The 110,024-nt window shown below is 71.3% G+C and carries 110 protein-coding genes (2 of these 110 only partly in view); 49 read left to right on the top strand and 61 right to left on the bottom strand.

From position 1 onward, the window contains the following. Both ACNNMR_RS00800 and ACNNMR_RS00795 read right to left on the bottom strand, forming a co-directional pair. Positions 1-85, bottom strand: the beginning of a protein-coding gene (locus ACNNMR_RS00800; protein WP_420000230.1) for a DNA alkylation repair protein. It extends 557 nt beyond the left edge of the window; 85 of the gene's 642 nt are visible here — the first part of the coding sequence; the start codon lies at positions 83-85; its stop codon lies off the left edge, out of view. 40 nt (positions 86-125) lie between these two features. After that, a complete protein-coding gene (locus ACNNMR_RS00795) occupies positions 126-977 on the bottom strand; it encodes a helix-turn-helix domain-containing protein (RefSeq protein WP_419992500.1) in 852 nt (283 codons plus the stop codon). Between the two features lie 103 nt (positions 978-1,080). Between ACNNMR_RS00795 and ACNNMR_RS00790 the strand changes: the two genes are divergently transcribed. After that, a complete protein-coding gene (locus ACNNMR_RS00790) occupies positions 1,081-1,860 on the top strand; it encodes an SDR family oxidoreductase (protein WP_419992499.1) in 780 nt (259 codons plus the stop codon). Here the strand turns inward: ACNNMR_RS00790 and ACNNMR_RS00785 are convergent. Further along, positions 1,835-2,389, bottom strand: coding sequence for a DUF1203 domain-containing protein (locus tag ACNNMR_RS00785; RefSeq protein WP_419992498.1), 555 nt, complete (start codon positions 2,387-2,389; stop codon positions 1,835-1,837). The two genes, ACNNMR_RS00790 and ACNNMR_RS00785, sit on opposite strands and share 26 nt — an antisense overlap. 57 nt (positions 2,390-2,446) lie before the next feature. Continuing rightward, on the bottom strand, positions 2,447-3,094 hold the full coding sequence (locus ACNNMR_RS00780) for a maleylpyruvate isomerase family mycothiol-dependent enzyme (RefSeq protein WP_419992497.1): 648 nt from the start codon (positions 3,092-3,094) through the stop codon (positions 2,447-2,449). A gap of 71 nt (positions 3,095-3,165) precedes the next feature. Between ACNNMR_RS00780 and ACNNMR_RS00775 the strand changes: the two genes are divergently transcribed. Then, complete coding sequence (locus ACNNMR_RS00775) at positions 3,166-4,068, top strand: LysR substrate-binding domain-containing protein (RefSeq protein WP_419992496.1); 903 nt, start codon at positions 3,166-3,168, stop codon at positions 4,066-4,068. 125 nt (positions 4,069-4,193) lie between these two features. After that, a complete protein-coding gene (locus ACNNMR_RS00770; RefSeq protein ID WP_419992495.1) occupies positions 4,194-5,732 on the top strand; it encodes an acyl-CoA synthetase in 1,539 nt (512 codons plus the stop codon). Here the strand turns inward: ACNNMR_RS00770 and ACNNMR_RS00765 are convergent. The 3 genes from ACNNMR_RS00765 to ACNNMR_RS00755 form a co-directional block, all read right to left on the bottom strand. Next, positions 5,729-6,145 carry a nuclear transport factor 2 family protein gene (locus ACNNMR_RS00765; protein ID WP_419992494.1) on the bottom strand — a complete coding sequence of 139 codons (417 nt, stop codon included), beginning with the start codon at positions 6,143-6,145 and terminating at the stop codon, positions 5,729-5,731. The genes ACNNMR_RS00770 and ACNNMR_RS00765 overlap by 4 nt on opposite strands. A 73-nt stretch (positions 6,146-6,218) precedes the next feature. Beyond that, positions 6,219-6,641, bottom strand: coding sequence for a PaaI family thioesterase (locus tag ACNNMR_RS00760; protein WP_420000229.1), 423 nt, complete (start codon positions 6,639-6,641; stop codon positions 6,219-6,221). A 58-nt stretch (positions 6,642-6,699) separates the two neighbouring features. Continuing rightward, complete coding sequence (locus tag ACNNMR_RS00755) at positions 6,700-7,302, bottom strand: TetR/AcrR family transcriptional regulator (RefSeq protein ID WP_419992493.1); 603 nt, start codon at positions 7,300-7,302, stop codon at positions 6,700-6,702. A gap of 97 nt (positions 7,303-7,399) precedes the next feature. Here ACNNMR_RS00755 and ACNNMR_RS00750 point away from each other — a divergent pair, with 97 nt between their 5' ends. Further along, positions 7,400-8,440 (top strand): LLM class flavin-dependent oxidoreductase, encoded by a 1,041-nt coding sequence (locus ACNNMR_RS00750; protein WP_419992492.1) that lies wholly within the window; start codon positions 7,400-7,402, stop codon positions 8,438-8,440. Continuing rightward, positions 8,437-9,144 (top strand): NADPH-dependent F420 reductase, encoded by a 708-nt coding sequence (locus tag ACNNMR_RS00745; RefSeq protein ID WP_420000228.1) that lies wholly within the window; start codon positions 8,437-8,439, stop codon positions 9,142-9,144. Before ACNNMR_RS00750 ends, ACNNMR_RS00745 begins: the two co-directional genes overlap by 4 nt. Here the strand turns inward: ACNNMR_RS00745 and ACNNMR_RS00740 are convergent. From ACNNMR_RS00740 to ACNNMR_RS00730, 3 genes are read right to left on the bottom strand one after another with little or no spacing between them, the layout of a single operon-like run. Then, positions 9,131-9,898 carry an enoyl-CoA hydratase-related protein gene (locus tag ACNNMR_RS00740; protein ID WP_419992491.1) on the bottom strand — a complete coding sequence of 256 codons (768 nt, stop codon included), beginning with the start codon at positions 9,896-9,898 and terminating at the stop codon, positions 9,131-9,133. The genes ACNNMR_RS00745 and ACNNMR_RS00740 overlap by 14 nt on opposite strands. Before the next feature lie 32 nt (positions 9,899-9,930). Continuing rightward, positions 9,931-11,214 carry a hypothetical protein gene (locus ACNNMR_RS00735; RefSeq protein WP_419992490.1) on the bottom strand — a complete coding sequence of 428 codons (1,284 nt, stop codon included), beginning with the start codon at positions 11,212-11,214 and terminating at the stop codon, positions 9,931-9,933. Further along, positions 11,211-12,746, bottom strand: coding sequence for an amino acid adenylation domain-containing protein (locus ACNNMR_RS00730; protein WP_419992489.1), 1,536 nt, complete (start codon positions 12,744-12,746; stop codon positions 11,211-11,213). The genes ACNNMR_RS00735 and ACNNMR_RS00730 overlap by 4 nt, the downstream gene beginning before the upstream one ends. 241 nt (positions 12,747-12,987) lie before the next feature. On the opposite strand from ACNNMR_RS00730, the gene ACNNMR_RS00725 reads away from it, so the two are divergent. Beyond that, the gene (locus ACNNMR_RS00725; protein WP_419992488.1) at positions 12,988-14,166 is read left to right on the top strand and encodes a CaiB/BaiF CoA transferase family protein; all 1,179 of its coding nucleotides are present in this window, start codon (positions 12,988-12,990) and stop codon (positions 14,164-14,166) included. Continuing rightward, a complete protein-coding gene (locus ACNNMR_RS00720) occupies positions 14,163-15,332 on the top strand; it encodes an acyl-CoA dehydrogenase family protein (protein ID WP_419992487.1) in 1,170 nt (389 codons plus the stop codon). The genes ACNNMR_RS00725 and ACNNMR_RS00720 overlap by 4 nt, the downstream gene beginning before the upstream one ends. On the opposite strand, the gene ACNNMR_RS00715 is transcribed toward ACNNMR_RS00720, so the two are convergent. Beyond that, positions 15,299-16,312, bottom strand: a complete 1,014-nt coding sequence (locus tag ACNNMR_RS00715) for a DMT family transporter (protein ID WP_419992486.1) — start codon at positions 16,310-16,312, stop codon at positions 15,299-15,301. The genes ACNNMR_RS00720 and ACNNMR_RS00715 overlap by 34 nt on opposite strands. A 189-nt stretch (positions 16,313-16,501) precedes the next feature. On the opposite strand from ACNNMR_RS00715, the gene ACNNMR_RS00710 reads away from it, so the two are divergent. From ACNNMR_RS00710 to ACNNMR_RS00700, 3 genes are all read left to right on the top strand, one after another. After that, positions 16,502-17,293 (top strand): SAM-dependent methyltransferase, encoded by a 792-nt coding sequence (locus ACNNMR_RS00710; protein ID WP_419992485.1) that lies wholly within the window; start codon positions 16,502-16,504, stop codon positions 17,291-17,293. Between the two features lie 88 nt (positions 17,294-17,381). After that, positions 17,382-19,274 (top strand): ABC transporter ATP-binding protein, encoded by a 1,893-nt coding sequence (locus ACNNMR_RS00705; protein ID WP_419992484.1) that lies wholly within the window; start codon positions 17,382-17,384, stop codon positions 19,272-19,274. A gap of 92 nt (positions 19,275-19,366) precedes the next feature. Beyond that, positions 19,367-21,034, top strand: coding sequence for an alkaline phosphatase D family protein (locus ACNNMR_RS00700; RefSeq protein ID WP_419992483.1), 1,668 nt, complete (start codon positions 19,367-19,369; stop codon positions 21,032-21,034). A gap of 84 nt (positions 21,035-21,118) precedes the next feature. On the opposite strand, the gene ACNNMR_RS00695 is transcribed toward ACNNMR_RS00700, so the two are convergent. The 3 genes from ACNNMR_RS00695 to ACNNMR_RS00685 all read right to left on the bottom strand — a co-directional run bounded on the left by ACNNMR_RS00695 (position 21,119) and on the right by ACNNMR_RS00685 (position 24,975). Further along, positions 21,119-22,003, bottom strand: coding sequence for an RNA polymerase sigma-70 factor (locus ACNNMR_RS00695; protein ID WP_419992482.1), 885 nt, complete (start codon positions 22,001-22,003; stop codon positions 21,119-21,121). 42 nt (positions 22,004-22,045) lie between these two features. Next, positions 22,046-23,218 carry an NAD(P)/FAD-dependent oxidoreductase gene (locus ACNNMR_RS00690; RefSeq protein WP_419992481.1) on the bottom strand — a complete coding sequence of 391 codons (1,173 nt, stop codon included), beginning with the start codon at positions 23,216-23,218 and terminating at the stop codon, positions 22,046-22,048. 92 nt (positions 23,219-23,310) lie between these two features. Further along, complete coding sequence (locus ACNNMR_RS00685) at positions 23,311-24,975, bottom strand: L-lactate permease (RefSeq protein WP_420000227.1); 1,665 nt, start codon at positions 24,973-24,975, stop codon at positions 23,311-23,313. A 108-nt stretch (positions 24,976-25,083) separates the two neighbouring features. Between ACNNMR_RS00685 and ACNNMR_RS00680 the strand changes: the two genes are divergently transcribed. Then, the gene (locus tag ACNNMR_RS00680) at positions 25,084-26,127 is read left to right on the top strand and encodes a CopD family protein (protein WP_419992480.1); all 1,044 of its coding nucleotides are present in this window, start codon (positions 25,084-25,086) and stop codon (positions 26,125-26,127) included. On the opposite strand, the gene ACNNMR_RS00675 is transcribed toward ACNNMR_RS00680, so the two are convergent. After that, complete coding sequence (locus ACNNMR_RS00675; RefSeq protein WP_419992479.1) at positions 26,096-27,208, bottom strand: class I SAM-dependent methyltransferase; 1,113 nt, start codon at positions 27,206-27,208, stop codon at positions 26,096-26,098. The two genes, ACNNMR_RS00680 and ACNNMR_RS00675, sit on opposite strands and share 32 nt — an antisense overlap. Before the next feature lie 182 nt (positions 27,209-27,390). On the opposite strand from ACNNMR_RS00675, the gene ACNNMR_RS00670 reads away from it, so the two are divergent. Together ACNNMR_RS00670 and ACNNMR_RS00665 are read left to right on the top strand one after the other, a co-directional pair. Then, the gene (locus tag ACNNMR_RS00670) at positions 27,391-27,831 is read left to right on the top strand and encodes a nitroreductase family deazaflavin-dependent oxidoreductase (protein WP_419992478.1); all 441 of its coding nucleotides are present in this window, start codon (positions 27,391-27,393) and stop codon (positions 27,829-27,831) included. Positions 27,832-27,858: 27 nt separating this feature from the next. Beyond that, entirely contained in the window at positions 27,859-29,082 is a 1,224-nt protein-coding gene (locus tag ACNNMR_RS00665) for a GNAT family N-acetyltransferase (RefSeq protein WP_419992477.1), read from the top strand. Here ACNNMR_RS00665 and ACNNMR_RS00660 read toward each other — a convergent pair. From ACNNMR_RS00660 to ACNNMR_RS00650, 3 genes are all read right to left on the bottom strand, one after another. Then, entirely contained in the window at positions 29,079-30,299 is a 1,221-nt protein-coding gene (locus ACNNMR_RS00660; RefSeq protein WP_419992476.1) for an acyltransferase family protein, read from the bottom strand. The genes ACNNMR_RS00665 and ACNNMR_RS00660 overlap by 4 nt on opposite strands. Beyond that, positions 30,296-32,221 carry a glycosyltransferase gene (locus tag ACNNMR_RS00655; RefSeq protein WP_419992475.1) on the bottom strand — a complete coding sequence of 642 codons (1,926 nt, stop codon included), beginning with the start codon at positions 32,219-32,221 and terminating at the stop codon, positions 30,296-30,298. The genes ACNNMR_RS00660 and ACNNMR_RS00655 overlap by 4 nt, the downstream gene beginning before the upstream one ends. A gap of 164 nt (positions 32,222-32,385) precedes the next feature. Next, complete coding sequence (locus tag ACNNMR_RS00650) at positions 32,386-33,624, bottom strand: metallophosphoesterase (RefSeq protein ID WP_419992474.1); 1,239 nt, start codon at positions 33,622-33,624, stop codon at positions 32,386-32,388. Positions 33,625-33,824: 200 nt separating this feature from the next. Between ACNNMR_RS00650 and ACNNMR_RS00645 the strand changes: the two genes are divergently transcribed. After that, positions 33,825-34,277 (top strand): group II truncated hemoglobin, encoded by a 453-nt coding sequence (locus ACNNMR_RS00645; protein WP_419992473.1) that lies wholly within the window; start codon positions 33,825-33,827, stop codon positions 34,275-34,277. 12 nt (positions 34,278-34,289) lie between these two features. Here ACNNMR_RS00645 and ACNNMR_RS00640 read toward each other — a convergent pair whose 3' ends face one another. The 3 genes from ACNNMR_RS00640 to ACNNMR_RS00630 are packed head-to-tail and all read right to left on the bottom strand — an operon-like array spanning position 34,290 to position 36,563. Further along, on the bottom strand, positions 34,290-35,513 hold the full coding sequence (locus ACNNMR_RS00640; RefSeq protein WP_419992472.1) for an MFS transporter: 1,224 nt from the start codon (positions 35,511-35,513) through the stop codon (positions 34,290-34,292). 58 nt (positions 35,514-35,571) lie between these two features. After that, positions 35,572-36,123, bottom strand: coding sequence for an HAD family hydrolase (locus ACNNMR_RS00635; protein WP_419992471.1), 552 nt, complete (start codon positions 36,121-36,123; stop codon positions 35,572-35,574). Then, positions 36,120-36,563: a cytidine deaminase gene (locus ACNNMR_RS00630; RefSeq protein ID WP_419992470.1), complete on the bottom strand. Its 444-nt coding sequence runs from the start codon at positions 36,561-36,563 to the stop codon at positions 36,120-36,122. Before ACNNMR_RS00630 ends, ACNNMR_RS00635 begins: the two co-directional genes overlap by 4 nt. Before the next feature lie 101 nt (positions 36,564-36,664). Here ACNNMR_RS00630 and ACNNMR_RS00625 point away from each other — a divergent pair, with 101 nt between their 5' ends. Continuing rightward, the gene (locus ACNNMR_RS00625; protein WP_419992469.1) at positions 36,665-37,897 is read left to right on the top strand and encodes an alpha/beta hydrolase family protein; all 1,233 of its coding nucleotides are present in this window, start codon (positions 36,665-36,667) and stop codon (positions 37,895-37,897) included. Between the two features lie 15 nt (positions 37,898-37,912). Here ACNNMR_RS00625 and ACNNMR_RS00620 read toward each other — a convergent pair whose 3' ends face one another. Further along, positions 37,913-38,704, bottom strand: coding sequence for a class I SAM-dependent methyltransferase (locus tag ACNNMR_RS00620; protein ID WP_419992468.1), 792 nt, complete (start codon positions 38,702-38,704; stop codon positions 37,913-37,915). A gap of 64 nt (positions 38,705-38,768) precedes the next feature. On the opposite strand from ACNNMR_RS00620, the gene ACNNMR_RS00615 reads away from it, so the two are divergent. Together ACNNMR_RS00615 and ACNNMR_RS00610 are read left to right on the top strand one after the other, a co-directional pair. Further along, positions 38,769-39,227: an Lrp/AsnC family transcriptional regulator gene (locus ACNNMR_RS00615; RefSeq protein WP_419992467.1), complete on the top strand. Its 459-nt coding sequence runs from the start codon at positions 38,769-38,771 to the stop codon at positions 39,225-39,227. Positions 39,228-39,256: 29 nt separating this feature from the next. Beyond that, positions 39,257-39,724, top strand: a complete 468-nt coding sequence (locus ACNNMR_RS00610; protein ID WP_419992466.1) for an NUDIX hydrolase — start codon at positions 39,257-39,259, stop codon at positions 39,722-39,724. A 19-nt stretch (positions 39,725-39,743) separates the two neighbouring features. Here ACNNMR_RS00610 and ACNNMR_RS00605 read toward each other — a convergent pair whose 3' ends face one another. Further along, entirely contained in the window at positions 39,744-40,934 is a 1,191-nt protein-coding gene (locus tag ACNNMR_RS00605; protein ID WP_419992465.1) for a winged helix DNA-binding domain-containing protein, read from the bottom strand. A gap of 90 nt (positions 40,935-41,024) precedes the next feature. Here ACNNMR_RS00605 and ACNNMR_RS00600 point away from each other — a divergent pair, with 90 nt between their 5' ends. Beyond that, the gene (locus tag ACNNMR_RS00600; protein WP_419992464.1) at positions 41,025-41,258 is read left to right on the top strand and encodes a hypothetical protein; all 234 of its coding nucleotides are present in this window, start codon (positions 41,025-41,027) and stop codon (positions 41,256-41,258) included. A gap of 51 nt (positions 41,259-41,309) precedes the next feature. Here the strand turns inward: ACNNMR_RS00600 and ACNNMR_RS00595 are convergent, their stop codons facing one another. From ACNNMR_RS00595 to ACNNMR_RS00580, 4 genes are all read right to left on the bottom strand, one after another. Continuing rightward, a complete protein-coding gene (locus tag ACNNMR_RS00595) occupies positions 41,310-42,134 on the bottom strand; it encodes a carbohydrate ABC transporter permease (protein ID WP_419992463.1) in 825 nt (274 codons plus the stop codon). Further along, positions 42,131-43,030, bottom strand: a complete 900-nt coding sequence (locus ACNNMR_RS00590) for a carbohydrate ABC transporter permease (protein WP_419992462.1) — start codon at positions 43,028-43,030, stop codon at positions 42,131-42,133. Before ACNNMR_RS00590 ends, ACNNMR_RS00595 begins: the two co-directional genes overlap by 4 nt. Then, positions 43,027-44,385: an extracellular solute-binding protein gene (locus ACNNMR_RS00585; protein WP_420000226.1), complete on the bottom strand. Its 1,359-nt coding sequence runs from the start codon at positions 44,383-44,385 to the stop codon at positions 43,027-43,029. Before ACNNMR_RS00585 ends, ACNNMR_RS00590 begins: the two co-directional genes overlap by 4 nt. A 93-nt stretch (positions 44,386-44,478) precedes the next feature. Beyond that, positions 44,479-45,567, bottom strand: a complete 1,089-nt coding sequence (locus ACNNMR_RS00580) for a carbohydrate kinase family protein (protein ID WP_419992461.1) — start codon at positions 45,565-45,567, stop codon at positions 44,479-44,481. Positions 45,568-45,696: 129 nt separating this feature from the next. Here ACNNMR_RS00580 and ACNNMR_RS00575 point away from each other — a divergent pair, with 129 nt between their 5' ends. Continuing rightward, the gene (locus ACNNMR_RS00575) at positions 45,697-46,455 is read left to right on the top strand and encodes a DeoR/GlpR family DNA-binding transcription regulator (RefSeq protein ID WP_419992460.1); all 759 of its coding nucleotides are present in this window, start codon (positions 45,697-45,699) and stop codon (positions 46,453-46,455) included. A gap of 5 nt (positions 46,456-46,460) precedes the next feature. Next, positions 46,461-47,780 carry a 6-phospho-beta-glucosidase gene (locus ACNNMR_RS00570; protein WP_420000225.1) on the top strand — a complete coding sequence of 440 codons (1,320 nt, stop codon included), beginning with the start codon at positions 46,461-46,463 and terminating at the stop codon, positions 47,778-47,780. Positions 47,781-47,785: 5 nt separating this feature from the next. Here ACNNMR_RS00570 and ACNNMR_RS00565 read toward each other — a convergent pair whose 3' ends face one another. After that, entirely contained in the window at positions 47,786-48,667 is an 882-nt protein-coding gene (locus ACNNMR_RS00565) for an NAD(P)-dependent oxidoreductase (protein ID WP_419992459.1), read from the bottom strand. 94 nt (positions 48,668-48,761) lie between these two features. On the opposite strand from ACNNMR_RS00565, the gene ACNNMR_RS00560 reads away from it, so the two are divergent. Continuing rightward, complete coding sequence (locus ACNNMR_RS00560) at positions 48,762-49,121, top strand: winged helix-turn-helix transcriptional regulator (protein WP_419992458.1); 360 nt, start codon at positions 48,762-48,764, stop codon at positions 49,119-49,121. On the opposite strand, the gene ACNNMR_RS00555 is transcribed toward ACNNMR_RS00560, so the two are convergent. Then, positions 49,011-50,030, bottom strand: coding sequence for a kinase (locus ACNNMR_RS00555; RefSeq protein ID WP_419992457.1), 1,020 nt, complete (start codon positions 50,028-50,030; stop codon positions 49,011-49,013). The genes ACNNMR_RS00560 and ACNNMR_RS00555 overlap by 111 nt on opposite strands. A 66-nt stretch (positions 50,031-50,096) precedes the next feature. Between ACNNMR_RS00555 and ACNNMR_RS00550 the strand changes: the two genes are divergently transcribed. The 6 genes from ACNNMR_RS00550 (at position 50,097) to ACNNMR_RS00525 (ending at position 56,032) form a co-directional block, all read left to right on the top strand. Beyond that, positions 50,097-51,098 carry a pyridoxal-phosphate dependent enzyme gene (locus ACNNMR_RS00550; protein WP_419992456.1) on the top strand — a complete coding sequence of 334 codons (1,002 nt, stop codon included), beginning with the start codon at positions 50,097-50,099 and terminating at the stop codon, positions 51,096-51,098. 30 nt (positions 51,099-51,128) lie between these two features. Further along, positions 51,129-51,947 (top strand): Rossmann-like domain-containing protein, encoded by an 819-nt coding sequence (locus ACNNMR_RS00545; protein ID WP_419992455.1) that lies wholly within the window; start codon positions 51,129-51,131, stop codon positions 51,945-51,947. Next, on the top strand, positions 51,944-53,164 hold the full coding sequence (locus tag ACNNMR_RS00540) for an MFS transporter (protein WP_419992454.1): 1,221 nt from the start codon (positions 51,944-51,946) through the stop codon (positions 53,162-53,164). The genes ACNNMR_RS00545 and ACNNMR_RS00540 overlap by 4 nt, the downstream gene beginning before the upstream one ends. A 68-nt stretch (positions 53,165-53,232) precedes the next feature. Then, positions 53,233-54,249, top strand: a complete 1,017-nt coding sequence (locus ACNNMR_RS00535; protein WP_420000224.1) for a FecCD family ABC transporter permease — start codon at positions 53,233-53,235, stop codon at positions 54,247-54,249. After that, a complete protein-coding gene (locus ACNNMR_RS00530) occupies positions 54,249-55,037 on the top strand; it encodes an ABC transporter ATP-binding protein (RefSeq protein WP_419992453.1) in 789 nt (262 codons plus the stop codon). Before ACNNMR_RS00535 ends, ACNNMR_RS00530 begins: the two co-directional genes overlap by 1 nt. Beyond that, complete coding sequence (locus ACNNMR_RS00525; RefSeq protein ID WP_419992452.1) at positions 55,034-56,032, top strand: ABC transporter substrate-binding protein; 999 nt, start codon at positions 55,034-55,036, stop codon at positions 56,030-56,032. Before ACNNMR_RS00530 ends, ACNNMR_RS00525 begins: the two co-directional genes overlap by 4 nt. Here the strand turns inward: ACNNMR_RS00525 and ACNNMR_RS00520 are convergent. Further along, complete coding sequence (locus ACNNMR_RS00520; protein ID WP_419992451.1) at positions 56,007-56,186, bottom strand: hypothetical protein; 180 nt, start codon at positions 56,184-56,186, stop codon at positions 56,007-56,009. The two genes, ACNNMR_RS00525 and ACNNMR_RS00520, sit on opposite strands and share 26 nt — an antisense overlap. A gap of 215 nt (positions 56,187-56,401) precedes the next feature. Here ACNNMR_RS00520 and ACNNMR_RS00515 point away from each other — a divergent pair, with 215 nt between their 5' ends. From ACNNMR_RS00515 to ACNNMR_RS00505, 3 genes are read left to right on the top strand one after another with little or no spacing between them, the layout of a single operon-like run. Continuing rightward, positions 56,402-57,538: a haloacid dehalogenase-like hydrolase gene (locus ACNNMR_RS00515; protein ID WP_419992450.1), complete on the top strand. Its 1,137-nt coding sequence runs from the start codon at positions 56,402-56,404 to the stop codon at positions 57,536-57,538. Positions 57,539-57,570: 32 nt separating this feature from the next. Further along, positions 57,571-57,729: a zinc-ribbon domain-containing protein gene (locus tag ACNNMR_RS00510; RefSeq protein WP_419992449.1), complete on the top strand. Its 159-nt coding sequence runs from the start codon at positions 57,571-57,573 to the stop codon at positions 57,727-57,729. Between the two features lie 4 nt (positions 57,730-57,733). Continuing rightward, a complete protein-coding gene (locus tag ACNNMR_RS00505; protein WP_419992448.1) occupies positions 57,734-58,213 on the top strand; it encodes a hypothetical protein in 480 nt (159 codons plus the stop codon). 2 nt (positions 58,214-58,215) lie between these two features. Here ACNNMR_RS00505 and ACNNMR_RS00500 read toward each other — a convergent pair whose 3' ends face one another. The 6 genes from ACNNMR_RS00500 to ACNNMR_RS00475 form a co-directional block, all read right to left on the bottom strand. Continuing rightward, the gene (locus ACNNMR_RS00500) at positions 58,216-59,205 is read right to left on the bottom strand and encodes a zinc-dependent alcohol dehydrogenase family protein (protein WP_419992447.1); all 990 of its coding nucleotides are present in this window, start codon (positions 59,203-59,205) and stop codon (positions 58,216-58,218) included. Continuing rightward, complete coding sequence (locus tag ACNNMR_RS00495) at positions 59,202-60,068, bottom strand: carbohydrate ABC transporter permease (protein ID WP_419992446.1); 867 nt, start codon at positions 60,066-60,068, stop codon at positions 59,202-59,204. The genes ACNNMR_RS00500 and ACNNMR_RS00495 overlap by 4 nt, the downstream gene beginning before the upstream one ends. Further along, positions 60,065-61,009, bottom strand: a complete 945-nt coding sequence (locus ACNNMR_RS00490; RefSeq protein WP_419992445.1) for a carbohydrate ABC transporter permease — start codon at positions 61,007-61,009, stop codon at positions 60,065-60,067. Before ACNNMR_RS00490 ends, ACNNMR_RS00495 begins: the two co-directional genes overlap by 4 nt. After that, on the bottom strand, positions 61,006-62,370 hold the full coding sequence (locus ACNNMR_RS00485; protein ID WP_420000223.1) for an ABC transporter substrate-binding protein: 1,365 nt from the start codon (positions 62,368-62,370) through the stop codon (positions 61,006-61,008). The genes ACNNMR_RS00490 and ACNNMR_RS00485 overlap by 4 nt, the downstream gene beginning before the upstream one ends. A gap of 57 nt (positions 62,371-62,427) precedes the next feature. After that, entirely contained in the window at positions 62,428-63,189 is a 762-nt protein-coding gene (locus ACNNMR_RS00480; RefSeq protein ID WP_419992444.1) for a DeoR/GlpR family DNA-binding transcription regulator, read from the bottom strand. A gap of 229 nt (positions 63,190-63,418) precedes the next feature. Further along, positions 63,419-64,456, bottom strand: a complete 1,038-nt coding sequence (locus tag ACNNMR_RS00475; RefSeq protein ID WP_419992443.1) for a LacI family DNA-binding transcriptional regulator — start codon at positions 64,454-64,456, stop codon at positions 63,419-63,421. Positions 64,457-64,591: 135 nt separating this feature from the next. Here ACNNMR_RS00475 and ACNNMR_RS00470 point away from each other — a divergent pair, with 135 nt between their 5' ends. Both ACNNMR_RS00470 and ACNNMR_RS00465 read left to right on the top strand, forming a co-directional pair. Further along, the gene (locus ACNNMR_RS00470) at positions 64,592-65,509 is read left to right on the top strand and encodes a glycoside hydrolase family 16 protein (protein ID WP_419992442.1); all 918 of its coding nucleotides are present in this window, start codon (positions 64,592-64,594) and stop codon (positions 65,507-65,509) included. Between the two features lie 11 nt (positions 65,510-65,520). Continuing rightward, positions 65,521-66,681 (top strand): beta-1,3-glucanase family protein, encoded by a 1,161-nt coding sequence (locus ACNNMR_RS00465; RefSeq protein WP_419992441.1) that lies wholly within the window; start codon positions 65,521-65,523, stop codon positions 66,679-66,681. A gap of 12 nt (positions 66,682-66,693) precedes the next feature. Here ACNNMR_RS00465 and ACNNMR_RS00460 read toward each other — a convergent pair whose 3' ends face one another. From ACNNMR_RS00460 to ACNNMR_RS00450, 3 genes are all read right to left on the bottom strand, one after another. Beyond that, positions 66,694-67,323: an NAD(P)-dependent oxidoreductase gene (locus ACNNMR_RS00460; protein WP_419992440.1), complete on the bottom strand. Its 630-nt coding sequence runs from the start codon at positions 67,321-67,323 to the stop codon at positions 66,694-66,696. Positions 67,324-67,392: 69 nt separating this feature from the next. Further along, positions 67,393-68,373 carry an aldo/keto reductase gene (locus tag ACNNMR_RS00455; protein ID WP_419992439.1) on the bottom strand — a complete coding sequence of 327 codons (981 nt, stop codon included), beginning with the start codon at positions 68,371-68,373 and terminating at the stop codon, positions 67,393-67,395. A gap of 70 nt (positions 68,374-68,443) precedes the next feature. Continuing rightward, on the bottom strand, positions 68,444-70,033 hold the full coding sequence (locus tag ACNNMR_RS00450; protein ID WP_419992438.1) for an alpha/beta hydrolase: 1,590 nt from the start codon (positions 70,031-70,033) through the stop codon (positions 68,444-68,446). A gap of 175 nt (positions 70,034-70,208) precedes the next feature. On the opposite strand from ACNNMR_RS00450, the gene ACNNMR_RS00445 reads away from it, so the two are divergent. After that, complete coding sequence (locus ACNNMR_RS00445; protein WP_419992437.1) at positions 70,209-71,243, top strand: LCP family protein; 1,035 nt, start codon at positions 70,209-70,211, stop codon at positions 71,241-71,243. 3 nt (positions 71,244-71,246) lie between these two features. Here ACNNMR_RS00445 and ACNNMR_RS00440 read toward each other — a convergent pair whose 3' ends face one another. Together ACNNMR_RS00440 and ACNNMR_RS00435 are read right to left on the bottom strand one after the other, a co-directional pair. Beyond that, complete coding sequence (locus ACNNMR_RS00440) at positions 71,247-72,395, bottom strand: sensor histidine kinase (protein ID WP_419992436.1); 1,149 nt, start codon at positions 72,393-72,395, stop codon at positions 71,247-71,249. Next, positions 72,376-73,029 carry a response regulator transcription factor gene (locus ACNNMR_RS00435; RefSeq protein WP_419992435.1) on the bottom strand — a complete coding sequence of 218 codons (654 nt, stop codon included), beginning with the start codon at positions 73,027-73,029 and terminating at the stop codon, positions 72,376-72,378. The genes ACNNMR_RS00440 and ACNNMR_RS00435 overlap by 20 nt, the downstream gene beginning before the upstream one ends. 86 nt (positions 73,030-73,115) lie before the next feature. On the opposite strand from ACNNMR_RS00435, the gene ACNNMR_RS00430 reads away from it, so the two are divergent. From ACNNMR_RS00430 to ACNNMR_RS00415, 4 genes are read left to right on the top strand one after another with little or no spacing between them, the layout of a single operon-like run. Then, the gene (locus ACNNMR_RS00430) at positions 73,116-73,676 is read left to right on the top strand and encodes a hypothetical protein (RefSeq protein WP_419992434.1); all 561 of its coding nucleotides are present in this window, start codon (positions 73,116-73,118) and stop codon (positions 73,674-73,676) included. After that, positions 73,673-74,851 (top strand): peptidoglycan-binding protein, encoded by a 1,179-nt coding sequence (locus ACNNMR_RS00425; RefSeq protein ID WP_419992433.1) that lies wholly within the window; start codon positions 73,673-73,675, stop codon positions 74,849-74,851. Before ACNNMR_RS00430 ends, ACNNMR_RS00425 begins: the two co-directional genes overlap by 4 nt. Further along, positions 74,848-75,552, top strand: a complete 705-nt coding sequence (locus ACNNMR_RS00420; RefSeq protein ID WP_419992432.1) for an ABC transporter ATP-binding protein — start codon at positions 74,848-74,850, stop codon at positions 75,550-75,552. The genes ACNNMR_RS00425 and ACNNMR_RS00420 overlap by 4 nt, the downstream gene beginning before the upstream one ends. Next, positions 75,549-76,760, top strand: coding sequence for an ABC transporter permease (locus tag ACNNMR_RS00415; protein ID WP_419992431.1), 1,212 nt, complete (start codon positions 75,549-75,551; stop codon positions 76,758-76,760). The genes ACNNMR_RS00420 and ACNNMR_RS00415 overlap by 4 nt, the downstream gene beginning before the upstream one ends. A 45-nt stretch (positions 76,761-76,805) precedes the next feature. Here ACNNMR_RS00415 and ACNNMR_RS00410 read toward each other — a convergent pair whose 3' ends face one another. From ACNNMR_RS00410 to ACNNMR_RS00395, 4 genes are read right to left on the bottom strand one after another with little or no spacing between them, the layout of a single operon-like run. Beyond that, positions 76,806-78,227 carry a cellulose binding domain-containing protein gene (locus ACNNMR_RS00410; RefSeq protein ID WP_419992430.1) on the bottom strand — a complete coding sequence of 474 codons (1,422 nt, stop codon included), beginning with the start codon at positions 78,225-78,227 and terminating at the stop codon, positions 76,806-76,808. Between the two features lie 38 nt (positions 78,228-78,265). Then, the gene (locus ACNNMR_RS00405) at positions 78,266-79,102 is read right to left on the bottom strand and encodes a carbohydrate ABC transporter permease (RefSeq protein ID WP_419992429.1); all 837 of its coding nucleotides are present in this window, start codon (positions 79,100-79,102) and stop codon (positions 78,266-78,268) included. Continuing rightward, positions 79,099-80,076 carry a carbohydrate ABC transporter permease gene (locus ACNNMR_RS00400; RefSeq protein ID WP_419992428.1) on the bottom strand — a complete coding sequence of 326 codons (978 nt, stop codon included), beginning with the start codon at positions 80,074-80,076 and terminating at the stop codon, positions 79,099-79,101. Before ACNNMR_RS00400 ends, ACNNMR_RS00405 begins: the two co-directional genes overlap by 4 nt. Next, the gene (locus ACNNMR_RS00395; RefSeq protein ID WP_419992427.1) at positions 80,076-81,335 is read right to left on the bottom strand and encodes an extracellular solute-binding protein; all 1,260 of its coding nucleotides are present in this window, start codon (positions 81,333-81,335) and stop codon (positions 80,076-80,078) included. Before ACNNMR_RS00395 ends, ACNNMR_RS00400 begins: the two co-directional genes overlap by 1 nt. Positions 81,336-81,513: 178 nt before the next feature. Between ACNNMR_RS00395 and ACNNMR_RS00390 the strand changes: the two genes are divergently transcribed. Both ACNNMR_RS00390 and ACNNMR_RS00385 read left to right on the top strand, forming a co-directional pair. Beyond that, the gene (locus ACNNMR_RS00390) at positions 81,514-82,224 is read left to right on the top strand and encodes a GntR family transcriptional regulator (RefSeq protein WP_419992426.1); all 711 of its coding nucleotides are present in this window, start codon (positions 81,514-81,516) and stop codon (positions 82,222-82,224) included. 60 nt (positions 82,225-82,284) lie between these two features. Then, on the top strand, positions 82,285-83,250 hold the full coding sequence (locus ACNNMR_RS00385) for an oxidoreductase (RefSeq protein ID WP_419992425.1): 966 nt from the start codon (positions 82,285-82,287) through the stop codon (positions 83,248-83,250). 8 nt (positions 83,251-83,258) lie between these two features. On the opposite strand, the gene ACNNMR_RS00380 is transcribed toward ACNNMR_RS00385, so the two are convergent. The 8 genes from ACNNMR_RS00380 to ACNNMR_RS00345 all read right to left on the bottom strand — a co-directional run bounded on the left by ACNNMR_RS00380 (position 83,259) and on the right by ACNNMR_RS00345 (position 91,798). After that, entirely contained in the window at positions 83,259-83,732 is a 474-nt protein-coding gene (locus tag ACNNMR_RS00380; protein ID WP_419992424.1) for an N-acetyltransferase family protein, read from the bottom strand. Further along, the gene (locus tag ACNNMR_RS00375; protein WP_419992423.1) at positions 83,729-84,931 is read right to left on the bottom strand and encodes a glycine C-acetyltransferase; all 1,203 of its coding nucleotides are present in this window, start codon (positions 84,929-84,931) and stop codon (positions 83,729-83,731) included. The genes ACNNMR_RS00380 and ACNNMR_RS00375 overlap by 4 nt, the downstream gene beginning before the upstream one ends. Before the next feature lie 10 nt (positions 84,932-84,941). Then, a complete protein-coding gene (gene tdh, locus ACNNMR_RS00370; protein ID WP_419992422.1) occupies positions 84,942-85,973 on the bottom strand; it encodes an L-threonine 3-dehydrogenase in 1,032 nt (343 codons plus the stop codon). Then, on the bottom strand, positions 85,970-87,139 hold the full coding sequence (locus ACNNMR_RS00365; protein ID WP_419992421.1) for a Gfo/Idh/MocA family protein: 1,170 nt from the start codon (positions 87,137-87,139) through the stop codon (positions 85,970-85,972). Before ACNNMR_RS00365 ends, tdh begins: the two co-directional genes overlap by 4 nt. Positions 87,140-87,152: 13 nt before the next feature. Continuing rightward, positions 87,153-88,808: a hypothetical protein gene (locus tag ACNNMR_RS00360; protein ID WP_419992420.1), complete on the bottom strand. Its 1,656-nt coding sequence runs from the start codon at positions 88,806-88,808 to the stop codon at positions 87,153-87,155. Positions 88,809-88,842: 34 nt separating this feature from the next. Next, entirely contained in the window at positions 88,843-89,775 is a 933-nt protein-coding gene (locus ACNNMR_RS00355; RefSeq protein WP_419992419.1) for a carbohydrate ABC transporter permease, read from the bottom strand. Continuing rightward, positions 89,772-90,809 carry an ABC transporter permease gene (locus tag ACNNMR_RS00350; RefSeq protein ID WP_419992418.1) on the bottom strand — a complete coding sequence of 346 codons (1,038 nt, stop codon included), beginning with the start codon at positions 90,807-90,809 and terminating at the stop codon, positions 89,772-89,774. Before ACNNMR_RS00350 ends, ACNNMR_RS00355 begins: the two co-directional genes overlap by 4 nt. Before the next feature lie 200 nt (positions 90,810-91,009). After that, entirely contained in the window at positions 91,010-91,798 is a 789-nt protein-coding gene (locus ACNNMR_RS00345) for a DeoR/GlpR family DNA-binding transcription regulator (protein ID WP_419992417.1), read from the bottom strand. A gap of 183 nt (positions 91,799-91,981) precedes the next feature. Between ACNNMR_RS00345 and ACNNMR_RS00340 the strand changes: the two genes are divergently transcribed. The 5 genes from ACNNMR_RS00340 to ACNNMR_RS00320 all read left to right on the top strand — a co-directional run bounded on the left by ACNNMR_RS00340 (position 91,982) and on the right by ACNNMR_RS00320 (position 96,511). Further along, positions 91,982-92,869: an SIS domain-containing protein gene (locus ACNNMR_RS00340; RefSeq protein ID WP_419992416.1), complete on the top strand. Its 888-nt coding sequence runs from the start codon at positions 91,982-91,984 to the stop codon at positions 92,867-92,869. 5 nt (positions 92,870-92,874) lie between these two features. Then, positions 92,875-94,044, top strand: coding sequence for a Gfo/Idh/MocA family protein (locus ACNNMR_RS00335; RefSeq protein WP_419992415.1), 1,170 nt, complete (start codon positions 92,875-92,877; stop codon positions 94,042-94,044). Further along, on the top strand, positions 94,041-94,844 hold the full coding sequence (locus ACNNMR_RS00330; RefSeq protein ID WP_419992414.1) for a glucose 1-dehydrogenase: 804 nt from the start codon (positions 94,041-94,043) through the stop codon (positions 94,842-94,844). The genes ACNNMR_RS00335 and ACNNMR_RS00330 overlap by 4 nt, the downstream gene beginning before the upstream one ends. Next, a complete protein-coding gene (locus ACNNMR_RS00325; protein WP_419992413.1) occupies positions 94,841-95,794 on the top strand; it encodes an EamA family transporter in 954 nt (317 codons plus the stop codon). The genes ACNNMR_RS00330 and ACNNMR_RS00325 overlap by 4 nt, the downstream gene beginning before the upstream one ends. Positions 95,795-96,007: 213 nt before the next feature. Next, positions 96,008-96,511, top strand: coding sequence for a hypothetical protein (locus ACNNMR_RS00320; protein WP_419992412.1), 504 nt, complete (start codon positions 96,008-96,010; stop codon positions 96,509-96,511). A gap of 3 nt (positions 96,512-96,514) precedes the next feature. On the opposite strand, the gene ACNNMR_RS00315 is transcribed toward ACNNMR_RS00320, so the two are convergent. Further along, positions 96,515-97,444, bottom strand: a complete 930-nt coding sequence (locus ACNNMR_RS00315) for a phosphotransferase (protein ID WP_419992411.1) — start codon at positions 97,442-97,444, stop codon at positions 96,515-96,517. A gap of 11 nt (positions 97,445-97,455) precedes the next feature. Next, positions 97,456-98,394, bottom strand: a complete 939-nt coding sequence (locus tag ACNNMR_RS00310; RefSeq protein ID WP_419992410.1) for an AraC family transcriptional regulator — start codon at positions 98,392-98,394, stop codon at positions 97,456-97,458. 81 nt (positions 98,395-98,475) lie between these two features. On the opposite strand from ACNNMR_RS00310, the gene ACNNMR_RS00305 reads away from it, so the two are divergent. Next, positions 98,476-99,324, top strand: a complete 849-nt coding sequence (locus ACNNMR_RS00305; protein WP_419992409.1) for an SDR family oxidoreductase — start codon at positions 98,476-98,478, stop codon at positions 99,322-99,324. Here the strand turns inward: ACNNMR_RS00305 and ACNNMR_RS00300 are convergent. From ACNNMR_RS00300 to ACNNMR_RS00285, 4 genes are read right to left on the bottom strand one after another with little or no spacing between them, the layout of a single operon-like run. After that, positions 99,309-100,127, bottom strand: coding sequence for an ABC transporter permease (locus tag ACNNMR_RS00300; RefSeq protein WP_419992408.1), 819 nt, complete (start codon positions 100,125-100,127; stop codon positions 99,309-99,311). The two genes, ACNNMR_RS00305 and ACNNMR_RS00300, sit on opposite strands and share 16 nt — an antisense overlap. 5 nt (positions 100,128-100,132) lie before the next feature. Next, positions 100,133-100,957, bottom strand: coding sequence for an ABC transporter permease (locus ACNNMR_RS00295; protein WP_419992407.1), 825 nt, complete (start codon positions 100,955-100,957; stop codon positions 100,133-100,135). Further along, positions 100,944-101,969: an ABC transporter ATP-binding protein gene (locus ACNNMR_RS00290; RefSeq protein ID WP_419992406.1), complete on the bottom strand. Its 1,026-nt coding sequence runs from the start codon at positions 101,967-101,969 to the stop codon at positions 100,944-100,946. Before ACNNMR_RS00290 ends, ACNNMR_RS00295 begins: the two co-directional genes overlap by 14 nt. Positions 101,970-101,973: 4 nt before the next feature. Next, positions 101,974-102,831: a glycosyltransferase family 2 protein gene (locus ACNNMR_RS00285; protein WP_419992405.1), complete on the bottom strand. Its 858-nt coding sequence runs from the start codon at positions 102,829-102,831 to the stop codon at positions 101,974-101,976. A 151-nt stretch (positions 102,832-102,982) separates the two neighbouring features. Between ACNNMR_RS00285 and ACNNMR_RS00280 the strand changes: the two genes are divergently transcribed. After that, positions 102,983-103,795 carry a phytanoyl-CoA dioxygenase family protein gene (locus ACNNMR_RS00280; protein ID WP_419992404.1) on the top strand — a complete coding sequence of 271 codons (813 nt, stop codon included), beginning with the start codon at positions 102,983-102,985 and terminating at the stop codon, positions 103,793-103,795. On the opposite strand, the gene ACNNMR_RS00275 is transcribed toward ACNNMR_RS00280, so the two are convergent. After that, positions 103,779-104,543 (bottom strand): SDR family oxidoreductase, encoded by a 765-nt coding sequence (locus tag ACNNMR_RS00275; protein ID WP_419992403.1) that lies wholly within the window; start codon positions 104,541-104,543, stop codon positions 103,779-103,781. The two genes, ACNNMR_RS00280 and ACNNMR_RS00275, sit on opposite strands and share 17 nt — an antisense overlap. A 114-nt stretch (positions 104,544-104,657) precedes the next feature. Between ACNNMR_RS00275 and ACNNMR_RS00270 the strand changes: the two genes are divergently transcribed. Continuing rightward, a complete protein-coding gene (locus ACNNMR_RS00270) occupies positions 104,658-105,974 on the top strand; it encodes an aspartate aminotransferase family protein (RefSeq protein ID WP_419992402.1) in 1,317 nt (438 codons plus the stop codon). A 131-nt stretch (positions 105,975-106,105) separates the two neighbouring features. Beyond that, positions 106,106-107,365 carry a DUF3472 domain-containing protein gene (locus ACNNMR_RS00265; protein WP_419992401.1) on the top strand — a complete coding sequence of 420 codons (1,260 nt, stop codon included), beginning with the start codon at positions 106,106-106,108 and terminating at the stop codon, positions 107,363-107,365. A gap of 89 nt (positions 107,366-107,454) precedes the next feature. Here the strand turns inward: ACNNMR_RS00265 and ACNNMR_RS00260 are convergent, their stop codons facing one another. After that, a complete protein-coding gene (locus tag ACNNMR_RS00260; RefSeq protein ID WP_419992400.1) occupies positions 107,455-108,972 on the bottom strand; it encodes an FGGY family carbohydrate kinase in 1,518 nt (505 codons plus the stop codon). An 89-nt stretch (positions 108,973-109,061) separates the two neighbouring features. Here ACNNMR_RS00260 and ACNNMR_RS00255 point away from each other — a divergent pair, with 89 nt between their 5' ends. Continuing rightward, positions 109,062-110,024, top strand: partial view of an MDR family MFS transporter gene (locus tag ACNNMR_RS00255; RefSeq protein WP_419992399.1) — the 5' end (the start) only. 1,125 nt of this gene lie beyond the right edge of the window; the window shows 963 of its 2,088 coding nt (coding positions 1-963); its start codon is at positions 109,062-109,064; the stop codon falls past the right edge of the window.

Here is a 110,024-nt window from a genome sequence, read left to right as displayed (position 1 = left end):
TGGTCAGATTCACACCGTGATCGTCACCGTGCTTCTCATTGACCGCGCGAACCTTCGCGTCCTCGAGCCCGGCAAGCTCGGCCATCACCTCGGCGACCGCCGCGTCCGGCACCTTCTGGGCCACCTCAGCCTCCTGTACGTCGCGTGCGAGGCCAGCCTACGGTGGCGGCCAGCGAACCCAGCAGGGTCAGGGCGTCGCTGCTGGGGGAGGCGGGCTCGGCGTGGTAGACGACGAGTTCCTGGCCAGGGGCCGCGCGGACGTCGAAGGTCTGCATGGTCAGGGTGAGTGGGCCCACGTCGCGGTGGTCGAAGCGCTTGCTCTCCAGGGCCTTGCCGCGGGCGTCGTGGCGGAACCACAGCGCGGCGAATTCGGGGCTGCGGTCGAGCAGCTCCGCCAGCACCTCCCGTATCCGCGGATCGTCCGGCGCCGCGCCGCGGCCGAGGCGGAAGCCCGCCACCGAATTACGCGCCACCTCGTGCCAGTCGCGGTAGAAGGTGCGGGCAGCCGGGTCGGTGAAGATCACGTGCAGGAGATTGCGGGAGTGGGGCCAGCCGTGGAAGAGGGCGTCGGCGATGGCGTTGGAGGCGAGGACGTCGTACGCGCGGTTGTAGACGATCGCCGGGTTGTGCGGCCAGGCTTCCAGCAGCGCCGGCAGGCTCGGCTCCACCCGGTCCCGCACCTCGGCCGCCGCCGCCCGCGGGCCCACCCCGGCCAGCCGGAACAGGTGCAGCCGGCCGTCCTCGCCCAGCCGCAGCGCGGCGGCCAGCGCGTCGAGGACCTGGCCCGAGGGCGTACGCTCCCGGCCCTGCTCCAGGCGGATGTAGTAGTCGGCGCTGACGCCGGCGAGCAGCGCGACCTCCTCGCGGCGCAGGCCGGGCACGCGGCGGTGGCCCGTGGCCGGGAGGTTCGCCTCGGCCGGGGTGACCTGGGCGCGGCGGGCGGTGAGGTAGGCGCCGAGCTCGGAGCGTGCTGCCATGCGGCTCATCGTAGGCCGCGGCCCGGTCGTCTTCCTGGGTGTGCCGCACCCAGGAGAACGCCGCCTCTCCCGCTCCGCTCCCGGCCGGGACAGCCTCGGGGCCATGACCACTCATTCCGAAGAAACCGATCCGGGCACCGCGGCAGCCGGCCCGGACAGCGCCCGGAAAGTCGTCCTCGTCACCGGCGCCAGCAGCGGCATCGGCGCTGCCGTCGCCGAGCGGCTCGCGGCCGAGGGCCACCACGTGGTGGCCGGCGCGCGCCGTACCGACCGGCTGCGGGCGCTCGCCGACCGGGCCGCGGCGGCCGGCGGCAGCCTGCACCCGGCGCGGCTGGACGTTACGGACCGCGCCGACGTCGCGGCCTTCGTTGCCGCCGCGCGCGACCGGCACGGCCGCGTCGACGCCCTCGTCGGCAACGCCGGGGTCATGCCCCTGTCCCGCCTCGACTCGCTGCTCGTAGACGAATGGGACCGGATGATCGACGTGAACATCCGCGGCCTGCTGCACGGTATCGCCGCCGCGCTGCCCGTCTTCGCCGCGCAGGGGTCGGGTCACTTCGTCACGGTCGCGAGCGTCGGCGCGCACGAGGTCGTGCCCACGGGTGCGGTCTACTGCGCCACTAAGTACGCGGCCTGGGCGATCACCGAAGGCCTGCGCCAGGAGTCCGACCCGTCGATCCGGGCCACCACCATCTCCCCAGGAGTGGTCGAGTCCGAGCTCGCCGACTCCATCACCGACCCCGGTGCGGCGGCGGCCATGCGCACCTTCCGCGCCCACACCATCGGCCCGTCCGCCATCGCCGCCGCCGTCTCCTACGCCCTCGCCCAGCCCTCGGACGTCGACGTCAACGAGATCGTCATCCGCCCAACCCACCAGCGCTGAACCGCCGTACCTCGTACAGGAAGCAGCCGTGCTCCACCGCCCGTACGTGCACCAGTGCCACGGCCGGGTCGGCGAAGGCCTCCACCAGCATGTGGCGCATGACGGCCTGGGCGTCGTCGGGCCGGGCGGGGAGGTGGACGAGGGTGCCGCCTTCGATCCGGCCTTCGGCGGTGTAGCGGCGCAGGACCCGCTGCGCGCCGGTGTCGGCGAAGGCGTAGCCGGCGTCCGCGTCCGGACCCGGGCAGCGGCCGACGTGGATGAACACCGGCCCGGTCTCGTCGTACGCCCCGGGCTCCGCGCCCGTCTCCGCCGCCCAGCGCCGCAGCGGCGCGTAGGCCACGAGCGCGATCCGCTCACCGGCCCGGCTGCGGCGCAGGCAGCAGCGGAGTGGGGCGCCGTCCATGTCGTACGCATACGGGAGGGGAGCAGCCACCCCCGCGTCATCGCGCTCGCGGAGCTCGGCCAGGACGTGGGCCGGAATGGCGGCCGGCCGGTGTGCCGCGGAACGGGTCTTCGTCGCTGTCGTCATGCCACCAGGCTGCGGGAGCACGGCACGCTGCGCTGGCGAGAATCCGACATCAGGTTTCTACCTCGTGTAGCGGTCGCTTCTCTCGCCGCGCAGGTGCCCAGGAGGCAGCTTGCGGCCGAAGGTGAGGAGCAGCAGGGACTGGGCGCTGCCGTGGAGGGGAGCGCCGGTGCCGTACGACCAGTCGAGGTCATCCGCCTGCAGGTGGACGCCGGTCAGGTCGGCGCCGAAGAACTTCAGGCCGCGGGGGCGGGTTTCCGCCAGTACGGCTTGGAGGCGGGGGGCGGGGACCTGGCGGTCGAGGCCGAGGGCCACGGTGATGTCCAGGCCGTGTACGACGTCGTGGCCGAGGGCCGCAGGGAGGCCGCCTACCGGTGGGGTCCAGGGGTGGTTGGCGTTGTCGCGGAGGAAGGTGGCGAGTTCGGTGGGGGAGTGGGCGGCGGCATCGCGGCGGGCGACGCGGTCGGTCATGCGGTGGAGGCGGCCGGCCGACCTGAGCAGCTGAGCGAGCGTCGCCGGGAGTGAGAGGCGGAAGCCCATGGACATGTGCGCCGCGACCTCGCGCACCCGCCAGCCGGCGCACAGGCTCGGCGCGTCCCACTGGGCCGGGGTGAGGCCGTCGAACAGGTCGGCCAGCTCGCGGCGCTCGGCGGCGATCTCGGAGGTGAGGTCGATGGCGGGGCTGGTGCGGGGCGTTGTCTTGGCCATGGCTCCAGGGTGCGGGTGATAGGTCGCATACGTCCAAGAGACAGTTGCACTGTGATCTAGAATCATCAGTTATGGAACTGCGGCAGCTGCGCTACTTCGTCGAGGTGGTCGACGCGGGCGGCTTCACCCGCGCCGCCGAGCGCCTGCACCTCGCGCAGCCCGGGCTGAGCGCGCAGATCAGGCAGTTGGCGCGGGAGCTGGGGCAGCCGCTGCTGCACCGGGCCGGGCGGTCGGTGACGCTCACCGAGGTCGGCCGGGCCGTGCTGCCGTACGCACGCTCGGCGCTGGCCGCCGTGGACGGGGTCCGGGAGGCCGTCGAGGAGTACACCGGCCTGCTGCGCGGCCGGGTCGCGATCGGCGTCGTATCCGGCGGGACGGGGGAGCTGGTGGACGTGCCCGCCGTACTCGCCGGCTTCCACGCCGCGCACCCGCAGGTGGAGATCTCCCTCGTCGAGGAGAGCTCCGAGCGGATGCAGGCCGCGCTGTCGGCGGGCGAGCTCGACATCGCGCTGATGGGCGTCGCCGATGCCACGCCGCCGGCCGGACTGGCCTTCCGGACGGCCGTGGACGAGCCGCTGGCCGCGGCCGTCGGCACCGGCGATCCGCTGCTGGCGGCTGGCCGCCCCGCCATCCCCCTCACCGCCCTCCGCGACCGCCCGCTGATCTGCCTGCCGCGCGGCAGCGGCGTGCGCACCGTGCTCGAACGGGCCTGTGCCGAGGCCGGGTTCCGGCCGCAGGTCGCGTTCGAGGCGGCCGCCCCGCAGATGCTGCTGCGGCTGGCCGCCCGCGGCCTCGGCATCGCCGTACTCCCGGCCGCCGACGGCGAGGACCTGGGCGACGGGCTGCAGTTGCTGCGCCTGGAACCGGCCGGACTGCGCGGGCGCGTCGTGCTCGCCTGGCGCTCGGCGGAGCCGGGGAATCCGGCGGCACGGGCGCTGCTGGAGCGGCTCCGCGCCGCGCTGCCCGTCCCGTAGGCGTCCCCCCGCGCCCGTCCCGTAGGCGCCATTGTCTTGTGGCGCAATGACGTCTATCCGGCAGCCCCCGCCGGGGCACATGCTCAGTCGCGGGAGTCGAGTGACTCCCGCAGGGGGAGGTCGTCATGCATCTGACTCAGGCCGTCCACCGGGCGCTGCAGCAGGCACCCGACGCGCCGCTCACGGTCTTCGGCGACCGGGTGCGTACGGCGCGCGAGTCCGCCGAGCGCATCGCCCGGCTGGCCGGGGCGCTGCGCGGTCTCGGCATCGAGACCGGCGACCGGGTCGGCATCCTGGCGCTCAACTCCGACCGCTACCACGAGTTTCTGCTGGCCACGTGGTGGATCGGCGCCGCGGTGAACCCGGTCAACACCCGCTGGGCCGCGCCCGAGATCCGCTACGCACTGGAGCAGTCCGGCACCCGCACCCTCTTCGTCGACGACGCCTTCGCGCCGCTGACCGCCGAGCTGCGGGACGCCCTGGACACCGTCGTGCACTGCGGCGAGGAAGCGGCGCCGGACGGGATGCTGTCGTACGAGGAGCTGCTGGCCGGTGCGGAGCCGGTCGAGGACGGCCGGCACGGCGGCGACACCCTCGCCGGCGTCTTCTACACCGGCGGCACCACCGGCTTCCCCAAGGGCGTGATGCTCAGCCACGCCAACATGGCCATCTCCTTCCTCGGCATCCAGGCGGCCACCGCGTTCGCCGAGGCGGGCGGCAGCACGCTGATCGCCGCGCCGATGTTCCACCTCGCGGCGCTGACCACCTGGAGCGTCCAGGCACTCGTCGGCGGCACCCACGTGATCATGCCCGGCTTCGATCCGGTGGCGATGATGCGCGCCATCGAGCGGCACAGGGTGTCCGCCGTGATGCTGCCCCCGGTGATGATGCAGATGCTGGTGGATCACCCGGACATCGGGGCGTACGACCTGTCCAGCGTCCGCAAGTTCAGCTACGGCGCCGCGCCCATCTCCGAGGCGCTGCTGAAGCGGGCGATCGACGCCTTCCCGGAGGCGCGGTTCACGCAGGTGTACGGGATGACGGAGCTGGCCCCGGCGGCCACGCTGCTCACCGCCGACGACCACCTCGAGGGCGGCAGGCTGCGGAGTGGCGGCCGGGCCGCACCGCACGCCGAGGTCCGCATCGTCGGCCCCGACGGCGCGGAGCTGCCGCGCGGGCAGGTCGGCGAGGTCGTCGTCCGCGGCGCCCATGTGATGCGCGGTTACTGGGACAAGCCGGAGGAGACCGCGGAGGTGCTGCGGGACGGCTGGTTCCACTCGGGCGACGGCGCGTATATGGACGAGGACGGCTACGTCTACCTCGTCGACCGCCTCAAGGACATGATCGTGAGCGGCGGCGAGAACGTGTACTCCGTGGAGGTGGAGAACGCCCTCGGCCGCCACCCCGCCGTCGCCACCTGCGCGGTGATCGGCGTCCCCGACGATGCGTACGGCGAGCGCGTGCACGCCGTGGTGATCCTCAAGCCGGGCGCGGCCGCGACTGCCGAGGAGCTGCGCGCGCACTGCAAGACGCTGATCGCCGGCTACAAGGCCCCGCGCACCGCCGAGTTCGTCACGGCACTGCCGCTCTCCCCGGCGGGCAAGGTGCTCAAGCGTGAGCTCCGCAAGCCGTATTGGGAGGGCAAGGACCGCTCGGTGAACTAGTTCTCCGCACGTATCCAGGCCACCTTGATGGTCATCTCGTCGAACCGCCAGCCCGCCGGCGTGCGCACGGCACTCGCGGATACGCGCACGGCGCCGGTCTCGTGGGGCGGTTCGTCGCCGCGGGAGAAGTAGGTGAGCTGATTGGACGTGGCCCGCGCGCGATCGCCGTCGAGGTCCACCACCACATCGGTGTTCTGGTGCAGGGTCTGCTCGTCCGCGAACTGGCTTCGCTTCAGGTGAGCGGTCACCTCCTCCAGCCCGCGCAGCTCGCCGCCGCGCGGCGAGTGCACCACGACGTCCTCGGCGTAGACGGTGGCGATGTCGTCGTGGCGGTGCTCGTCCAGCACATTGGCCAGGCGGGAGAAGAGCTCGGCGATCTCGATACGGTCGGCGATACGGGTGTCAGCGGACACGGAGGCTCCTCGGTGGCAGCTCGAATGTTGGCGCGACCAACATTAGCGTGATTCGTTGGCCGCGCCAACGGATTTAGCCGGCCGGCCGGACCGCCTGCGTCTGCGTGGTCTGCCCGACCGCCCGCTCCTCCGCGTCGTACACATCCGTCTGCACCACGACGAAGCTGCGCCCGACGTGCAGCGGACGGGCCACCGCGCGGGCGTGGCCGGAGCCGACCGGGCGGAAGAAGTTGGTCTTCGACTCGACCGTCGAAGTGGTCGCGCCCTCCGGCAGGTTGAGGAAGGCGCAGACCGCGCCGACCGTGTCCGCGAGGGCCATCAGTGTGCCGCCGTGCAGCGTCTCGCCCGCCGTGCACAGGTCCGCGGACCAGGGGAGGACGCCGGTCGCACGGGCGGCCGTGGCCTCGGGGAGCTCAATGCCCAGGCGGGCGGCGAAGGGCATGGCGGCGAGGAGGCCGGCGGGCTTCGGGGTGGCGTCGGAGGTCATGGCCGACAGTGTGAGCCGTGGCGGGATCTTCGTCCATTACGTCGCGGGGCATTGACTCGCCCGGAGGTCAGCGGCAGATGCGCTCGATCAGCGTCTGCCAGCTGTCCGCGAGCGGGGTGGGGTCGGGGGTCGCGTCCGGGGGTGACAGCAGGATCAGCAGCGGTGCCTCCAGCGCGCCGGTCAGCTGGACGGTCAGGCTGTCCAGGCCGGTGGCGGCGAGGCCCGCCTGGCTCAGCAGCATGCGCAGGTGTGCTCGGGTGAACCCCGTACCTTCGCCGGCCGGTACCGGGCGCGTGCGGTCGAGGGCGGCGCGGGCGATGACGTGGTGCGCCGCGAGAAACTCCGTCCGCGCCCGCCCGTACGCGATCAGCCGCTCGACCGGCTCCGCGCCCGGACCCAGCGGCGGCGGGCCGGTGAGGACCTGATCCTGGAAGGCGTGCTCGTCGTCGTCCAGCAGGGCGTGGAAGATCCCGGCGCGGGTGCCGAAGCGGCGGTAGACCGTGCCCTTGCCGAGTCGGGCCCGCTCGGCCAGGCCGTCCATGGTGACCTTGTCCGCGCCCAGCTCGGCCATCATCGACCGCGCGGCGGCCAGCAGCTGCTCGCGGTTCCGGGCGGCGTCGGCCCGCTCGGGGCGGCGCCCGTCCAGGGGGAGTACGGGTCGGTGGTCCACGGGGCCCAATCTACTGCGGGAATACAACCGGGGTAAAGTCCGTTTTAGCTCGCGACCAGGCCGTATCCACGTCCTGACCACTGCAAAGGAGCCCGCCATGTCCGGCACCACCGACCTCGTCTTCGGCCTCGACACCTTCGGCGACGTGCCGACGGACGACTCCGGCGCCCTCGTCACCGACGCCCGCGCCATCCGGCAGGTCGTCGACGAGGCGGTCCTCGCGGAGGACACCGGTGTCGACGTCATCGCCCTCGGCGAGCACCACCGGCCCGAGTACTCCGTCTCCAGCCCGGAGACGGTCCTGGCCGGCATCGCCACCCGTACCGAAAAGATCCACCTGTCCTCCGGCGTCACCGTGCTCAGCTCGGACGACCCGGTGCGCGTCTTCCAGCGCTTCTCGACGCTCGACGCGCTGTCCAACGGCCGGGCGGAGATCATCCTGGGGCGCGGCTCTTTCACCGAGTCGTTCCCGCTCTTCGGCTACGACCTGGAGGACTACGACGAGCTCTTCGAGGAGAAGATCGGCCTCTTCGCCGAACTGCTGAAGGAGAAGCCGGTCACCTGGAGCGGCAGCCACCGCGCCGCGCTGGACCACGCCGACGTCTTCCCGAAGACCGAGTCCGGCCGCCTCACCACGTGGGTCGGGGTCGGCGGCTCCCCGCAGTCGGTGATCCGCACCGCCCGCTACGGCTTCCCGCTGATGCTCGCCATCATCGGCGGCCCGCCGGAGCGCTTCGCGCCGTACACCGACCTGTACGAGCGGGCCACGGCCAAGTTCGGCACCACGGCGCACCCGATCGGCGTGCACTCGCCGGGCTTCATCGCCGATACGGACGAGGAGGCGCGCGAGCTGCACTGGCCGAACTACCAGATCACGCACAACCGGATCGGCGGGCAGCGCGGCTGGCCGCCGATCACGAAGGAGCAGTACGAGCACGAGATCGCTTCCGGCTCGCAGTACGTCGGCTCCCCGGAGACCGTCGCCCGCAAGATCGCCCGCACGGTGAAGGCGCTCGACGCGGGGCGCTTCGACCTGATCTACACCTCGGGCCCGATGCCGATGAGCGGCCGGCTGCGGGCGGTCGAGCTGTACGGCAGCAAGGTCATCCCGATGGTCCGCGAACTGCTCGCGGACTGACTGCCACGACATCACTGGAGACTCACATGAACACGCTCGGCATCCTCGGCGCCGGCAAGGTCGGCACGGCGCTGGCGCGGCTGGCGCTGGCGGCCGGCTACCGGGTGCTGATCGCCGGCTCCGGCGACCCGGACCGTATCGCCCTCACCACGGAGGTGCTGACCCCGGGCGCCGAACCGGTCACCGGGGCGGAGGCCGCGGCCGGAGCCGATGCGGTGATCCTGGCGCTGCCGCTCGGGAAGTACGACACCGTCCCGGCCGCCGAGCTGCGCGGCAAGCTCGTCATCGACGCGATGAACTACTGGTGGGAGACCGACGGGATCCGCGACGACCTCACGGACCCGCTCGGCTCCTCCAGTGAGCTCGTGCAGCGCCAGCTGCCCGACTCGCGCGTGGTCAAGGCCTTCAATCACATGGGCTACCACGACCTCGAAGACCGGACCCGCCCCGCCGGCGCCCCCGACCGCAAGGCGATCGCGATCGCCGGCGACGACGCGGACGACGTGGCGGCGACCGCCCGCATCGTCGACGCGCTCGGCTTCGACCCGGTGCCGGCGGGACCGCTGGCCGAGGGCGTACGCCTGGAGCCGGGGACGGAGCCCTTCGGCGCCGTCGCCGACGCCGGGACGCTGCGGGCGATGGTCGACCGCTTCCCGGCGTCGGAGCGCGGGCAGGTGCGGGCCGCGGCGGTCAGCGCCCGGTGAAGTGGGGTGCGCGCTTTTCGAGGAAGGCGCGCATCCCTTCCTTCTGGTCCTCGGTGGCGAACAGGGCGTGGAAGAGCCGCCGTTCGAAGAGCAGCCCCTCGCGGAGCGGCAGCTCCTGGGCCCGGTCCATGGCCTCCAGCGCGGCCCGTACGGCAGGAGCCGTGCGGGCCGCGATGGCTGTGGCGACCTTCCGCGCCTCGGCGGCCAGGTCCGCCGCCGGTACGACACGGGCGACCAGGCCCGCGCGCTCGGCCTCGGCGGCGTCCATGGTGCGGCCGGTGAGGATCATGTCCATCGCCTTGGCCTTGCCGACCGCGCGGACCAGGCGCTGGGTGCCGCCGATGCCGGGGATCACGCCGAGGGCGAGTTCCGGCTGGCCGAAGACGGCGGTGTCGGCCGCGATGACCAGGTCGCACATCATGGCCAGCTCGCAGCCGCCGCCGAGCGCGTAACCCGAGACCGCCGCCACGGTCGGGGTGCGCAGGGCGGCGAGGGCGTCCCAGCCGGCGAAGTAGTCCTCCGCGGCCATCTCGGCGGCGGACTTCGGCGCCATCTCGCGGATGTCGGCGCCGGCGGCGAAGGCGCGGTCGGAGCCGGTGATGATGAAACAGCCGATCTCCGGGTCCTGGTCCAGGTCGCGGAGGGCGCCGGTGAGTTCGGTCATGAGGGTGCTGCTGAGAGCGTTGAGGACCTCGGGGCGGTGCAGGCGGGCGGTGACGACGGCGCCTTCACGCTCCAGCTTGAGGTGTTCCACTGCTGCCTCCTTCAGTGAGGGGTGGTGGTCGGTCAGGAGTCCCAGATGGCGCCGTACGCGGGGATGCCGCGGCTCTCCAGGCCGTGCACGACCTTCCAGGTGAGCTTCTTGTTGGCAATGCAGATCACGGCCTCGGCGCCGGTGCGCCGCCAGGCGTCGTAGGCGAGGTGCACCATGTCGGGCTTGCCGTGCGCGTCCGTGTCCCAGATGAGGGCGTCGGGCTGGACCGCGAGGATCTCGTCCACGAGTTCGTCGCCGTAGGTACGGCGCGGTGCCCGGGTGGACCAGACGAGCGTGGCGGGCACTTCGCGGGCGAGGAGGTGCGGCAGGCAGGGGCCGATGCCGCTGCCGGTGGCGACGTAGACGACCTTGGTGAAGAGCCGCTCGATGTTGGCGACGCCGGCGGTGGTGATGCCCTTGACCCATACGTGTTCGGGCGCGTCATCGATGAAGCTGCCGGTCCAGTCGCCGGCCCGGGAGACCGTCAGGCGGAAGCCGTCCTCGCCCGGGGCGGGCACGTTGGCGAACGAGTGCCATTCCCTGAGCGGGCTGCGGCTGATGGCGGTGGAGGAGCCGGCGAAGGGGGTTTCGCCGTGATCGAAGCGGGCCACGGCCACATGCGGGGAGGGGCGGGTGATCCGTACCGGCACCTTGCGCAGCCGCAGCCAGGGCAGCGCGACGCAGGCCGTAATGCCCGCGAGCACCGCCAGCGCGACCGCGGACGCGGTCAGCGCCGCCTGCGCCCAGAGGAGCGCGAGGGCCGCCCAGCCGGCGAAGCGGTGCGTGCGCTCGAAGAGGTCGTGGCGCGGGGTGCGGATGCGGGGGAGCGCGGTGATCAGCATGGCGGCGAGCAGGGCGAGGGGCGCGTAACTCACCGCCAGGACCGGCCAGTCGGCGCCCTCGGCGGTGAGCGCGACGACCGAGGCGGCGAACCAGAGCGAGCCCGCGAGTGCGCCGCCGACGTGCAGGCCGCCGAAGTGGTAGACCTTGCCGAGCGTCCAGCGGACCTTCAGGGGCCAGTGCGGTGGGGCGGATGTGGCCACCCGGAAGAAGAAGTTGATGACGTACTGATTGCGGACGACCACGGCCAGGGCGACGTTGGCGAGCGCCGCGTACGAAAGGATGCGCGCGTCCCACTGCTTGGTGAGGGCCAGAATGGCGTTGAGGGCGAGGACGGCCGCGGCCAAGCGGTTGTAGTGCATCAGGCGGGGGTGCTTGAACGAGCGCCGCAGCCGGCCGGTGGGCGGCGGCAGCGGCGGCTGCGCCCGCTCGGCAGAGGTGGTGATACGGGTGGTGGGAGCCGTGGGCGCGGTCATGAGACGGCCCCCTGGGCGAGCACCGCGGGCGCGGGGCGGACGGCCGCGGCGCCGGTGGCCACGGCCTGGCGCAGCAGCGCCTTGTCGACCTTGCCGCGCGGGGTGAGCGGCAGTTCATCGAGCGCGTACACCTCGGCGGGGACGCAGTAGTACGGCAGGGCGGCGGCCACCGCTTCGCGCGCGGCGTGGGGGTTCACGCCCGCCGGGGCCACGAAGGCGACCAGGCTGCGGTCGTCCCGCTTGAGCGTCAGCGCCTGCCCACAGCCGGGCACCGACTCGAGCACGGCGGAGACCGAGTCCAGCTCGACGCGGAAGCCGCGCACCTTGACCTGGTCATCGGTGCGGCCGAGATGCTCCAGCTCGCCGTACGGGGTCCAGCGGCCCAGGTCGCGGGTGTTGAACATCATCCGTCCCGCGCCGAGGAACGGGTCGGGCGCATAGCGCTCCGCGTTGAGGTCCGGGTTGTCCAGATAGCCCGCGGAGACGCAGTCGCCCCCGGCCCACATCTCGCCGGTCTCGCCGGGTGGCAGCTGCCGTCGGTACTCGTCCAGGACGTAGACGGTGTTGTTCGGGGTGGGGCTGCCGATGGTGAGCGGGCCGCCGGGGACATGCCGGTGCATGGTGTTGACGATGGTGGTCTCGGTGGGGCCGCAGCAGTTGTAGAAGACCGCCCGGCGGGCCCAGGCGTCGGCGAGCGGGCGCGGGCAGGGCTCGCCCGCGACGGCCACGGTCCTGACGTACGGGCAGCGCGCCGGATCGATGCGGGCGAGCACGCTCGGGGTGGCGATGAGGACGTCGGCGCGCTCGGCGGTGGCGGCGATGCCGGAGTCCCGGATGAGCAGGGTGGCGCCGTGGGACAGGCAGCCGAGGATCTCCCAGGAGGCCATGTCGAAGGCGATGTTGAGTAATTGGGCGACGCGCAGGCCCGGGTGGATGGCCAGGTCGCCCGGGGAGGTGAGCAGGAGGTTGCAGACGTTGCGGTGGGTGACGGCGACGCCGTTGGGCCTGCCGGTGGTGCCGGAGGTGAAGAGCACGTAGCAGGCGTCGTCGGGGGTGAGCGCGCGTCGGGGCGGGGCGGCGGATTGAGGCGCGGCAGGGCGCGGCGCTGCGGCACCGGTCATCACCTCGTCGATGGCGACCAGCGTGCCGCCCTCGGGGACGGGGGCCAGACCGGCGAACTCGGAGAGGGTGAGGACGACCTTGATCCGGGCGGTGCGCGTGACGTGCCGCAGCTGCGCGGCGGGCGCGATGGCGATGTCCTGCGGGACGTACGCGGCGCCGGCCTTCAGCGTCGCCAGCAGCCCGACGAGCATCGGCAGGGAGCGGCGGAGGAAGAGGCCGACCGCGTCGCCGGGGCCGATGCCGAGGCCGGTCAGTAAGGCGGCCAGGCGGTCGGCCTGCTGGTTGAGTTCGGCGTACGTGAGGGCCTCGCCGCGGTGTTCGGCGGCGATGGCGTGGGGGCGGGTGGCGGCGTGTTCCTCGATGGGCCGGTGGATGAGTTGGTGTGACGGCGTGGCATGTGTCAGGCGCACGGAATCCTCCAGGCGATGACGCGCTCCTGCCGTCGCCGGGGCCGCGAGCGGCGGAGCGGATGCGGGGGTGTCGTGTGCGCACACGAAGCCGGTGTTCGGGATTTTGAACATCGGTTGACCGGCTGACGTATGGGACTGTGCAGGACTTTCGGTTGAACGGTCAACAGGTGATGCGCTCTTGAATTAGCGTGCGTTTTAGTGTATTTGATCCCGATTTGACAGGCCGGACATGATGGGCAGCATGCTGCCTCTCTCCGGAATTACGGTGGTCAGCCTCGAGCAGGCGGTCGCGGCGCCTTTCGCCACGCGGCAGCTGGCGGATCTCGGGGCTCGGGTGATCAAGGTCGAGCGGCCGGGGGGAGGGGATTTCGCGCGGCGGTACGACACGACCGTGGCGGGGGAGTCGAGCTACTTTGTGTGGCTGAATCGGTCGAAGGAGTCGATCCAGCTCGATCTGAAGTCCGATGGCGGGCGGCGGGTGGTCGGGCAACTGCTCGCCGGTGCGGATGTGTTCGTACAGAATCTGGCGCCCGGCGCGGCCGACCGTCTCGGTCTCGGAGCGGAGGAGCTGCGGGGGCGCTTCCCGGAGCTGATCCCCTGCACCATCTCCGGTTACGGCACCACCGGGCCGGCCGCGCAGCGCAAGGCGTACGACCTGCTGGTGCAGTGCCAGACCGGCCTGGTCTCGCTCACCGGCACCGCGGAGGAGGCCGCGCGCAGCGGCATCTCGATCGCCGATATCGCGGCTGGGATGTACGCGTACTCCGGGATCCTGACCGCCCTGTACACCCGCGCCACGACCGGCGTCGCCCGCGCCGTGGAGGTCTCGCTCTTCGAGGCCCTCGCGGAGTGGATGCACCAGCCCGCGTACTACACCGGCTATGGGGGCACCCAGCCGCCGCGCATGGGCACGCGGCATCCGACGATCGCCCCGTACGGCGCCTTCACCGCGAAGGACGGGAAGGAGGTGCTCTTCTCGATCCAGAACGAGCGGGAGTGGGCGGCGCTGTGCGAGCAGTTCCTGGAGCGGCCCGGGCTGGTGGCGGATCCGCGGTTTGCGACCGGGTCGGCGCGGGTGGCGCATCGGGGGGAGGTCGACGGGATCGTGGCCGATCGTTTCCGGGGGTTGGGCGCGGCGGAGGCGATGGGGCTGCTGGATGCGGCGGGGATCGCCAATGCGCCGGTCAATGACGTGCGGGAGTTCCTCGATCATCCGGTGCTGAGCGGCAGGGGCCGCTGGGCGCAGGTGGGGCTGCCGGGCGGTGGGGAGGCGCGGGCGCTGATTCCTCCGGCCGATCTCGATGGCGTCAGCCCGCGCATGGATCCGATACCCGCGGCGGGCGAGCATACGGAACGTATTCTCGCCGAACTCGGCTATAGCGAAGCCGATATCGCCGCCCTGAAGGGGAGCGGCGGATGAGCGCGCTCGACGGCCTCCCCGAGCACGAGCGGCTGGTCGTCGGCACGGTCCGCGACTTCGTCGACAAGGACGTCAGGCCCGTTGTCCGCGACTTGGAGCACACCGACACGTATCCCGAGTCGCAGATCGAGCAGATGAAGCGGCTGGGCGTCTTCGGCCTCGCCATCCCGGAGGAGTACGGCGGAACGCCGGTCTCCACCCCTTGCTATGTCCTGGTCACCGAGGAGCTCGCCCGCGGCTGGATGAGTCTCGCCGGGGCGATGGGCGGCCACACTGTCGTCGCGAAGCTGCTGCTGCACTTCGGGACGGAGGCGCAGAAGCGGCGCTATCTGCCCCGGATGGCGACCGGCGAGATCCGCGCGACCATGGCGCTGACCGAGCCGGGCGGGGGCTCCGACCTGCAGGCGATACGTACAACTGCCCGCGCGCGCGATCACGGCGGCTATGTCGTCGACGGCACCAAGACGTGGATCACCAACTCCCGCCGATCCCGCCTCATCGCCCTGCTGGCCAAGACCGACCCCGGCGCCACCCCCGCCCACCGCGGTATCTCCATCCTTCTGGTCGAGCACGGCCCGGGCCTGACCGTCTCCCGCGATCTGCCGAAGCTCGGCTATAAGGGAGTGGAGAGCTGCGAGCTCGCATTCGATACGTATAACGCGCCCGCGGACGCCCTCCTAGGCGGCGTCGAGGGTGAGGGCTTCGCGCAGATGATGACGGGCCTGGAGACCGGCCGGCTGCAGGTCGCCGGCCGCGCCCTCGGCGTCGGGCGGGCCGCGCTGGAGGACTCCCTCGCGTACGCCCAGCAGCGGGAGTCATTCGGCAAGCCCATCTGGCGCCACCAGGCGATCGGCGGCTATCTCGCCGACATGGCGACCAAGCTCACCGCCGCCCGCCAGCTGACGCTCTACGCCGCCCGGCGGGCGGACGCGGGCAGCCGGGTGGACATGGAGGCGGGCATGGCCAAGCTCTTCGCTTCCGAGACCGCCATGGAGATCGCCCTGAACGCCGTCCGTATCCACGGCGGCTACGGCTACTCGACAGAGTTCGACGTGGAACGATACTTCCGCGATGCACCCTTGATGATCGTGGGCGAGGGCACCAACGAGATCCAGCGCAACGTCATCGTCCGTCAGCTCGTGGAGCGAGGCGGGCTCGATACCTGACGGGCGTCCGTCGCGGCGTCCGCCTCCGCCGTACCCGACGCCACTATCCGGCTCGCCCGCCGCCCGGGCAGCGCCGCCAGCGCCACCGCCGCGAGGGCCAGCGCGGCCCCGGCCACCGTGGCCGTCGTGACCGACGCGTCCCCGTGCGGGAGGAAGGTGTCCAGGGCGAGCGAGCCCAGCAGCTGGCCCGTAATGGTGCACAGGCCCAGCAGGAGCACGCCCAGCCGGGACACCGTCGCGACCGCTATCGCGATGAAGCCGCAGCCGATCAGTCCGCCCAGGTAGAGATACGGGGTCGTCGGCAGGTGGGCCGGCAGCCCGGCGACCGCCGTGTGGATCAGGAAGATGATCGCCAGCGCCGAGGTGCCCGCCGCGAAGTTGAACCACGTCCCCGTGTACGCCGAACCCGACGACACGCGGACATGCCCATTCACCGCCTGCTGCCAGCTCACGCACACCCCCGCCGCCAGCGGCAGCGCCAGCAGCCCCAGCGCGAAACCGCCGTCCAGCTTGTCCGCCATGGACAGCGCCACGGCCGCCAGTACCAGCGCCGCGCCCGTCATACGGCGGGCCGTCGGCCGCTGCGGGCCGGCCGGGCCAAGGCCCATCCGGTCGAAGACCAGGCCGCCGCCCACCTGCCCGGCGACGATCGCGACCGTGAAGAGCGCCACCCCGAGCGCGCCCACGGCCAGGCCCTGGGTGAGTACGAAGGCCGCGCCGCCGAAGCCGCCGACCAGCTGCCACCAGCGCAGCCGGCCCGCCCGTACGTCCCGCACCACGACTCCGACGCCCCGGCGCGGCCGGGCCATGAAGAGCAGGCCGAGGGTCAGGAAGATCAGCCCCGAGCCGAAGGAGATCAGCGCCGCCGTGAAGCCGTCGTCGCCGAGTGCCGCGGCGAGCTCGCCGGTGATACGGGACTGGAGGGCGATGAGCGCGCCGGAGACGACGGCCAGGAGGGCCCAGGGGGCGGCGGCGGGCATGGTGCGGGGGTGTCCTTCTCGGTAGCTGACGTGCGGTTTCCCTTGTGAATGTAAGCGGGAACCGGGGCTCTGCGCGATCGGGCCCAGGTGGTGAGACGAGCGGTTGTCCACAGGTGCTCGGCCGCCGGCATCAAGTGGCCCGGAGACCCGCTAAGTTGGGGCTGATCAATTCCCCGCCAGGAGGTTTCAGTGAACAGCGACCCGCGGATCGACCCCAGCGTCCCGCACTCCGCCCGCATCTGGAACTACTGGCTGGGCGGCAAGGACAATTACGCCGCCGACCGTGCCGTCGGCGACCAGGTCCGCGAGGTCTACCCGGCGATCGTCGACGTCGCCCGGCACTCACGGCTCTTCCTCGGGCGCGCGGTGCGGCTGATAGCGGGGGAGCGGGGGATCCGGCAGTTCCTCGACATCGGCACCGGGCTGCCCACCGCCGACAACACCCACGAGGTCGCCCAGCGCACCGCCCCCGAATCGCGCATCGTCTACGTGGACAACGACCCCCTCGTACTCACGCACGCCCGCGCGCTGCTCACCTCCAGCCCGGAGGGCGCCTGCGCGTACATCGACGGCGACGCCCGGGAGCCGGAGAAGATCCTCGCCGAGGCGGCCAGGACGCTCGACTTCGACCGGCCGGTCGGCCTGATGCTGCTGGGCGCCCTCGGCAGCGTCCTCGACGACGAGGAGGCGTATGCGATCCGCGACCGGCTCGTGGCCGCGCTTGCCCCGGGCAGCTATCTGGTCTTCGAGGACGGTACGAACGCGATCAACAGGGAGGCGGCCGACGCCGCCGAGCAGACCCGCGCCGAGGGCGGCGATCCGTACCGGCTGCGGGACCGGGAGCAGATGGCGCGGTTCCTCGACGGGCTCGAGGTGCTGGAGCCGGGGCTGGTGTCCGTATCGCGGTGGCGGGTGGAGGGGAACGCCTTCCGGGAGCCGGAGGAGGTCAATGCCTTCTGCGCGGTCGCCCGTAAGCCGTGAGCGAGGCTCCTGTCCGGGCATAGCTTGAGCTCAACCATGGTTGAGGTTCTACGGTGACGACGAATACCTCACCCGGCGGGAGAAACCCATGGATATGCAGGCCACCGCGTGGCAGTCGCTGCACAGCACCGTCACCGCGCAGCGCGACAAGCGACCGCTCAGCAAGGCCGGGCTCGGCCGCATCTGGGCGTTCGCGCAGCCGCACCGGCGGCTGCTGGCATGGTTTCTCGTCCTGAGCGTCGTCACCTCGGCCCTCGCCGTGGCCACGCCGCTGCTCGCCGGGCAGGTCGTGGACGCGATCGTCGGGGACAAGGGGCAGGGCGTGGTGGTCGGGCTCGCCGTGCTCATTGCGGGCATCGCGATCGGCGAGGCCGGCATCGGCCTCATCGCCCGATGGCTGTCCGCGAGGATCGGCGAGGGGCTGATCCTGCAGCTGCGGACCGCCGTCTACGAGCATGTGCAGAAGATGCCGGTCGCCTTCTTCACCCGCACCCGCACCGGCGCCCTCGTCAGCCGCCTCAACAACGACGTCCTCGGCGCCCAGCGCGCCTTCAGCAACACCCTCTCCGGCGTCGTCGGCAACCTGGTCACCCTCCTCCTCACCCTCGCGGTCATGCTCCGCATCTCCTGGACGATCACGCTGCTCGCGCTCGTCCTGCTCCCCGTCTTCATCCTCCCGGCCCGCCGCATGGGCGCCCGCCTGGCCCGGCTGCAGCGCGAGGCCGCCGACCACAACGCCGCCATGGGCACCCGCATGACCGAGCGCTTCTCCGCGCCCGGCGCCACCCTCGTGAAGCTGTACGGGCAGCCGGACCGGGAGGCCGCCGAGTTCGCCGACCGGGCCGCGCGGGTGCGGGACATCGGCATCCGTACGGCCATGACCCAGACCGTCTTCGTCACCGCCCTCACCCTGGTCTCCGCCCTCGCCCTCGCCCTCGTGTACGGGCTCGGCGGCTGGCTCGCGCTCGGCGGAAAGCTGGAGACCGGCGCCGTCGTCGCGCTGTCGATGCTGATCACACGGCTGTACGCGCCGCTGACCTCCCTCGCGGGCGCGCGGGTGGAGGTGATGAGCGCGCTGGTCAGCTTCGAGCGGGTCTTCGAGGTGCTCGACCTCAAGCCGCTGATCGAGGAGAAGCCGGACGCGCGGCCGCTGCCCAAGGCGGCCGCCTCGGTCGAGTTCGACAAGGTCTCCTTCGCCTACCCGGCCGCCGACAAGGTCTCCCTCGCCTCCCTGGAGGAGGTCGCCGCCCTCGACACCCGCGGCGGCGACACCGTGCTGCACGACATCTCCTTCCGCGCCGAGCCCGGCCAGATGGTCGCCCTCGTCGGCTCCTCAGGCGCCGGGAAGTCCACCATCGCTTCACTGCTGCCGCGGCTGTACGACGTGGACGCGGGCGCGGTGCGGGTCGGAGGCGAGGACGTACGCGACCTCACCGCAGACTCGCTGCGGGCCACGCTCGGGATGGTCACCCAGGACGGGCACCTCTTCCACGACACCGTCCGCGCCAACCTGGCCCTCGCCAAGCCGGACGCGCAGGACGACGAGATCTGGGACGCCCTGCGCCGGGCCCGCCTCGACGGCCTCGTCGCCGCGCTGCCCGACGGCCTGGACACCATCGTCGGCGAACGCGGCTACCGCCTCTCCGGCGGCGAACGGCAGCGGCTGACCATCGCCCGGCTGCTGCTCGCCCAGCCCCGGGTCGTCATCCTCGACGAGGCCACCGCACACCTCGACTCCACGTCCGAGGCGGCCGTACAGGAAGCGCTGGGCGAGGCGCTCGCCGGGCGGACGGCCGTGGTCATCGCGCACCGGCTGTCCACGATCCGGCAGGCGGACCTGATCCTCGTGGTCGAGAACGGGCGGATCGTGGAGCGCGGCACCCACACCGCGCTGCTGGCCGCACAGGGGCGCTACGCCGAACTGCACCGGACCCAGTTCGGGGCGGAGGGGACACCGGAGGGCGAGTCGGTCGCGGCCTGACGGCTGCGTTGTCGATCACTCTCCGGAACCGGCTGTTCCCGGTGCCCGTTCCTGCTGTACTGGGACACGCACGTTCGAAGGGAGGGCCGATCATGGCCGGTGCGGAGCTGCGGCTGGGGCCGCTGCTGCGGTATGCCGACGGGGCGCAGGCCACCGTCTGGGTCGAGACGGACCGGCCCTGCGAGGTGGCGATCGCCTGCGACACGGGCGCCGGCGGCACCTCGCGCACCTGGCGCGCGGCCGGCCACCACTACGCACTGGTGGTGGTCGACGGCCTGATCCCCGGCCAGGCCACGCCGTATCGGGTGCTCCTCGACGGGACCCAGGCGTGGCCCGAGCCCGGGGAGCCGGCGCCCACCGTCCGCACCCCCGACCCCGCCGACAGCGTCCGCGTCGTCTTCGGCTCCTGCCGCTGGGCCGCCAAGCCCGACGGCGACCACGACCCGGTCGGCCCCGACGCCCTCGACACCCTCTCCCAGCAGCTCGACGCCGACGCCTACGCGGAACGTCCCGACGTCCTGCTGCTCCTGGGCGACCAGGTCTACGCCGACGAGACCTCCGCGGCCACCCGCGAGTGGCTCGCCACCCGCCGCGACCTCGTCGAGCCGCCCGGCGCCGAGGTCGCGGACTACGAGGAATACACGCGGCTGTACTACGAATCCTGGCTCGACCCGGAGGTGCGCCGGCTGCTCGCCTCCGTACCCAGCTGCATGATCTTCGACGACCACGATGTGATCGACGACTGGAACACATCAGAGGCCTGGCTCACCGGGATCCGCGCCAAGCCCTGGTGGCGGGAGCGCGTCCTCGGCGGCCTCATGTCGTACTGGGTCTACCAGCACCTGGGCAATCTCTCCCCGGCCGAGCTGGAAACCGACAAGCTCTACGCCGCCATCCGCGCCGCCGACGACGGCACCGAGCTGCTGCGCGACTTCGCCGTACGGGCCGACGAAGAGCCCGGCGCCGCCCGCTGGAGCTACCGCCGCGACATCGGCCGCACCCGCGTCCTCATGGTCGACTCCCGCGCCGCCCGCGTCCTGCAGGAGGACGCCCGGGCGCTGCTCGCCGACAGCGAGATGGCGTGGCTGCGCGAGCAGGCGCTGTCCGGCCCCGGCACGTACGACCACCTCCTCATCGGCACCTCCCTGCCCTGGCTGCTGCCGCCCGCCGTGCACGCCGCCGAGGGCTGGAACGCCGCCCTGGCCGCGGGCGGCCGCGGCCCTCGCTGGACGGGCTTCGCCGAGAAGGTGCGGCAGGCGGCGGACCTGGAGCACTGGGCCGCCTTCCCGCGCTCCTTCACCGACCTGACCGCGATCATCGCCGAGGTCGGCCGCGGCGCCGCCGCCCCCGCGTCGGTGCTGGTGCTGTCGGGCGATGTCCACCATGCGTACGTGGCCGAGCCGGACTACCCGGCCGACGTCCGCTCCACCGTGGCCCAGCTGACCTGCTCGCCGATGCACAACAGCGTCCCCGCCCCGCTCAAGGCCGGCTTCCGCTTCGGCTGGAGCCGTGCAGGGCGGGCCATAGGCCGCGCGCTCGCCCGACACGCGCGGCTGCCTGAGCAGCCGGTCTCATGGCGCAAGACCGGCGGGCCCTGGTTCGGCAACCAGATCATGACCCTGGAGCTGGGCGGCCCCGACAGCGTGCGGCTGCGGCTGCAGCAGGCGGGCGAGACCGGCGATGCCAGGACGGCGCGATTGCGCGTGGCGGACGAGCGGGAGCTGACGGCTACGGCGCGGCAGGCGCGCGGCGTGCGGTGAAGGTGTGCCTGCCAGGCGGCACCGCCTTGCGGTCACCCGAGGGCAGCCGCACCTCGGCCTTGGTGTCCGGCGGTATGCCCGGGGTCAGTCCGCCTGCGGAGGGCTGAGGCCGCGGAGCTTGTCGGGGTTGACCTGGAAGCGGAGGTTGGCCATGCGGTCGTCGGTCAGGTCGAAGGAGAGCGAGCCGACCGGGTAGCCGCCCAGCGTGAACAGGACGCTGAGCTCGCCATTGAGGACTGCCGGCTCCAGCCGCAGCCCCGCGTACCCGGGCTTGGCCAGCACGCCGAGGAGCCAGCGGGCGACGTGGTCGGGGCCGTACAGCGGGCGCCGGGCCGCCGTGACCTTGCCGCCGCCGTCGGACCAGGCGGTCACGTCGGGCGCGAGCAGTTCCAGCACATTGTTGAGGTCGCCCCCGGACGCCGCCGCCAGGAAGCGCTCCACGATCGCGCGGCGCTGCGCCGGATCGGTGTCGGCGCGGGGCTTTCGCTCCTGTACGTGCTTGCGCGCACGCAGCGCGATCTGCCGGACCGTCGCCTCCGGCCGGTCGAGGAAGCCGGCGATCTCCGCGTGCGAGTAGCCGAAGGCCTCCCGTAACACGAAGACGGCGCGCTCGACGGGCTTGAGCGTCTCCAGCACCACCAGCAGCGCGGCCGACACGGCGTCCGCACGCTCCGCGTCCTCCGCCACGTCAGGGGCCGTGAGCAGGGGCTCCGGCAGCCACGGGCCGACGTACTTCTCGCGGGTGGCGCGGGCGGAGGTGAGGCGGTTGAGGGAGAGGTTGGTGACCGTACGGACCAGATACGCCCGCGGGTTGTGCACCGAAGCGCGGTCCGCCTGCTGCCACTTGAGCCAGGCGTCCTGCAGCACGTCCTCGGCATCGGTGACGGTGCCGAGCATCCGGTACGCGGCGCCGAACAGCAGTCGCCGGTGCTCGAGGAACGGGTCCGTATCCGCGGTGGCTTCCCTCACCTGGGCATCGTGCCCAGGGGCGGCCGCCGCCCGCAAGTCGCCTCATCGGGTGGCGCGGCCGCCCTTGGACAGGAAGACCGTCGCGTACACGCCGCGGGCGACCATCCGGTAGGTCTTCAGGGGACTGCCGCTGACGAACTCCTTGTACCAGGCCGCCGCCCTCCCGGACAGGTACAGCCGCCCGGGCGAGTCGTCCGCCTTGGTGAACTGGATGACGCCGTCCTTGCGGCCGAGGCTGACCGGCTGGTGGAAGTACCCGAAGCGGAATGGCTTCACGCCCTTGCCGCGCAGCCGCCGGGCGATCGTGTCCGCGGTGTACTGGGCAGTCGGCAGCCCGCTCTGGCAGGTGCCGTGGATCTGCCCCCACGGCAGCTTCACGGCTGCGGCGTCGCCGACCGCGTAGATCTCCGGGTGCGAGAGGGACCGCAGCGTGGCGTCCACCTCGATCAGGCCGCGGTCGTCGGTGGCGATGCCGGAGTCCGCCGCGAGTGCCGGCACCTTGACGCCGGTGGTCCACAGCACCAGGTCGGAGGCGACGACCTCGCCGTCCGCCAGCTCGACGCCGCCTGGCAGCACCTTCGCGACGCTCTCGCCGACGCGCACGGTGATGCCGAGCCGGTCCATGGCCCGGTTCAGGTACGCGCGGGCCTTCTCGCCCATCATCGCGCCCGGCACGGCGCGGCTGACGAGCGTGACCTGGAGCCCAGGGTGGCTCTCCGCGATCTCCGTGGCGGCCTCGATGCCGGTGAGACCGCCGCCCGCGACGGTGACCCGGCCGCCCTCCGCCGCGAGCTCGGCGAGGCGCAGCGACACGCGGTGGTTGGTACGCGGGTCGTTGAGCGTGTGCGCGTGCTCGCCGGCGCCCGGCACGATGGAGGTGTCGGTGGCGCTGCCCAGCGCGTAGACGAGGGTGTCGTACGGCAGGGTCCGCTCGCCGTCGACGGTCACCTCCCGGGCGTCCGGGTCGAGCCCCGTCGCCCAGCCCTGCACGAACTCGATGCCGGTGCCGCGCAGCAGCTCCGGGATGCGGTGGTCGCCCAGCTCCTGCCCGGCGAACACCTGGTGCATCCGCAGCCGCTCCGTGAACCGGTCGGATGGGTTGACCAGCGCGATCGTGACGTCCATCCGCCGGGTGCGGCGGGCGAGCCGGATCGCGGCCAGCATGCCGGTGTAGCCGGCGCCGAGTACGACGATGCGGTGGCGGTCGCTCTGCATCATTAGCTCCTCAGTCGGGGTCACCCGGTCCGGTGACGCCTATGGGACAGGGAGGCGAGCACAGACGTGACAGCCATTTTATGTGACCTGGGTCACGTCGGCAGCATCCACTCCAGTACGGCGCTCGACTGCAGCGCCACCAGCACGCACATCAGCAGCAGGAGCAGCAGGCTCCAGCCGACCACCTTGCGCAGCAGCTCCGCCTCGCGGCCGTGCAGACCGGTGGCGGCCGCGGCGATGGCGAGGTTCTGCGGGGAGATCATCTTGCCGAGGACGCCGCCCGAGCTGTTCGCCGAGGCGAGCAGCTCGGGGTTCAGCCCCGAGCTCTTCGCGGCGGTCACCTGCAGCACGCCGAAGAGGGCATTCGCCGACGTGTCGGATCCGGTGACGGCGACGCCCAGCCAGCCGAGCACGGGGGAGAGGAAGGCGAGGGCAGTGCCCGCGCCCGCGATCCAGTGGCCGAGGGTGGCGGTCTGGCCGGAGAGGTTCATGACGTACGCGAGGGCGAGGACCGTCGCCACGGTGAGGATGGCCCAGCGGAGCTGGTGCAGCGTCCGTCCGTACGCACGGACCGCGAGCCCGGGGCGTACGGAAAGGGCCGCCGCCGTGATGACTCCGCTGAACAGCAGCAGCGTGCCGGTCGCCGGGAGCCAGTTGAGGGTGAAGGTGGTCGCCGAGGCGGGGTCGCCGGTCACCGGGTCGGCGACGTCGAGGCCCGGCCAGCCGAAGGTCGTGACGGTCTCGGCCAGCTGGTCCTTCACCGCGTCGATCTGCGATATGGCGAAGACCGCGATGATGACGAGGTAGGGCACGTACGCCTTGAACACCGACCCACGGTCGTCGGCCGCCACGGTCTCCGCCCGCTGCTCGGCCGCCTCGGTGTCCGCGTCCCTGCTGCCGCCCGCAATCACGGGCGGGGGTTCGAGGCCGCCCCGCGCGCCAGCGCCGCCGGGCGTCAGGCGCATCGCGGCGAGCAGCGCGCCGAGCGCGACCAGGGCCGCGACCACGTCGGTGAGCTCGGTGGAGAGGTAGTTGGAGGTGGCGAACTGGGCGAGCGCGAAGGCGATGCCGCAGACGAGCGCGGGCATCCAGGTCTCCCGTACGCCGCGCTTGCCGTCCACGAGGAAGACCAGCAGCACCGGCACGACCAGGGCGAGGACCGGCGTCTGCCGGCCGACCGTCGACGAGACGTCGTCCAGGGAGAGGCCGGTGAGGTTGGCGAGGGTGATCACCGGCGTGCCCATGGCGCCGAAGGCCACCGGTGCCGTGTTGGCGACCAGCGCCACCGTCGCCGCCTTGAAGGCGCCGAAGCCGAGCGCGATCAGCATCACCGATGTGATCGCCACCGGCGCGCCGAAGCCCGCGAGAGCTTCGAGGAGCGCGCCGAAGCAGAAGGCCACGATGACCGCCTGCAGCCGCTGGTCCCCGGAGAGCCGGCTGAACGAGCGGCGCAGCACGGCGAAGTGTCCGGTGTCGACCGTCATCTGGTAGATCCAGAGCGCGTTCACGACGATCCACATGATCGGGAAGAGCCCGAAGACCGCCCCCTCGGCCGCCGAGTTGACGCTCGCGCCGACCGGCATGTCGTACCCGGCGACCGCCACCACCAGGGCCGTGCCGAGGGCCGCCAGCGCCGACCAGTGGGCCTTGAGGCGTACGACACCCAGCAGCACGAAGAAGACGAGCAGCGGCGTCGCGGCCACCGCGGACGACCACGCCAGGGAGTCGCCGAACGGATCCAACTCGGGGCGGTACACGGGCTCCTCCAACTGACGGCGGCGCATGACAGGTGCCCGACAATGTAAAGGTCACGGACGGAAATGGAACCCCCGCGACCGCTTCCGTCTCCGATTTAAGCTCTGGGGATGAGCTCGATACCACCGGCTGCCGCCGCGGACGACGAGGCGGCAGCCGTCGACACCACCGCACCATCCCGGCACAGATCCACCGGCCGGCGGCAGGCCGTCCGCCGCTCCGTGATCGTCCTCTGCCTGGCCGCCGGGGGCCTGCTGATCCCACTGCTCGGCCCCGGCGCCGCCCTGGACGGGACCGGAGAGGCGGACGACCCCGGCGTGCGGGCGGTCACGCTGCTGCGGGCGGTGCTGTTCGCGGCGCTGGCCGTGCCGGTGGGGGAGGAGTTCGTACGGCGGCTGGCCGCGCGGGTGCCGGGCGTGCGGCTGCCGCGCAGCTGGTCCGGATATGCCGCCGTGGTCGGCGCGCTCGCCGCGCTCGGCCTCACCGCGATCGTCGCCGCGGGCAACCTCGTCCCGACCGGCCCGTCCGACATGGACATCGGCGGCCTGTACGGAACCCGCGACGGCACCCTCGCGCTCATCGAGGTCAACGCCTTCGTGGTGGCCGCCCTGACCGCCCGCTCCCGGAGCGCCGTCCTCCGGATCGCGCCGCTCGCCGCGATCATCGCCGCCGAGGCGCTGCGCGCGCACCCGACGGTCGAGGACACGCCCCTGCTCGGCTCGGCCCTCACCCTCGTCCACCTGACCTGCGCGGCGCTCTGGGCCGGGGGCCTGCTGTACGCGCTGCGCACCGTGCGGACGCTGCGTGCCGCGGCGCCGGACGCGGGCGCGGCCGTGCTCGGCCGGTACGCCCGCGTCGCGACGCTGCTGCTCGCCGCGCTCACCGCCACCGGGGTGTGCAGCACGCTGCGGCGGATGCCGGCAGGCACCGTACTCGACCAGCTCACCGAGACCGCCTATGGCCGCACCCTGGTCGCCAAGGTGCTCCTGGTCGCGGTCGTCTGCGCGCTGGCGCTGACCGCGCGGCGGCGGCTGCGCCGCGCGGCCGAGCCCCTCGCCGCCTATCCGCCGGCCCGCGCCGAAGTGATTCTCCTGGGCGCGGTGGTGGCGGTGTCGGCGCTGCTTACGGCTGTGCCAGTGCCGATTCGCTGGTGAGCCGCACGACGTCGCGGCCCTGCCCCCACCGCTCGATCGCCTTCTCGTCGGCGAACGCCAGCGCCCGCATCATGGTGCCGCCGTCGCTCGCCGAAATCGTGCGCCGCAGCCGGTCCCGCATCTTGTCCGGGATCCGCGCGGTGTTGGCCTCGATGGTGTCGCCGTAGGCCTGCTCGAAGGACACACCGGCGAAGCCGGTCTGCCGCAGCAGCGCCGGGAGCGTCTGCGAGGAGTAGAACATCAGGTGGTTCTTGGTGAAGCCGATCCAGTTGGAGCCGTACGCCTTCAGCTGCAGCGACCGCGCGTTCACCGTGAGGAGCAGCAGCACCCCGCCCGGGGCCAGCAGCTCGCGGAAGCGCTTGAAGTCGTCCAGCGGGCGCGGCAGGTGCGCGAGCACCGACCAGAGCGTGAGCACGTCGAAGCCGCCCTCGGCGATCTCCGGTATGTCCTCCGGGTCGCCGTGGTACGCGGTCGCCGACTCGAGCCGCTCGTTCGCCTGCGCCACCGAGTCGGGGGAGAGGTCGACGCCGCAGGCGTCAAAGCCGCGCTGCTCGGCCAGTTCCAGGAAGTACCCGGCGCCGCAGCCGAAGTCGAGCAGCCGGCGGCCGTCGCCTTCGGCGAAGACCGGATCGAAGGCGTCCATGGTCAGGCGGTACTTGCGCCGGCGTCTGGCGGCGTACTTCCCGGTGAGGAAGCTGCTGTAGTTGTTCGCGTACAGCTCGCCCAGCCGCTCGGGCCGGATGTTGGGGTTCCGGTAGAGGAAGCCGCAGCTCGGGCAGCGCACTACGCGGTACATCCACTTCTTCTTGCCATTGGCCTTGTACGCGGTCGGCTCGAAGAGCGGCTGCTGGCGCGACTCCCCGCACAGGTGGCAGGTGATGAACTCCTCGATCGGCTTCGCCTTCACCCGCGCCTGATAGGCGTCGAGCGAGATGACCGGGGCGGTGCGTACCCGTGCCTTCCACTGCAGTTCCCGGGCGAGTCGCTCGCCGGGCCTGACGAAGATCCGCTGGGACCAGGGGATGCGGTCGTAGCGGGCCCCGTAGACGGCGCGGGTGATGGCTCGTTTCGCTGTCCTCATGAACTACCTCGCGAGACTGGTGTTCGCTTCACCGTGTCATCGGGGTCCATCGGGACACAAGGGACGCGTAGCTCGTTGGCACATTACCGCCGCATTATCCGGGCTTTGCTGGTGCTTGGCGGAGGAGTGGCGGCTTTCGGCCACCGGGAATCTTTCCCGGCTCCCCGGCCGTTGGACCGGGCATGCCACTCACCGGAGACTACGAGCCCGGCACCTGGGGCTGGGCGGCCAAGCAGGCGGAGCTGATCGAGAGCTCCGGCGGCACCAAGGGGACGACACAGAACGGGCTGTCCGTCGTCCTGCTCACCACCGTAGGTGCAAAGAGCGGGAAGCTCAGGAAAAGCCCGCTGATCCGCGTCGAGCATGAGGGCGAGTACGCCATCGTCGGCTCCAAGGGCGGTGATCCGGCCCATCCCGCCTGGTACCACAACGCGATCGCGCATCCCCATGTGGAGCTGCGGGACGGCACAGTGCGCAAGGACTACACGGCCAGGCTCGTCGAGGGCGAGGAGCGGGCGGTGTGGTGGGAGCGGGCCGTGGCGGTCTTCCCCACGTATGCCGGGTATCAGCAGAAGACGGAGCGGGAGATTCCGGTGTTTGTGCTGACCGAGCGGGTAGGTTAAATGATCTTTATTCGGTAGTGTCCCGGTATGAACGCCCGCACCGCCATCCAGTTCCGTGAGCTTCCCGAGACCGACATCGACCGGGCGCTCGCCCTCGCCTATCTCGCGTTCCACGAGAACCCGGAGGACGACAGGCGCCGCCGCCACCGCGACCTGCTGCGGGGGTGCCTGCGCATCGGGGCGTACGACGGGGGAGAGGTCGTCGGTCTTGCCGCGGGGCTGCCGTTCCAGCTGTCGGTGCCCGGGGGCGAGCTGCCGGGGCCGGGGCTCACCTTCGTGTGCGTCGCGCCGACGCACCGGCGCCGCGGCGTGCTCTCCGGGATGATCGGGGAGCTGTACCGGCGGTCCGCGGAGGCGGGCTGGCCGGTGGCGTCGCTCTGGGCATCCGAGGACGCGATCTACGGACGCTTCGGCTTCGGGCCCGCCACGTACGGCGCCACCGTCGAGATCGACTCCCGCGAGCCGCTGCGGCTGCGCATCGCGCCGGACGAGCGCCCGCTGCGGCTGCTGGCCGCCGATGACGTGCCCAAGCTCCTCGGCCCGTATTACGACGCGACCAGGACCGCGCGCGCCGGGCGGCCGTTCCGTACCGAGGAATGGTGGCGCGAGGAGTGGCTGGCCGAGAAGGACGAGGACGACGAGGACTTCTCGCCGCCGCGGGTCGTCGCGCTCGGCGACCCGGTCGCGGGTTACGCCGTCTACCGCACCAAGCTCCCCGACGAGGGTCCCGGCCTGGTCCGCGTCGATGAGGTGGAAGCCGACACCCCGGCCGCGGCCGCCGCGCTGTGGACGTACCTCTGCGCGATCGACCTCACCGGGAAGGTACGGGCCTGGGGCCGGCCGCTCGACGACCCGCTGCTGCTCTTCGCCGCCGACCGGGACCAGGTGCGGGTGACGGGCGACTTCCCGGCGGAGCGGCTGCGGCTGCTGGACGTGGGGGAGGCGCTGCGGCGGCGGGCGTGGGCGGCGCCGGTGGACTTGGTCCTCGACGTGGCCGACGCGCACATCCCGGCCAACGCCGGACCGCACCGCCTGACCGCGGCGCCGGGCGGCGCCACGTACGAGCCGACGGAGGCGGCTCCCGACCTCGCCCTGGACGTACGCGACCTCGCCGCCTGCTATCTCGGCGGCACGCGGGTGCGCGCGCTGGTGCAGGCGGGCCTGGCCACCGAGCACACGCCGGGCGCCGCCGACGCGCTCGACGCCGCGCTGCGGACGGACTTGCTGCCGCACACGGTCGATGAGTTCTAGCCCGGCTTGCCCGGCTTGAGCTCGGGTGGCGGCAGCGGCGTGTGGTACTCCCGCGGCCTGCCGCGGGAGTCGAACGCGCCCATGATCTGCAGGGCGGTCGCCTCGATGACGTGATAGCTCAGATACGACAGCGGGACCGAGACCGCCAGCAGGATCACCGCCGTCAGCGGCCACGCCCACCAGGTGCCCGGCTCCGGCAGCACCCCGCGGCCCGCGATGGCGCGCAGGATCGGCTCGTGCCACAGGTAGATGCTGTAGCTGACGGTGGAGAGCGACACCATCGGCGCCCAGCTCAGCCAGCGCGGCCCGGCGTCGAGGCTGAGCGCGGTGGCGCCGACGACGAGGGTGATGCCGAGGCCGAAGACGCTGTGCAGATACGGCTCCGGGACGTGCAGCGTGCGGCACCAGATGCCGCCCGCGATCACCCCGGCGCCGCACAGCCCGACCAGCGTGCGCACGACCCGGTTCGGCCAGCGCAGCCCGGCCGCGGCGGCGACGGCGAGCAGCATTCCGGTGGCGAAGACGTCCAGCTTCGCGGGCGGCCCGAACCACATCGACCACGACTCCTCCGGGTAGTCGCGTACGAACACCGCCCACGTCTTGAAGGCCAGGCTCAGCACCATCAGCGCCCCGACCCCGCCGAGCAGCAGCCCGATCCGCGCCCGCCGCGTCGCCAGCCGGCGGCAGCCGCGCTGCGCGAGGACGCCGAGCACGGCCAGCAGCACGTAGAAGTGCGCCTCCACGCCGAGCGTCCAGGCCGGGCCGTCCGTATAGAAGATCTTGTCGTCGCTCCAGACGTGGGTGAGGGTGAGGTGGAGGACCAGGTCGCGCCAGTCGCCGGGGATGACGGGGTTGGAGATCGACCAGACCACCAGGACCACGATCCAGTACGGCGGCAGCAGCCGCACCGCCCGCCGGATGAGGAAGATCCGGGCCGCCCGCGGCTTCCCGGTGCCCAGGGCCGCCCGCGCGAAGGGGAGCCCCAGCAGGAAGCCGGAGAGGATGAAGAACATGTCGACGAGCATGTCCGTGTTCAGGAGGATCTCGTGGCCGATGGTGCCCTGGAGCGGCCAACGCCACGTGCCCGGCTCACGCTGGTGCTGGTAGGCGTGGAAGGTGAGCACCGTCAGGGCGGCCACCGCGCGGTAGCCGTCGAGGGTGTACCAGCCGCGCGGGGCGCCCGGCGGATTGCCCTGCGCGGTGCGGTCGACCGTCATGGCTGCCTCGGGGTGACGATCCACTGGCGCTCACCGCTGAGTTCCTTGATATGGGCGACCCGGCTGATCAGGTTCTTGAGCTCGGTGTAGATCAGCGCTGACACGCACGCGTACATCACGAACCAGGCTCTGCGGCGGCGCAGTTCGGGCGGCGCGAGCCGCCAGGCGAAGAGCACGGTCGCCGGGCCCGCGGAGAGCGTGTACAGCGACGTGAGCAGGAAGGTCGGGATCACCCAGTCGAGCCGCTCTGCGCCGCCGGAGCGCCAGATGAGGAAGGCCAGCACCGGCATCATCTGCAGCGACAGCCAGGGGTACGCCTCGCGCCAGCCGAGCAGGAAGGCGATCCCCAGCTTGTTGCGGCGGCTCAGCTCCGGCGAGCGCAGCGCCCGCACCAGGTGCTTGCGGGAGACCTGGAACCAGCCCTGTGCCCACCGCATCCGCTGGTTCCACAGCGCGCCCATGGTGGCGGGGGCCAGCTCGCGGGAGAGCAGCGCGGGGTCGTAGACGAGCTTGCGGCCGTCGAGGAGTGCGCGGAAGGACGAGTCGATGTCCTCGGTGAGCATGTGCCCGTGCATGCGCACCTCGCGGAGCACGGACGTGGTCCAGAAGCCGTTGGAGCCGCCGAAGAGGCCGAATTGGTGGAGTTTGGCGCGACCGGTGTGGCTCACTCCGTAAATGGCCTCGAATTCCACCGCAACATTCCGCGAGACGAGGGAATTCTCGCCATTGCGTATGACGCAGTGCCCCTGGACCACATCCGCGCCGTCCGCGAGCCGGCGCCAGGCGCGGCGGTACGCGTCCTGCTGCGGATGGTGGTCGGCGTCGAAGAGGCCGGTGAATTCGCCGGTGACCACCTGCAGGGCGGCGTTGATGTTCTGCGCCTTGGAGGTGGAGCCCGGGACCTTCAGCACGAGCAGCCGGTCGTCGCGCGCGGCGAGCGCCCGCAGCTCGGATTCGATCTCCGGCATCGGGTGCGGGGTGTTGTACGCGAGGACGACCTGCAGCGGTCCCGGGTAGTCCTGGGCGAGGAAGGCGTCCAGGGTGGCGAGGATGGTGCCGGCCTCGTTCGGGAGGTACGCGGCGATGACTGCGGAGGCGGGCGGGTGCTTGCCCGGATCGTCCGGGAGCGGGGTCGGGTTGAGCGCGTGCAGGCCCTCCATCCAGATGAAGACGGACGTGATCACCAGCGCGACCGTGACCGCCAGATACGCGGGCGTCGCGAGGTCGAGCCCGAGCAGGTAGAGGCCGGCGAGCGCCGCGAAGGGCGCGCCCGCGCCGAGCGCGAACGTGAACAGCGCCTGCAGTCCCGTACGCCACGGGTCCGGGATCAGCCGCTGCGGCGGCTCGACCGTCTCGCGCGGCCGCCACTGGCGCGGCAGCAGGTCAAGGTGGGTGCCGGCGAACTCGGCCGCCTCCGCGGCCCGCTCCAGCAGCTCCAGCGGCGGCGGCCCGCCGGGCGACGTGGCGCCGGTCGTCCAGCCGCAGATCGGCGTCGTCTGCAGCTTCTCCTCGCCGACCTCCAGCACCGCCCGGCTGACCCGCGCCGACATCTGGCTGAGCCGTCGCCCCGCCTGCCGCTCCGGGGTGCCGCGCAGAAACAGCACGATCCCGTCGGTGCCGTCCAGACCGAGCAGCTCGTGATGCGCCAACTGCCCCTGCAGCACCCCGGCGACGGCACCCTGCACCCGCTCCCACCCGCCCGCGCCGAATCTCGACAGGATGCGCTCCCGCTCCGCGATCCGCAGGACCGCCACGATCGGCGGCCACCGCGACCGCTGGCCGAGCGTGAGCACCCTGGCGGACTCCAGCGCCCAGTTGCGTCTGCTCGGCCAGGCCGGCCGCTCCGGTCGCGGCGGGCCCTGCAGCAGCGCTGACTGCGTGAGGAGCCGCCTTTCGCGGGTGGTGGGGGGCAATACAGACATACCGAAGTCCCGCAATTCGACGGCTGGAATATCAGGCCAAGAGGCTTGTTACCGCCGGGTTTTCGGGCCTGTCAAACAAGCTATTCGTCAAGCTGCCGAATTTGTCGGACGGGTGAGTCGTACGGGAAGCGGGGGCCGTCCGCCGCTGACAAATAGTGGCGCACTCAGGAAGTCACCGCCGCGGCGGTTGCCGGGGCGCTGAAGCTGTGCGCCAAGTGCGCCGCGGAGGCGGCCACATCGACCGTGTAGGCGTCGATGGTCAGCCGTCGCGCGGAGGTCTTGAGCACCATGAATCCGTGGTGCGCGAAGTCCTGCCAGCGGGCGGGGTGCGTGCCATGCACCTTCCCGTCGCCGGACTTCCCGGCCGCCCCGCACACCACCTGCCGGGTGCCGCGGCTGCGCGCGGTCGGCTCCAGGATCTGCTGGGTGTGATCGTGCCCGGAGACGATCAGATCGGCGCGGCCGCAGACCAGCTCCTCGTACAGCTCCTTGAGGTGGATGCCGCTGGAGTAGTTGCCGATCGTGAAGCCGTCGAAGGAGCCGGCGCTGCCGTGGTGGCCGTTGTTGAGATACGGGTGGTGGCCGATGACGACCTTCCAGGTGGCGCGGGAGGCGTCGAGCGCCCCGTCCAGCCAGCGGCGCTGCTCGCGCATGTACGGGCCGTCCCAGTGGAAGTACGGGTCGAGCTGGGCCACGGTCGAGGCGACGGGGTTGGTGTCGAGCACGAAGAACTCCACCAGCGGCGCGCCGTCGGCGCCCGGCAGCGCGGCGCTGTAGTAGCGGGCGGGCATGTGCCAGCGCCGCGAGGTGGTGGCGTACGCGACCTCGCGGTCGCCGCGCGACGGGTCGCCGCCGGTGCCGGGTATCAGGCCCGAGCAGTCGTGATTGCCGAGCACCATCAGCCAGGGCACGTCGATGCCGTCGTTGGGCTTCTCGAACTTCGTGGCGAACTCGTCGTCGTGCGCGGACTCGGGCCCGTTCTCGTACAGATTGTCACCGAGCCCGACGGCCAGCGAGACGCCCTCGGCGCGGCAGACCTGCTTCGCGGCCGCGGCGACGGCGTACTGGGCGTCGTCCCCGGTGCCCGCGTCGCCGGTGATGAGCACGGCGTGCTCGCCGCCGGGGCCGGGGCGCTCCGGGAAAGGGAACTTCGCGGTGAGCCGGCTTTGGGCGCTGCCCGCGGCCTGGGCGGTGCCCGCGGCGGCACCGGCCTGCGTCAGCCCGGTCAGGGCGGCGGCCCCGGCGGCGGCGCCGCCCAGCACGGTGCGCCGCTTGAGAAGGCGCGCGGCCGCCCGGCCGTCGTCCGGCTCGGTGCGCCCCGTGGTCGGCACGCTCCCGTCCAGATCAAGCCACTGCTGTTCGGTCAGGTCAGGCCGCGGGGGGATGTATTCGTCATTGCACATGCCAAGTTTCTCGCAGGTAACTTCTCCGAAGTGGTGAAGCACCGGCGAACCTTGGGTGAAGGACCGGGGAGCGCTTGCAGCCGGTGACGTAGCCGCGCTGGTGCGGCTGCCGTAGCGGGCGACCGGCCGGGTGGCCCGGAGCGGCGCGCTCCGGTTCCCCGGCCTTGTCGCGGCGCGGGGCCACCGCAATCGTGTCGTCCATGCCGACTGTCTACGAACACGCCGGCGGCTATGAGGCGCTGCACCGCTTCATCGACGTCTTCTACTCCAGCTGCCTGGCCGACCCGCTGCTCAAGCCGCTCTTCGGGGAGGGGCAGCCCACGCACGTGCCCACCCTCACCGACTTCGAGGCCGAAGTCTTCGGCGGCCCCGACGACTTCACCCGGAAGCACGGCGGCTTCCAGCACATCATCGACGTACACCGCGGCCTGCACATCACCGAAGAACAGCGCCGGCGCTTCATCGACCTCTACCTCACCGCCGCCGAGAAGGCGGGCCTCCCCACCGACGCCCCCTTCCGCGAGGCACTGCGCACCCACGTCGAGTTCGGCACCGAGGTAGCCATGCAGAACTCCCACGCGGAGACGGACGCCGACCTGCACCCCCTGCGCACCATGCCACTGTGGCAGTGGCCGGAGGGACAGGGCGAGTAGCGGCCGACCGCCTCAGTCCTGGGGGCAGGGGGCGGTGTCCGGTGCCGCGGCCGGTGCCGCCGCCTTGGGCTCCTCGCGTACGTCCCGCTCCCCGATCTCGCTCGCCACGAGCAGCGTGAGGGTGAGGCCCACGCCTGCCAGGACGGCCGTGCCGGGGCTGGCCACCGTCAGCAGCAGGCCGGAGAGTACGGCCCCGGCGGCGTAGCCCGCGCCCGCGGCGGCGTACATCACCGAGTAGCCGGCGGCGAGGGCGCTCTGGGGGAGGGTCTCGCGGAGGCGGAGGTTGCGGGTGATCAGGACGCCGGACTGGAAGAGGCCCGCGATGGTCAACGCCGCGGCGATCCCGGGCAGCGCCGGGATCAGCGCCATCACCGCCATGCAGGCGCAGACCACGGTGAGCAGGAAGCGGCCCTGGGTGCGGGGGCGGCCCGGCCAGGTGCGCAGCCCGTACAGGAAGGCGCCGACCGCCGATGCCGCGGCGAAGGCGGCGAGCAGTGGGCCCGACCAGCCGACGGCGATGCCGCGCTGTTCGAGGAGCGCGGGGAGGACCAGCTCGGCGAGCGAGAGCAGGGTCATAGCGGCGCCGCCGATGACGAACGCCGGCCAGGCGCGGACCAGCGTGCGCCGCATGGACGTGCCGCCGCGGTCTGCGGCATCGGCGTCCCAGCCCTTCGGCAGCGTCCACAGCCCGGCGGCCGAGGCCAGCATCAGGGCGGCGGCCAGGAGCTGGGGTGCGTACGAGGAGAGCTGCAGGGCGAAGGTGGCGGTGAGCGCCGGGGCGACCGCCCAGATGGCGGAGTTGAGCATGCTCTCGTAGCTGAAGCCGGTGGCCATCTGCCGTTCGGACAGCTGGGTCTGGAGCAGCATCCGCAGGCCGCCCGCGGCCGGGGCGGGCGCCGCGCCGGCGAGCGCGGCGAGGGCGCCGAGCAGGATCGGGTGCGCGCCCGGCAGCAGCCCGAGCCCGGCGAATCCGGCCGCGCCGACCGCCAGCCCCGCCCCGAGCTGCCGCCGGGCCCGCTCCGGCTTGATCCGCGGCCCGAGCAGCGCGGCGCCGACCACCTCGCCGATGACGTACACGGCCGCCAGCACCGCCCCGAGCCCGTACCCGCCGGGCCGCTCCCGCACCAGGAACACGACCGCCAGCGGCGCCATCGCGACGGGCACGCGGGCGGCGACGGCGACCAGGGACCAGGCCAGGACGGGGCGAGTGGCGAGCTCGCGGTAGGACGACGACATGGCGACGACCGTAGATGACGGCGGGTGGACCAGCCCAGCCCGTATCCCGTGCGCTCGATCACCCTCGCAGGAAGCTCAGCGGCTCGTGGAGGTCGGCGGGCTCGCGATAGTGCACGCCGGTCATGCCAAGGGCTTCGGCGGCGTCGATGTTCTCCATCCGGTCGTCCACGAAGAGGCACCGGTCGATCGCCGCTCCTGCCGCCGTGGCGGCGATCTCGTAGATCCGGGCGTCCGGCTTGGCCACGCCGACCCGGGCGCTGTTGACGACATGGTCGGCGAGGTCGGCCAGACCGATCACGGCCAGCTCATCCTCGAGCTCGACACTCGCATTGCTGACCAGCACCAGCGGCAGCCGCCCCCGCACCTCACGCAGCAGCGCCACCACCGCCTCGTCCGCATTGAAGGGCGCCTGCGTGAGCGCGAGTGCGAGCTCGCGCGCCTGCGCGGGCGCCACGTGCTCGGCCAGCCCGGCGGCGATGGACTCCGTCCACTGCACCTTCGTGATCTCTCCGCGGAGCAGCGGCAGGTCGACCTCGGGCGAGAAGGCCACCCCGGCAGTCGTGTCGATGTCGCACAGCACCGCGTCGTACACAACCGTCACTTTCCTCACGCGGAGTGCTGATCCATCGACGGCCACTCGCCGTCCGCGAACTGCGGCCCCCAGTAGTACGGATTCACCTCGCCCAGCGTCCGCGCCTCCCAGGACAGTTCCCCGTCCTTCCCCGGCACGGCCACCTCCACGCCCGGTCCCCAGAGCGACAGCCGCTCCTGGCAGATGCCGCAGGGCGGCAGGATCAGCCGCCGCCCCTGGTCCGCATTGCGGCAGACGCAGACGGAGGCGACGACGTCGCGCTGCTCGGTGTAGGCCTGGACGACAGCCCCGGTCTCATGACAGAGCGTGGCGGAGGCGTTGAGGTTGTCGAGGCCGACGCTGGTGAGAATGCCGCCGTCCGCCAGCCGCACGGCGGCGGCCCCGCCCCACTCGTCCGCCGGCCAGCGTCGGTCCATGAGCTCCAGGGCGGCGTCGACGAGTGCTTGATCAAGGGCCATGGGTCGGAGCCTGGCACACGGGGGACCACTGACGAAAGTGATGGTGGGTTTCGTACGTTTGCCAGTGCTGGAGCGGGGGCCGGAATTCCTACGCTCCGGGCATGATCTTTCAGCGCACCACCTCCCGGGCCGCGACTGCCGTCGCGGTCCTCGCCCTTGTCACCTCGACGGTCGCGGCCTGCGGCGATGGCCCGTCAGCCGGGTCCGAAGGGCCGGCCGGGTCCGCCGGCAAGCCCGCGGCCGCCGCGAAGCAGGAAACCGGGCTGTCCCTCCCGCGCCCCACCGGTCCCCACACGATCGGCCAGGACACGCTCCACCTCACCGACAAGAGCCGCCGCGATCCGTGGGTGCCCGCGGCAGGGAAGAGGGAGTTGATGGTTTCCGTCTTCTACCCGGCCCTGGAGGGCGGCGACGGCGGACGGGCCTCGTACATGGCGCGCAAGGAGTCCACGCGGCTGCTGAAGGCGCTGAAGCTGGACAAGAAGTTCGGCGCCGAGCTGCTGGCGTCCGTCCGTACGAACGCCCTTCCCGGCGCCCGGCCCGCCCAGGGAAGGTACCCGCTCGTCGTCCTCTCCCCGGGCTTCACGCTGCACCGGGCCACCCAGACCGGCCTCGCGGAGGAGCTGGCCTCCCGCGGGTACGTCGTCGCGCTGGTCGACCACGCCTATGAGTCGTACGGGACCGAATTCCCCGGCAAGGGCGACGCGACCCGCCTGCGCACCTGCGTCGCCTGCGCGAAGGTCGAGGGTGCGCCGAGCGGCAACTCCGGCGAGAACGAGGTGCTGGCCAAGGCCGCGCGGAACCGGGCGGCCGATCTCTCCTTCGTCGTGGACGAGTTGACCGACCGGCACTCGGACTACGCGGCGCGCATCGACGCCCGCCGGATCGGCGCCGCCGGCCATTCGCTCGGCGGCAACGCGGCGGCGGTGGCGGCGGGCACCGACCGGCGCATTCGTGCGGCGGTGAACCTGGACGGCACGTTCTTCGCCCCGGTCCCGGCTGCCGGCACCGGCCGCCCGCTCCTGATGCTCGGCACGCGCGAGGGCCACAACCCGCGGGCGAAGGACGTCACCTGGCCTCGCGAATTCGACCGCATGCACGGCTGGAAGCGCTGGCTCACGGTCGCCGATTCCGGGCACTTCACCTTCACCGACCTGCCGGTGCTCGGCGGGCAGGCCGGGAGGACCGACCCCTCGGCGCCGCTGTCGGGCAAGCGCTCCGGCGAGATCACCACGGGTTACGTCGCCGCCTTCTTCGACCGGCACCTCCGGGACCGGCAGCCCGCGCTGCTGGACGGGCCTTCGAAGGCGAATCCGGAGGTCGATTTCCACTAGGCGCTGACGCTGCCGCTAGACGGCGTCGCGCCCGTACGGCTTGACGGCCTGGAGGATCTGCAGACCCCGAGGTCCGGCACCCGCGTGCCGGACCCGCAGGCCCGCGGCCCGGCACTGGCCGGCCAGCCAGGCCGGGGCCAGACGCAGCTTGGGATAGCTGCCGACGTGCAGCTCCCAGCCGTCCGGGCTCCAGGTGTGGACCAGGTCGTGGACCATGATCCGGTCCGCGTCGTACTCCTCCAGGAAGCAGGTCAGCACGCGGTCGTCGGTGCTGCGTACGGGAATGAAGCGGTCGGTGCCGCTGGGGGCCGCGGTCAGATCGCGGTAGCTGAGCACCAGATGGCCGCCGGGGCGCAGCGCCCGCGCGCAGTCGGCGAGCAGCGCGGGCACGTCGCGCCGGTCCGGGAGGTGAGTGAGGGTGTCGCCCATACACACGATGGCCGCGGCGGTGGCGGGCGCGGCGGCCTGCGGGACGGCGGTGCGGAGGTCGGCGTGTACGGGGCGGATGGCGGGGGCCTCCGCCGCGTACTCGCGCAGCTCGTCGAGGAGCCGGGAGCTGGTGTCCACGGCGGTGACCGAGGCGAATCCGAGCCAGGCCAGCGTGAGCGACTGCGGCCCCGGGCCGCTGCCCAGGTCGAGCGCGGCGTCGTCCTCGGTCCGCGGCTGGACGCCCAGCTCCCACAGCAGACCTGCCTGCTTGCGGGCGAGGCTGCGGATGCTGCCGCCGAGCATCCAGGTGTAGTGCTCGGCCAGGAGGTGTTCGTAGTGGTCGGTGGCGGCGGCCGCGGGGGTCAGTGTGGTGTCCATACCAAGCAAGGATATTCGCGAAGTGCCGTAATGTGGTTTCTAGTTCAGGCCGTACGATGGGCCGATGCGCAATGAAATCCCGCTGGACTCCACGGATCGCGAAATTATCTTTCAGCTGCAGCAGGACGGGCGGCTCACCAATGTCGAACTGGCTCGGCGCGTGGGCCTGACGGCGCCGCCGTGCCTGCGGCGGGTGAAGCGGCTCGAGGAGGCGGGGGTGATTGCGGGGTACCGGGCGCGCATCGACCCGGAGGCCGCGGGGCGAGGCTTCGAGGTGCTGCTGTCTGTGGAGATCGTGACCAACGATCTGCGGACGGTCGAGGAGTTCGAGGAGACGGTGGCGGCGTACGACGAAGTGGTGGAGTTCCGGCGCATGTTCGGCCGCCCGGACCACCTCATCCGGGTGCTGGTGGCCGATCAGCAGGCGTACGAGAACTTCATGATGACGAAGGTCGTCAACCTGGACGCGGTCCGGAGGGTCGACTCGCATCTGACCATGAAGAAGATCAAGACTGCGGACTGAGCTGCCCGATTCGGAGGTGAGGCGCGGGGATGAGCCGCCGATTGGCCGCATACGGCGTGTGCATCGAGCGTGGGCGGGTGCTGCTCGCCTGTTACATACCGCCCGAGGGGGAAGCCGTCTGGACGCTCCCGGGCGGTGGGGTGGAGCATGCGGAAGATCCGTTCGACGCGGTGATCCGGGAAGTCGCCGAGGAAACGGGATGCGACGCGGTTGTCGTACGTCTGCTGGGCGTGGACTCAAGGGTGATCCCCGCGGCCGAAGCCCGTGCCGGCGTCACGCACCAGAACGTCGGCATCTTCTACCAGATCCGGATCACTGCCGGCCGGCTCCGCCCCGAGCCGAACGGCGACATCGCGGAGTCGGTCTGGACTCCGATCGCCGATGTCGCCCGCCTGCGCAGGTCGTCGCTGGTCGACGTCGGGCTCGCCCTGGCGCGGGCCGCACCGGCTACGGGGCATATCGCTCCCGTCCCGGTCGGTGGTCTGATCCAGCACTGAGGAAGCCCCGCGGGAGCTGTCAGTGCGTATCGAACTCGACAGTCACGGATGACGCGCCGCGCAGCGGCGTGATCTGCTCGGCCTCGGCCTCCAGTGCCTTGCGGTCCCGAGCCGCCAGCGGGCCGAAGGTCTGCACGCTGATGGTCAGCTTCTGCCCGCTCTTGCGTGGGCGCCAGATGCCCGTGATCTCGCCGCCCGCGAGTACCGCGCCAGGTTCGCCTACGGTCTTCCACACGTCCCGGTGGTACTTCTTGTCGACGATCGTCTCGCGGTCGCGGACCTGGGTGTAGGGGTCACGGGGCGGGAGCAGCCGCACCCCCACGGGCGTCGGTGGTGATCGCAAGGTGTCGAGATCCTCGGCGAGAACCCACGTCTTGCGGCCGAAGTCGACTTGCGTCATCTCGTCCTCGACCAGGCTCCACCAGGGAGCGGCATCGCCGGCACGGACGCCCAGCCATGCGGCGAAGTCCGCGCGCGTGGACGGTCCGTAGCAGCGGAGATAGCGGCGGAGGAGCTCGGCGCGCGCGGCCTGGGGGTCGGTGTCCGGGATCGGATCGCGCAGCCACTCCTCGGTCAGGACGAACGGGGCCTTGTTCCCCGCGCGGGGCGCGAAGCAGACCACCCGCTGCAACGTGAGGATGCGGATACAGAAGTGCACGACGGCCTCGCCGAGCGGCTGGCCGGCGGCGTGGGGGCCTTCTTGTTCCCAGATGTCGCGTTGCTTCTTCGGCAGCTTGTGGGCAATGCGCTCGGCGAGCTCCGAACCCAGTGCGTCGATCGCGAGCCGCCGGCCGGTCAGTACGTCGCCGATCTCGGCGCCGGTCAGCTCGACGGCTTCGGTGAGGCCGAGGCCGAGCTTGTCCACCGCCGGGCCTGCCCCGAGGATGAAGTGGCGCATCACCTCCTCGGTCGGCGGGAGCACGCCGGTGGTGAACACCGGTGCGTCCACGGTGGGGAAGTAGAACGGGGCGCCGCGCATGCACCAGCTCTGCAGCAGGCTCTTGTCCTCGGCGACCGCTTGGTCCAGCCGGTCCTGCGTCAGACCGCGCACCCTGGCGTGCAGCGCGAGCAGCGCCGAACCGGGCGGGCTGTTCTGCACACCACAACGCCCGGCCGCGGCCGGCAACCCGCTCCGGCTCAGGCGTTCGCTGAGGTGGTGAGCGTGGAGGCGAAACGCGATGACGTCGCTCCTCGTGACTTTCACAGCCATCACCTCAGACTATCCGCGGCTTCCGGGAGGGCTGGGATTCACTCGGATGGGTGCTGCGGGGGAAATCGAACACGTGCTTGAATGGCTGTCATGGCGCACAGCTTTCCTGAGGATCTTGTGGTGGCCCAGCGTGACTGGTTCGCCGTGTATGAGCAGCTTGCGGGGAGGGAGGACGGGGCGGCGCAGACGACCGTGCTGCGGCGGCGATTGCAGCGGTTGAGCATCCGGGTGTCCACGCATCCGTACTGGACGACCCTGCCCGGGCGGGCGCCCGCGGCGCGGATGGAGCTGCGGGAGCTGGCCCGGGGGCGGGAGGTGGCGTGAGGGCAGGCTGGAGGCGCGGCCGCGGTCGGGCGCTGCCAGCGCGGTCGGGCCTTACTCCTTGACCGCGCCCGTCAGCATCCCCTCGATGAAGCGGCGCTGCAGCGCCACGTACACGATGACCACCGGCAGCGCGATCAGCACGGACGCGGCGGCCAGCAGCGACGTCTCCGAGGCGTGCTGCCCCTGGAAGAAGGCGAGGCCGAGGGGGACGGTGCGCAGGCCCTCCTCGCTCACCATCACCAGGGCCATGAGGAATTCGTTCCAGGTCCACATGAAGGTGATCACGATCATGGTGGTGATCGCCGGCCGCCCCATCGGGACCAGGACCCGCCAGAGCGTCGTCCAGGACGAGGCGCCGTCCATCCGCGCCGCCTCGATCACCGACCGCGCGCTGCCCCGGAAGTACGCGCGCATCCAGAAGACGCCGAAGGCGAGCGACTGCGCGGTCTGGGGGAGGATCAGCGCCCAGTACGTGTCCGTCAGTTCCACGTAGCGCAGGTCGAAGTAGAGGGGGACGACCAGGGCCTCCTGGGGGAGGGTGAGGCCGATGACGAAGAGGTAGAAGAGCGGCGTCGAGCCCGGGAAGCGCATCACGCCGAAGGCGTAGCCGGCCAGCGTCGCCAGCACCGTCGTGGCCAGCACCACGACGGCCGCGACCAGCACCGAGTTGCCGAGATACGTACCGAAGTGGCCGCGCGTCCAGGCGTCGGCGAAGTTGCTCCAGTGCAGCCCGCCCTCGGGCAGCGAGAAGCCGGTGCCGAGCGCGCCCTGCTTGCCGAAGGCGGTCGACAGGATGCCGAGCACGGGGGTGAGGGAGATGACGGCGAAGAGCGTCAGGATCGCGTAGCCGGTGGTGCGTTCCGTACGGGAGATCATGAGCGGCGCCCTTCGACTAGCCGGGAGACCGTCACGGTCAGGACGAAGATGACGACCGTCAGTGCCACGCCCACCGCCGCCGCCGAGCCGACCTGATTGGTCTCGAAGGCGCGGTGGTAGACCTCGTAGGCCGGTACGGACGTGGAGTTGCCGGGGCCGCCGCTCGTGGTGATGTAGATCAGGTCGAAGTTGCGCAGGCCGGCGACGATCGTCAGCGTCAGCGCGACGGCGATCTCGGCACGCAGCCCGGGCAGGGTGACGGTGAAGAACTCCCGCACCGCGCCCGCCCCGTCGATCCGCGCCGCCTCGTACAGCTCCCGCGGAATGCGCTGCGCCCCCGCGAGGAAGAGGACCATGCACAACCCGGTCTCCACCCACGTGCCGACAACGCCGACCGCGGGTAGCGCCCAGGTCTCGTCGCCGAGCCAGGCGCGGGAGAGGGAGTCGAGGCCGATGGCGCCCAGGACGTCATTGAGCAGCCCGTCCGGGGCCAGGATGGAGCGCCAGGTGACGCCGACCACGACCATGGCCAGCACCTGCGGCAGGAAGAGGACCGTACGGAAGAACGTCATGCCGCGCACCCGGACGCGGGACATCACCGCGGCCAGCATCAGCCCGATCGCGACCGGCAGCGCGGCGTAGAAGATCAGCAGCACCAGCGCGTGCACGAAGGGCGCCCGCAGCGTCGGGTCCGTGAACAGGTCGGCGTAGTTGTCCAGTCCCGCCCAGGTGGCCACGTTCAGGCCGTCCCAGTGCAGCAGCGACAGCCACACCGACTGGCCGAACGGGTAGAGCAGGAAGGCCGCGTAGATCAGGAGCGCCGGGAGGATGTAGAGGTAGCCGATCGCCCGTGGTTCGCCGGGTGCGCGGCGCGGGGACTTCACGGCGGCCTTCATCGCTTGCCTGCCCGCTGCTTCTTCATGAAGGCCCCGTAGTCCTGCTGCAGCTTGGCCGCGAAGTCGCCGGGGGAGAGGTCGCCCGCCATCAGCTTCTGGAGCGACTGCGAGGTCGTGTCGTAGAAGGTGGGGGTGGCGTAGTCGAGGTACGGGACCAGGCCGTCGGCGGCGTTCAGGCGCTTCCAGCCCTCGGCCATCTGGCCCTCCGTCGACTTCGGGTCGAGCCGCGCGGCCGCCTTGCCCGGCACCGCGGGCAGCACGCCATGCTTGGTCATCACGTCGGAGGCGTGCTCGGAGGTGATGTGGTCCAGGTACGCGGCGGCGACCTCGGGGTGCCTGGAGCGCGAGGTGACCGACCACGACAGGCCTTGGCCGCCGGTGGTGACCGGGTCGCCGCCGGCCTTGGCGGGCGGCGGCGGGATCAGGCCCAGCTTGTCGCCCATCGGCTTCTTCAGATCGGCCTGCAGCCAGGTGCCGGAGATCAGATACGCGCCCTCGCCGTCGGCGAACTTCTTCCACGCGTCGTCGTAGCCGAGACCGTTGGCGCCCTTGGGGAGATAGCCGCGCTTCATCCAGTCGGCGAGAGTGGCGGCGGCCTCCTTGGTGTGGTCGTTGTCGAAGCCGGAGCCGCGGCCGAGGACCGTGTCACGGGTGTCCTTGGCGCCGAGCTGGTCCTGCAGCACGCCGAAGGTGTGGATCGCGGGGTACTTGTCGAGGTTGCCGAACTGGATCGGCAGCTCGTCGCGCTGCTTCAGCTTCGCGAGCGAGTCGGTGAAATCCTTCCAGGTCTTCGGCGGCTTCAGGCCCGCCTTGTCCAGGACGTCCTTGTTGTAGTAGATCCCGACGAACTCGCCCGTCTGCGAGATCCCGTACAGCCGCCCGGTGCCGAAGTGGCGGCCGTCGGCGGAGACCCGGTTGAGGTTGAGGAGCGTGTTCGGGTAGCGGGTGTTCCAGTCGTAGATCCCCGCGTAGTTGTCCAGCGGCCTGAGCAGACCCGCCTGCACGAAGGCCACCATGTCCGGATAGCCCTGATTCGCCTGCACCACATCCGGTGGCTTGTTGCCCGATATCGCCAGCTTCAGCGTCGTCTTCAGGTCGGTGAAGCTGCGCGCGACCCGCTTGATCCGGACATTCGGGTACTTCTTCTCGAACTCCCGGTTCAGCTCCTCCAGCTCGGCGCTCGTGCCGCCGCGGACCTCCTGGTCCCAGACCGTCAGCGTCACCTTCCCGGCATCCGCCGGATCCGGTACGGCGGTGGCGCCCCCGTCCGCGCTCTTTCCCGCCATCGAGCCGTCGGTGCCGGGCACGCACCCGGCGGCGAGCAGCGCGAGCCCGGTCGCGAGCACGACGGGCAGCACGCGCACGCGTCCGCTCCGGCGCGTGCCGGTACACGGAAGTCCCATCAGGGTCTCCTTAGAGCGTCAGTGGATCACCAGAGCGTCAGTGGATCACCGGTCGCGGAAGCCGATGGTCGGCACCGCGCGCGGCCGGGTGCGCGGGCAGCCGCCCAGCTCTCTCGGCAGCAGGTCGTTGAGGAAGGCATAGCGCTTGGCGAGGTCGCCGCCGCGGGGCCGGGTCGCCGTCCACCAGGCGGAGATCTCCGTCCAGCCGGGCGCGGCGAGCGAGCCGCCGAAGTGCTCCACGGACAGCGCCGCCGTGAGGTTGGCGAAGGCCAGCCGGTCGGCGAGCGGCCACCCGGCGAGGGTGCCGGTCATCAGGCCCGCGACGAAGACGTCCCCGGCGCCTGTCGGGTCGAGCGGCTCGACCGCGACGCCGGGCACGGACGCGTACTCACCGGTGGTGGCGTCGACGGCCACCGCACCGTCGGGCCCCTTGGTGACGACGGCGAGCGGCACCAGCTCCGCGAGCGCCCGCACCGCCGCCTCGGGGGAGTCGGTGCGGGTGTAGTGCTGCGCCTCCACCGCGTTGGGCAGGAAGGCGTGGCAGTGCTCGAGGTCGAGCAGCGCGGCCGGGTCCCAGCGGCCGCTGTCGTCCCAGCCGACGTCGGCGAAGATCCGGCTGCCCTGCGCGGCGGCGGTACGGATCCAGTCCTGGGTGCGCCCGGGCTCCAGCGAGGCGACGCCCGCGCGCGTGCGCGGCACCGGGCAGCCGGGAGGCGCCGGCGGCGCCGGGTGCTCATGCGTGACCATGGTGCGCTCGCCCTCGTACGCCATGGACACCGTCACCGGCGAATGCCAGCCGGCCACCCGCTGCGAGGCGTGCAGGTCGACGCCCTCGTGCTCGGCCAGGGACTCGCGGCAGTAGTCACCGTACAGATCGGCGCCGAAGGCGGTCGCCAGGGTGGTGCGCAGGCCGAGACGGGCCAGCGCCGTGGCCATGTTGGCGATGCCGCCGGGGCTCAGGCCCATGCCGCGGGCCCAGTTCTCGGTGCCCCTGACCGGGGCGTGGTCCATGCCGGTGAAGATGATGTCGAGGAAGACCGTCCCGGTCAGATAGACGTCGAAGTCCGGGTCCCCGGGCGCGCGTATGTCCGCCAGGGGGTCCAGAGTGTCGGCGACCGCCTGAGAAGTGCCCACCGTCGCGCCCTTCCTTGCTCGATCGTGCTCGATGCGAATGGCTGAGCGACACCTTGCACGCAGCGTGGCTGAAATGCAAGGGGTCAGTCATACTCGCGCACAGTCGCTCATGTGCAGTAGATTGCGGGCATGTTGCGTGAGGCCCGCCATGAAAAGTTGCTGAGCATCCTCGGCGAGGAGGGGGTGCTGCCCATACGGGAGATCGCCCGCCGGCTGATGATCAGCGAGGCCACCGCCCGCCGCGATCTGACCGAGCTCGGCGAGGCGGGCCGGCTCACGCGGGTGTACGGCGGTGCGGTCGCCGCCCGCCCCGGCCACGAACGCCCCTTCGCCGAGTCGGCCGTCGACGACCTCCCGCAGAAGTCCGCCATCGCCGCCCGCGCCGCCGAACTGATCGCCGACGGCGACGTGCTGCTCCTCGACATCGGCACCACCACCCTGGAGCTGGCCCGCTGCCTGCACGACCGCCCGGTCACGGTGGTCACCAGCAGCCTGGCCGTGTACGAGGAGCTGCGCGACGACGACGCCGTCCGGCTGATCCTCCTCGGCGGCGAGGTGCGCCGTAACTACCTCTCCCTCGTCGGCTTCCTCACCGAGTCCAACCTCCGCGAACTCCACGTCGGCCGCCTCTTCCTCGGCGCCAGCGGCGTGCTCCCCGACGGCACCGTCCTCGACAGCACCCACGTCGAGGTGCCGGTGAAGCGCGCGATGCTCGCCGCGGCCCGCGAGACGGTCCTGCTGGTCGACTCCGCCAAATTCCCCGGCAACACCGGCCAGGCGCGCATCTGCGGCCCGGACAGCATCCACACACTGATCACGAACCACACGTCGGACGCCACCACCCTCGCCACCCTGCGCGAGGCCGGCACGGAGGTAATCACAGTATGAGCGGCCTGAGGCTGACCCTGCTCGGCGGCGGCGGATTCCGCGTCCCGCTGGTCTATCGCGCGCTGCTCGACGACCGCGGCGACGACGCGGGCCGGATCGCCGAGCTGGTGCTGTACGACACCGACCGGGCGCGCCTCGACGCCATCGGCGCCGTACTGACCCAGCAGGCGGCGGGCCGCGACCGCGCCCCCGCGATCCGTACCACCACCGACCTCGACGAGGCGCTGCGCGGCGCCGACTTCGTCTTCTCCGCCATCCGCGTCGGCGGCCTGGAGGGCCGCAGCCGCGACGAGCGGGCGGCGCTGGCGGAGGGCGTGCTCGGGCAGGAGACGGTGGGTGCGGGCGGGGTGTTGTACGGGCTGCGCACCGTCCCCGTCGCGATGCGGATCGCCGAGCGGGTGGCGGCGGTCGCGCCCGACGCGTGGGTCATCAACTTCACCAACCCCGCCGGCATGGTCACCGAGGCCATGCAGCGGGTCCTCGGCGACCGCGTCATCGGCATCTGCGACTCCCCGGTCGGCCTCGGCCGCCGCGCCGCCCGCGCGCTGGGCGCCGACCCGGACCGGGCCCGCTACGACTACGTCGGCCTGAACCACCTCGGCTGGCTGCGCGCGGTCATGGTGGACGGCCGCGACCGGCTCCCCGAACTCCTCGCCGACACCGACCGCCTGGAGTCCTTCGAGGAGGGCAAGCTCTTCGGCGCCCGCTGGCTGCAGGCGCTGGGCTCCCTGCCCAACGAGTATCTGCACTACTACTACTTCAACCGCGAGGCGGTGACGGCCCTGCGCGAGGCCCCCGCCACCCGCGGCGAGTTCCTCCGCGACCAGCAGGCCGCCTTCTACGCCGAGGCCGCCGCCCACCCGGGGGACGCGTACACCGCCTGGGACCGCACCCGCCTGGAGCGCGAGGCCACATACATGGCGGAGAGCCGCGCCGGCACCGGCGGCTGGGAGCGGGACACGTGCGACCTCGACGGCGGCGGCTACGACCGGGTCGCCCTTGCCCTGATGCGCGCCATCGCCCGTAACGAACGGACCACCCTCATCCTCAACGTCCGCAACCGCACCACCGTCGCGGGCATGGACGCCGACGCGGTGATCGAGGTCCCCTGCCTGGTCGACGCGGGCGGCGCGGCCCCGCTGGCCGCGGACCCGCTCGCCCCCGACCAGCTGGGCCTGATGCTGTCGCTGAAGGCGGTCGAACGCGCCGCGATCGAGGCCGCCACGACCGGTGACAAGGCGGCGGCCCTGCGCGCGGTCGCCCTGCACCCGCTGGTGGACTCGGTGAACGCGGCGGAACGCATCCTCCAGCGGGCGCAGAGCTGAGCGCGTCAGGCCGCTTCGGGGTGCCTGATGCTCTCGTAGATACGGGCAAAGCCCTCAGCCCCATGCCCCGCGTCGATCTGGCGCCGGATGAGGTGCTGCACCATGCCGATCGCGTCGGTGCTGATGCCCTGTCCGGCGCTGGCGGCCAGCAGGTCGTCGAGGCTGGAGAACTCGAGGCTCTGCTGTCCGGCGACGGCGTAGTCCCCACCGTCGACGACCTCGGCGAGCCCCTCGAAGGCACTGATCATGGCCGCCAGCCACGGAGCGGCCCGCAGCGCGAAGTCGCGCGCCGACACCCCCTCGGGCGCGACCATCGCGGCGCCGTGCAGGAATCCGGCGAACATCACGTACATGCCGGAGAGCAGCGCGAGATCGTAGAGCGAGGCCATCCCGGCGTCCTCGCCGAAGTAGCTGCTCTCGCCCCAGAGGTCGAGCAGCGGCCGGGTGCGCTCGAAGACGTCGGCGGAACCGCTGTAGAGGATCGAGGACCCCGGCTGCCCGATCATCTCGGGTACGGCCATGATCCCGCCGTCGAGATACGCGACCCCGGCCCGCGCCGCCCACTCCGCGAGCTCCCGGGACTGCTCGGGCTGCGTGGTGGTGACGTTGATCAGGGTCCGACCGGCCAATTCGTCGGCGACCGGCGCGAGTACGTCACGGACCGACGCGTGGTCGAGGAGACAGGCGACGATCACCTCACCGGCCCGGACGGCGTCGTACGGAGTGGCCGCGGGCGTGGCGCCCAGCTCGGCGAGGGGCTGTGCCTTGGCCGGGGTGCGGTTCCAGACCGTCGTCGGATGTCCCGCCTTCACGAGGGCGGTGGCGAGCGCCGCGCCCATCTCGCCCAGGCCCAGGACCGATACGGAAAGCTTGCTTGAAGTCGTCATGCTGTCGATCTTCGGCGGCACCGCTAAAGTCGACAAGTACGGACTATTTAGTGGGGTACTCACCTTTCGGTAAGTCACCCCGGGGGAGGGATCCATGGGCACGTCAGGACGGCGCGGGCCGTACTTCTGCGGCATCGACGCGGCGATGGACGTCGTCTCCGGCAAGTGGAAGTCGCTCATCCTCTGGGAGCTGGCCGAGCGCGGCACCCGCCGCTTCGCGCAGCTGCGCCGAAGCCTGCCGGGGGTCAGCGAGAAGATGCTGGTCCAGCACCTGCGGGAGATGGAGGAGGACGGGCTGATCCACCGCGAGGTGTACGGCGAGGTGCCGCCGCGTGTCGAGTACTCACTCACGGAGCACGGCGTCTCCCTCAACGAAGCGCTGGCCGACCTCGGCCGCTGGGGCGTGGACCGCATCGAGCGGATCGGCGCGGAGCGTATCCACGAGGCGAGCTGAGCCGGGCCCCCGGTCAGCGGCCACCCCCGCGAAGCTCAGCGTCCGGTACACCGACACCTTCCCCGCCAGCTCCGCGCACGCCTGCGCCGCCGCATGCGTCCGCGCCGCATGGTCCGGGTCGGCGGCATCGAGCAGCAGCCCGAGCGTCGTGCCGCTGTGCCCGACCGCGACCCCCAGCCCGCCCACCTCACGGCAGACCGCGAGCAGCGGCGCGAGTGACGGCTTGGGCCGCAGCACCTGGTTCATCAGCGCGCTCTGCGACGCCACCGCCCCGACCTCGGCCAGGTCGCCGCGGCGTACGGCCACGGTGAGCCGGTCCAGCAGCCGCGCGTAGGTCTCCCGGTCCCGCGAAGTGAAGGGCTTGGGCCGCCGGTTGAACGCGATCGTGTCCACCGTCCCGCCCTCGTCGATGCCGACCACCGTCATCGCGGGCAGCGACCCGAGCACCGCCCGCAGCCGCACGCTGCGGTGGTGGTACGCCACGACGCCCGGGTACAGCACCCCGTCGGACGGCTCGATCCGCGCCAGATAGCGCTCGATCCGGCGGGCGGACAGCCGCACCCCGAGCCCGGCCCCGACCGCCCGCGCGGTCGCCACCAGGTCGGCCGACGAGCTGGCGAGGCCCTTGCCCTGCGGGATCACGGAGTTCACGGTCAGCCGCCCGCCGCCGTCGTAGCCCGCGTCCGCGGCGATCATCCGCGCCAGCCGCAGCGACTTCCGCTTGCGGGCCGGTGCCACTGTGAGCGCTCCTCCGTCCGTTTCCGTACGGAATGCCGCCATCGTCCACCGCGCGATCGGCAGCGTCACGAGAAAGTCCCCGTCCTGGCCGCCGTCCGCCTCCGGCAACACCCCCTGCAGCAGCTCCCCGAAGGTCCCGAACGCCGTCCCCAGCCCCAGCCTCATCTCCATGCCGAGCACCCTACGGGCTTGAGATGCAGTTGACAATCATTTCCATTACGGCCAGGATCGCCGCCCATGGGGTTGCACGAACACATCGCGGAAGCCGTCAAGAGTCCCGATCTCATATCCGTCGGGCCGCGCACGGCCTGCCTGCGCTTCGAATCGATGAAGGTCTACTCGGCGCTCGGCGCCGTCGGACACCTGCTGGAGACCGGCGCGGTGGCGCCCGGCGACACGGTGATCGACAGCTCCAGCGGCATCTACGCGCAGGCCCTCGCGCTCGCCTGCCACCGCCACGGCCTGAAGTGCCACATCGTCGGCTCGACCACGGTCGACCGCACCATGCGCATCCAACTGGAGCTCCTCGGCGCCACCTTGGAGCAGGTCGAGCCGTCGCAGAACCTGCGCCTGGACCAGGAGCTGCGGGTGCGGCGGATCCGGGAGCTCCTCGCCGCCAATCCCTCGTACCACTGGATGCGCCAGTACCACGACGGGATCCACTACTACGGCTACCGCGAGGTCGCCGCGCGCATCGGGAGCGAACTTCCGGCAGGGCCGCTGACGTTGATCGGCGGCGTCGGCTCTGGCGCGTCCACCGGGGCGCTCGCCACCTACCTGCGCGCCGCCGGGCGGGACGTCCGGCTCGCCGGAGTGCAGCCCTTCGGCAGCGTCACCTTCGGGAGCGAGCGGGTCACCGACCCGGACATGATCATCGCGGGGATCGGCAGCGCGATCGCATTCGAGAACGTCCGGCACGAACTCTACGACCGCGTGCACTGGATCAACTTCGACACCGCCCTCTCCGGCGCCGTGGCGCTGCTGCGCGACACCGGCATCTTCGCGGGCCTCTCCAGCGGCGCCGCCTACCTGGCCGCCGGCTACGAGCGCTGGAACGACCTCGACGACCGCACCCACCTCTTCATCGCCCCGGACACCGGCCACCGCTACGTCGACGGCGTCTACGCCCGGCACACCGAGGCCGTCGACCCCGCCACCCTCGCCCCGTACGAAATCGCCGCCCTCGACGAGCTGCGACCTCCCTGGTGCGCCATGAACTGGCCACGCCGCGCACGCTGACCCCCGCAATTGAACGCAAAGGAACCCGAGATGACCCACCCGACGACGCCGCCGCGCAATGTGGCGGAGCTGACCGATGCCGTCCTTGCCGGCGGCTACGGCCCCGCGCCGGGCGAAGCGACCGTCACCAGCACCTTCTGGCTGCACCACACCACCCGCCTGGCCGGCGGCCCGGTGACGTACCACAACCACTACCTCCTGCTCCGCCTCGGCGCCGCCTTCGGCGCCTGCGCCTTCGAGGCCGGGGAGGTGCCGCCCGCCGTGTGCGCCGAGGGCTCGGGGGTGGGCGTCGACAAGCTGCTGCGGCACGAGTCGGGGCCGGTGCGGATCGCGGCGCTGGACGCGTATCTCGCTCATGTGCGGCCGCATCGCGGCGCGGGCGAGGCGGTCGCGCTGCCTGCCGGGACGCCGGAGGTACGGGCCCAGGCCAGGGACGCGGCGATCGCCGGGCTGCTCGACATCGCGCCGGGCGCGCGGGTGGCGCTGATCGGCGTCGTCAATCCGCTGGTCGCGGCGATACGGGAGCGCGGTGCCGAATGCCTCCCGTGCGACCTCAACCTCCGCGCCACCCAGTGGGGCGACGTCGTCACGGACGACATGACCGACGTGCTCGCCCGCGCCGACGCCGTCGTCGCCACCGGCATGACGCTCGGGAACGGGACCTTCGATCTCATCCTTGAGCACTGCAGGCAGCGCGGCGTGCCGTTCATCGTGTACGCGCAGAGCGGCAGCGCCGTCGCGCGCGCCTTTCTGGGGGCCGGGGTGAGCGCGCTGAGTGCGGAGCCGTTCCCGTTCTCGCAGTTCAGCGCCGAGGCCACCGAGCTCTTCCGGTACCGGGAGGCGGCGTGAGCACGGAGGCGCGGGCCGAGGCGGTGCCCGGGGACCTGCGGATGGCGCGGGAACTGTGGCCGCTGCTGGTCGCGTCCGCGGTCGGGCTGGTGCCGTTCACGATCTTCAGTACGTATCTGGTGCCGATCGCGCGGGCCGCGGACACCGGCGTCGCCGCCATGGGCGGGCTGCGCGGGCTCGGCGGGCTCGCGGCGCTCGCGGTCGGTACGGCGCTGGCGCCGCTGATCGACCGGGTGCCGCGGCGGCGGGCGGCGGCCGGTGGGCTGGTCGTGCTGGCGGGGGCGGCGGGGCTGGGGGCGAGCGGGGATTACGTGCTCCTGGCGGCCTTTTGCCTGCTGACGGGTGCGGGCACGGCGGTGCTCAACCCGGCGCTCACCGCGGCCGCGGCGGATCGGTACGGGGAGGGCAAGGCGGCGGGCCGGGCGGCGACGCTGGTCACCGCGACGCAGTCGATGACCGCGATGCTCGCGGCGCCGGTGATCGCGCTGCCGGCGCTGGTGTGGGGGTGGCGCGGGGACATGGCGGCGGTGGCGGTGGTGTCGCTGGTGCTGGCCGTCGCGCTGGTGGCGACGGGGCGTGGGCCGGATACCGAGCCCGGCGAACGGGTCGGCTATTTGGCCGCATTCAAGGAGCTGGCCGCTCTCAAGGGCGTGCCGGAGCTGCTTCTCATCGCCTTCCTGCGGACCGCCGTCTTCATGGGCTATCTCGCCTACCTCGCCGCGTACTACGACGGCCGCTTCAACCTCGGCCCGGGTCTCTTCTCGCTGGTCTGGACGCTCAGCGGCGCCTCGTTCTTCGTCAGCAACCTGCTCACCGGGCGGCTCGCCAATTCGGAAGCGCCTTGGCTGCCGGCCGAGCGGCTGCTGACCGCCGGTCTGGTGGCGGCCCTCGTCACGGCGACCGGGTTCTGGTTCACGCACTGGCTGCCGCTCGCGCTGCTCTTCACGTCGCTGCACGCGGCGAGTCACGCGGTCGTGGCGGCGTGCGTGGTGACCTTGCTGGTGCGGCGCACCGGGGCGCGGCGCGGGGCGGCGCTCAGCGTCAATGCCGCCGGGATGAGCCTCGGCGTCTTCGCCGGTGCGGCGGCGGGCGGGGCGGGTCTGGGGCTCGCCGGATATCCGGGGGTGGCGGCCGTGTTCGGCGTGATGGTCGCGGTGGCGCTGGGAGCGGCGGCCCTCGTACTCCGGCGGCCGGCGACCGGGGCGGTGGGCCCGTGACGGCCGTCGTCGAGGCGGCGGAGGCCGAGAGGGTCGCGAGTCGGGCCCCGTCCCGTACGAGCAGCGCTCTGGTCTGTGCCGTCCTCGCGGTCGCGCTCGGCGTCTCCGTGGTCGTCGCCATCGGGCTCGGCACCGCCGTCGTCGCGCCCGACGACACCGCCCGCTATTTGTGGGCCGCGCTCAGCGGTGGCCGGATCGCGGAGTCGGACGTGACGACGTATCAGATCATCTGGGAGATACGGACCCCGCGGGTGCTGCTTGCCGCGCTGGTCGGGGCCGGGCTGAGCGCGGTCGGGGTTGCCGTGCAGGCGATGGTGCGCAATGCGCTCGCCGACCCGTTCGTGCTCGGGATCTCCTCCGGGGCCTCCGTCGGAGCGGTCGCCGTGACCGTCACCGGCGGGCTCGCGGCCTTCGGGATCTATGCCGTATCCGCGGGTGCCTTCCTCGGCGCGCTCGTCGCCGCGGTGCTCGTGTACGCCGCCGCGTCCGGTGGGGGTGGCATGTCGCCGCTGCGGCTGGTGCTGACCGGGGTGGCCATGTCGCTCGGGTTTCAGGCGCTGATGAGCGTCATCGTCTATCTGGTGCCGGACGGCGAGGCCACCAGCACCGTCCTGTACTGGACGATGGGCGGCTTCGGGGCCGCCACCTGGGGTGCGCTGCCGGTTGTCGCGGCCGCCGTGGTGGTCGGCACCGCGCTGCTGCACCGGCAGAGCCGGACGCTCGATGTGCTCGCCCTGGGCGATGAGACCGCCGCCAGCCTCGGTATCGGGGCCGACCGGCAGCGCAAGGCGCTCCTCGCGCTCGCGTCCCTCGTGACCGGGGTCATGGTCGCCGTGAGCGGGGCCATCGGGTTCGTCGGGCTGGTCATGCCGCACCTGGTGCGGATGGCGGTCGGGGCCGTGCATGCGCGGGTGCTTGCCGTCGCGCCGCTCGCCGGGGCGGTGTTCATGGTGTGGGCGGATCTTGCGGCGCGGACCGTCGTCAGCCCGCGGGAGCTGCCCATCGGTGTGATCACGGCGCTGGTCGGTGTGCCCGTCTTCGTGGCGCTGCTGCGGCGGCGTGGCTATCTCTTCGGAGGCCGGTGATGGACCTCGATCTCGACGGCCTCAGTGTCGTCATCGACGGGCGAGGGCTCGTACGGGACCTGTCCCTGCACGTCGGCGGCGGCAGCGTCGTCGGCCTCGTCGGGCCCAACGGCAGCGGCAAGTCCACCGCGTTGCGGTGCGTGTACCGCGCGCTGAGGCCCACCGGAGGCACCGTATGGGCGGGGGAGGAGGACCTCCTCCGGCTGCCGCCGCGGCAAGGTGCCCGCCTCGTGGCCGCGCTCGCACAGGACGGGGCGGTGGACCTCGACTTCACCGTGGAGGAGGCCGTCGCCCTCGGCCGGGCGCCACACCTGCGTGGCAACCAGGCGCTGTCCGCGCGCGAGCGCGAGCTGTGCGTACGGACCATGGACCGACTCGGCATCAGCCACCTGGCCGGACGCGGCGTGCTCAACCTCTCCGGCGGCGAGCGGCAGCGGGTGCTGCTCGCCCGCGCGCTCGTCCAGGAGCCGCGGATCCTCGTCCTGGACGAGCCGACCAACCATCTCGACGTACGCCACCAGGTCGACCTGCTCTCCCAGCTGCGCGGCAGCGGCCTGACTGTCCTGGTCGTCCTGCACGACCTCAACCTCGCCGCCGGCGCCTGCGACCGGATCGGCGTGCTCAGCGAAGGCCGCCTGGTGACCGCGGGGACGCCGCAGGAGGTGCTGACGGAAGACCTCGTCGAGGACGTCTTCGGGGTCCGGCCCACCGTCGTGCCGCACCCGAAGTCCGGCGTCCCGCAGCTGCTCTATTCGATCGATCCCAACTCACCGGAAAGCACCACATGATGCGCATGAAGTACCTGGCCCCGCTGGCCACCGCCGTCCTCCTCACCGGCTGCGGCGCCGACGTCTCCGGCGACGACAAAGCCGCCGAGCGGAAGTCCACCGTCAAGCGATGCGGCGAGCCCGTCCCGTACGCCGTGCCGAAGCGGGCCGTCGCCTACGAGGGCGGCAGCGCCGACAAGCTCTTCAGCCTTGGCCTCGCCGACCGGGTGCACGGCTACGTGATGCCGCCCGCCAACCCGCCGGTCAGTCAGTCGCCTTGGGCCGCGGACTACAAGAAGGTGAAGAAGCTCAGCGACGACCTGCTCAACAAGGAGGTCGTCGTCCAGGCCAAGGCCGACCTGGTCGTGGCCGGCTGGAACTCCGGCTTCAGCGACGAGCGCGGCATCACCCCCGCCATCCTCGACAAGCTGAAGATCCAGAGCTTCATGCACGCGGAGAGCTGCTACAACTACCCCGGCCACCCGGAGCGCCGCACCCCCTTCGACGGCCTCTACACCGACCTCGAGCGGCTCGGGCAGATCTTCCAGGTCGAGGACCGCGCCGACAAGGTCGTCGGCGACATGAAGCGCCGGGTCGCGAAGGTCGCGGCCAAAGCGCCCAAGGGCGACCCGGTCCCGGTCTTCCTCTACGACTCCGGCACCGACAAACCGTTCACCGCGGGCAGCCAAGTGCCGCCGAATGACATCATCAAGACCGCGGGCGGCCGGAACATCTTCGGCGATCTCGACCAGCGCTGGACCGAGGTCGGCTGGGAGGCCGTCACCAAGGGCCGCCCCGAGGTCATCATGATCCTCGACTACGGCGACCAGCCGGCGAAGAAGAAGATCGAGTTCCTGAAGAAGTCCCCGCACACCCGTGAGCTCCCCGCCGTCCGTAACGACCGCTTCTTCGTCCTCGACTACAACGAGGGGATCAGCGGCCCGCGCAACATCGACGGCCTGGAGAAGTTCGCCAAGTACGTGAACCAGCTCAGCCGTCCCGGCGCCACGGGCTGAACGGCGCGGCGGGCCGCCGCCCTGTCGTGATCCACGGGACATCCATGACGCGCTCGAAGTGCCGCACGTACTCCCGCATGCTCGGCTGCCCGCCCACCGCTCGCTCCGCCGCTCCCGGCCCGCTCCGCAATTGCCGCCGCTGCTGAACTGACATCCGCGATCAACCCCTCCGCAACTAAGCCGCGTTGGCCCTGCACCCGCTCAACGAGCCACGGAACACCAGGTTTTACGCGACTGGGCCATACGTGTGAAACAACGCCAATCACCCATACAAGCCCATGATGGCCCGCCGGGCGGCGGGTGATCTCCGGTCGCTACGATCAGCGGCCGCGACCGGATCTAGATCACCTGTACGAAGAAATGGATGTCATGACGAAACGCGTAAACAGCCGCATATGGATGCTCGGCGCCGTGCTCGCCCTCGCGGGGGCGCTGCTCGCCGGCGCCGGGCTCTGGCCGGAGTCCAAGGCGCGGGCGGCCGGCGGCGAGGGTGCCGATGGCGCCCGTATCGCCGCGGAGCTGGACCACTGGCCGGCGCCGGTGGCGAAGAAGCTCGGCGCCACCATCGCCCGGCACGCCGACAGCGGCGGCTATGCGGTCTTCGACGCGGACAACACCACGTACCGCTACGACCTCGAGGAATCCCTCATCCCGTACCTGGAGATGAAGGGCGTGCTTACGCGCGAGCGGATGGATCCGTCGCTGAAGGTGATCCCGTTCAAGGACGCGGGCGGGCACAAGGAGTCCTTGTACAGCTATTACAACCGGCTGTGCGAGGTCGACGACCAGGTCTGCTATCCGTGGGCCGCGCAGATCTTCTCCGGCTTCACGCTGAAGCAGCTCAAGGGGTACGTCGATGAGCTGATGGCGTACGGGAAGCCGATCCCGGCCGAGTACTACGACGGCGGCGAGCTCACCAAGACCGAGGTGAACCCGCCCAAGCCCTACCCGGGCATGCAGGAGCTCTTCAAGTCACTCCGCAAGCACGGCGTCGAGGTTTACATCAACAGCGCGGCGAGCGAGGAGCTCGTCCGCATGGTCCTGGCCGACCCGAAGTACGGCTACGGCGTGAAGCCGCAGAACGTCATCGGCGTCTCCATGCTCCTGAAGGACCGCAAGACCGGCGACGTCACCACCGCCCGCAAGGAGATCAAGGCGGGCACGTACGACCCGGCGAAGCTCATGGACCACGAGCTGACCCCGACCCTCTGGGCCCCCGCCACCTGGTACGAGGGCAAGCCCGCCGCCATCCGCACCTACATCGACCAGTGGCAGCAGGCGGTCCTGATCGGCGGCGATACCCCGAAGAGCGACGGGCCGATGCTGCTGGAGAGCACCGACATCAAGAACGGCGGCGCGCGGATCTGGGTCAACCGCAAGGACGACTACCAGACCGAGATCACCGAAATGCGCAAGAAGGCCGCCGACCGGCAGCGGAAGCTGCACCAGCCGGTGACGGCCGACAAGCGGTGGCTTACCGTCGTACCGAAGCAGATCGGAGGCTGACCCCCGCCTCCGTACAAGCGGAGGAGGCGGCCGTGGACGAGGGCGGCGATCCGAGCTGCTGGCTCGGCCTGGTGTGTCCCGAGTGCGGGAAGATCCGCGAGGACCGGACGGCGGAGACGTGCCCGTACTGCGGGACAGCCGTGGATGATCCTCCGGTCGTACGCGACGTGGCCGCGGACGGCGGCGAGTAGCGCCGTGGGGTTACCCCGGCGCCTGCTCGCCGCCGTCGGCGGTGCGCTGCTGTGTATCGGCTGGCTGACGGCCTGCGAGTCGCAGGCGGAAGAGCCGGACCGGGGGCTCACCTTCGCCCAGCTGCTTGCCTGCGCCCAGGCCGCCTTCGAGGGTGATGTGGTCGCCGTGCGCGCCGCCCGGCCCAAGGACACGGTCCCGATGCAGACCGTGTCCGTCGATGTCACCAAGTGGATCAAGCCGGCGGGTGGCGGCGAGCGCGTCGAGTTCCTGGAGTTCAATCCGCGCTGGAATGACGACCCGCCCTTTCGGAAGGGGCAGCGGCTCCTCGTGGTCATGGGTGACCGGCGCGGCGAGCCGGCGCAAACCTTCCGTAACAGCAAGGGGGTCTCCGATCTCGCCACCGGCCGGGACCTCATCGACCGCAATCTGGAGCGGTCGGCACGCACCGCCTGTCCCAAGTGGTGGCGCGACCGGGAGCGTTGAGGCTACGGCACCACCACGATCTTCCGCCCCTGACCGGCCGCGAACTGGCTGAGCGCGTCCGGGTATTCGGCGAGCGGGAGCCGGTGGCTGATGAAGATCGACGGGTCCAGCACCCCGCCCGCGAAGAGCTCGGCGGCGCGTTCGTACGAGTGCAGCACGGCCATCGAGCCGGTGATGGTGATCTCCTGGTTGTAGATCTTGTACGGCTCGATCACCGCCGTCGTCGCGTAGTCGGCCACGCCGAACTGCAGGAAGGTGCCCGCCTTCGACACGCGGCCGAGGCCGTCCTGGATCGCGGCCGCATTGCCCGTGGCGTCCACGACCACGTCCCAGCCGCCCGGCCGGTCCAGCTCGTCCGGTGACGCGGCGGTCGCCGAGCAGCCCAGCTTGGAGGCGGTCTTCAGCCGGATGGCGTTGATGTCCACGACATCGACCGATGCCGCGCCCGTGCGCTTCGCCAGCTCCAGCATCATCAGGCCCATCGTGCCGCTGCCGTAGATCAGCACATGGGCGCCGAGCCGGGCGTTCAGCACGTCGTAGCCGCGGACCGCACAGGACAGCGGTTCGATCAGCGCGGCGTCCTGGACCTCGATGGACTCGGGGAGCTTGACGCAGTTGGCGACCGGGGCCACCGCGTACTCCGCCGCGCCGCCCGCCGTCGTCACGCCGATCGCCGCCCAGCGGTCGCACAGGTTGTTGTGGCCCGTACGGCAGTAGCGGCATTCGTAGCAGTACAGGGACGGGTCCACCGCCACCCGGTCGCCGGCGGCGACCTCGGTGACATCCGCGCCGGTCGCGACCACCTCGCCCGCGAACTCATGGCCCGGCACCAGCGGCAGCGACGGCGCGAACTCGCCCTCCAGGATGTGCAGATCGGTCCCGCACAACCCGCACGCCGCCACCCGCACCACGACCTCGCGCGGGCCCGGTGTCGGGTCGGGGACGGTGGTGACGGTGACCTTGCCGGGGGCTTCGATGAGGGCGGCTTTCACTTCACGGCTCCTAGCGACAGGCCCTGGACGAGTTTGTCCTGGGCGGCGAACCCCGCGGCGAGCACCGGCAGGGAGATGACGACGGACGCGGCGCAGACCTGGGCGAGGAAGAGGCCCTGGCTGGTGATGAACCCCGTGAGGAAGACGGGGGCGGTCTGCGCCACCACGCCCGTGAGCACCCGGGCGAAGAGCATTTCGTTCCAGCTGAAGATGAAGCAGATCAGCGCGGTCGCGGCGATCCCGGGACCGGCCACCGGCGCCACCACCCGCGCCAGGATGGTAGGCAGCCGGGCGCCGTCGATCTGCGCCGCCTCGATGATCTCGGCGGGCACGTCGCGCAGGAACGACTGCATCATCCACACCGCGATCGGCAGGTTCATGGAGGTGTAGAGGAGGACGAGCAGCCAGACGTTGTCGAGGAATCCGGTGTTCTTCGCGAAGAGATAGATGGGCAGCAGGCCCGCCACCACCGGCAGCATCTTCGTCGACAGGAAGAAGAACAGGACGTCCGTCCACTTCTTCACCGGCCGGATGGACAGCGCGTACGCGGCCGGGAGCGCGAGCAGCAGCACCAGCAGCGTGGAACAGACGCTCGCCGTCGTGGAGTTGGCCAGCGACGGCCACGGGCTCTGCCCGCCGCCGGAGCCGAAGAACTCGCGGTAGCTGTCGAACGTCAGCGACGCCGCCAGGCTCGGCGGATTGGTGGCGGCGTCCGGCTCCGCGTGCAGCGAGGTCAGCAGCATCCACAGCACCGGCAGCGCGAACAGGATGCCGACCACCCACGCGAGCACGCCGAGCGCGGCCGTGCGGCGGCGCGCCTTGCGCAGCATCGGGGGAACGGCGGGAGCTTGGGTCGCGGTCATGACCGGCCGACCTCCTCGCGGAAGAGGGACGACACGACGCGCAGCGCGAAGGTCGCGATGATGATGGAGCCGATGACGACGAGCACGCCGGCCGCGGAGGCGAGGCCGTACTCGTGCGCCTGGTAGAAGGTCTGGTAGATCGTGTACGGGAGGTTGGCCGTGCCCAGGCCGCCGGATGTGATCGTGAAGACCGCGTCGAAGTTCTGGACGATGTAGATCGACCCGAGCAGCACCCCGAGCTCCAGGTAGCGACGCAGGTGGGGGAGGGTGAGATAGCGGAAGATCTGCCAGTTCCCGGCCCCGTCGATACGGGCCGCCTCGATCATGTCGAGCGGGCGGGACTGCAGCCCGGCGAGCAGGATCAGCATCATGAACGGCGTCCACTGCCAGACGAGGGAGGCCTCGACCGCGATCAGCGGCATCTCCGAGATCCAGTCCGGCTGGCCGAGGCCGAGCCAGTTCAGCACGCCGTTGAAGAGCCCGTACTCCGGGTTGTACAGCGCGTGCTTCCACAGCAGTGCCGCCGCCACCGGCACGATCAGGAACGGCGCGATCATCAGCGTGCGCACCGCGCCCCGGCCCCGGAACTTGCGGTCGAGCAGCAGCGCGACGAGCAGCCCGAGCACGAGGGAGGTGAGCACCACGGCGACCGTGAGCACGATCGTGGTGACCACCGACTTGCGCAGGTCGGGGTCGGTGGCGACCTCGCTGTAGTTCGCGAAGCCGGCGAATTCGCGGGCGTCCGGGTAGAGCGAGTTCCAGTCGAAGAGCGAGATCACCAGCGTCGCCACGAACGGCAGCTGGGTCACCACGATCAGGAAGACCAGCGCGGGCAGCAGCGGCGCCCGGGTGGCCCAGGCACGCATCCGGCTGTGCCGCTTGGCGGCGATCGCGGGTGCTACGGACGTCTTGGCGGCGGGAGCCGCGGCGGGCGCGGTCATGATCGGCCCTCGTATTCCTCGCTGACCTTCTCGGCCAGGTCCTGCGACTTATTCAGCGCCGACTCGACGGACTGCCGCCCGGCGATCGCCGCACTGATCTCCTGGGACACCTTCGTGCCCAGGTCGGAGAACTCCGGGATGTCCACGAACTGGATCCCCACCGTCGGCCGCGGCTGCAGCCCCGGATCGGTCGGATTGGCGCTCTCGATCGAATCGCGGGTGACGTCCGCGAAGGACTTCGCGGCCTTGAGATAGCCCGGATTCTCGTACGTGGAGGCGCGCTTGCCCGCCGGGGCGTTGGCCCAGCCGAGCTCCTTGCCGACCAGCTCCTCGTACTCCCGGCTCGAGGCCCAGGACACGAACTTCCAGGCCGCGTCCGGGTTCCTGGACGCCTTCTGGATGCCCCAGGCCCAGGTGTACAGCCAGCCGGCGGACTCGGTGCGGTCCACCGGCGCGGGGGCGTAGCCGATCTTGCCCTTGACCGGGGACTTCGGGGCTTCGAGGGAGCCGGCGGCGGAGGTGGCGTCGTACCACATGGCGGTCTTCCCCTGCGTCATGGAGTTCAGGCACTCGGCGAAGCCGGCCTGGGCGGCGCCGGATTCGCCGTGCTCGCGGACCAGGTCCACGTAGAACTTGGTGGCCTTCGCGAACTCCGGGGAGTCCAGGCGGGCCTTCCAGTCCTTGTCGAACCAGGTGCCGCCCATGGTGTTCACCACCGTCGTCAGCGGCGCGATGACCTCGCCCCAGCCGGGGAGGCCGCGCAGGCAGATGCCCTTCATGCCGCGCTGCGCGCCGTCCGCCTTCGCGGCCAGGTCGGCGACCTGGTCCCAGGTGGGCTTCGCAGGCATCTCCAGGCCTTTGTCGGCGAAGACGTCCTTGCGGTACATGAGGAAGGACGACTCGCCGTAGAACGGCTGGCCGTAGAGCTTGCCGTCGTCGGCGGTCAGGGACTGGCGCATCGGCTTCAGGATGTCGGCCTGGTCGAAGGCCTTGTCCTTCTTGACGTGGTCGTCCATCGGGTGCAGCCATTCGTTCTTGGCGAAGAAGGGCACCTCGTAGTTGCTGATGGTGGCCACGTCGTACTGGCCCGCCTGGTTGGAGAAGTCCTGGCTGATCTTGTCGCGGACCTCGTTCTCCGGCAGCACCGTGTAGTTGACCTTGATGCCGGTCTTCTTGGTGAAGTGCTTGGCGGTGAGCTTCTGGAGCTCGACCATCTGCGGGTTGTTCACCATGACGACGTTGAGGGCGGTGCCGTCGCCGGCGGAGCCCAGCGCGCCCGCGCCGGCGCAGCCGGCCAGTAGGGCGGTCACTACGGTGGCCGCCGCCAGTGCTCTCGTCCCGTACGAGAGCTGTGGGGACATGGACATGCCAGGCTCCTGACTGTTGTGGCATGTTGAGGGTGTGGTGCGGGATGCGGCTCAGACCCTGATGACCTGGGGTCCCAGGAGTGAGTAGCGGTGGGCCTCCGCTGCGGACAGGCCCGTATCGGTGACGATCGCCTCAAAGTCGGCGACGTCGGCGAAGCGGCAGAAGCTGACCGCCCCGAACTTGGTGTGGATGCCCGCGAAGACCCGCCGCCTGGCCACCCGCATCGCCTGCGCCTTCACCTCGCTGACCGCGGGGTCGGGGGTGGTGAGCCCGTACTCCCGGGAGATGCCATTGGCCCCTATGAACGCGAGGTCGATCACGAAGCCGGCCAGCATCCGCGAGGTCCAGTGCTCCACGGTGGCGAGGGTGCCGCCGCGGACCCGGCCGCCGAGCAGCAGCACCGTGTGCCGCTCCCGGCCCGCGAGCAGGCCCGCGGTGGTGAGCGAGGCGGTGACGATGGTGAGCGGGCGGGATTCGGGCAGCGCCTCGGCGATCAGCTGGGGGTTGAAGCCCTCGTCGACGAAGACCGTCTCGGCGTCCCCGAGCAGGTCGGCGGCCGCGGCCGCTATCCGGGACTTCTCGGGTACGTGCATGGTGGTGCGGTGCGCGAGGGTGGTCTCGTAGCCCGCGCTCTCGACCGGGTACGCGCCGCCGTGGGTGCGTCTGACCAGGCCGTGGTCCTCAAGGAGGTTGAGGTCGCGGCGGACCGTCTCGCGGGAGACGCCCAGGTTCACGGAGAGCTTGCCGACGTCGACGGAGCCGTCCCGGCGCGCCTGCATGAGGATGGCGTGCCTGCGCTCCTCGGCGTCCATGGGGCTCACCTTCCCTCGGCGACTCTTGCCCGTTCGGGCTTCCTGGTGCCTTTGTAGTGCTGCCCGAACGGGCTTACCAGGCCTGCCGTCCGCTGACTCATGACCGAGTGTGCCCGAATGGCTGAAACGCTTCGACGCTGGAGAGCGCGGCTGGGGCGGACGCGGGTGCAAGCCGGGCGTGCCCGAAGTGCCCTGCGCGGCTGACCGTTTGCTGCCCGGGTCGCTCGCGTCAGGCGGACTCGCGTATCACCAGCAGGGGCGGCGTGATCACCGGTGCCGCGCCCGCCTCGGTGCCGCCGCCGATGCGGGTGAGCAGCAGCGTGGCCATCATCCGGCCCATCTCCTCGACGTCCTGGTGCACCGTCGTCAGCGGCGGATGGGTCCAGGTGGCGGGCTCCAGGTCGTCGTAGCCGACGACGGCGACGTCCTCGGGCACCCGGCGGCCGTGGGCCTGGAGCGTACGGAGCGCGCCGGTGGCCATCAGGTCGGAGGCGGCGAAGACGGCGTCGAGGGCGGGGTCGCGGTCGAGGAGCACCGTCATGGCGCTCTCGCCGCCCGCCGGGGTGAAGTCGCCCTCGGCGACGAGGTCCTGGGGCGCGGTGGCGGGGAGCGCGTCGCGGTAGCCGTGCAGGCGGTCGAGGGCGGAGGTCTGGTCGAGGGGGCCGGCTATGTGGGCGATCCGGAGGCAGCCGCGGTCGGCCAGGTGGCGGACGGCGAGGCGAGCCCCCGCACGGTTGTCGGTGTCGACGAAGAGCGGGTCGCCGCCGCCCAGGTCTTCGCCCTCCCAGCCGGGGCGGCCGCCGTACACGACGGGAAGGTCGGCGGCGGCCGCGATGCCGGGGAGCGGGTCGTCGCTGTGCAGCGAGAACATCAGCGCGCCGTCCACATGGCCGCCGCCGAGGAAGCGGCCGATGCGGCCGTAGTCGTCGCGGTCGTCCACGTACAGCAGCACCAGCTGGGTGTCGGCGGCGGACAGGGCGCGGCTGATGCCGCGCAGCTGCTGGGCGAAGAACGGGTCCGAGAAGACCCGGCTCTCCGGCTCGGCGATCACCACGGCGACCGCGCCCGTGCGGCGCGTCACGAGAGTGCGCGCTGCCTGATTGGGTACGTAACCGAGCTCGGCGATCGCCTGCTGCACCCGCTCCTGCACCGCCGCGCGGACGTTGATACCGCCGTTGACCACGCGCGAAACGGTGGCCCGGGAGACCCCGGCGCGGGCGGCCACGGCCTCTAGGGTGGGGCGGACGTCGTTCACGGCGAACTCCATGTGTGGTTGTAGGGGTTGACAGTGCACCGTCGTGTGGCATTGTGCCTGAACGAACTTGAGAGCGCTCTCAAGTTTCCGTCAAAAAATCGCAGTCGGTACCACTCCTCACCCCCCATCCCCGAAGAGGAGATTGGCATGAACGCAACATTACGGCGCACTTTGTTCGGCGCCTGCGCCGCCATGGCCGCCGTCGCAGCCCTCACGCTGCCCACGGCGCAGGCCGAGGAAGAGCCCGCTCCGATGGCCGAGGTCTTCCGCGAGGACTTCGACGGCGCCGCGGGCGCACCGCCGTCGGACGAGAACTGGATCATAGACACCGGCACGTCGTACCCGGGCGGCCCGCCCAACTGGGGCACCGGCGAACGCCAGACGTACACGAAGGACCCCCAGAACCTGCAGCTGGACGGCAACGGCAACCTCACCATCACGCCGCGCCGCGACGGCTCCGGCAACTGGACCTCGTCCCGCATCGAGACCCAGCGCACCAACTTCGAGGCCCCGGAGGGCGGCAAGATGCGCATCGAGGCGCGCATCCAGATGCCCAATGTCTCCGGCGCCGAGGCGCTCGGCTACTGGCCCGCCTTCTGGACCCTCGGCGACGCCTACCGCGGGAACTACCAGAACTGGCCGGGCGTAGGCGAGTTCGACATCATGGAGAACGTCAACGGGATCAACAAGGTCTGGGGCGTCCTCCACTGCGGCACCGCACCCGGCGGCCCGTGCAACGAGAACACCGGCATCGGCGCCGACCGCGAATGCCCCGACTCCGCCTGCCAGGCCGGCTTCCACGAGTACGCCCTGGAGCTGGACCGCACCGGCGATGACGAGGAGCTGCGCTGGTACGTCGACGGCCAGCAGTACCACTCGGTCACCGAGTCCAAGCTCGGCGCCGACACCTGGGCGCAGGCCACCCACCACGGCCACTTCATCCTGCTCAACGTGGCCATGGGCGGCGCCTTCCCCGACGGCGTCGCCGGGCACGCGACCCCCACCGACGCCACCAAGCCCGGTGTGCCCATGACCGTTGACTACGTTTCTGTGCAGCAGAGCTAGGAGTACCCCCCGTGATATCCCGTAGGACCCTGCTCGGCGGCCTCGGCGCCGCCTCCCTCGCCGCCGTCGGCGCCCCCGCCTGGGGCGCGATCGAGGGCGACGACGCGCCCAAGGCCGCCACCCTCACCCTCAACGTCGTCAACCGCACCGGCAGCCACGACAGCGGCTCCATCCACCTCTACATCGTCGGCAACCAGGGCGGCCGCCAGGTCCACGTCACCCCCGACGGCACCCTGAAGCCCGTGGAGATGGGCGACAACGGCGGCGACGGCTTCACCGACTACGCCATCCCGCTCAGCGGCGAGACGACCAAGCTGACGCTGCCCAACATGTCCGGCCGCATCTACGCCGCGCTCGGCGACAAGCTCAAGTTCAAGGCCGTCGAGGACGGCAACGGCGCCGCGGCGCTGGCGTACCCGGCCGGATGGGTCGAGTCCGACCCCAACTACTCCGTGCTGCACGACTGCATGGAGTTCACGTTCAACGACAGCGGCATGTTCTGCAACACCACCATGGTCGACATGTTCAGCGTGCCGATGTCCATCCATCTCACCGGCGCCAAGGATCAGACCATCGGTGAGCTGAAGGACGGCGGCCGGGACCAGATCTTCGCCGCGATCGCGAAGCAGGAGGGCTTCGGCAAGCTGGTGGTCGGCGACAAGCTGCGCGTGATCGCGCCCGGCCACGGTCTCGGTGCGGGGCTCTTCGACGAGAGCTATCTGACCCCGTACATCGACGAGGTGTGGTCGGCGTACCAGGGCAAGGACCTGAAGGTCACCACCAACGCCGGGGCCTTCACCGGCCGTATCTCCGGCGACAAGTTCGCGTTCACCGGCCCGGCCTCGGTGTCGTTCGGCAAGCCCTCGGCGAAGGACGTCCTCTTCTGCGACGGCGCCCTCGCCGCGCCGAACGACGGCACCACGGGACCGGTCGCCGCGATCCTCGGCGCCGGCTTCAACCGCGGCACGCTGGTCAGCCACGCCGAGCAGCCGACGACCGACCCCGCCGAGTTCTACAAGGCGGACATCACCAACCACTACAGCCGCGTCATGCACGAGGCGTCAAAGGACGGCAAGGCGTACGGCTTCGCCTTCGACGACGTCGCGGGCTTCGCGTCGTACATCGAGGACGGTGCGCCGAAGGAGCTCACGCTGACGCTCACGCCGTTCTAGACGTCGGCAGGTTCAGTACGACAGCCACACCGCGTGGCGTACGAACTTGTCGTCCGTGAGCTGCGCCAGCAGGAAGTCGGCGGCGTCCCCCCGGGAGATCTTCCCCTTGATCTTGCTCTCCGGGGGGTCGTCGCCGTGCGCGTAATTGCCCGTGCGCTCGCCATTGTTGAGCGCACCGCAGCGCACGATCGTCCAGTCCAGGTCGCTCTCCAGGATCAGCGCCTCCTGCCGTGCGGTGTCCTCGAAGGTGGCGCGCAGCAGCAGCGGCACGAGCAGCCGGCGGTACTTGAAGCCGAGCATCGGCGCGGTCTCACCCATGCCGATGGTGCTCTGGGCGAGGAAGCGGCGCACCCCGGCCTTCTCCATGGCGGCGAGGATGTGGCGGGTGCCCTCGGAGCGGACCCGGCCGGCCTTGCCCGCCGTGGCCCCGAGGACGCAGATGACGGCGTCCTGGCCGTCGACGGCGCGGGCTACCGCGTCGGGCTCCAGGACATCGCCCTTGATGACGGTGAGCCCTTCGCGAGCGGGCCCGGCCTTTTCCGGGCTGCGGGCGAAGGCGGTGACGGTGTGCTGCTTCTGCAGCGCCTGGCGCACCACCTGGCGGCCGGTGCCGCCGGTGGCGCCGAAGACGGCGATCTTCATGGGTGGGGCTCCTTCCGTCCGTTCGGAGCCCGTTCAGCCTATCCGCGTACGGACCGGTTTCACCCGGTTCTACGCGGCCGCCGTGCGCTGGTCGAGCAGCCCCTCGCCACGCAGGTCGTCCCACAGCGCAGGCGGCACGGGCGCGGCGAAGGCGGCGGCATTGCGTCGCGCCTCCTCGGCCGTACGCATCCCGACGACGACGCCGGCGACCGCTGGATGCTGCAGCGGGAACGCCATCGCCGCCTGCGGCAGCGTCACGCCGTGCGCCGCGCAGACATCCGCGAGCCGCTCGGCGCGGGCGAACAGCTCCGCGCCCGCGGGGGCGTAGTCGAAGCGGGCACCGGGGGCGGGGCGGTCGGTGGCGAGCAGGCCGGAGTTGAAGACGGACGCGGCGAGCACGGAGACGCCGCGCTCGGTGCAGGCCGGGAGCAGGTCGTCCAGCGCGCGGTGGTCGAGGAGCGTGTAGCGGCCGGAGAGCATCACGACGTCGGCGTCGGTCTCGGTGACGAGACGGGTGAGCTTGGTGTTGTCGAACATGCCCGCGCCGACGGCCCCGACGACGCCCTGGTCGCGCAGCTCGGCGAGCGCCGGATAGCCGGTGCGCAGCGCGTCCTCGAAGCGGTCCTCGGCGTCGTGCAGGAAGAGCACGTCGATATGGTCCGTACCCAGCCGGGCAAGCGAGTCCTCGACGCTGCGCAGGATCCCGTCGCGGGAGAAGTCCCACACCCGGCGGTGGGTGGCCGGCACCTGGAAGCTTTCATCCATGCGGCCTTCCGGGTCCTGCGGCACGAGCAGCCTGCCGACCTTGGTCGAGAGGGTGAAGCCGTCGCGGGCCTGGTCGCGCAGATGCTCACCGGTGCGGCGCTCGGAGTGGCCGATGCCGTAGTGCGGCGAGGTGTCGTAATAGCGGACCCCGGCCTCCCAGGCCGCCGCCAGCGCCGCGGCCGCGGTGGCGTCGTCGAGCGGCTCGAAGAGCCCGCCGAGCGGCCCGCCGCCGAACCCGAGCTGCGTGACCTCGACATCGGTGCGGCCGAGCCGGCTGCGCTTCATGCGGTGCCCTTCCCGTGATGGCGTTACGGGAGGACATCCTGCCTGCGCGGGTGCGGCGCCAACAATGGGATTACTTGCAGGTGGTGTTGTTCTTCGGCAGCTTGCCGTCGATGAGGTAGTTCTCGACGTTCTGGTGCACGCAGTTGTTGGGCTGGATGTAGGCGGCGTGGCCGTTGCCCTCGTACGTCAGGACCACCGAGCCGTTGTCGAGGGCCTTGGCCATGTCGGGGCCGCCCTTGTACGGGGTCGCCGGGTCGGCGATGGTCGAGACGAGCAGCGCCTTGGGGGCGCCGGAGGCGTTGACGAGGGTGGAGGCGTTGTCGCCGGCCAGGGGCCAGCCCGTGCAGTTGAGCAGCTGGGCGGCGGAGAGCTGGGCGAAGATCGGGGTGATCTTCTTGAAGTCGTCGACGGCGCTGTCGAAGTCCTTGGGGCCGTAGCGCTTGCTGGTGTCGCGGCAGTTGATGGCGCTGTACGAGTCGTCGCTCATGCCGTCGGCATCGTCGTCGTCCGACTGCGCCCGTACCGACGCCCCGCCACCGCCGCCGGCCTGCACCAGCAGCGCGCCATTGCCCTCGCCGAGCCCGTCCAGCGCCAGCCGCAGCACCGGCCAGCCCTCCTGCTTGCTGTAGAGCAGGTTCTTGATGGCGTTGACGAAGGTGGCCTGGTCGAGGTCGCCCTGGAAGGTCGGCAGGCTCGCGCCGTCGAGGTCCTCGAAGAGTTCGCGCAGCGTCTTCCGCGCCTCGTCCTCGTCATCGCCCAGCGGGCAGGTCTTGCGCTTGACGCAGTCGGCGGTGAAGTTGTCGAGGGCGAGCTGGAACGCCCGCGCCTGGGACAGGGCCGTCTCGCGCGGGTCGGCGAGCGGATCGACCACCCCGTCCAGGACCATCCGGCCGCTGCGCTCGGGGAACTTGTTCATGTAGTTCGAGCCCAGCTTCGTGCCGTACGAGAAACCCAGGTAGTTGAGCTTCTCCTCGTCGAGCGCCGAGCGCAGCACGTCCAGGTCGCGGGCGGAGTCCACGGTGCCCACCCAGGGGATGAGGTCCGCGGCCTTCTTGCCGCAGCGGGCGTTCGCCATCTGCTGCGCGCGGGCCAGCAGCCGCGCCTCCTCGCTGGTGTCGGGGGTGGCGTTGTCCTCCTGGAGGTCCTCCTCCGCCTGCGTCGGCTGTCCGCAGCGCACCGGGGCGCTCTTGCCGACGCCGCGCGGGTCGTGGGCGACGACGTCGTAGCGGGCGTTGAGGCGCTCGAACTTGTCCGCCATCGTCGACAGGCCCTCGATGCCCGACCCGCCGGGCCCGCCGAAGTTCAGCACCAGCGCGCCGAGGCGGTCGTCAGGGCCCGTCGCCTTCAGGCGGATCATGTGGAGGGTGTATTTGCCGCGGTCGGGGAGCGTGTAGATCTTGGGTACGTCGATGGTGCCGCACTCGATGCGGTCCACGTACTCGGGCGGGATGCCGCCGGCCGCCTCCATGTCGTCGGCCATGTCAGTGCCGCACTTCTTCCAGTCGATGTCCTGGCCGTAGAAGTCGGCGAGCCGCTTGGTGTCCTGCTGTGCCGGGACGGTATGGCCCGATGGGGCGAGCGCACCGCCCAGGAGCGCGGTGGAGGTCAGGAGCGTCAGCGCTCCGATGCGAAAGCGGCGTATCGCAGGATTCTCGCCCATATCGCAACCGTAGGCGGGCCACCAGCGGCCGCAATCCGGGTACGGCCATCGGAGCTAAGAGGGCTCAAGGCGTAGCGACCGGGTGGCGGTGGCGGACACGCCGTGGCGGTTTTCGTACTGTCGGAGCCGCGCCGCCTAGCCTCCTGCAGGTTCCGTACACCGAAGGAGGACGCGGATGCCCCTGCGCCGCCCGCACCGTCTGCTCGCCGCCGGCCTCGCCGCCACGGCCCTCGCCACCGCCGCCCTGGGAGCCGACATCACCGCGGCGGCCGGCGCGCCGCACAGCGCCGACAAGGGCACGAACGTGCTGATCGTCGGCGTCGACGCGCGCAAGCACCTCAGCAAGGCGCAGCGGGACTGGCTGCACGTCGGTGGCACCGCCTGCGACTGCACCGACGTCATGATGCTCGCGCACCTCTCCGCCGACGGCCGCCGGCTGAGCGTCCTCAGCATCCCCCGCGACTCGTACGTGCGCTTCGCGCCGCACACCGACCCCGCGGACGGCAGCCGCGGCTCCACCCACGAGGGGAAGATCAACGGTGCGTACGCGCACGGCGGCGCCGACCTGGCCATCCGCACCGTCGAGCAGGCGACCGGCCTCGGCATCGACCACTTCCTGTCGTTCACCTTCGACGGCTTCGCCGACCTCGTCGACTCCTTCGGCGGCTCCAAGGTCTGCACCGACAAGCGCATGTGGGACGACTTCTCCGGCCTCCACCTGAACCCGGGCACCCGCGTCCTGGACGGCCGCCGCACGCTCCGCTACGTCCGCACCCGCCACGTCGACCCACCCGGCGACCTGCCGCGGATGCGCCGCCAGCAGCGGGTCGTCGCGGACGGCCTGGCCAGGGTGCTGGGCTCCGGCGACCTGGACGACGTCGGTGGCCGGGTCACCGCGGCGGCAAAGGTGCTGCGCGCGGCCCGCCTCAACTCTATGACCGGCCTGGACGACCTGATCGAGCTCGGCTACGCGGCCCGTAACCTCTCCATGGCGAAGACCGAATTCGCGACGGTTCCGATCGCCGACGTCAACTACCCGAGCAAGCGCTGGGGTTCGGCCGTGCGCTGGGACGACCACCGCGCGGCACCCCTGTTCCGCGCCCTGCGCGAGGACCGCCCCCTGCGCCCGGTGGACCGCCGCAACCCGCATGTCCGCGGCGACAGTGAGGGCACGGCGGCGGCGGGGTCGAAGCTGCTCTGCGAGGACTGATCCTCAAGCAGGCGGCTCCGGCGCGAAGGTGACCGTGATGTCGAGCCCGCCCTCGGGCCCCGGGCGGGCGGTCACCGGGGCGCCGTGGGCGCGGGCGACGGCGGCGACGATCGAGAGGCCGAGGCCCTGGCCCTCCGGGCCGCCGGTGCGCTCCTCGTAGCGCTGGAAGGGCTGGAAGAGCCGGCCGATGCGTTCGTACGGGATGTGCGGGCCGCTGTTCACCACCCGCACTACCGGCTGTCCGGCGCCCGTGCCGGTGTACACGCGCACCCAGCCGCCGGGGACGTTATGCCGCACGGCGTTCTCGACCAGGTTCGCCACCAGCGGCTCCAGCAGCCGCGGGTCGCCGGACGTATGGGCCTCCTCCAGGTGCCGCTCGACCGCGGCCTGGCCGTCCTCCCGCTCCGGCAGCAGCTTCCCGGCGAGCGCCGCCAGCTCCACCGGCTCGCGGCGGGTCAGCCCGCGCCGCCCGCGGGCCAGGGTCAGCAGCGCCTCGATCAGGTGCTCCTGCTGTTCGCCGGCGACCAGCACCCGCTCGCACACCTCGCGCAGCTTCCGCGCGTCGGCCTTCGGATCCGCGAGCGCCACCTCCAGCATCGCCCGCTGCAGGGTGAGCGGGGTGCGCAGCTCGTGCGAGGCGTTGGCGACGAAGCGCTGCTGTGCGGCGAACGCGGTGTCCAGGCGGCCGAGCAGCTCGTCGAAGGTGTCGCCGAGGTCCTTCAGCTCGTCGTCGGGCCCGGTGACGGCGAGCCGCTCGTGCAGATTGTCGTCGGAGATCCGGCGAGCCTTCTCCGCCATCGCGCTGACCGGGCGCAGCGCCCGCCCGGCCATCAGCCAGCCGAGCGCCACCGACACCGCCGCCATGATGGCGAGCGCGATGACCGACTGGGTGAACAGCTGCTGCAGCATCTCGTCGCGCTGCTCCTTGCCCGGCGTCGGCAGACCGTCAGGGAGCGATCGTTCGACCATGGGCTCGCCCTTGCGCTTGCTCACCACGACCTGCGGCTTGCGGGCGGCGACGAGGACGTACGTGATGGTCAGCAGCGCCGCGCCCGAGACCAGGAACACCGCCCCGTACGTCAGCGTGAGCCGGAGCCGCACCGTCCAGCGGAAGCGGCGCGGGCGGGGCGGGTCAGATGCGGTAGCCGGCATGGGGCACTGTCTCTATGACGGGCGGGTCGCCCAGTTTGCGGCGCAGCCGGCTGATGGTGACCTTCACGGTGTTGGTGAACGGGTCGGCGGCGTGGTCCCAGGCCCGTTCGAGAAGCTCCTCGGCGGAGACCACGCTCCCGCGGGCGGACAGCAGCAGCTCCAGGACCGCCAGCTCCTTCGGCGACAGGTCGAGCCGGCGGCCGCCGCGGCGGGCGAGGCGCTGCGCCGTGTCGAGGCTGAGGTCGTGGTGGGTGAGGACGGGCGGGACGGCCGGCTGCGAGCGCCTGGCCAGCGCCCGCACCCGGGCGATCAGCTCGGCGAAGGCGAACGGCTTCGGCAGATAGTCGTCGGCCCCCAGCGCCAGCCCGTCCACCCGGTCCTCGATCGCGGTGGCGGCGGTGAGCATCAGCACCCGGGCGCGGGCGCCGTGATCGACGATCGTCCGGCACACGTCGTCGCCGTGCAGCCGCGGCAGGTCGCGGTCCAGCACGACGACGTCGTAGTCGTGGACGAGGACGAAGTCCAGCGCCTGCTCCCCGTCGTACGCCACGTCCACGGCCATGCCGTCCTGCCGCAGCCCGGTGGCCACGGTGTCGGCCAGCTCCCGGTGGTCCTCGACGATCAGCACGCGCATACGGCACAGCATGCAGCAGCGGGGGTAACACCGGCATAACAGCGGCCGTTCCCGCGGTGTAACCGCCTCAGCAGCAGCCTGGCCGCATGATTGAGTCACTGAAGCGCAAGAGCGCCCGCATAGTGCCCGTCGTCCCGCTGCTGGCCGCGGGCCTGCTGCTCGCCGCCTGCTCGGGCGGCACCTCGTCGGCGGACTCGTCGTCGGGCGGGTCCGGCGGATCCGGGTCGAAGTCCGACTCGCGGGAGGACAAGGCCCTCGCCTACTCGAAGTGCATGCGCGAGAACGGCGCGAAGAACTTCCCCGACCCCGAGAACGGCCAGCTCAAGATCACGCCGGAGACCGGCGTCGACATGAAGTCGCCCGAGTTCCAGAAGGCGCAGGAGGCCTGCAAGAAGCTCTCCCCGCAGGGCGAGGGCGGCGGAGGCGGCAAGATCGACTCGGCCAAGGCCGCCGCGTGGGCGGAGTGCATCCGCAAGAACGGCGTCCCCGACTTCCCCGACCCGGAGATCAAGGGCGGCGCGATGGAGGTCGACCTCGCCGCCGCCGGGGTCAAGCCGCAGGGCGACAAGTTCCAGAAGGCCATGGACGCCTGCCAGAGCAAGCGCCCGCAGGGCGGCATGATGATCAAGGGTGGGGCGCCGCAGTGAGTTCGCAGCAGCGATTGGACGAGGAAGCGCCCGGCGCGTTCTTCGACTCGAGCGACGGCACGGGCGCCCCGGAGCCGCGCCGCCGCCGGCACCCGGTGCGTACGACCCTGATCGTCGCCACCGCGGTCGCGCTGGCGGCCGCCGGGGGAGTGGCCGCGACCGGCGCCCTCGGCGGCGAGAGCGACGACCCGGCCGCGACGGCACCCTCGGGCCCGGAGAAGACCGCCGCCGTCGAGCGCCGGACGCTCACCCGCAGCGAGACGGTCGACGGCACCCTCGGCTACGGCGAACCGGACACCCTGCAGGCGCCCAGCGGCAGCCGCTCCGGCACCCTCACCCGGCTTCCCGGCGAGGGCGACGTGATCAAGCGCGGCGAGCGCGTCTACAGCGTCGACCAGCAGAAGGTGCCCCTGCTGTACGGAGACGCGCCCCTGTACCGCCCCCTGTCCAGCGGCGTCGAAGGCGACGACGTAGAGCTGCTGGAGAAGAATCTCGCCGCGCTCGGCTACACGGGCTTCACCACCGACGACGAATACACGGAGACGACCGCCGAGGCGGTGCGCGACTGGCAGGAGGACTTGGGCCGCGAGGAGACCGGAAAGGTCGCGCCCGGCGACGCGGTGGTGGCGTCCGGCGCCCGCCGGATCGCCGAGGTGAAAGCGCTGGTCGGCGCCCCGCCGAACGGACCCGTCCTGACGTGGACCGGCACCGAGCGGATGATCGCCGTCGACCTGGACACGACGTACGAGGACCTGGTCAAGCCCGGCACCAAGGCGAGCGTCGAGCTGCCCGACGGCTCGACCGCTAAGGCGAAGGTCACCGACGTCGGGAACGCGGCGACCGCCAAGCCGGAGGAGGGCGGCTCCGGCTCCGACTCCGGCAGCTCCGACGAGGCGACGCTGCCGGTGGAGCTGTCCGTACCCGACCAGAAGAAGCTCGGCCGCTATCAGGCCGCGCCGGTCGAGGTGACCCTCGCCGCGGAGAGCCGCAAGGACGTCCTCGCCGTCCCGGTCGCCGCGCTGGTCGCGCGCAAGGGCGGCGGCTATGCGGTGCAGGCGGTCACGGCCGGGGGAGTGGAGTACCGGCCGGTGGAGCTGGGGCTGTTCGCGAACGGCATGGTGGAGATCTCCGGTGACGGCATCACCGAGGGTCTGAAGGTGGGGATCCCGCGATGAGACCCCCGGTAGTCCAGCTCGACGGGGTCGGCAAGACCTACGGCGACGTGGCCGCCCTCGCAGACGCCCGGCTGACCGTCCAGCGCGGCGAGATGCTGGCGATCGTCGGCCCGTCGGGTTCCGGCAAGTCGACCATGCTCAACATCATGGGCACCCTCGCCCGCCCCACCTCCGGCACGGTCGCGATCGACGGCCACGCCGTCGACGACCTCTCCGACCGCGAGCTGTCCGCGCTCCGCGCCCGCACCATCGGCTTCGTCTTCCAGTCCTTCCACCTGGCCGGCGGCGTCCCGGCGCTGGACGCCGTCGCCGACGGGCTGCTCTACAGCGGGCTGCCGCGCGCCGACCGCCGCCGGCTCGCCGAGGCCACGCTCCGCCGGGTAGGTCTCGGCCCGCGGCTGTACAACGAGCCGCACCAGCTCTCCGGCGGCGAGAAGCAGCGGGTGGCCATCGCCCGCGCCGTCGTCGGCGATCCGCCGCTGCTGCTCGCGGACGAGCCGACCGGCGCGCTCGACTCCCGCTCCGGCGCGGTGGTGATGGAGCTGCTGCACGAGCTGCACGGATCGGGCACGACGGTCGTCGTGATCACCCACGACCGGGACATCGCGGGCTCGCTGCCGCGCGAGGTCCGGATCAAGGACGGCCGCATCGAGCACGATTCGACGGACCCGGCGGCGCGACGGGAGGCGGTCGCGCGATGAGCACCCTCACCCCACCACGCCCCAAGCCGGCCCGGCTGAGCCTCGCCGACGTCGTCCGTACGGGCGGCTCCGGGCTGCGCTCGCGCCCGATGCGCGTGTTCCTATCGGCGCTCGGCATCGCCATCGGCATCGCGGCGATGATCGGTGTGGTCGGCATCTCCACCTCCAGCCAGGAGGAGCTCAGCCGCAAGCTGGCGGCGCTCGGCACCAACCTGCTCACGGCAGAGCCAGGCCAGTCCTTCACGGGCGAGCAGGCGCATCTGCCCGTGGACGCGGTGCGGATGGCCGGGGCCGTACCCGAAGTGGAGTCGGCGTCGGCGATCGGGAAGACCGAAGCCAAGGTGTACCGGAACGACCGCGTCCCGACGCAGGAGACCGGCGGCCTCGCGGTCTACGCGGCCCGTACGGACCTGCCGGACACGGTCGGCGTGAAGCTGGCGGGCGGCCGGTGGCTGAACGCCGCGAACACCAAGTACCCGGCGGTCGTGCTCGGTTCCCGTACGGCGCAGCAGCTCGGCGTGCAGGAGGCGGGACCGGACGTGCAGGTCTGGCTCGGCGACCGCTGGTTCACCGTCATCGGCCTGCTGCAGCCGAACGAACTCGCCCCCGAGCTGGACTCGGCCGCCCTCGTCGGCTGGCCGGCCGCGAAGCGGGAGCTCGGCTTCGACGGCTATCCGACGACGGTGTACACGCGGGCGGACGAGGCGGCGGTCACCGACGTCCAGGAGAAGCTCGGCGCCACGGTCAATCCCGAGGCGCCGAACGAGGTCGATGTCTCGCGGCCCTCCGACGCGCTGGCCGCCAAGGAGGCGACGGACGACGCGCTGTCCGGCCTGCTGCTCGGCCTTGGCGCGGTGGCGCTGCTCGTCGGCGGCGTGGGGGTGGCGAACACGATGGTGATCTCGGTGCTGGAGCGCCGCGCGGAGATCGGCCTGCGCCGCTCGCTGGGCGCGACGCGCGGGCAGATCCGTACGCAGTTCCTCTGCGAGTCCCAGCTGTTGTCGGCGCTGGGCGGCCTGGGCGGGGTCGCGCTGGGCATCGCCGTGACGACCGGGTACGCCGGGTATCAGGGCTGGCCGACGGTCGTCCCGCTGTGGGCGATGGCCGGGGGAGTGGGGGCGACGCTGGTCATCGGCGGGCTTGCGGGTTTCTATCCGGCGGTACGGGCCGCCAGGCTGCCGCCGACGGAGGCCCTTGCCGCGGCGTGATGGCTCTGCCCCCGGGGCGCGCCGATCCCGGGGGCAGAGCGAGCGTCAGCTGACGTTGTCCGTATGCGTCACGCCGTCCGCGCGGTACTTGGCGAGCTGCGCCTGGACCTGCTCCGGGGTGAGGATCTGGTCCTGCGCGTAATAGATGTAGTCGACCTTCTCGTCGTACGCCCGCGGGGTCGAACTGCCCGCCAGGCCGCCGGAGATGATCCAGTTGTTGACGTTGAGCGACATCTTCGTCTCGGGCAGATACGGCTCCCCGTGGGTGGCGAACAGCTGCCCGTCCACGTAGTACTTGATGGCGGTGTTGTCGACCGTCACCACCAGGTCGTGCCAGCCGTCGTAGCTCTGCCGGACCTCGGTGTGGGTGTTGACCGCCTGCCAGGGCTCGTTCTGGTACGTCTCCCACGACGTGGCGTAGAGGATGTTCGACGGCTCGCCCCAGCCGCCGTTCGGCAGGTACTCGAAGTCCAGCTCGCCGTAGTTGGGGTCGAGGGGCGCGTCGAGCGGGGTGATCGTGAAGAACGTCTGCACCATCTGGTCGCCGTCCGGGCCGCTGACCGGGGCGTCGCTGAAGCGGACGCGGGCCGCGTAGGTGCCCTTGAAGAACTTGCGGGTCTGGAAGATCTCCGTCTGCCTGGTCCCGGCGGCGGTGCCGTCGGTGGAGGTGCGGAGGTTGGCGATGGAGTTGCCGGTGGAGTCGGCGGCGAAGGTGACCTGTTCAGGCGCCCAGGTGGCGCCGGGGGCGCCCGGGCCGCCGGCGCCGGACTTGACGGTCCAGCCGCGCTGACCGAGGCGGGCGTCGGTGGAGTTGGTGTAGTTGAGGTCGTCGAAGAAGGCGGGCTTGGTGGGGTCTGGGCCGCCCGGATCACCCGGGTCGCCGGGGTCGCCCGGGTCATTGCCCTCCGGCGCCTTGCCCCACAGCAGCGTGCCGCCGCGCTGGACCGTCACCTTCGACCAGTCGCCGTACGCGGACTGGGTGGGGCCGAAGGAGTAGTCGTCCTTCTGATTCAGCGGCTGCCAGTCGGCGCGGTGAAAGCGCAGCTGCATGTCGCCCGTGTCGGCACCGGGCGCTACGGAACCGGCGCCGGAGGTGAAGCCGATCTCCAGATAGCGGTCGGCGGTGGCGGTCGGCTTGGCCAGGGTGCCGAAGGTGCCGGTGATGTTCGCGCAGCCCTTCGCGGCCCAGGAGCAGGCGAACTTGTAGCCGGAGGTGGCCGCCGCGTCCGCCTTGAAGTAGTAGCGGATGGTGACGCCGCTCAGCGCCACCGGCGAGCTGCCCGTGTTCTTGAGCTTGAGCCACGGCTCGGCCTGGTCGGAGCCGGTGGAGCCGGTGTGGTACTGGGCGGTGAGCGAGTCCGCGGCCGCGGTGGCGCCGGGAGCGGAGGTCAGGGTCGCGGCCGCAGCGAGGGCGGCGGCGCCGGTTAACGCGCAGGCGGTGCGCAGGGGTCGGCGGTGTCCGTACATGGATGTGTCTCCATTCTGTGGGGGGCCGTACGACGAGGTCATCCCTTGACGGCTCCGGCGGCGAAGCCGCTGGTCACCCGGCGCTGCAGCACCAGGAACAGGGCTAGTGCGGGCAGCGCGAAGAGCGTGGCGGCGGCCATGGTGGCGCCCCAGTCGGTGCCGAAGGTGTTGGAGAAGGAGGACAGCCACACCGGGAGCGTGCGGTCGTCCCTGTTCTTGACGATGAGCATGTTGGCGAAGGCGAACTCGTTCCAGGCAGTGATGAACCCGAAGAGGGAGGTGGCCAGCAGTCCCGGCGCCAGCAGCGGAAAGGTGACCCGCCGGAAGGCGGCGGCCCGGGTGCACCCGTCCACCTGCGCCGCCTCTTCCAGCTCCACCGGCACGGCGGCGAGGAATCCGCGCAGCGTGATGATGGTGAACGGCAGCGTCACCATGAAGTAGACGAGGCTCAGCATCGCCAGCCGGTCGAGCAGCCCCGCGTCGCGCGCGATGACGTAGACGGGGATGAGCATCGCCTCCCACGGCGCCATCTGTGCCATGAAGACGGCGAGCACGAAGGCCCGCCGCCCGCGCCACCGCATCCGCGCTACTGCAAAGGCCGCGCCCAGCGCGACGAGGAGCGAGAGCAGCAGCGCGCCGCCGGTGACCAGGAGGCTGTTCCGCCAGAACAGCCAGAAGCCGTCCGCGCCGACGGCGGTGCGGAAGTGGTCGAGGGTGAGGTGGGTGGGGAGGAAGACGGGGGAGTCGGCGTTGATGTCGGCCGTCGGCTTGAAGGCGGTGACCGCCATCCAGTAGACGGGGAAGATCGTGACGGCGAAGACGGCGATCGCCGCGAGGTTGAGTGGCGTACGGCGAAGGGCCCGGGCGTCGATCATGCCTCGTCCTCCTGCTCCTGCCGGTACATCCGGCGCAGGTAGAAGACCAGCGCCGCGCAGAGCATCAGCACGGTGAGGGTGGACGTCGCGCCCTGCAGGTCGTAGCGGTGCTGGGCGGTCGCGACCTGGTACGCGTACACGGGCAGCGTGGTCGTGGCCCCGTCCGGGCCGCCGTGGCTGATCACCCAGATCTGGGTGAAGCACTTGAAGACCCAGATCACCTCCAGGCAGAGGATCAGCCAGAAGATGGGCCGCAGCAGCGGCAGCGTGACCGAGCGGAAGATCCGCCAGCCGCCGGCGCCGTCGAGGCGCGCGGACTCGTGCAGCTCGGCGGGGACGGTGGTGAGCGCCGAGTAGAGCGTGATGGCGGCGAAGGGCACCGACTGCCAGACCACCAGCAGCACCAGAATCGAGAAAGTGGCGCCGCCGTGCGCGAACCAGGCGTAGCCGTCGTACGCATCGAATCCGGCGCTGACCAGCAGCCAGTTGACCACGCCGAGCTGGGAGGCGAAGAGCCACTGGAAGATGGTGGTCGCGGCGAGGTGCGGGGTGGCCCAGGCCAGCGTCAGCGCGCTCAGCACCAGCAGGCGCAGCACGCGGCCGAGGCGCTGGAGCATGAGCGCCACGAGGGTGGCGAGGACCATGATCAGCGTGACGTTCACGGCGGTCCACAGCAGCGTGCGGCGTACGACCGCCCAGAATTCGCCGCTGGTGAGGAGCTCCCGGTAGTTGTCCAGGCCGGCGAAGGCGGCGCCGCCGCGGATGAGCTCGCCGAGGCCGAAGTGCTGGAAGGAGATGACGACGTTGCGGAGGAGCGGATAGGCGAGGAGGAGGGCGCCGCCGAGGACGGTGGGGGCGACGAGGACGTACGGCCAGAGGGTCGCGGTGCGGCGGCGCGGCCGGGGGAGGGGCGGCGGTGCGGGCGCGGCGGACCGGGAGTCCGGTGCCGCGCCCGCGGGGGCTTTGGTGAGCATCAGCCGTTCAGCGCCTTGGTGATGGCCGCCGAGGCCTTGGCGCCCGCCTTCTTGGGGTCGGCGCCGGTGAGGACCTGGGTCTGGAACTCCTTGATCGGGTTGTTCGCCTCGACGGCCGCCCATTGCGGGGAGTTGGGGGTGGCGTGGCCGTTCGCGGCGCCCTTGGCCATGGCGGCGGCGCCCGGGTCGGCGCTGAGCACGCTCGCGAGCGACTTCTTGTTGGGTACGTAACTCATCGTCGTGGCGAGCTTCTTCTGCCAGGTGTCGCCGGTGAGCGCCTTGATGAACTGATAGGCCTCGTCCTGGTGCGGCGCCGCCTCCGGGACGATCAGGTCGGAGCCGCCGGTGAAGACGGCGCCGGGGGAGCCGGCGGTCTTGCCGGGGACGGGGAAGAAGCCGAGCTTGCCCTTGAGCTTGGGGTTCGCCTCCTCGATCAGCTTTGCTCCGCCGGGTACGGAGATGACCTGGGCGACGTCGCCCTTGGCCACGATGTCCACCTGGGGCGGCTTGGCCTCGTCGGAGTCCTTGGGGCCTTTGCCGAGGGACTGGAGCTTCTTGTAGAAGTCCATGGCGGCGAGGGCTTCGGGGGTGTTGAGGCCGCCTTTCCAGGTCTTTCCGGCCTCGGTGGCCAGGTCGCCGCCCTCATCCCAGATGAAGCCGGCGAGGGCGTACCAGTTCTGCCCGGGGAGGTAGATGCCCTGCTGCTTGCCCTTGTTGAGCTTGGCGGTCGCCGCGAGCCACTCGGCGCGGGTGGCGGGCGGCTTGTCGATGCCCGCCTTCTTGAAGAGGTCGGTGCGGTAGATGACGACGCGGTTGGCCGCGTAGTACGGGATGCCGTACTGCTTGCCGTCGATCTTCCCGGGCTCGGCGAGGCCGGGGATCCAGTCGGAGCCGCCCAGGTCGGCGGCCTTGTCGGAGAGGTCCTTCACGCCGCCGCTGGCGGCGTACTGGGCGACCTGGGTGTTGCCGACCTCGATGACGTCGGGCGCGTCGTTGGCGGCGAGTGCGGCGGTGACCTTTTCGCCGATGCCGTCCCACTCCTGGATCTGCAGATTGAGCTTGATCTTCGGATGCCGCTTCTCGAAGCCCGCGGTGAACTCCTCCTGGAACGCGGTGCTGACGCTGTCCTTCATCAGCCAGACGTCGAGGGTGGTGGTGCCGCCCTCCCCGGCTCCGCCGGAGCCGCCGCTGCCGCAGGCGCCGGCGCCGAGGGCGAGGACCGCCGCGAGGGCGGTGGTGGCGACGGTGGGTCTCTTCATGGGGCCTCCACCCTGAAGTTGACCAATTGGTCAGGTAACCAGTTCGTTGATGGAGCAAGGTGGCATAGACCAATGAGGGCGTCAAGAGGACGGGAATAGCAGGGTCTTGAAGGGACGCGGCGAGATAGGGCCGGGCAGACCACCTGACCAACTGGTCACCACTGGTAAGGTCCAGCGCATGGACTCCGTACTGAAGCGGGAGCGGGTGCGCGACTTCCTGCTCGAGCTGGTCGAGGAGCGCCGCCCCGGCGACGCCATCCCCTCCGAGCGCACACTCTGCGCCCGCCTTGGCGTCTCGCGGCCTACGCTGCGCGCTGCGGTGGATGAGCTCGTCGGTACGGGGCTGCTGGTGCGGGAGCACGGTCGCGGGATGTTCGTGGCGCCGGCGAAGATCACGCAGGAGATGGTCGCCGATGACCATCTGTTCTATCTGCCGCAGTCGGGCGGGACGTGGTCGAGCCGGTTGCTGGAGTTCACGAAGATGCCGGCCGGGGCGCGGGTGGGGCGGAAGCTGAGCATCTCGCCGGCGACGGAGATCATGTATGTGGCGCGGCTGCGGATCGTGGACGCGGCGCCGATGGCGATCGAGTATCTGCACCTGCCGGCGGAGCTGGTCCCGGGCCTGTCGGCGGCGGAGCTGGAGGAGGGGGATCTGTACGCGCACCTGCGGGTGAACCACCGGGTGCACGTGCACGAGGCCGTGCAGTCCACCGAGCCGACGGTGACGAGCCGGACGGAGGCGGAGTTGCTCGGGGTTCCGGAGCTGTCACCGGCGCTGCTGTTCGAGCGGCTGACGACGGATGTGGAGGGGCGGCCGGTGGAGTACGTCCACTCGATCTATCGGGGCGACCGGTTCCGTATCGTCTCCCGCTTCAGCGTGGGCGGCTGACGGGCGGGCCCTGGGCTTTGGCTTGCGATGGAGTGCACTCCAATTCGTAGCGTCTACGGCATGGCAACCAAGACCAAGCAGCACAAGATCGGCTCCGGCTTCGGAGAGCGCAGCACGGCCGCGGACGTGACCGCGGGCATAGACCTGAGCGGCCGCCTGGCCGTGGTGACGGGCGGCCACGCCGGGCTCGGGCTGGAGACCACGCGGGCGCTGGCGGGGGCCGGAGCGCGGGTGGTGGTCGCGGCGCGACAGGTGGCGGCGGCGGTGGCGGGTCTCGCGGGCGTCGAGGTCGAGCAGTTGGACCTGGCCGACCTGGCGAACGTCCGCGCTTTCGCCGACCGCTTTCTGGCTACAGGGCGCGGCATCGACATGCTGGTCAACTCGGCCGGGGTGATGGCGACCCCGCTGACTCGCGTCGGGCCGGGCGGCTGGGAGCAGCAGTTCGCGGTGAACCACCTCGGGCACTACGCCCTCACGAACCTCCTCTGGCCGGCGCTGGCCCGGACCGGGGCGGCGCGCGTCGTGGCGGTGTCGTCGGCGGGCCACCACGGATCCGGCATCCGCTGGCACGACCCGCACTTCACCTCCGACCCGTACGACAAGTGGCTGGCCTACGCCCAGTCCAAGACCGCGAACTCCCTCTTCGCCGTCCACCTCGACCGACTGGGCGAGCCCTCGGGCGTCCGAGCCTTCGCCCTCCACCCGGGCAAGATCCTGACGGGCCTGGTCCGCCACCTTGCGCCCTCGGAGATGACGGAAGCCGGCTGGACGGACCCGGCCGGCAACGTCATCGACCCCACCTTCAAAACCCCGGAACAGGGCGCCGCCACCCAGGTCTGGGCAGCCACTTCACCTCAACTCGACGGCATGGGCGGCGTCTACCTGGAGGACTGCGACGTGGCAGACCTCTCGACCGACACCGGCATCGAACCAGGCGTCTCCCCCCACGCCATCGACCCGGCCGAAGCCGAACGCCTGTGGACGCTGTCGGCACAGCTGTCGGGCACCGACGCCTTCGCTGCCTGACCTGGCCGTCAGCCTCCGGGACGGCGGCTGAGCGTGACCTCCTCCTCCACAAAGCCGAGGGCCGCGTAGAAGCCCCGCGCCGGGGCGTTCGCGGCTCCGGTGATGAGTCGGATGCGGCCCAGGCCTCGGCTGTCGGCCCACTCTTCGGCCGCGACCATGAGGCGACGGCCGATGCCGCGCCCCTCCGCCTCGCGGGCCACGGCGAGCTCGCCGACGTACGCGTCCGTCGCACCGGTGAAGTGCTTCTGCTCGCAGACCGACACGACTCCGAGCACGCCGGATTCGTCCGCGGCGACGAAGACCGCCGTCCCTTCGGATCCCGCCGCGTCGAGCGAGCCGGTGAGCCACCGCTCGGCAGCGGCAAGCTGCGCCGCCGAGTCCCGCCAGGCGGCCGCGCCCTCGGTGAGGCGCGGCGCCAAGGCGAGGATTTCGGCGCGGTCTGCCGCGGTGGCCGGGCGGATGGTCGGTTCAGCGGGCGTCATGGTGTTGCCTTGTTCAGGCGGGTGCGGGCTGTGGTGAAGGCCGTTACCGCTCGGTCGACGTCTGCTGTTGTGTGCGCGGCTGACAGCTGGACGCGGATGCGGGCCTGGTTCTGCGGGACGACCGGGTACGAGAAGGCGATGACGTAGACGCCCTCTTCCAGGAGGAGGTCGGCCATGCGGGCCGCTCGGGCTGCGTCGCCGATCATTACCGGGGTGATGGGGTGGGTGCCGGGGAGGATATCGAAGCCTGCCGCTGTCATGCGTTCGCGGAAGAGCTTCGTGTTGGCCGACAGCTGGTCGCGTAGGGCTGCGGAATCCTCCAGGAGGTCCAGGACCTTCAGCGACGTCGCCGCGATCACCGGCGCCAGGGAGTTCGAGAAGAGGTACGGGCGGGAGCGCTGGCGGAGCAGCGCGACTATTTCCGCGCGGGCGGCGACGTAGCCGCCTGAAGCGCCGCCCAGGGCCTTGCCCAGGGTGCCGGTGATGATGTCGATGCGGTCCGAGACCTCGTGCAGCGCCGGCGTGCCCCGGCCGCCCGGGCCCGTGAAGCCCACCGCGTGCGAGTCGTCGACCATCACCATCGCGTCGTAGCGGTCCGCCAGATCGCAGATCTCGCGCAGCGGCGCCAGATAGCCGTCCATCGAGAAGACGCCGTCCGTCACGATCAGCCGGCGGCGCGCGTCCGAAGACTCCTTCAGGCGCTGCTCCAGCTCCGCCATGTCGCGATTCGCGTAGCGCAGCCGCCGCGCCTTCGACAGGCGGATCCCGTCGATGATCGAGGCGTGGTTCAGGGCGTCCGAAATGACCGCGTCCTCCGCGCCCAGCAGCGTCTCGAAGACGCCGCCGTTCGCGTCGAAGCACGAGGAGTAGAGGATCGTGTCCTCCTGGCCCAGGAAGGACGACAGCCGCGCCTCGAGCTCCTTGTGCACCTCCTGCGTACCGCAGATGAAGCGCACCGACGCCATCCCATAGCCCCACCGGTCCAGCGCCTCATGCGCCGCCGCCAGTACCTCCGGATGATCCGCCAGCCCCAGATAATTGTTCGCGCAGAAGTTCAGCACCTCGCCGGCCCGGCCGCCGCCCGTGACGGCGACCTTCGCGTTCTGCGCGGTACCCAGCACCCGCTCCGGCTTGTGCAGCCCCGCCGCGCTGATCTCGTCGAGCGTCGCGCGCAGCTCGTCGCGTACGGTCGTGAACACAGTCGCCCCCTCAGGCGGTCCAGTCGAGGATGACCTTGCCGCCGGTGCCGCTCGCCGCGTCGGCGAAGGCGGCCTCGAAGTCGGTGTACGGATAGCGGCCGGTGATGACCGGGCGGAGGTCCAGGCCGCCCTCCAGGAGCACGGACATGGCGTACCAGGTCTCGAACATCTCCCGCCCGTAAATGCCCTTGATCGTGATCATGGACGTGACGATCGACGCCCAGTCGACCGCGAAGTCCGACGACGGCAGGCCGAGCATCGCGATCCGCCCGCCGTGCGTCATGTTCGCGAGCATGTCGCGCAGCGCCTCCGGGCGGCCCGACATCTCCATGCCGACGTCGAAGCCCTCCCGTAGGCCCAGCTCCCGCTGGCCGTCGGCGATCGTCGCCTCGCCCCCGACATTCAGGGCGAGGCTCACCCCCACCTTCCGCGCCAGCTCGAGCCGCTGCTCGCTCACGTCCGTGACGACCACATTCCGCGCCCCCGCGTGCTGCGCGACGGCCGCCGCCATCAGCCCGATCGGCCCGGCGCCAGTGATCAGCACATCCTCGCCCACCACCGGGAACGACAGCGCCGTATGCACCGCATTCCCGAACGGGTCGAACACCGCCGCCACATCCAGGTCCACCGGCACCCGGTGCACCCACACATTCGACGCCGGCAGCGCCACGTACTCCGCGAACGACCCGTCCCGGCCCACGCCGAGCCCGACGGTCGCGCGGCACAGGTGCCGCCGCCCGGCCAGGCAATTGCGGCACTTGCCGCACACCAGGTGACCCTCGCCGCTGACCAGGTCGCCCGGCTTGATCTCCGTCGCCGCGGCGCCCGTGTCCACGACCTCGCCGACGAATTCGTGCCCGAGGACCAGCGGCGTACGGACCGCCTGCTGTGCCCACCCGTCGTAATCCCGGATGTGCAGATCCGTGCCGCAGATCCCGGTGCGCAGCACCTTGATCAGGACATCGCCCGCGCCGGGCTCCGGCTCAGGCACCTCCGTCAGCCAGAGCCCGGGCTCGGCCCGCTCCTTGACCAGTGCCTTCACCGCTGTCCGCCGTCGAAGTAGGCGATCAGCTGCGGGTCCAGCGGCGGCACGTCGTACGGCCGGCCGCCGTCGCGCAGCGACTGGGTTGCCATGTACCCGGCCGCCACGCTCATCCGCGCCGCGACCGGCGAGGTGTCGGTGACCCCGCCCTCGCGGGCGAAGCGCAGGAACTCCGCCATGATCCGGGAGTCCGCGCCGCCGTGCGAGCCCTGCGCCTCGGGGATGCGGTGGATGGCGTCGGCGTCCGTGCGGTACGTGTGCGGGCCGGTGTTCCAGACGCGGACCTCGCCGCCGGGGGAGTCGCCGAAGTTCTCCAGGCGGCCCTCGGTGCCGATCACCGTGTAGCTGCGGAAGTAGTCCGGGCTGAAGTGGCACTGCTGGTACGCGGCCAGCACGCCGTTGTCCAGCCGCATGTTCATCATGGAGACGTCCTCGACGTCCACGATGTGGTTGAGGTTCTTCCGCTGCGTGGGCGGCCACTCGTACTCCCGCAGCCAGCCCTCCGGGCGCGGGGTGTCCGGCTCCCGGCGCGGCAGGTCGCCGTGCAGCATCAGGTCGCCGAGGGCGTTGACGCGGCTGGTGTAGCCGCCGGCCAGCCAGTGCACGACGTCCAGGTCGTGGGCGCCCTTCTGCAGCAGCAGGCCGGTGGTGTTACGGCGGTCGGCGTGCCAGTCCTTGTAGTAGAAGTCGCCGCCGTACGAGACGAAGTGCCGCACCCAGACGGTCTTCGGCTCGCCGATGTCGCCGCGCCTGATCAGGTCGCGCATCAGCCGGACGACGCCCATGTGGCGCATGTTGTGGCCGACGTAGAGGCGGGTGCCGGTCTCGTGGGCGGTGCGCAGGATGTTGTCGCACTGCTCCACGGAGATGCCCAGCGGCTTCTCCACGTAGACCGGCTTTCCGGCCTTGAGGACATCGCAGGCGATGGCCTCGTGGGTGTCGTCCGGGGTGGCCAGGATGACGGCGTCGACGGAGTCGTCGTCGAGGAGGCGGCGGTAGTCGGCCACCGCCGCCGCCCCCTCGAAGATCTCCGGCACCTCGGCGCGGACGGCGGGGTCGATGTCCGCCACGGACACCACCACCGAGCCCTTGCCGGGGTTGTGGGCGGCCTTGGCGATGCTGCGGCGCAGGCCGAGGCCGATGACTCCGATACGGAGGTCGTTCACGGGTGGTACGTCCTTACTTCTTCGCCGCTTCGATGGCCTTCTCGTACTCGCGGCGCATCTTGTCGCCCGCGGTGCGCTGCCACTTGGGCAGGATTTCCTTCTTGAAGTCCGACAGCGGGCGGCGGCCGGAGACGATGTCGACGATGCCGTTGTTGAGCTCGGTGCTGGCCGAGGCACCCTTCCTGTCGTTGGTGTCGGAGAAGTACCCGGTGGTCGGATTGACCTGGGCGATCTTCATCAGCTCGACCTCGGCCGCGTGGATGCCGCGGGTGACATCGGGCTTGCCCGGCAGGTAGAGCGACTGCGGGCCGTTGCCGAAGAAGTTGATGGCCTGCCGGGTGGTGAGCACCTCGGCGTTCCCCTTCTTGTTGAGGATGACGTCGCCGTCCTTCGTGCGGTCATGGTGCACGCCCTCAAGGCCCTGGTCCAGGAAGAGCCGCTCCTCCGTGCCCATCGGGGCGCTGAGGTAGTCCATGACCTTCAGCAGCGTCTCAATGCGCTTCTTCGGCACCTTCTTGCTGATGGCGGTGTAGCCGACGGAGCCGTAACCGAAGCCCCAGGTCGGGGTGATGCCCTTCTTCGCGGCGAAGGGCACCAGCACCTTCTCCGGCCAGTCGTACATGACGCTGTCATTGAGGAAGCCGGGGAAGGACTGGACGTGCAGGCCGAGGAAGCCGCCCTCCATCTTCTCCAGCGTGGTGGTGAGGTTCGGGTCCGGCCAGAACAGCTGCGCCTTCTGGCAGCGGATCGCGAACTCGATCCCGGCAAGGTATTCGTCGGTCTCGTAGTTGTGCTCCAGCTTGCCGTCCTTCATGCGCCAGCCGTTGGGGGCGCCGTGCCAGTACGCGAACTGCAGGATGTGGTTCACATACGCCGGCTCCAGCACGTACTTCTTGCGCTTGGTGTCCAGCAGCTCCTTTGCCTTGTCGAAGAAGTCGTCGGCGTCCTCGAACTCCAGGCCGCCGACCGGCTTCCAGAAGTCCTCGTTGGCGACGTACACCTGCCCGTGGCGACCGTACGGGATGACAACGCCCGCGATCTTGCCGTTGATGACGGCCGTCTTCCAGGCGAAGTCCGGGATGTTGGCGAGGTTCGGGTACTTCTTGACCGCGTCGCCGGAGAGGTACTCGGTCAGGTCATGGAACTTCGCTTGCAGCAGCGCCGGGACGTTCTTGATGCCCTGGTTCGGCGGGAACCACATCAGATCGGCCATGTCATCGCCCGCGATCATGGCGTTGAACTTGGCGCGGTAGACGCTCTCCTCGCCCAGGCCGTTGACGACCGTCATCTCCATGTCGGAGCCGATGCGCTTGTTCAGCTCCTGCCAGTACTTGTTCCGGCCCACCGACGGCGGCGGCGTCGTGAACGTCTCCGTCAGGACGGTGATCGGCTTGCCGTCGCCCGGCTTGCCCTTGGAGGACTTGACGAGCTTCTTCGGGTAGCGCAGGTACGCCGGGTCGAGCCCGTCCGCGTTGCCCGCGAGATCCGGCTTGGGCACGTCGAGCGGCACATACGTCGGCAGCTTCAGCTTCGCGGACGCCGCGGCGCCGCCGCCCGTACCGCCGCCGGAGCCGCAGGCCGTGAGCGTACCGGCACCGGCGAAGGTCAGCCCGGCCATGCCGGCGGCGCCGAGGAAGCCGCGCCGGTTGAGGTGGGTCAAGGAAGACATGGGTCTCCTAGCAGGTGAGAGCGGAGTTGAGGGCTCAGGCCTTGATGGCGCCGGTGAGGACGCCCTTGACGAAGTACTTCTGCAGGAAGGGGTAGACGGCGACGATCGGCACCACGGCGAGGATCAGCACCGCCATCGACATCGACGTGGTAGCCGGCATGGTGCTCACGCCGAGCGCCTTGGCGTTGAAGGTGTCGCCCTGCAGGACGTACGAGCGGAGCACCACCTGCAGCGGCAGCTTCTCCGAGTCGTTGATGTAGAGCATCGCGTTGAAGAAGTTGTTCCAGTACGCCACCGCGTAGAACATGCCGACCACGGCGATCACGGCCTTGGACAGCGGCAGCACGATCCGCCACATGATGGCGAAGTCGCCGGCGCCGTCGAGGCGCGCCGCCTCATGCAGTTCGTTCGGGATGTTCTGGAAGAACGCGCGCACGACGATGACGTTGAACGCATTGAGCATGATCGGCGCGATCAGGGCGCCGTACGTATCGATCAGGCCCAGCTCCTGTACCACCAGATAGCTCGGGATGATGCCCGGCGTGAAGAGGAAGGTGCCGAGCACGATGAGCAGCAGCGGCCGGCCGCCGAGGGTGTGCGGCCGCGAAAGACCGTACGCGAGGAAGACCGTGCAGAGCAGGCTCAGTGCCGTACCGACGACGGTGATGGCGATGGAGACGATCGCGGCGCGGGTGATGACGCCGCCGGAGAGCACCACCCGGTAGGCCTCGAGGGTGGGGTTCTCGGGGATGAGGACGTAGCCGCCGTGGGCCGCCAGCTCCGCCTTGGAGGAGAGGCTGGAGCCGATGGCGAGCAGGAAGGGATAGCCGACCGCCACGATCATCACGATGATGACGACTAGCTTGACGCCCTGCCCGGCCCAGGTGGGCCGCTCCATCCACACGGGGCGGTCGGCGGCGCTGCGGCCGCCGGGGCGCAGCCGGCTGGATATGGACGCGGTGCTCATTTCTGGTAGACCCCCTGTTCGCCGAGGCGATGCGCCACCTTGTTGGCGAGGACGATGAGGACGAAGCCGATGACGCCCTTCATCAGGCCGGCCGCGGTCGACATGCCCCAGTCGCCGTCCACGACGCCGTGGAAGTAGACGTACGTGTCGAGGACCTCCGCCGCCTCCGCGCCGACGTTGTCGCGCTGCAGCAGGATCTGCTCGAAGCCGACGGAGAGGATGTCGCCGAGCCGCAGGATCAGCAGCATGATCATGACGGGGCGGATGCCGGGGAGCGTGACGTGCCACATCCGGCGCAGCCAGCCGGCGCCGTCCATCGCCGCGGACTCGTACTGCGCGGTGTCGATGGACGCCATGGCGGCGAGGAAGATGATCGCGCCCCAGCCGGCGTCCTTCCAGATCGCCTGCGAGGTGACCAGGAAGATGAAGGTGTCGGGGTTGTTCATGATGTTCCCGACGTGCATGCCGTTGTCGTTCAGGAGGCTGGTGACCGTGCCGGCGCCGCCGAAGACCTGCTTGAACATGCCGACCACGACGACCCACGACAGGAAGTGCGGCAGGTACACCACGGTCTGCATGATCCGGCGGGTCTTGGTGCTGATCAGCGAGTTCAGGAACAGCGCGAGCGCGATCGGCGCCGGGAAGTACAGCAGCAGTTGGACCGTGCTGATCTCCAGGGTGTTCCAGACCGCGGTCCAGAACTCCGGCTCCTCGATCAGCGCCTGGAAGTTCGTCCAGCCGACGAACGGGCTCTGCTTGAAGCCCAGGTACGGCTGGTAGTCCTGGAAGGCGATGACGTTGCCGGCCAGGGGCAGATAGAAGAAGACCAGGAAGAACAGGACGCCGGGGATGCACAGCAGCAGCAGCGTCTTGTCCCGGCGCAGCCGCTCCCGGATCGGCCGGCGTCCGATCTTCGACGGATCGTCCTTGCGCCTGCGGCGGCCGCGCTTCGGAGGCGCGGCACCCTGGTCGTCTTCTGGTGGTGCGGGGTGGGTCGCGACCGAACGGGGCGAGGCTGACGCTGCGGCCGACACAGTCACCTCCGGCGTCTGGGTTATGGGCGCGCGGGGTGGCGCCGGGCATGAGTAAGGGGGACCTCGAAGCCGGTGACGGCTGTGCCGCCGGATGGCGGTGAGGTCCCCCGCATAGTGCAACGCAGCGCGCGCCCATGACAAGAGGTGCTTGTTAACTCTTTGTTTGTTGCAGCTTCGAGCAATGCCTGCGCATGAACCGATCAGGCTTGGATGACGTTCACGCCCCGCTCCTCGAAGGCCTTGGCCTTCTCCGGCGCCCGGGAGTCCGTCACCAGCGTGTCGATGGCGCTGATCGCGCAGATCCGCGCGAAGGCCTTGGCGCCGAGCTTCGTCGAGTCCGCCACCACGATCAGGCGGCCGGCCTGCTCGGCGAGCAGTGCGTTGGTGCTCGCCTCGTGCTCGCTGCGCGCACTCGCGCCGCGGTCGGCGTCCACCGCGTCCACGCCCAGGAAGGCGATGTCCAGGCTGATCTCGCGCAGGATGTGCCCGGCGAGCGGGCCCACGAGCTCGTACGAGAGCGGCATCGCGACGCCGCCCGTCGTCACCACCTTCACGTTGGGGCGGACCGCGAGCTCGTTGGCGATGTTCAGGGCATTGGTGACGATCGTGACGACCGGGGCGTCGCCGGGCTCGGAGTCGGACCAGTCGCTGCGGGTGGCGAGCGCCCGGGCGACGCCGGTCGTGGTGGTGCCGCCGTTGAGGCCCACGACCATGCCGCGGTCGACGAGCGCGGCCGCGGCGCGGCCGATGCGCTCCTTCTCCGCGGAGTCGCGCACGGACTTGTAGCGCAGCGGAAGGTCGTACGCGACGTCGTTGGGGGTGGCCCCGCCGCGGGTTCGGATCAGCAGCCGCTGCTCGGCGAGCTGGTCGAGGTCGCGGCGGATCGTGGCCGCGGAGACGTGCAGCTCCTTGGCCGCCGCCTCCACCTCCAACTGCCGCTGCTCGGTGAGCAATCGCAGAAGCTCACTGTGTCGTTCGTACCGGTTCACCCTCGCTGCACCTCTCTCCTGGCCCGTATGGGCGTCCTGCCAGGACCTACAGCATCCCATCGGGTGCCGCAGAAGCCACTCCTGACCTGCATAACTGGACGTTCTGTGCTTGAAGCTGTTTGAAAGTCTCGCCTAGCATGCATAATCAATCACCAAAGCAACCGATGCACCCGGGAGTGGTACATGCATCACGTCGCGAGAGAGCTCGCCAACCAGCCCGAATGCTGGCAGCGGGCCGCCGCCATCGCCGCCGATCGGGCCGGGGACCTGCCCCACGCGGGGGAGCGCACGGCCTTCGTCGGCTGCGGCACCTCGTACTTCATGGCCCAGGCCGCCGCGGCGCTGCGGGAGAGCGCGGGGCTCGGCGAGTCCGACGCGTTCGCGGCCTCCGAGTTTCCCGCGGGCCGCCGCTACGACCGGATCGTGGCGTTCACGCGGTCGGGCACCACCACGGAGGTGCTGCGGCTGCTGGAGCAGGTGCGCGGCACCACCCGTACGACCGCCATCACCGGCGATCCGGCCACCCCCGTGATGCAGTCCGCGGACGACGTCGTGGTGCTGGACTTCGCCGACGAGCAGTCGGTCGTGCAGACCCGCTTCGCCACCTCGGCGCTGACGCTGCTGCGCGCCCACTTCGGCCTGCACAGCGACGCCGTCATCGAGGACGGCGAGGTCGCGCTCGTGGAGCCGCTGCCGCAGGCGCTGCTCGACTGCAAGCAGTTCAGCTTCCTCGGCACCGGCTGGACGGTGGGCCTCGCCAACGAGGCGGCGCTGAAGATGCGGGAGGCGTCGCTGTCCTGGACGGAGGCGTACCCAGCCATGGAATACCGGCACGGCCCGATCTCCATCTCCACCGCCGGCACCGCCACCTGGATGCTCGGCACCGCCCCCGACGGCCTGGAGGGCGAGGTGCACGCCACCGGCGCCCACTGGGTGACCGGCGGCCTCGACCCCCTGGCGGAGCTCGTACGGATCCAGCGCCTGGCCCTCGCGCTCGCCGAGGCCCGCGGCCTCGACCCGGACGAGCCGCGGCACCTGTCCAGGTCCGTCATCCTCAGCCCGGTGGCCTGACGCCGATGACCGAGCTGCGGATCGGAGCTATAGGCCTGGGACTGCGGCGCAATCTGGCGGCCGCCGCGCGCGATGCCGGCGCGCGGCTGGCCGCCGTCTGCGACCTCGACGAGGGCGTGCTGGCCCAGGAGGCGGAACGCCTCGGGGCGGGCATCGCCGAGACCGACTACCGGCGGCTGCTGGACCGCGACGACCTGGACGCTGTCCTCGTCGCGACCCCGGACCACACGCACGCGCCGATCACCATCGACGCGCTGCGGGCGGGCAAGGCCGTGTACCTCGAGAAGCCGATGGCGACCACGCTCGAGGACGCCGACGCGGTGCTGCGGACGGCGTACGAGACCGGAAGCCGCCTCTATGTGGGCCACAACATGCGGCACATGGGCGTGGTGCGGCTGCTGCGCGACCTGGTCGCGCGAGGCGACATCGGCCGGCCGCGCAGCGTGTGGATCCGGCACTTCGTCGGCCACGGCGGCGACTTCTTCTTCAAGGACTGGCACGCCGAGCGCGCCAAGGTGAACAGCCTGCTGCTGCAGAAGGCGGCCCACGACCTGGACGCCATGCACTGGATCACCGGCGGCTATACGTCGGCGGTGCAGGCGATGGGCGGCCTGACCGTCTACGGCGACCTGCCGCGCAGGGCCGAGGGCGAGCCCAAGGCCGCCGACTGGTGGGACCGCGCCCACTGGCCGCCCGCCGCCCAGCAGCCGCTCAACCCCGTCATCGACGTCGAGGACCTCTCCCTCCTCAACCTCCGCCTGGACAACGGCATCCTGGCGTCGTACCAGCAGTGCCACTACACCCCCGACTACTGGCGCAGCTTCACCGTCATCGGCGACGCGGGCCGGCTCGAGAACTTCGGCGACGGGCCAGGGGATGTCGTACGGGTCTGGAACGCAGGGCGCGCCGCCTATGACCCGCACGGCGACGCCGTCCACCGCATCCCCGACGCCGAAGGCGGGCACGGCGGGGCCGACGCGAAGGGCATGGCCGAGTTCCTCGCCTTCGTACAGGAAGGTGCCGCCACCGACACGTCCCCGGTCGCCGCCCGCATGGCAGTGGCGGCGGGCGACCTGGCGACCCGGTCGCTGCGCGACGGCGGCGCCACGGTGGCCGTGCCGCCGCTCGACCCCGACATCCAGGCGTACTTCGACAATGGGCAGGTGAAGAAGTGACGGACACCTTCGACCTCTCCGGCCGGACGGCGCTGGTCACCGGCGCGGCGGGCGGCATCGGCCGGGTGATCGCCGCTCAGCTGGCCGCCTCCGGCGCCGCGGTGGCCGTGACGGACATCGACGCCGCCGGGGCCGCCGCGACCGCGGAGGAGATACGTAACGCCGGGCACATCGCGCTCGGCCAGGGCATGGACGTCACCGACCGCGACAATGTCGAGGACGTCTTCGCCGCCGCGGCCGCCGAGTTCGGCCGGCCCGTGGACGTGCTCGTGAACAACGCGATCGTCGCGTGCCCGGTGCCGCCGAAGTTCCACGAGGCGCCGATGGCGCTGTGGGAGACCGACCTCGACGTGATCGTCAAGGGCGCCGTACGGTGCGCGCAGACGGCGCTGCCGACGATGATGGAGCGGGGGACCGGGGTGATCGTCAACATGGTCTCCGTCAACGCCTTCGCCTTCTACGGCCACCCCTCCTACAGCGCGGCCAAGGCAGGCCTCGTCTCCCTCACCCGCTCGCTCGCCGTCGAATACGGCGGCCACGGCATCCGCGTGAACGCCATCAGCCCGGGCACCATCCGCACCCCGGCCTGGACCGAGCAGATCGAGAAGAACCCCGCCACCTTCGACGCGCTCAAGCAGTGGTACCCGCTCGGCCGCATCGGCGAGCCCGAGGACGTCGCCGCCGCGGTGTGCTTCCTCGCCTCGGACAGCGCCCGCTGGATCAGCGGCTCCGTGCTCGGCATCGACGGGGCGCTGACCGCGGGGAACGGCGTCATGGCGCGGTCGGTGGAGGGCAGTTGACCGGCGGCACCGACCAGGCGCAGCGGTTGCGCGGCGGGCTCGCCACCACCGGAACGGGCACCGGCACCGTCGCGCTGCTCTCCGCCGCCCTCGCCGCCCTCCTCGCCGGGACCTGGCTGCTCTCCGGCGCGCTCGCGGACACCGCACCGCCGATGGCGGTGGCCGCCGGGCGCACCGGGTTCTGCTTCGTGACCCTGCTCGCCGTCGCGGCGGCGAGCGCCTCGGGGCGGGCGGGTGTGCGGACGGCGGCCGCCCGCCCGGGGACGGCGGTGCTGCTCGGCTTCCTCGGGTTCTTCGCGTACGCGGCGGGCACCCTGGCGGCGATGCCGCTGATCGGGACGTCCCGTACGAACCTGGTCGTGGCGCTGCTGCCCTGCCTGTCGTTCCTCCTCGGCGTCGCCTTCTTCCGGGAGCGGGGTGGCGCCAGAAAGGCGCTCGGCACGGCGACCGCCGCGGCCGCCGCCTTCGGGTACGCGGCGGTGAACGGCGGCGCCGCGGGCGGGGACACGTCGACCGGCGACCTGACCCTCGGCATCGGCCTGGCCTTCGGCTCGACGCTGGGCTTCGCGCTGTACGGCTTCGTCTACCGCTCGCGGCTGTCCCACGTCACGCCGCTGGCGGCGCTGCCGGTCGTGCTGGGCCCGGCGACGGTGATGCTGCTGCCGCTCGCGCTGCCGGTGCTCGGCGAGGTGACGGCAGGGGAGTGGCTGGGCATCGCGGTCCTCGGCGTGGTCGTGTACGCACCCGCGTACGTCGTCCAGCACCGCCTGATCCTCCTGCGCGGCCCCCTGTTCACCGCGGCGGTGACGCTCATCGTCCCGTTCCTGGTCCGCCTCAGCGGCTGGGGCCTAGGCCTGGAAACGGCCCCCGGCGCCCTGGAACTGCTGCTCCTCGCGGCCTGCTCCGCCGGAATCTGGCTGGTGGTCTCGCGCCCCGCGCCTGCGCGTTAGTACTGTTTCCGGTGATGCCGGAGAGGGGGCGGTCGGACGGTGGGACGGGCGCGCTATGGGGCCGGGGTGGTGGCCTTGGTGGGGGTCGCTGTCCTCGTATGGCTGCTGGTACGGCCTTCGGGCGGCGACGGTGAAGCCGAAGGAGCTGCCTCCGATCCAGCCTTCTCCATTGCCCCGGGATCCTCCGGGCGGCCGGTGACTCCGACGACACCTGTGCCGGAAAGCTCCACCGAGACGCGCCTCAGCCTCTTCTCGTTCGGAGGTCTGTGCCGGGAGCAGGCAGAGCCGGTCGCGCGGGCAGCGCGGGTGTCCTCGTCGGGGCCGCACCCCCTGGTCGTCCATGTCAACGAGCTGCTGCACCAGTTCAAGGCCCCCGGCGGCTACGGCCGCGTCGATCCGTTCACGCCGTTGCCGGAGCGAGTGCAGCTCGTCGCCTGCGCGCGCTACGAGGGGCGGGGCAAGCTGCTCAAGAAGTGCCGGTACAAGTCGCCCGTCGAAGCGGGCCGGGAGATCTCCCATTACGAGGGCCGGTATGCGGTACGGATCGTAGAAGCCCGCACTGGCCGCCAGCTCGCCACCCACCGCATGTCCGCCCGTACCTCCGCCACCTGCACCCCGTACGTCAAACGCGGCGCGGACGCCCATCAGGTCGACCCGCCGGGCGACGCCGCGCTCCGGAAATTCCTCGGTCCGTATGCGCGCGGCGAGAAGCCCTGATGGTCATCCGACGGCGTCGGACAATTCCTCGTACAGATCCTGCAGTGCGGTGTGATCGTCATCGGTGCCGGTGTGGGGAGCGGCGAACCAGCGCGCGTACTCGGCGATCTCGGAAAGCCGCCAGTCCAGCGCGAACAGCTCGACCATCGCCGGATCGGGGTCCAAACCCGCACCCGCGCCGGCAGCGAGCAGATCGGCGTAGTCGCGCTCGCGCGGCGCGAGGGCCAGCGACTCCCAGTCGACGAGTTTGAGTCCGCAGGCGCCCACCACCTGGTTGTCGCTGTGCGGCTCACCATGGGTCGGCACCCAGTGGTCGCGGCGGCTGTGCGCGATGTCGGCCAGCTCCAGGTAGCGGCTGGTCCAGCGTTCGATCGCGTCAGAGCGTGCGGCCAGCGCGCTCCGCGCCTTCGCTGCCAGCGGGCCGGACGTCCAAGGCTGGGCGACGCGAGCGCGCAACTCCTCGGCGAACCCTGGGCCGACCCGCGGCGCCCAGGACGGCAGGCCGTCCGGAGGGACGGCGCGATGCAGGTCGGCGAGTGTGGTGGTGATCGCGCGGACGTGTGCTGGCCGGCGGGCTTCGGCTGCCGTCGGCGAGCTTCCCTCCAGCCACGGGGTCACGCTGAGCGCACCGGCTGCCCCGAGATCGATGGTGAAGCGCCCGGACCGTGCGGCCAAGGGCGCGCACACCGTGTCCAGGCCGCCGTCGGCAAGTGCGGCAGCCCCCTTGTACGCGGCCTCAAGCGAAGTCGCCGTATGCCGGGGCGCCAGCTGGTCCAAGGTGACGAACAGGGCCTGACCACGGCCATTCACCCGCCAGTGATGGGCACCGAACCCCCAGGGCAGGTAGTCGACTTCGGTGACCGCGGGCAGCCAGTGCGTAGCGACTGCCCTTGCGATCACCGCGTCGCTGATGAAGGACGGGCGGGAGCGCACAAGATCTGATCCTAGGAGGCGTGCGGGGCGTCGTCACGCGGGTTTCTGTGGTCGCTGGGGCGGGTGCCGCGTATCCGCTTGAAGGCCACGCTCAGGGCGAAGGCGTTGGCGTAGCCGACCTTCCTCGCGATCGTGCTCACCGTCTGGTCGGTCTCGCGCAGCAGGTCCGCGGCCAGGGCGACCCGCCAGCCGGCGAGATAGGCCATCGGCGGCTCGCCGACCAGTGCGGTGAACCGCCGGGCGAGCGCCGCCCGCGACGCGCCCGCCTTGGCCGCCAGCTCCGCCACCGTCCACGGGTGGGCGGGTGCGTCGTGCAGCAGGCGCAGCGCGGCACCCACGAGCGGGTCGTCGAGGGCGCGGCACCAGGCCGGGGCGTTGGCGTCCGGGTTGTCGAACCAGCCGCGCAGCGCGGAGACCAGCATCAGATCGAGCATCCGGTCCAGCACCAGCTGCTGTCCGGGCCGGTCTCGGGTGACCTCGTCGGCCAGCGTCTCCACCGACGGGTAGGGGCCGTACGAGGCCGGCACCACCAGCACGGCGGGGAGCGCGTGCAGCAGCCACTCGCTGAGCTCGCCCCGGCGCTCGAACGCACCGCTCACCAGCACATCGGACCCGTCGTCCGGTGTCCCGCAGGTCCTGGCAGGGCCGGACTCGACGCCCTCCGCTCCCGGGCAGTAATCGGCGCTGGTCACCACCAGCGGGGGAGTGGCCGCCGGATCGTCCGCCACCGTGTACGGCGCGTCCCCGCGGACGACGGCGATGTCACCGGGGCCGATGGACACCGCCTCCTGCTCGTCAGTAACGATCCACGCCCGGCCACGCAGCATCGTGGCCAACGTCAGCGGTGCCCCACTGGCCATCCGCAGCGCCCACGGCGGCCGCGCGATCGTCTGCCGGAAGACGGCACCACGCGCCCGTACGCCCGCAAGCACCTCCGACACGGCGTCCATGCTCACCAGCGTAGACGAGCAGACATCGGACAGAGCTTCACAGCCATGGATCGTCTCAGCATCCCTGGGTTGACTGAAGTCATGACTGAACAGCGAATCCTGGTCACCGGAGCGACCGGCAAGTCCGGTCGCCGCGTCGTCAGCCGGCTCCGAGCCAAGGGAGTGCCCGTACGCGCGGCGTCCCGGCAAGGCGAGCACGTCTTTGACTGGACCGACCGCGGCACCTGGGACGCCGCCCTGGACGGCGTGCGGTCCGTCTACATCGTGCAGCTGGACGGCACGAAGCTGGTGCGCCCGTTCGTGGACCGGGCCGCGGCGCACGGAGTACAGCGGATCGTGCTCGCCTCCGGACGCGGGATCGACAATCCCGACTACGCGCAGGACAGCAGCGGCATCCTGGACGGGCTGCACGACAGCGAGGCCGCCGTACAGGAGAGCGGCCTGGAGTGGACGATCAGCAGGCCGGGCTGGTTCGCGCAGAACTTCAGCGAGGGCTTCTTCGCCGATGCCATCCGCGAAGGCGAGCTGCGGCTCCCCGCCGGCGATGGGGCGGCCAGCTTCGTCGACGCCGAGGACATCGCCGCGGTGGTGGTCGCCGCGCTGACCGAGGACGGGCACGCCGGCCAGATCTACGAACTGTCCGGACCCAGGGCGGTGACCCTCACCGACGCGGTCGCCGCGATCTCCGAGGCCACCGGCCGCGCCATCCGCTACCAGCCGCTCTCCGTCGAGGACTACATCGCCGAACTCGTACAGCAGGGTCTGCCCCCGGCCGACGCCAAAGCCTTCGCCGACGTCATCGAGCCGCTCAGAGAGGGCACGGACGCCTACGTCTCCGACGGCGTGCAGCGAGCCCTGGGCCGCCCACCACGGACCTTCGCAGACTTCGCCGCCGCCACCGCATGGCCCTCGGATCACCCGGCGCCCTGATAGCGCCGCAGCCCTGCCCGCCACACCAGGGCGGCGACTCCCGCGGTCGCCGCCCCACCGACGACCACCAGCGCCATACGGGCGGCCACCTCCCAGCCACCCGCGCCGAGCGCCAGCGTGGGGTAGTAGCTCAGCAGCCCGAACGGGAGCACAAAGGTGAATAGCAGCCGCACCGCGTTGTCGTAAAGCGTCAGCGGGAACTTCGCCAGCTCCGCCGTATTGCCCACCAGAAAGGAGACGTTGTTCTTCTCGGCGCCGTCCCAGAAGACCAGGCTGTTGGTCACGAGATTCAGCGCGCCGACCACCACCACACCATTGAGGACGGCCACGACGAGCACCACCACCGCGACAGCACTCACCTCGTATGCCCCATGCCCCGCCGCGGCCCAGAGCAGCACCGAGCCGAGCACCACATCCCCAGCCCCCGCCGGATTCGCACGCAGGGTGCACAGCTGCAGCAGCGGCGACACCGGTCGCGTCAGCAGCTGATCCAGCTCGCCGCGGGCGACCAGATGGCGCAGCTCCCACACCCCGTCGAGGAACATCACGCACAGCCCGCGCGGCATGATCGCCAGGGCATACGTGACGGCAAGCTGCCACATCGTCCACCCGGCGATGTCCGGCACCTGCCGCAGAATCAGCCACACCGCCCCGAACCCGGCGGCATGCAGGCACAGCGCCCCCAGCAGCCCGATGGCGAAATCCGCCCGGTACTCCAGCTGCGCCTGGAAGCGCATGCGATACAGCCTGGCGGCGGACGCCAGATAGCGGCGGGTGGGCTCGGCCGCGGACAGCACCGGCACGGCGATCAGCCCCCGTTCACGGTGAGGCGGCGGCGCGCGCCGCGCCACAGCACCGCGGTCAGGAGGACGAGCGCGCCGACCCAGGCGGCTTGCCGCGCCAGGGCGAGAAACGCGTCCGCACCGGCGAGCTTCCCGAGATAGAGCTGCGCAGGCGTCGACACGACAGCGCTGAACGGCAGCCACTCGGTGAGCGCACGCAGCGGCCCGGGGAAGAGCGCGAGCGGCACCATCGCCCCCGCGAGGAAGTTCGTGATCGCCTGCCGGGCCAGGATCAGCCCGTACGCGCTCTCCGTCCAGAAGCAGAGCAGGCTGGTGAGGAAGCAGATCAGCGCATTCACCGCGATGCCGGCCGCCGCCGCGAACACGAAGAGCACCGCCCCCGCGAGCGATACGGGCGGCAGCACGTGCAGCACCGCCGCGCCGATGACCGCCGCGCCCGCCAGCGCCCCTGCCGTCTCCAGCGTCGCCGCGCCGAAGGCGCGCACCAGCTGCATCGCCGGATAGCCGAGCGGCCGCACCAGGTCGAGGGCGACCTGCCCGGTGCGTACATCCTTGTGCATCTGCATCTCGACCCGGAAGGAGAGGATCTGCCCGAGCGCGTACGAGACGAGGACGTAGGTCCGCATCTCGTCCCAGGTGTAGCCGCCGATCTGCGCGGAGCCGGCGAAGATGGAGCGCCAGAGATAGAAGAGGACCGTCGCCCAGACGACATTGCTGGCCAGGTCCACGAGGACCGCCCGGCGGTACGCCATCGCCTCCTGCAGCGCGGACAGATAGACGGCGGCGTACGGGCGGCGGGGCGCGGGGCGGATGCCGCTAGCCGCGGACACGGGCGGCGCCCTCCTGTGTCTCGTACAGCGAACGGATGATGTCCTCGATCCCGGGCGTACCCACCTGAATGTCGTCGACGTCCTCGGCGCCGAGAGCCTCCATGGCCCAGGAGATGACCTGCGGAGTGGCCAGGTCGCTCTGGTCGTACGCGATCCGCAGCGTGTGCGTGTCGACCTGCTCGACCTTGGCGCGGCCCGCGAAGTCGAGGGCGGCCGGGTCGAGGCGGGCGTGGCCGCGGACGGTCACGGTGCGGCCCGTCCCGTATTCGGCGCGGAGGGCGTCGAGCGGCAGGTCGAGGAGGATCCGGGCCCTGTCGATGAGCACGATGCGGCTGCACAGCGACTCGACATCCCCGAGGTCGTGCGAGGTCAGCAGCAGCGTCGTACCGCGCTCCCGGTGCTGCCGGGCAAGGAATTCGCGCAGCCTCGCCTTCACCGACACGTCCAGCCCGATCGTGGGCTCGTCAAGGAACAGCACCGGCGGCGCGTGCAGCAGCGCCGCCGCCACGTCGCACTTCACCCGCTGGCCGAGGGAGAGCTGCCGCACCGGCCTGGCCAGCACGTCGGTGAGGTCGAGCAGCTCGATCAGCTCGTCGAGACGGGCGGTGAAGTCGCGCTGCGGCACCAGGTAGATGTCGCCGAGCAGCCGGAAGGATTCGCGTACGGGCAGGTCCCACCACAGCTGCGTGCGCTGGCCGAAGACGACGCCGATGTTGCGGGCGTTGGCGGTGCGGTCCGCGTACGGGACGACGCCGGCGACCGTCAGCTCACCGGAGGTGGGGGTGAGCACGCCGGTGAGCATCTTGACCGTGGTCGACTTGCCGGCGCCGTTCGGGCCCACATAAGCGACGCTCTCGCCGGGTGCGACGGTGATGTCGATGCCGTCGACCGCGGTGCGTTCCTCGTACGCGCCGCGCACCAGGTGGCGCAGCGCGCCCCGCATCCCCGGGCGCTTCTTTGCGATACGGAACGTCTTGGTGAGTCCGCGGGCCGCGATGATGTCCTCGGCCACGCGGTCAGTCCGCGGCGCCGAAGTCGCCGCTGACGTCCTCGCCGTGCAGCGTGCGGGCGCGGTAGGAGAGGGCGAAGATCTGGTGCGGCGGGGCGTCGGCCAGGTCGGCGTCGACGTTCTCGCCGGCGAGGATCCGCTTGGCGAGCTGCTGGGTCGCGGCGTCGTAGACATCGGGGTGGTGGTCCACGATGGTGGCGCGCAGCTCGAGGTCGCGGTGGCGATTGCGGGCGAACAGGCCGTCGGTGGACGTGCGGTAGTGGTGCAGCGGCTCGGGCACGGTCGTCATGTGCCCGCCCTGCTTGCCTACGGCCACCCAGAAGTCCCAGTCCTCGTAGGCGGGCATCGCCTCGTCGAAGCCGCCGGCCCGCTCCCAGGCGGTGCGGCGGAACATCGCGCAGTACGGCGCCGCGTCGATGGCGGTCGAGGTCGCGAAGTCATACGGCGGGTACTCCCAGACGCGGCGCTCCACGCCGAAGGACCGCAGGTAGGGGCGGGCGACGTCGGCGCCCGGCGCCGCCTCCAGCGCCGCGGAGAGCTTGGCCAGTGCGGTGGGTGCGAAGTAGTCGTCCGCGTCCAGGCAGGCGACGTAGCGGCCGCGGGCGAGGGATATCCCGGCGTTACGGGCCCGGCCCAGGCCGCGGTTGCGGGTGTGCAGCAGCGTGATGTCGAGGTCGTCGTGTGCGTCCGCGAAGGACTGGGCGACGGCGCGGGTGGCATCCCGGCTGCCGTCGTCCACGACGATCAGCTCCCAGTCGACGAGGGTCTGGCCGCGCACGCTCTCCAGCGCACGCGGCAGCAGCGCCGCGTAGTCGTAACAGGTCACGACGACCGACACCAGTGGACTGCGGGCTCGGCTGGGCATCCGGCCTCCCTTGCTTGGGCGTTGGCAGCGGCAGTGTACATCGCTGGTGTGCGAAGTTGCTCGAAATATTGACCTTGCGCGCATGATTGGACACCGCTAATGATTGGTCCTGCACGCACGTCCTGATCGATCCGAGAGCCCGAGGTAGGTCATGGGGAGCGACACGCACCCGCTGAACGCGGCGCAACTCAAGCAGTTCGAGGAGGACGGCCATCTCGTGCTGCCGGCCTTCCTCCCGCCCGGACTCGTCGACCGGGTCAAGGCCGAGGCCGACCACTGGGTGGACTCGGGCCTGCGGGCGGCGTCCATAGCGGCGGCCGTCGACCCGTCGACGCACGGCCTGCCCCCGGTCATGGAGCTGGAGCTCCCCGCCCACGGCGAACTGCTCACCCACGAGCCGCTGCTGGCGGCTCTGGAGCAACTCCTGGGCCCCGGCTTCGGCTTCCACCACCTGCACAGCGACCGCCGCCCACCCGGCTCCCCGGGCAAGGACTGGCACCACGACTACGAGCGCGACGCCACGACCGGCGGCGAGCCCCCGCGCGCGTACACGATGGTGCACGCGCTGCACTACCTCGGCGGGCTCGACTCCGAGGTCGGCGGCCTCGCGCTGCTCCCCGGCTCGCACCGGGAGACCGCGCCGAAGGACGCCCGCGCCCACCTCGGCACGGCCGAGCTGCCCGGCGAGATCTTCCTCGGCGAACTCCCGCCCGGCTCCACCGTCCTGATCCACTCCGCGCTCTTCCACACCCGCCGCGCGGCCCCCGGCGGCGACCGCCGCGAGCGCTACATGGCCGACGGCTCGTACTGCCAGGCGGGCGCGCGCTGGCGCCCCGTCAAGCCGTACTGGCGGCACATGCTCGCCCGCGCCCGCGAGCTGGGCCTCGGCGGGACGCGGTGGCCGGACCTGTTCGCCGACCACCACTTCGCCGAATACGAGGCCGCGCTCAGCCGCGGCCGATGAGCGGCATCGCGCTCGGCATGACGGTGACCGACTGGACGTTCACGTCCACCGGCAGCTCCGCCATCGCCACCACCATGTCGACGACATGCCGGATGTCCATCGTCGGCTCCACCCGCCGGCTGCCGTCCGGCTGCAGCACCTCCGGCTGCGGCCGGTCGGCCGGGGTGACATTGCCGATGTCGATCTGGCCGCAGGCGATGCCGTGCGCCCGGCCGTCGAGCGACAGCGACCTGGTCAGGCCCGCCACGGCGTGCTTGGCGGCGGTGAAGGCGATGGAGTCGGGGCGCGGGGTGTGCGAGGACGGCGCGCCGTTGTTGATGATCCGCCCGCCCCGCGGGTCCTGCGCCCGCATCGTACGGAAGGCCTCGCGTGAGCAGAGGAAGGTGCCGGTCGCGATGGAGTCCATCACGCGGTGCCAGTCGGCGGCGGCGACGTCCTCGGTGGGGATGTACGGCATGGTGTCGGCGGCGTTGTTGAAGAGCAGGTCGACACGGCCGAAGCGGTCGCGGACGGCGGCGAAGAGGGCGGTCACGGCGCGCTCGTCGGTGATGTCGGCGGGAAAGGACACGGCGTTCTTGCCGTGCCGCGCGCCGGCCAGCTCCGCGGTCTCCTCAAGGGGCGCGTGGCGCCGCCCGACCAGCGCCACCGACCAGCCGCGCGCCAGCAGCCCGAGCGCGCAGGCCCGCCCGATGCCGCTGCCCGCACCGGTGATGACAGCCGTCTTCTCGCCGCCGGTCTTCTCGCCCATCGAGGGCCTCACTTTCACTTTTCCTGCCAAACAGGGAGGTTACGGACGGGGAGTCTCGCCGCGCCGCGCTCCCGCTGTCAACACGTAACCGCAAACCGCCAGAAGGGTCGTCCGATGGACTTTCCGCAGAGCAAGGCGCTCTTCGAGCGCGCACACGGCGCACTCGCGGGCGGCACCAGCTCGTCGTCGCGGATCACCACGACCGGGTCCGCACCGCACCCGCTGTACTTCGAATCGGGCGCGGGCGCTCGGGTGCGCGACGCCGACGGCAACGAGTACATCGACTACCTCCTCGCGTACGGCAGCGCGGTGCTCGGCCACGCGAGCCCGCAGCTCGCGGACGCACTGACCGGGGTGCTGAAGACCGGCACGATGTTCGGCACCTGCAACGTCCCGGAGATCGAGCTCGCCGAGAAGATCTGCGAGCTGGTGCCCTGCGCCGACCTGGTCCGCTACGCCAACTCCGGCTCGGAGGCGGTGCAGGGGGCGGTGCGGGCGGCCAGGGGCTTCACGGGGCGTTCGGTGATCGTGAAGTTCGAGGGCCACTATCACGGCTGGTCGGACACGCTGGGCGTATCGACGAAGGTCGCGGCGGGTGAGACCGGCCCGTACGAGACGCCGCACGCGGTGCCGCAGTCGCGCGGCATCCCGGACGGCGTGGTGAACGACGTGGTGGTGTGCCCATGGAACGACATGGAGACGCTCCGCGCCGTACTGGACGCGCACGAGGGCCGGATCGCGGCGCTGATCTGCGAACCGATCGTCGCCAACAACGCCTGCACGCAGCCGCTCCCCGGCTACCTCGCCGCCCTCCGCGAGGAGTGCGACCGCCGCGGCATCCTCCTCATCTTCGACGAGGTATGCACCGGCTTCCGCGTCCACCCGGGCGGCGCCCAGGCGCTGTTCGAAGTGACCCCCGACCTGGCGGTCTTCTCGAAGGCCCTGGGCGGCGGCCTCCCCATCGCCGCCTTCGCGGGCCGCCGCGACATCATGGAACAGGTAGGCGCCAACCGCACAAAGCACGGCGGCACGTACAACGGCTCCCCGCTGTGCGCCACGGCCGCCCTGACGACGCTGACCGAACTCGCCGACCCCGCCGTCCAGTCCCGCATCGACACGGCAGGCCACCAGATCCAGGAGGCCATCCGCCGCTCCGCCCACGACCACGGCGTGCCATGCGTCGTCCAAGGCGTAGGCGCAATGTTCCAGGTCATCTTCGGCCGCACCACCCAAACCCACCACTACCGCGACCTCTTCGAAGCCGACCTGGCCCGCTACGAACGCTTCCGCCACGAACTGCTGCTACGCGGCATCCACGTGAATGTCTACGGCTTGGCCTGCTGGTTCGTCTCCGCCGCCCACGGCGACGACGAGGTAGCAGCGACGTGCGCCGCGGTATCGGAGTCGATCGCGGCGCTGGCCGCTGCATGAGCACGCGCGCCTGGGTGGCCTGACCGAACCTCTTGTGCTGGCCATGTCACTGTAGACATGATGTTCGCGCACTGAGTAATTCTGCTTGTAGAGACGTTAGTTCAAGCATCTCCATGCATGAGAGGGAGCGCATGAGGCAGAGGATCAAACATTCGCGGCGGCGGTGGGCGCGCGGTGTCGCGGCTGTTGCGGCGACGGCGGCGCTGGCGTTTGCGGTGCCGGGGGCTGCGGCCGGCGCGCAGGTTGCCGACGCGGCGGCCGCAGCGCCGGCCGCAGCGGCGGCCGAGGACATCGGGCAGACGCCCGGTACGTACACCTACTACGGCTTTCCGGCCGAGGAGACGGGGCTGGAGTCCGTTACCTGGTCGACGACCGTCAACAGCGACCCGGGGCATCGGTCGAATGTCTTCTGGAGCCACCAGTTCGGCTTCAACAAGGGCAACGGCGCGTACATCGGCATGCAGACCAACGGCGGCGAGGAGCGGATGCTGCTCTTCTCCGTCTGGGATGTCTTCGAGTGGAAGCCGGGCAGCGAGGGCAGCTGGTGCCAGGCCTTCGGCGGCGAGGGCGAGGGCGCCAGCTGCCGGATGCGGTTCAACTGGAAGGAGGGGCACACCTTCAAGTTCAAGGTGGCCCATGAAGGTGACGGCTGGATGTCCGCCACCGTCACCGACGCCACCGCGGGCAAGTCCTTCAAGCTGGGCTCGATCCGCACCCCGGCCACCGCGATCAAGCCCACCGGCATGATCGACTGGACCGAGTACTACGAGTGGAACGACCCCCGCGCCACCTGCCACGACCAGCCGTTCTCCGCGGCCAGGTTCGGGCTGCCGAAGGGCGTACGCGCCGACGGCACCAAGGTCACCGGATCGGTCACCAAGACCACCAACAGCGGCAACCCCTGCGCACCGATGACCCGCACCGACACCCTCACGGGCGGCGCCGGCACCGTACAGAACCTGGCCATCGGCAACTCCGTGCGCAACGGCATCCGCACCGCCGATGGCTCGTGCATCGGCGGCAAGGGTGCCGAGCCCGGCCCCGGCAACGTCGTCGTCGCCAAGTGCGCGGGCGGAAAGGGCCCGGACGGTTCGGTCGGCTCCTTCGCCCAGTCCTGGGTGCTGGCGGCCGACGGCAGCATCCGGCTGCCCTCGGACTACTGCCTGACCGCCCAGGAGAAGACCGGCCGCGTCAGCATCGCGGATTGCGCGGGCACGGCGGCGGACGGCGCCGTCACGGACCCGGCGAAGCAGTGGACCGTCGACCGCCACAAGGGCACGGTGGTCAACAAGGCCACCGGCAAGCACCTCACCAGGACCGGCTCCACCGTGAGCCTGGGCGACGGCTCGGCTCCGAGCGCGTCCGGCTGGAGGGTGCCGGCGGCCCGCTGACCGGGCATCCACCCAAGGCCCCGTCGCTCCGGTCCACGAGAGCGGCGGGGCGCGTGCCGCGCGCTGCCGTGCGGCGCCGGCTCACCGCGCTAGCGAGCCGCCCGCAGCTCAGGCCAATGCGGCCGCACCGCATCCCGTACGGACACAAAGCCCGCGTACTGCCGCTCATACCCCTCCCGCCGCCCCGGATCCGGCGCCACCGCCCCCATCCGCCCGCCAAGCGCCTCCGCCGCATCCCCGAGCCGCCACCCCGCCGCCGCCAGCCCAAGCGCCGCGACCCCACGCGCCCCCGGCTCCGCCGCCGCCGACGGCAGCACCGTACGCCCCGTGACATCCGCAATCACCTGACACAGCAGCGCCGACCCGGCCACCCCACCGGCCAGCCGCAGCGTCGACCCCGCCCCCAGCGCGTCGAGACACTCCCGGATCGCACACGCCAGCCCCTCGTACACCGCACGCAGCAGCTGCCCCGGCGACGTGCGCACATCCAGCCCCAGCCACGCTGCAGACGCCGCCGGGTCCACGAACGGGGCCCGTTCCCCGCTCGGCGAGCCGTACGGGAGATAGCGCACCCCACCCGCACCCGGCGGCACCGCCGCAGCCAGCTCCTCGGCCGCGTCGAGCGAGACGCCGAGCGTGGCGCGTGCCCAGTCCAGGTTGGGCGCGCCGGTCATCGACGACAGGCACTCCAGCACCGAACGCCCGAGGCCAAGGGCGAGGCTGTTGCTCGTACGGTCCGCACCTGCACCCGCACCCGCGGAAGCGTGCACCCGCCCCACGAAAGCCGTCGTCCCGATCACCGCAAAGCCGTCGCCGGGCTCCAGCGCCCCCAGCCCGATCCCCGCCGCCGCGCTGTCCAGCATCCCCGTCGCGACCGGCACCCCGGCCGGCAGCCCGGTCGCGCGCCCCGCCTCCTCCGTAACCCGCCCAGCCGCCTCCCCAGGCCCGAGCACCCCCGGCAGCAGCGGCCGAAACCGCTCATGACCGAGACCCTCGAGCAGCGTCCGCGAGTACCCGGCGCCACCCAGCGCGCCGTACGTCCGTGACGCCTCCGACGCATCCGTGGCGATCTCCCCCGTCAACCGGAAGCGGATCCAGTCCTTGCAATTGAGGTGGTACGCGGCGCCAGCCACCCGCGACGGCGAGCTCACCGCCAGCTCCTCCAACAGCACCGGCAGCAGCCCGGGAAAGAGCATGGACCCCGTCATCTCCCGCAGCAGCTTCGCCCGCCCGTCCTCCTCCCACGCCGCCCCCCGTGCCGCCGCCCGCCCGTCGCTCCACAGCACCGCGGGCCCGCACGGCCTCCCACCGCCGTCGACCAGCCAGGCACCATCCCCCTGACCGGTCACCCCAACCGCGGTCACGCCGACGTCACCGGCCGCCGCGGCGGCCTGCGCCAGCCCCTCCCGTACGGCCTCCGCAACCGCCTCCCACACCGCATCCATGTCCTGCTCCGACCGGCCACTGCTCCCGTGCGCGACGGCCACCGGAACCCGCCCGATCCCCAGTTGCGCGCCGTCGTGGCCGAGCACCACCGCCTTCACGACCGACGTGCCCGCATCGATCCCGACCACGGCCGCCCGGCGGCCCCGCGAACCCTGTGACATGGCGGGCAGACTATCTCCGGCTGCCTCCGCTAACCCGTTCGGCTCACACTCCCCAGCGGCCACGCGACGCAGGCACGAGGGTGGGCCGTATGACCACCACCAGCGGCGCCGCGCCGCCCGCGGCAGAGGCGCCCGCCGCGGCGCCCCCGGTCCTCGATGTCCGGCAGCGCAATATCGTCTTCGGCACGATCATGCTCGGCGTGCTGCTGGCCGCCCTGGACCAGACGATCGTCGGCACCGCGCTGCCGACGATCGTCGCGGATCTGGGCGGCGGCGAACACATGTCGTGGGTGGTCACGTCGTATCTGCTGGCGCAGACGGTGTCGACGGCACTGGTGGGGAAGTTCGGCGACCTCTTCGGGCGGAAGCTGGTCTTCCAGCTGTCGGCGATCATCTTCATCACCGGCTCGTTCCTGTGCGGCCTGTCCGGGAACATGCTGCTGCTCATCGTCTTCCGCGCCATCCAGGGCATCGGCGGCGGCGGGCTGATGGTGACCGCGATGGCGCTGATCGCGGACGTGATTCCGCTGCGCCAGCGCGGCAAGTACCAGGGCGCGATCGGCGCGGTCTTCGGCGTTGCCACCGTCATCGGGCCGCTGCTGGGCGGGCTGTTCACCGACCACCTCAGCTGGCGGTGGGCGTTCTACATCAACGTGCCCATCGCCATCCTGGTTGTGATCGCCGCGGCCCGTAACATCCCCTCCGTACGCGCCGCCGGGCGCCCGTCCATCGACTATCTGGGCATCGGGCTGATCGCGATCGGCGCCAGCGCGCTCATCCTGGCGACCAGCTGGGGCGGCAACGAGTACGCGTGGAGCTCCGGCGTCATCCTCGGCCTCTTCGCCGCCGGAATCATCGGCTGCGCGCTCTTCGCCTGGGCCGAGACGCGCGCCAAGGAACCGATGCTGCCGATGCGGCTGTTCCGGAATCCGGTGTTCACCGTCTGCTCGATCCTCTCCTTCATCGTCGGCTTCGCGATGCTCGGCGCGATGACCTTCCTGCCGGTGTATCTGCAGTACGTGCACGGGGACTCGGCGACCGTCTCCGGCGTA

Origin of the sequence: Streptomyces boninensis, assembly GCF_048572725.1 — a bacterium.
Classification (GTDB): domain Bacteria; phylum Actinomycetota; class Actinomycetes; order Streptomycetales; family Streptomycetaceae; genus Streptomyces; species Streptomyces boninensis.
The sequence above is the reverse complement of the archived record's forward strand: the minus strand, read 5'-3'. Positions and strand labels throughout refer to the sequence as shown.

Coding starts and splice junctions, on each gene's coding strand:
- ACNNMR_RS00645 (WP_419992473.1), top strand. CDS start 33,825: ATGCCGACTGTCTACGAACACGCCGGCGGCTATGAGGCGCTGCACCGC.
- ACNNMR_RS00430 (WP_419992434.1), top strand. CDS start 73,116: ATGATTGAGTCACTGAAGCGCAAGAGCGCCCGCATAGTGCCCGTCGTC.
- ACNNMR_RS00435 (WP_419992435.1), bottom strand. CDS start 73,029: ATGCGCGTGCTGATCGTCGAGGACCACCGGGAGCTGGCCGACACCGTG.
- ACNNMR_RS00565 (WP_419992459.1), bottom strand. CDS start 48,667: ATGACGACTTCAAGCAAGCTTTCCGTATCGGTCCTGGGCCTGGGCGAG.
- ACNNMR_RS00610 (WP_419992466.1), top strand. CDS start 39,257: ATGAGCCGCCGATTGGCCGCATACGGCGTGTGCATCGAGCGTGGGCGG.
- ACNNMR_RS00675 (WP_419992479.1), bottom strand. CDS start 27,208: ATGAGGACAGCGAAACGAGCCATCACCCGCGCCGTCTACGGGGCCCGC.
- ACNNMR_RS00595 (WP_419992463.1), bottom strand. CDS start 42,134: ATGATCTCCCGTACGGAACGCACCACCGGCTACGCGATCCTGACGCTC.
- ACNNMR_RS00575 (WP_419992460.1), top strand. CDS start 45,697: ATGTTGCGTGAGGCCCGCCATGAAAAGTTGCTGAGCATCCTCGGCGAG.
- ACNNMR_RS00420 (WP_419992432.1), top strand. CDS start 74,848: ATGAGACCCCCGGTAGTCCAGCTCGACGGGGTCGGCAAGACCTACGGC.
- ACNNMR_RS00655 (WP_419992475.1), bottom strand. CDS start 32,221: ATGTCTGTATTGCCCCCCACCACCCGCGAAAGGCGGCTCCTCACGCAG.
- ACNNMR_RS00410 (WP_419992430.1), bottom strand. CDS start 78,227: ATGTACGGACACCGCCGACCCCTGCGCACCGCCTGCGCGTTAACCGGC.
- ACNNMR_RS00280 (WP_419992404.1), top strand. CDS start 102,983: ATGGGGAGCGACACGCACCCGCTGAACGCGGCGCAACTCAAGCAGTTC.
- ACNNMR_RS00475 (WP_419992443.1), bottom strand. CDS start 64,456: ATGGAGTTCGCCGTGAACGACGTCCGCCCCACCCTAGAGGCCGTGGCC.
- ACNNMR_RS00515 (WP_419992450.1), top strand. CDS start 56,402: ATGACGAAACGCGTAAACAGCCGCATATGGATGCTCGGCGCCGTGCTC.
- ACNNMR_RS00360 (WP_419992420.1), bottom strand. CDS start 88,808: ATGTCTTCCTTGACCCACCTCAACCGGCGCGGCTTCCTCGGCGCCGCC.
- ACNNMR_RS00625 (WP_419992469.1), top strand. CDS start 36,665: ATGATCTTTCAGCGCACCACCTCCCGGGCCGCGACTGCCGTCGCGGTC.
- ACNNMR_RS00680 (WP_419992480.1), top strand. CDS start 25,084: ATGAGCTCGATACCACCGGCTGCCGCCGCGGACGACGAGGCGGCAGCC.
- ACNNMR_RS00450 (WP_419992438.1), bottom strand. CDS start 70,033: ATGGGCGAGAATCCTGCGATACGCCGCTTTCGCATCGGAGCGCTGACG.
- ACNNMR_RS00545 (WP_419992455.1), top strand. CDS start 51,129: ATGACCCACCCGACGACGCCGCCGCGCAATGTGGCGGAGCTGACCGAT.
- ACNNMR_RS00305 (WP_419992409.1), top strand. CDS start 98,476: ATGACTGAACAGCGAATCCTGGTCACCGGAGCGACCGGCAAGTCCGGT.
- ACNNMR_RS00405 (WP_419992429.1), bottom strand. CDS start 79,102: ATGATCGACGCCCGGGCCCTTCGCCGTACGCCACTCAACCTCGCGGCG.
- ACNNMR_RS00715 (WP_419992486.1), bottom strand. CDS start 16,312: ATGCCCGCCGCCGCCCCCTGGGCCCTCCTGGCCGTCGTCTCCGGCGCG.
- ACNNMR_RS00400 (WP_419992428.1), bottom strand. CDS start 80,076: ATGCTCACCAAAGCCCCCGCGGGCGCGGCACCGGACTCCCGGTCCGCC.
- ACNNMR_RS00520 (WP_419992451.1), bottom strand. CDS start 56,186: ATGTCAGTTCAGCAGCGGCGGCAATTGCGGAGCGGGCCGGGAGCGGCG.
- ACNNMR_RS00705 (WP_419992484.1), top strand. CDS start 17,382: ATGGATATGCAGGCCACCGCGTGGCAGTCGCTGCACAGCACCGTCACC.
- ACNNMR_RS00555 (WP_419992457.1), bottom strand. CDS start 50,030: ATGGAGATGAGGCTGGGGCTGGGGACGGCGTTCGGGACCTTCGGGGAG.
- ACNNMR_RS00790 (WP_419992499.1), top strand. CDS start 1,081: ATGACCACTCATTCCGAAGAAACCGATCCGGGCACCGCGGCAGCCGGC.
- ACNNMR_RS00640 (WP_419992472.1), bottom strand. CDS start 35,513: ATGTCGTCGTCCTACCGCGAGCTCGCCACTCGCCCCGTCCTGGCCTGG.
- ACNNMR_RS00395 (WP_419992427.1), bottom strand. CDS start 81,335: ATGAAGAGACCCACCGTCGCCACCACCGCCCTCGCGGCGGTCCTCGCC.
- ACNNMR_RS00780 (WP_419992497.1), bottom strand. CDS start 3,094: ATGGCCAAGACAACGCCCCGCACCAGCCCCGCCATCGACCTCACCTCC.
- ACNNMR_RS00275 (WP_419992403.1), bottom strand. CDS start 104,543: ATGGGCGAGAAGACCGGCGGCGAGAAGACGGCTGTCATCACCGGTGCG.
- ACNNMR_RS00285 (WP_419992405.1), bottom strand. CDS start 102,831: ATGCCCAGCCGAGCCCGCAGTCCACTGGTGTCGGTCGTCGTGACCTGT.
- ACNNMR_RS00495 (WP_419992446.1), bottom strand. CDS start 60,068: ATGACCGCGACCCAAGCTCCCGCCGTTCCCCCGATGCTGCGCAAGGCG.
- ACNNMR_RS00340 (WP_419992416.1), top strand. CDS start 91,982: ATGCATCACGTCGCGAGAGAGCTCGCCAACCAGCCCGAATGCTGGCAG.
- ACNNMR_RS00630 (WP_419992470.1), bottom strand. CDS start 36,563: ATGGCCCTTGATCAAGCACTCGTCGACGCCGCCCTGGAGCTCATGGAC.
- ACNNMR_RS00550 (WP_419992456.1), top strand. CDS start 50,097: ATGGGGTTGCACGAACACATCGCGGAAGCCGTCAAGAGTCCCGATCTC.
- ACNNMR_RS00460 (WP_419992440.1), bottom strand. CDS start 67,323: ATGAAGATCGCCGTCTTCGGCGCCACCGGCGGCACCGGCCGCCAGGTG.
- ACNNMR_RS00560 (WP_419992458.1), top strand. CDS start 48,762: ATGGGCACGTCAGGACGGCGCGGGCCGTACTTCTGCGGCATCGACGCG.
- ACNNMR_RS00385 (WP_419992425.1), top strand. CDS start 82,285: ATGGCAACCAAGACCAAGCAGCACAAGATCGGCTCCGGCTTCGGAGAG.
- ACNNMR_RS00650 (WP_419992474.1), bottom strand. CDS start 33,624: ATGTGCAATGACGAATACATCCCCCCGCGGCCTGACCTGACCGAACAG.
- ACNNMR_RS00490 (WP_419992445.1), bottom strand. CDS start 61,009: ATGACCGCGCCCGCCGCGGCTCCCGCCGCCAAGACGTCCGTAGCACCC.
- ACNNMR_RS00485 (WP_420000223.1), bottom strand. CDS start 62,370: ATGTCCCCACAGCTCTCGTACGGGACGAGAGCACTGGCGGCGGCCACC.
- ACNNMR_RS00600 (WP_419992464.1), top strand. CDS start 41,025: ATGGCGCACAGCTTTCCTGAGGATCTTGTGGTGGCCCAGCGTGACTGG.
- ACNNMR_RS00525 (WP_419992452.1), top strand. CDS start 55,034: ATGATGCGCATGAAGTACCTGGCCCCGCTGGCCACCGCCGTCCTCCTC.
- ACNNMR_RS00380 (WP_419992424.1), bottom strand. CDS start 83,732: ATGACGCCCGCTGAACCGACCATCCGCCCGGCCACCGCGGCAGACCGC.
- ACNNMR_RS00455 (WP_419992439.1), bottom strand. CDS start 68,373: ATGAAGCGCAGCCGGCTCGGCCGCACCGATGTCGAGGTCACGCAGCTC.
- ACNNMR_RS00620 (WP_419992468.1), bottom strand. CDS start 38,704: ATGGACACCACACTGACCCCCGCGGCCGCCGCCACCGACCACTACGAA.
- ACNNMR_RS00440 (WP_419992436.1), bottom strand. CDS start 72,395: ATGCCGGCTACCGCATCTGACCCGCCCCGCCCGCGCCGCTTCCGCTGG.
- ACNNMR_RS00795 (WP_419992500.1), bottom strand. CDS start 977: ATGGCAGCACGCTCCGAGCTCGGCGCCTACCTCACCGCCCGCCGCGCC.
- ACNNMR_RS00470 (WP_419992442.1), top strand. CDS start 64,592: ATGAACGCAACATTACGGCGCACTTTGTTCGGCGCCTGCGCCGCCATG.
- ACNNMR_RS00665 (WP_419992477.1), top strand. CDS start 27,859: ATGAACGCCCGCACCGCCATCCAGTTCCGTGAGCTTCCCGAGACCGAC.
- ACNNMR_RS00415 (WP_419992431.1), top strand. CDS start 75,549: ATGAGCACCCTCACCCCACCACGCCCCAAGCCGGCCCGGCTGAGCCTC.
- ACNNMR_RS00310 (WP_419992410.1), bottom strand. CDS start 98,394: ATGGACGCCGTGTCGGAGGTGCTTGCGGGCGTACGGGCGCGTGGTGCC.
- ACNNMR_RS00700 (WP_419992483.1), top strand. CDS start 19,367: ATGGCCGGTGCGGAGCTGCGGCTGGGGCCGCTGCTGCGGTATGCCGAC.
- ACNNMR_RS00720 (WP_419992487.1), top strand. CDS start 14,163: ATGAGCGCGCTCGACGGCCTCCCCGAGCACGAGCGGCTGGTCGTCGGC.
- ACNNMR_RS00355 (WP_419992419.1), bottom strand. CDS start 89,775: ATGAGCACCGCGTCCATATCCAGCCGGCTGCGCCCCGGCGGCCGCAGC.
- ACNNMR_RS00445 (WP_419992437.1), top strand. CDS start 70,209: ATGCCCCTGCGCCGCCCGCACCGTCTGCTCGCCGCCGGCCTCGCCGCC.
- ACNNMR_RS00735 (WP_419992490.1), bottom strand. CDS start 11,214: ATGACCGCGCCCACGGCTCCCACCACCCGTATCACCACCTCTGCCGAG.
- ACNNMR_RS00785 (WP_419992498.1), bottom strand. CDS start 2,389: ATGACGACAGCGACGAAGACCCGTTCCGCGGCACACCGGCCGGCCGCC.
- ACNNMR_RS00270 (WP_419992402.1), top strand. CDS start 104,658: ATGGACTTTCCGCAGAGCAAGGCGCTCTTCGAGCGCGCACACGGCGCA.
- ACNNMR_RS00750 (WP_419992492.1), top strand. CDS start 7,400: ATGTCCGGCACCACCGACCTCGTCTTCGGCCTCGACACCTTCGGCGAC.
- ACNNMR_RS00260 (WP_419992400.1), bottom strand. CDS start 108,972: ATGTCACAGGGTTCGCGGGGCCGCCGGGCGGCCGTGGTCGGGATCGAT.
- ACNNMR_RS00335 (WP_419992415.1), top strand. CDS start 92,875: ATGACCGAGCTGCGGATCGGAGCTATAGGCCTGGGACTGCGGCGCAAT.
- ACNNMR_RS00605 (WP_419992465.1), bottom strand. CDS start 40,934: ATGGCTGTGAAAGTCACGAGGAGCGACGTCATCGCGTTTCGCCTCCAC.
- ACNNMR_RS00590 (WP_419992462.1), bottom strand. CDS start 43,030: ATGAAGGCCGCCGTGAAGTCCCCGCGCCGCGCACCCGGCGAACCACGG.
- ACNNMR_RS00690 (WP_419992481.1), bottom strand. CDS start 23,218: ATGCAGAGCGACCGCCACCGCATCGTCGTACTCGGCGCCGGCTACACC.
- ACNNMR_RS00660 (WP_419992476.1), bottom strand. CDS start 30,299: ATGACGGTCGACCGCACCGCGCAGGGCAATCCGCCGGGCGCCCCGCGC.
- ACNNMR_RS00265 (WP_419992401.1), top strand. CDS start 106,106: ATGAGGCAGAGGATCAAACATTCGCGGCGGCGGTGGGCGCGCGGTGTC.
- ACNNMR_RS00670 (WP_419992478.1), top strand. CDS start 27,391: ATGCCACTCACCGGAGACTACGAGCCCGGCACCTGGGGCTGGGCGGCC.
- ACNNMR_RS00615 (WP_419992467.1), top strand. CDS start 38,769: ATGCGCAATGAAATCCCGCTGGACTCCACGGATCGCGAAATTATCTTT.
- ACNNMR_RS00530 (WP_419992453.1), top strand. CDS start 54,249: ATGGACCTCGATCTCGACGGCCTCAGTGTCGTCATCGACGGGCGAGGG.
- ACNNMR_RS00480 (WP_419992444.1), bottom strand. CDS start 63,189: ATGGACGCCGAGGAGCGCAGGCACGCCATCCTCATGCAGGCGCGCCGG.
- ACNNMR_RS00725 (WP_419992488.1), top strand. CDS start 12,988: ATGCTGCCTCTCTCCGGAATTACGGTGGTCAGCCTCGAGCAGGCGGTC.
- ACNNMR_RS00770 (WP_419992495.1), top strand. CDS start 4,194: ATGCATCTGACTCAGGCCGTCCACCGGGCGCTGCAGCAGGCACCCGAC.
- ACNNMR_RS00390 (WP_419992426.1), top strand. CDS start 81,514: ATGGACTCCGTACTGAAGCGGGAGCGGGTGCGCGACTTCCTGCTCGAG.
- ACNNMR_RS00775 (WP_419992496.1), top strand. CDS start 3,166: ATGGAACTGCGGCAGCTGCGCTACTTCGTCGAGGTGGTCGACGCGGGC.